This is a genomic window from Burkholderia sp. RF2-non_BP3 (assembly GCF_001522185.1).
Taxonomy (GTDB): domain Bacteria; phylum Pseudomonadota; class Gammaproteobacteria; order Burkholderiales; family Burkholderiaceae; genus Burkholderia; species Burkholderia diffusa.
This window is the reverse complement of the sequence record NZ_LOSU01000043.1, coordinates 113961-225914: the sequence shown is the minus strand read 5'-3', so window position 1 is coordinate 225914 and position 111954 is coordinate 113961. Positions and strand designations below refer to the sequence as shown.

Sequence of the window (111954 nt, the reverse complement as noted above, 5' to 3'; positions counted from 1 at the left end):
GCATCGGGCGCGAGCCGGTCGGCCGGTGCGCGCAACGCATTGCCGAGGCCGACCGCCAGATTGCGCAGCCAGCTTTCGTATCCGATGCGCCGGATCGCGCTGCCCTGCATGCGCGTGTCGAACGCGTCGGCATCCCAGCCGAACAGCTCGACGAGCGTCGCGCGGTCGAGCCCGTGCCGCACGTCGAAATCGGCGACGGGCGCGGCCTGCGCGAACTTGTTCCACGGGCACACGAGCTGGCAGTCGTCGCAGCCGTATACGCGGTTGCCGATCATCGGCCGCAGCGGCTCCGGAATGCTGCCTTTCAGTTCGATCGTCAGGTAGGAAATGCAACGGCGCGCGTCGACGCGATACGGTTCGACGATCGCGCCGGTCGGGCACGCACCGATGCAGCGCGTGCAACTGCCGCAGTGCGCGCCGGGCGTCTCGGGCGCGACGTCGGGCGCGGTTTGCGCGTCGGTCGGCAACGGCACGTCGACGTAGATCTCGCCGAGGAAGAACAGCGAACCCGCGTCGCGCTGCAGCAACAACGTGTGCTTGCCGCGCCAGCCGACGCCGGCCTTCTGCGCGAGCTCGACCTCGAGCACCGGCGCCGAATCCGTGAACACGCGGTAGCCGAATGCGCCGATCTCGCGCTCGATGCGCTCCGCGAGCGTCTGAAGCCGGTTGCGCAGCACCTTGTGATAGTCGCGGCCGCGCGCGTAGATCGACACGACGGCCGCCTGCGGATCGTCGAGACGCGCGCGCTCGCGTGCGCGCCAGTCGTGCGGCACGAGCGCGCCGGATGACGCGTCGGGGGTGTCGGCGGCGAGCGTTTCGGCCGGCAGATAGGCGAGTCGCGCCGAGATCACGCGTCGCGTACCGGCCACAAGTTCGGCCGGCCGCGCGCGTTTCATCCCGTGTTTCGCCATATAATCCATTTCGCCGTGGTACCCGGCTTCCAGCCAGGCGGCGAGGCCCGCTTCGGCATCCGAGAGATCGGTATCGCTGATGCCGATCGCCCCGAAACCCAATTCGCGCCCCCACGCCCTGATGCGCGCGGCGAGCGCTGTCAACGTCGCATCATCGAGCGCGCATGGCGTCGCGCCTTCGGCACGTGTCGAAGGTCTGTCGGATGCGGCGAGTTCCGGTAATCGGTTCATCGCACTATTTTACGAGAATGCCAGCCACGCCCCATACGCCTCATGCCGACACGCTGCCCGTCCCGCTCGCGGAGCGCGTGATCGCACTCGCCGACGAAGCGGCGACCGAGGCCTTCGGCACCCGCTTCGCGCACGCGCTCGACGCGGCACGTAGCGAACTCGCCCATGCACACGCGTTCGACGGGTTGCAGATCCAGCTGATCGGCGACCTCGGCGCGGGCAAAACGACCCTCGTGCGCGCGATCCTGCGCGGCCTCGGCCACCACGGGCGCGTGCGCAGCCCGACCTACACGCTCGTCGAACCATACGCATTCGCACGCGACGATGGGGAACTTGAGGTCTATCACTTCGATCTGTATCGATTCAACGATCCGGCCGAATGGTCCGACGCCGGCTTTCGCGAATATTTCAATTCCAGCGCGATCTGCCTCGTCGAATGGCCGCAACAGGCGGGCACCCTGCTCGGCGTGCCCGATCTGGTTTTCTCGCTCGACGTGGATGGCGACGGCCGCGCCCTCACCGTCCGGGCGTTCAGCGCTTCAGGAAAGGCATGTCTCGAAAGATGTTGATCAAACCGTTCCGCTCGATCGAATCGGCGGCTACCGCGACGCACAACTGGCGGCGCCGTCAGATCCTGCGCGCGGGCGCGTCGACGCTGGTGCTCGGTCTCGCCGCGCCGCGGCTCGCGCACGCATCGTCGGTGCTCGGCGTGCGCGTGTGGCCCGCGCGCGATTACACGCGCGTCACGATCGAATCCGACCAGCCGCTGCAGAATAGCCAACAGCTGTTGCAGGGTCCCGACCGGCTCGTCGTCGACCTGAACGGACTCGATCTCGACCAGGCGCTGCGCGACCTCGTGTCGAAGATCGCGCCGAACGATCCGCAGATCCAGTCGGTGCGCGTCGGCCAGTATCAACCGCACGTCGTGCGGATGGTGTTCGACCTGAAAGGCTCGGTGAAGCCGCAGGTGTTCACGCTGCCGCCGGTCGGCACCTACAAGTACCGGCTCGTGTTCGACCTGTATCCGGCCGTCGCGCCCGATCCGCTGACCGACCTGATCGCGCAGACGGAGCGCAAGGAGCAGGCGCTCAACGACAGCGCGCGCGCGCAGCAGGTGCAGCCGCCGACCACGCTCGCGGGCCCCGCCGCGCCGCCGCCCGCCGCGGGCGACAACAGCGACGCATTCTTCCAGCGCTTCGCGCAGAACACGCCGACCACCCCGCGCACGCCGCCGGCCGCCGCGACACCTTCCGCGCCCGCGAAGCCGGCCGTCAAGCCGCCGCCCGTCATCGCACGCCGCGACGACAGCGAAGACGACGGCGACACCTACAAGTTCACCGCGCCGAAATCGGGCAAGGGCGGCACCGTGCGCCTGCTGACGGTCGCGATCGATCCGGGCCACGGCGGCGAGGATCCGGGTGCGATCGGCGGCGGCGGCACGTACGAAAAACACATCGCGCTCGACATCGCGAAGAAGCTGCGCGCGAAGATCGACGGCGCGCCGAACATGCGCGCGATGATGACGCGCGACGCGGATTTCTTCGTGCCGCTGAACGTGCGCGTGCAGAAGGCGCGCCGCGTCGGCGCCGACCTGTTCGTGTCGATTCATGCCGATGCATTCACGACACCGTCCGCGCGCGGCTCGTCGGTGTTCGCGCTGTCCGATCACGGCGCGTCGAGCGCCGCGGCACGCTGGCTCGCGAACAAGGAGAACTCGTCCGACCTGATCGGCGGCATCAACATCAAGACACAGGACGCGGCAGTCAGCCGCGCGCTGTTCGACATGTCGACGACCGCGCAGATCCGCGATTCGCTGCGCTACGGCAACTACGTGCTGAAGGAAGTCGGCGGCATCAACAAGCTGCACAAGGGCTCGGTCGAGCAGGCCGGGTTCGCGGTGCTGAAGGCGCCCGACATTCCGTCGATCCTCGTCGAGACCGCGTTCATCAGCAACCCTGACGAAGAACGCCGGCTCAACGACGACAGCTATCGCGACGAGATGGCCGACGCGATCTTCCGCGGCATCAAGCGTTACTTCGCCGCGAATCCGCCGCTCGCGAAGAACCGGATGGCCTGACCGGCCGCCCTTCCCCGCCGCCGGCACGCGCTGCGTGCCGGCGCGTCACGACGTCGCGAAGCGGCGCACCAGCTTTCCGCCGAACACGTTCACCGCGAGCCCGCCCATCACGAGCGCGGCGCCGATCAGCTGCGCGTCCGTCAGATGCTCGTCGAGCAGCAGCGCCGACGACGCCAGCCCGACGACCGGCACCAGCAGCGAGAACTGCGCGACCTGCGCGGCCGGATAGCGCGACATCAGGCGGCTCCACAGGCCGTAGCCGACGAGCGTCGCGACGAACGCGAGATAGACGACCGCGAAGATCGACGCGCCGTCGAGCCCGGCCAGCGCGGCGCCGATTCGCTGCGGCCCCTCGAACCAGAGCGACAGCAGGAAGAACGGCACGGGCGGCACGAGGCTCGCCCACACGACGAGCGACACCAGATTGGCCTTGCCGACCTTCTTCGTGACGATATTGCCGAACGCCCACATCGCGGCCGAGCAGATGGTCAGCAGGAAGCCCGCGAGCGTCATCGCGCGGCCGCCCTGCGCCGCGATCACCACGAGCCCGCCCGCGGCGATCGCGAGCCCGATCAGGTTCTGCACGCGCAGCCGCTCGCCGAGGAACACCATCGCGAACACGAGCGTGAAGAATGCCTGCGACTGCAGCACGAGCGACGCAAGGCCGGCCGGCATGCCGACGTACATGCCGGTGAACAGGAACGCGAACTGGCCGAGCTGGATCGTCGCGCCGTACAGGATCAGCATCCGCCACGGGATCTGCGGCCGACGCACGAAGAACACCGCGGGCACCGCCGCGAGCGTGAAGCGCAGCGCGCCGAGCAGCATCGGCGGCATGCCGTGCAGGCCGACCTTGATCACGACGAAGTTCACGCCCCACGCCAGGATCACGACCAGCGCGAGCAGCAAGTCCTTCGGGGCCATCATCGGCGTCTCCTCAATTGTCGGATGGTTTCCTGAAGCCGCTCAGTCTACCCAATTTCGCCGTGCGGCCCGATACCCGCGCGGCGCGCATGGAATCGGCGACGGGCAACGACATGGCGGCCGCACGACGCGTGCCCGCACGTCCGCATCGCGGGGAGGAAACATTGCGCCCGCGCCCCGTCACGCACGTCGCCACCGCGCCGCCAGTACAATGACCGGCATTCCAGCCGTTGCCCACGAGGCCCGCCATGACCGATTCGATCAAAGCCCTGCTCAAGCCGCATGTTCGCGACATCGGCAACCTGCAGGTGCGCCGCACGCTGCCCGCGCTCGCCGCGCGCCTCGTCGGTCCGTTCATCTTCTTCGATCACATGGGGCCCGCGACGCTGCCGGCCGGCACCGGGCTCGACGTGCGCCCGCACCCGCACATCGGGCTCGCCACCGTCACCTATCTGTTCGACGGCGCGATCCTGCACCGCGACAGCCTCGGCTCGCTGCAGGAGATCGTGCCGGGCGACGTGAACTGGATGACGGCCGGTCGCGGCATCGTACATTCGGAGCGCACGCCCGACGCTCAGCGCGCGAGCGGCCACACGGTGCACGGGATCCAGACCTGGGTCGCGCTGCCCGTCGCCCACGAGACCACCGAGCCGTCGTTCGAGCACCATGCGGCCGACACGCTGCCCAAGCGCGACGAGAACGGCGTGTCGCTGACGGTGATCGCCGGCGACGCGTTCGGCCTGCGCTCGCCCGTCACGACGTTCTCGCGCACGCTGTACGTGGCCGCCGAATTCGCGGCCGGCGGCCGCCTCGAACTCGACGCGTCGCACGAGGAGCGCGCGGTCTACGTGGTCGACGGCGACCTCTCGATCGACGGCACGCCGGTGCCGGCCGAACAGATGGCCGTGCTCGCGCCCGGCGCCACCGTCACGCTCGCGAGCGGCGGCGGCGGCGCGCGCGCGATGCTGCTGGGCGGCGCGAAGATCGACGGCGAGCGCTTCATCGAATGGAACTTCGTCGCCAGCAGCCGCGACGCGATCGAGCGCGCGAAACAGGCGTGGACGAACCAGGAAATGGGCAAGGTGCCCGGCGAAACCGAGTGGATTCCGCTGCCCGAATCGAAGCCGCGTTGAAAAAGGGGCACGCTGCCCCCATCCTGACGACATTCGAACGGAAGAGAACGACATGGACACCACGCTTGCCACTTTCGAGAAAGACGTCATCGAGGCGTCGCTGGACACGCCCGTGCTGGTCGACTTCTGGGCGCCGTGGTGCGGCCCCTGCAAGACGCTCGGTCCGCTGCTCGAAAAGCTCGAAGCCGACTACGAAGGCCGCTGGAAGCTCGTGAAGGTGAACGTCGACGAGAACCAGGAACTCGCCGCGCACTTCCAGACACGCAGCATCCCGCACGTGATCGCGTTCGCCGACGGGCGTCCCGTCGACCAGTTCATCGGCGTGCTGCCGGAAGGCCAGTTGCGCGCGTTCCTCGACCGGCTGCTGCCGGCGCCCGACGAAGCCGAGCGCCGCGCCGCGCAAGACGCGATCGCCGAATCGCGCTACGACGATGCGCTGACCCACCTCGAAGCGGCGCTCGCGCTGAACCCCGGCTTCGACGATGCACGGCTCGACCTGGTCGAACTGCTGCTCGCGAACAACCAGGTGGACGCCGCGCGCGCCGAGGCCGAGCGCCTGTCGCCGCAGACCATACAGAGCGGCGATCCGCGCTACCAGGCGATCAAGACCCGTTTCGATGCGCTCGACGCGACGGCCGACCTGCCGCCGACCGACGCGCTCGAAGCGCGCATCGCGGCGAATCCGGCCGATCTGGACGCACGCTTCGACCTCGCGCAGAGCCTGATCGCGCGACGCGCATACGAAGGCGCGCTCGAGCAGTTGCTGGAAATCGTGTTGCGCGACCGCGCGTATGGCGACGACCTCGGCCGCCGCACGATGATCTCGGTGTTCGAGCTGGCGGGCGATCGCCCCGAACTCGTCGCCGCATGGCGGCGCAAGCTGAGCATGGCGCTCAACTGACGAACGACCGGCCGGGCCGCGACGGCCTGGCCGAATCGCCTTGTCGCGGCACGGCGGATCTGCCGCGCCGCGACATTCCTCCGCGTGTCGATCTGCTCGCCGATCAGCCCGCGGCGCGCGCCGCGACTGCCCGCAGCGCATGCGCGGCGGCCGCGAAGCCGAAGCTCGCGGTCACGCATACGCTCGAACCGAACCCCGCGCAGTTGAGCCCCGCGACATGCGCGGCGGCGGACGGCTCCGCGCCGTCCTCGATGTCGCACGCGGCCGCTTCCGGATAGATCAGCGGCTCGTCCGAATACACGGCGCTCACCTTGAAACGCGCCTTCGGCCCGCGCGGAAAGCCGTGCTGCTTGCGCAACTGCGCGCGCACCTTCGACAGCAGCGGATCCTGGATCGTCAGCGCGAGATCGTCGATGCGGATGCGCGTCGGGTCGAGCTGTCCGCCCGCGCCGCCGACCGTGACGAGCGGCTGCCCTTTTGCGACGCACCACGCGATCAGCGCGACCTTCGTGCGCACGCTGTCGATCGCGTCGACCACGTAGTCGAAGCCGCCGCCGAGCAGCGCGTCGAAGTTGTCGGGTTCCGCAAAATCCTCGATCCGGTTCACACGGCACGCGGGATCGATCAGCGCGATCCGCTCGGCCATCGCGTCGACCTTCGGCTTGCCGTAATTGCCGTCGAGCGCATGGATCTGCCGGTTCGTATTGCTTTCCGCGACGTTGTCGAGGTCGATCAGCGTCAGCGTGCCGATCGCGCTGCGCGCGAGCGCCTCGGCCGTCCACGACCCGACGCCGCCGATGCCGATCACGGCGACGTGCGCGCGTTCGAACGCGGCGAGCGCGGGGGCGCCGTACAAGCGCGCGATGCCGCCGAAGCGGCGCTCGCGATCCACGTCAAGCTGGATTGTCGGGCTCGGGGTAAGATCAGAGGAACTGTGCGGGGCAGTGTCGGCAGCGGACATGGCAGCAAGGAAAACGTAAGTCGTGCAGCCCTCTATTTTGCCTGAACTCCCCGCCGACACGCGTCCCTGTGCACGCACGATTCTCGCGCGTTCGCTATACTGGCCCCAGATTGAAGCGTTTGCATAACATGACGACTCTCGCCGATCTCCGTATCAATTATTCGCGTGCTTCGCTCGACGAAGCCGATGCCGCCCCCAACCCCTTCGCCCAGTTCGATCGCTGGTTCAAGGAGGCGCTCGCCGCCAAGCTCCCCGAGCCCAACACGATGACGCTCGCCACCGTCGGCGACGACGGCCGGCCGTCGGCCCGAATCGTGCTCATCAAGGGTGTCGACGAACGCGGGTTCGTCTTCTTTACCAATTACGAAAGCCGCAAGGGCCGCGATCTCGCCGCCAATCCGCATGCGGCGCTGCTGTTCTACTGGATCGAGCTCGAGCGCCAGGTGCGCATCGAAGGCCGGATCGAGAAAACCAGCGCCGACGAAAGCGACCGCTATTTCGCGTCGCGCCCGCTCGGCTCGCGCATCGGCGCGTGGGCGTCCGAGCAGAGTGCCGTGATCGACAGCCGCGCGACGCTCGAAGCGCGCGAAAAGGCCGTGACCGAACGCTACGGCGAGAACCCGCCGCGCCCGCCGCACTGGGGCGGTTACCGCGTCGTGCCTGACGCGATCGAATTCTGGCAGGGCCGCCCGTCGCGGCTGCACGACCGCCTGCTCTATACGCGCGACGCCGCGGCAGGGTCGGGCTGGACGATCTCGCGCCTGTCGCCGTAAGCGCGGCTGCCGCAGTGCCGGCGCGCGCCGGCCGTGTCTCGTGTTGCATCCGGGCGCCCACGTCGCAAGGCATGGGCGCCGGTCAAGATACTTGGCTGTATTCGATTCAACGAACAAACGGAGAATCCAAATGTTCTGGGAAAAGAAGCTGGCACAGTGGGCGGACGAAGTACGGGCGAAAGCGAACATACCGGCGCGACTCGTGCTGTGGAACGGCGATCAACTCGATTTCGGCACCTTCAGCGCGCCGCAGGTCACGCTGAAGGTCAACAGCGCGTCGGCGTTGCCGCTGCTGCTCGAACCGAGCCTCGACAATCTCGGCGAGGCGTACGTGAAGGGCAAGATCGACATCGAGGGCAGGCTGTCGGACATCATCAACATCAGCTACTCGCTCGCGCGCAGCACGGTCACCAGCGCAAGCAAGCTCGCGCGCGTGAAGCGCTACTTCAATCACACGAAAAACACCGACAGGAAGGCGATCCAGTATCACTACGACGTCTCGAACGCGTTCTACCAGCTGTGGCTGGACGAAAACATGGTGTATTCGTGCGCGTACTTCGAGAACGGCGACGAGGATCTCTCGACCGCCCAGATCAAGAAGATCGACCATATCCTGACCAAGATCCAGCTCGAGCCCGGCCAGCGCCTGCTCGACATCGGCTGCGGCTGGGGCGCGCTCGTGCTGCGCGCCGCGCAGAAGTTCGGCGCGACGTGCCTGGGCGTGACGCTGTCGCAGAACCAGTTCGATCTCGCGACCGCGCGCGTGAAAGCGGCCGGGCTCGAGGACAAGATCGAGATCCGCCTGCAGGACTACCGCGAGATCGAGGGACAGTTCGACCGCATCACGAGCGTCGGGATGTTCGAGCACGTCGGCCGCAAGAACCTGCCGCTCTATTTCTCGCGCGTGCACGATCTGCTCACCGACGACGGCATCGCGATGAACCACGGAATCACGTCGACCGACGCGGAAAGCGGCGAAACGGCGCTCGGCGGCGGCGAATTCATCGACCGCTACGTGTTCCCGGACGGCGAGCTGCCGCACATCAGCCTCGCGCTCGAAGCGGCGCAGCGCGGCGGGCTCGAGGCGATTGACGTCGAAAGCCTGCGGCGGCACTATGCGCGCACGCTCGAAATCTGGACCGAGAACTTCGAGGCGAAGGCGGAAGAGGCGCGCACGCTCGTCGACGACGAAAAATTCCGCATCTGGCGCGTGTATCTCGCCGGTTGCGCGTATGCGTTCGAGCACGACGACGTGTCGATCTTCCAGATCGTGTGCCGCAAGGCCGGACGCAGCGCGAAAACGCTGCCGTGGTCGCGGCGCTACATGTACGAACACACGCTGCCGCGCTAGGCGGCACTTCACGCTGGGCATGCATGGGTGACGGCAGGACGCGGCGCGGCACGCCGCCGCAACGACAGCAGCGCGACGAACCGGACGAGTCGCACGCCGACGGGCAGTTCGACCTGTTCGGCGCGTCGCCCGACGACGCACGCGCGTCCGCGCCCGCGCACGACGACAACCCCGCAGGCGCCGGCGATCGCGCGACGCCTGACGAACACGACACCGAGCGACCGGCAAAGTCGCCCGCACGCGCCGGCCGTGCATCGCCCCGCCTTCCCGCCGACCAGGAACCGGAACCGCCGCCCGCCTCCGGCATGCTGTGGGACGAACCGCCGCCGGCCGCGCCGCCGAAGAAGGCCCGGCGTCGGCGCGGCGTGCCGCCCGCACCGGTTTCCGCGGAAGTCGCCGCCGCCGCGGCCGCGCTGCCGCCGAACGTGCGGCTCGGCACGTCGTCGTGGTATTTCCCCGGCTGGGACGGCATCGTCTACGACGGCGATTTCGCGCAGACGAAGCTGTCTCGCGAGGGGCTCGAGGCGTACGGCGCACATCCGCTGCTGAAGAGCGTGAGCCTCGACCGGTCGTTCTACGGACCGCTGTCGGTGGCCGACTACCTGCGCTACGCGCAACAGGTGCCGGACGACTTCCGCTTCGTCGTGAAGGCGCCGGCGTCCGTCACCGATGCGGTCGTGCGCGGCCGGCGCGGCGAGCCGTCGGGCCCGAATCCGACCTTTCTCGACGCGCAGCTCGCCACTCGCGAATTCGTGCAGCCGTGCCTCGAAGGGCTCGGCAGGAAGGCCGGCGTGCTGGTGTTCCAGTTTTCTCCAATGCCCGATCAACTGCTCGCCGAACCGGCCGCGCTGATCGACCGGCTGTCGGCGTTCTTCGCGGCGCTGCCGACGCTGCCGACGGACGCCGACGGCACGCGCTACGCAATCGAGATCCGCGACGCGAGCCTGCTCACGCCACGCTTCATCCGCGCGCTCGCGGCGCTCGGCGTGCGCTACTGCGTCGGCCTGCATGCGCGGATGCCCGACCCGCTGCGCCAGGCGGCCGCGCTCGCGCTGCTCGACGGCGACGCACCGGGCCCGCTGATCGTGCGCTGGAGCCTGCATGGCGGCTTCAAGTACGAACAGGCCAAAGCGAAATACGAGCCGTTCGACAAGCTCGTCGACGAGGATCCGGCCACGCGCTCGGCGCTCGCCGAGCTGGCCGCGCGCTACGCGCTGGCCGGACAGCCCGTGATCATCACGATCAACAACAAGGCGGAAGGCTCTGCGCCGCTGTCGTGCCTTGCACTCGCGCGCGAGATCGCCGCCGCGTGCGCGCACTGGCGCAGCGAGGCGGCGTAAGCATCGCGGGCGCGGGCGCCGTTTGCGCGCCGGCGAACCGCGCCGGCAAACCGATTACGCGCCGCGCAGCGACTTCAGCCGGTGCGAGAACTTCTGGCGGAATTTCGCGAGCTTCGGCCCGATCACGACCGAGCAGTAGCCCTGCCCCGGATTGCGCGCGTAATAGTTCTGGTGATAGTCCTCGGCCGGCCAGTAGTTGTCGTCGAGCGGCACGACCTGCGTGACGATCGGCTGCCCGAACACCTGCTCGCGCTCCAGTTCGCGGATCACGTCGAGCGCGACGTCGCGCTGCGCGTCCGAATGCGTGAACACGACCGAACGGTATTGCGTGCCGACGTCGTTGCCCTGGCGGTTCAGCTGGGTCGGATCGTGCGTCGCGAAGAAGATCTCGAGGATCTCGCGATAACCGATGCGCGCCGGATCGAACGTCACGTTCACGACCTCCGCGTGACCGGTATCGCCCTCGCATACGTCGCGATAGCCGGGATTGCGCGTATGGCCGCCCGCATAGCCCGACTGGACGGCCGTCACGCCGTCGACGTCGAGAAACACGGCCTCCGTGCACCAGAAGCACCCGCCGCCAACAGTCGCGGTTTCAAGCATCTCGTTCACCATGAAATCATCACCTCGTTGATGACGACGGCCGGCACGCGGGCGCGCGCCGGCATCGCCGGTCCATATCGCCGCTGCCCGGCTGCGGCCCGGTTGCCCGGTGCGCAGCGGCAGCGTTCAAGTATCTCACTCGTGCGCGAATCCGGCAGAACCGCATGCGTGCCGCGCACCACCGGCCGCGCGTTTCTCGTCTACACTTAGGCACGCTTCGCCGTGACGGCACACCGTCCGGCTGCGCGCAGCGTCCGATGCATGCCCGTCCTGATGCCAACATCATCCGCCGGAACATCGATATGCACGCCTCAGCAGAATTCGCCCGCATCGCGGGCCCGACCGCCGGCGCTTTCACCGCGCCCGCGCCCTCGCGCCGCCGTGCGCCCGTTGCGCTGCGTGCGCGGCGATCCGGCGCACCGCCTTTCCCTCCTTTCCCGACCTGATGTACCGCGCGGCGCGTCCTCCAATCGCGCGAGGCCGCCCGTGCGTTCCCGTCACGCAACCCGTTCGACCCGCACGTTCGCAGCGAACGTCCGTGCGCCCGTGATCCGATTCGACCGAAAGAGGCACTACGATGAGCATGCGGCCTGACCCGACATTTCACGCTTCGCCGGAACTTGCGATGCAGGCGCCGGCGGAGGAATTCGCCTATACGTTGTTGCTGAGCTCCGATTTTTCCAGACCCGACGCACTCGCCGTGATCGACGTGAAACCCGGCTCGGCGACCTACGGCAAGATCGTGCACACGGTGACGATGCCGAACACCGGCGACGAATTCCACCACTTCGGCTGGAATGCGTGTTCGTCGTCGCTGTCGCCGCTGACCGGCCACGCGTTCCTCGAGCGCCGCTTCCTGATCATCCCGGGCCTGCGTTCGTCGCGGATCTACGTGATCGACACGAAGCCGCACCCGACGCAGGCGCGCATCCACAAGATCATCGAGCCCGACGATGTGTTCGCGAAGACCGGCTATTCGCGGCCGCATACGGTTCATTGCGGCCCCGAAGGCATTTACGTGAGCACGCTCGGCGGTGCGGGCAAGGACGGTACCGACGGCGCGCCCGGCATCTTCATCATGGACTGCGAGACGTTCGACGTGCTCGGCCGCTGGGAGATCGACCGTGGCCCGCAGGACAAGCATTACGACTTCTGGTGGAACCTGCCGCGCGACTACATGGTGTCGAGCGAATGGGCGCTGCCGCCGCAATTCGAGAACGGCATCGTGCCGGAAGACCTGCTCGCGAACCGCTACGGCCACCGGCTGCATTTCTGGGACCTGCGCGCGCGGCGCAACGTGCAGACGATCGATCTCGGCGCGCATCACCAGATGGCGCTCGAGGTGCGGCCCGCGCACGATCCGGTACGCGAATACGGTTTCGTCGGCGTCGTGGTCGACACGACCACGCTCGAAGGATCGATCTGGACCTGGTGGCGCGAGGACGGCCAGTTTCATGTGAAGAAGACCGCGACGATTCCGCCCGAACCGGCCGCGGCCGACGAACTGCCGCCGCTGCTCAAGAGTTTCGGCGCGGTGCCGCCGCTCGTGACCGACATCGACCTGTCGCTCGACGACCGCTTCCTGTACGTGTCGTGCTGGGGCACCGGCGAGATGCGCCAGTACGACGTGTCGGATCCGCATCACCCGGTGCTCGCGGGGTCGGTGCGTATCGGCGGGATCGTGCGCCGCGCGCCGCACAAGAACGGCCGCGCGTTCGCCGGCGGCCCGCAGATGGTGGAAATCAGCCGCGACGGCCGCCGCGTGTACTGGACCAACTCGCTCTACTCGACGTGGGACGACCAGTTCTATCCGGACGGCGTGCCGGCCGCGCAGGTGCTCGCGCATGCGGGGCCGGACGGCGGGCTGACGCTCGCCGACGACTATTGGGTCGAGTTCCCCGACGGCTATCGCGCGCACCAGATCCGGCTCGAAGGCGGCGACTGCTCGACCGACTCGTTCTGCTATCCGTCGGTCAAGCGTTGAGCGCAGGCCTCTCCGCGCCGCTCGCGCTGTGGGCGGCCGTGCTCGCGAGTGGCGTCTATCACGGGCTCAATCCGGCGATGGGCTGGCCGCTCGCGGTGTCGAACGCGCTGATGACGCGCCGCGACGGCGCGCTCGTCGCCGCGCTCGGCTATCTCGCGCTCGGCCATGCGCTCGCGGTATTCATGGTGATGCTGCCGTTCGGGCTGCTTGCCGCGCTGCTTGCGTGGCAGTCGGCGATCCGGATCGGCGCGAGCGCGCTCGTGATCGGCTTCGGCGTGGTGCTGCTGATCCGGCGGCGGCATCCGCGTGCGCTCGCGCGGATTCCGCCCGCGCGGCTCGGCCTGTGGTCGTTCGCGGTTGCGCTCGCGCACGGCGCGGGGCTGATGCTGGTGCCGATTTACCTCGGGCTCTGCGGGCTCGACCGGGACGCCGGCCATCGCGCGGCGGCCACGCTCGTCGATGCGCATCTCGGGATGGCACTCGTCGTCGCGGCCGTGCACGCGGCCGCGATGATCGGCGCAGGCGGCGTGCTCGCGTGGCTCGTGTACCGCTATCTCGGGCTGAAGTTCGTCGCGCGGAGCTGGTTCAATCTCGATGCGGTGTGGGCGTCCAGCCTGATCCTGACGGGTGCGCTGTCGCTCGGGCTGGCGGCGACGGCCTAGCGCGCGGCTCGGGGAGCGGCCTCGTGTGACGCGCAACGAAAGACGCGAAAACGACCGTTCCAGCACGGCGTCGGCGTCGCGCGACAGTGTTCGCTACCTCACGCTCGCCCCGCGATGCGCCGTCCGCACGGGTCCGGCAGTCGCGATTCCGCTAAAATCGGGCCATGCGCACCACTTCCCAACCGACCGCCCTGGCCTTGTCGCCTTTCGTCCGCCGCGCCCGTTGCATCCGCCGCGCGCCGCGCCCGTCCGTTTCGTTCCGGATGGCCGCCCGATGAACCACGCCACCCCGCCGGATTTCGACTCGGCCGCCTTTCGCCAGGCGCTCGGGCAGTTCGCGACCGGCGTCACGGTCATCACGACGCGTGCGCCGTCCGGGCAGCTGATCGGCATCACCGCGAGCTCGTTCAACTCGGTGTCGCTCGACCCGCCGCTCGTGCTGTGGAGCCTCGCGCACAAATCGGCGTCGACCCCGGTGTTCCGCAACAACAGCCATTACGTGGTGAACGTGCTCGCGGCGTCGCAACTCGACCTGTGCAAGCGCTTCTCGACCTACAAGGGCGACCGCTTCGAAGGGATCGCGCACGCGGCCGGCAACTCGGGCATGCCGGTGCTCGACGGCGCGCTCGCGTGGTTCGAATGCCACAACCGCAGCCGCTACGACGAAGGCGACCACGTGATCTTCGTCGGCGAAGTGGAACGCTGCGGCGTGCGGGCCGCGTCGGATGCCGCGGCGCCGCTCGTGTTCCACGGCGGCGGCTTCCACGGCCTCACACCGCTTTGATCGCCCCCATGCGCGCCAGCCCGACCGGCGCGCCCGCTTCGTCCTTCAGCGTCTGCAGCACGATGTTCGAACGGATGTCCATCACGCCCGGCGCCTTGTAGAGCCGGTTCAGCACGAAATCCGAGTAGTGCTTGAGGTTGTGCGCGAGCACCCGCAGCAGATAGTGGCTCTCGCCCGTCACGACGAACGCGCCGACCACCTCCGGCCATTCGCGCAGCGCTTCCGCGAAGCGCTCGTGCCATTGATTCTCTTCGTTGCGCATCGACACCTGCACGAACGCCTCGAGCTCGAAGCCGAGCTTCTCGCGGCTCAGGCACGCGCGATAGTGCTCGATCACGCCCTGCTCCTCGAGCAGGCGCATCCGGCGCAGACAGGCGGACGGCGAAAGCGAGATCCGTTCCGCCAGGTCGAGATTGCTGATTCTGCCCTCCTCCTGCAATACCGCCAGAATCCGGCAGTCGGTGGCATCGAGCGTGATCGCGTGCATTTTTGGTCCCCGTTTTCCCTCTGAGTCGAATTATCTGCCAATCGGGCGGATTGTCCATGTTTATTTCGCAAGCACTTTCTGCGAGCGTCCACCTATCATTCGAAGCATCGATTCACCGCTTCGTCATGCCATGGACACACTCTGGGACATCTCGCCGCCCGTCAGCCCCGCCACCCCCGTGTGGCCGGGCGACACGCCGGTTTCCGTCGAACGCGTCTGGCGGATGGAGGCCGGCTCGCCGGTCAACGTCGCGCGCCTGACGCTGTCGCCGCACACGGGCGCGCACTGCGACGCGCCGCTCCACTACGACGCCGACGGCGCACCGATCGGCGCGGTGCCGCTCGACACCTATCTCGGCCCGTGCCGCGTGATCCACTGCATCGGCGCGTCGCCGGTCGTGCGCCCGGCCGACATCGACGCCGCGCTGGACGGCGTGCCGCCGCGCGTGCTGCTGCGCACCTATGCGCGCGCCAGCATCGAGCAATGGGACAGCGGCTTCTGCGCGGTCGCGCCCGAAACCGTCGACGTGCTCGCCGCGCGCGGCGTGAAGCTGATCGGCATCGACACGCCGTCGCTCGACCCGCAGGAATCGAAGACCATGGATGCGCATCACCGCGTGCGCGCGCACCGGATGGCGATCCTCGAAGGGATCGTGCTCGACGACGTGCCGCCCGGCGACTACGAACTGATCGCGCTGCCGCTGAAGTTCGCGACGCTGGACGCGAGCCCCGTGCGCGCGGTGCTGCGCGCGCTGCCCGGCCGATCCTCCTGATTCACCGAACCACTGACCCGAGAACCACTGACCCGACATCATGATCAAGACCCGTGAAGACGCGCTCGCCCTCGACCGCGACGACCCGCTCGCCCCGCTGCGCGACCAGTTCGCGCTGCCCGACGGCGTGATCTATCTCGACGGCAACTCGCTCGGCGCGCAGCCGCGCGCGTCGGCCGCCCGCGCGCAACAGGTGATCGGCGCCGAATGGGGCGAAGGCCTGATCCGCAGCTGGAACACCGCCGGCTGGTTCGCGCTGCCGCGCCGCCTCGGCGACAAGCTCGCGACGCTGATCGGCGGCGCACCCGGCGAGACCGTCGTGACCGACACCATCTCGATCAACCTGTTCAAGCTGCTGTCGGCGATGCTGCGCCACCAGGCCGAGCGCGCGCCGGAACGCCGCGTGATCGTGTCGGAGCGCTCGAACTTCCCGACCGACCTGTACATCGCGCAAGGGCTGATCGAACAGCTCGGCGGCGGCTATGAGCTGCGCCTGATCGACGATCCGGCGGACCTGCCCGACGCGCTCGGCGCGGACACGGCCGTCGCGATGATCACGCACGTGAACTACCGCACCGGCTACATGCACGACATGCCGGCCGTCACGCAGCTCGTGCACGACGCGGGCGCGCTGATGCTGTGGGATCTCGCGCATTCGGCCGGCGCGGTGCCGGTCGACCTGAACGGCGCGCGGGCGGACGGCGCGGTCGGCTGCACGTACAAGTATCTGAACGGCGGCCCCGGTTCGCCGGCGTTCGTGTGGGTGCCGCACCGTCATCACGCGCACTTCTCGCAGCCGCTGTCGGGCTGGTGGGGCCATCGCGCGCCGTTCGCGATGCAGCCGGACTTCGCGCCCGATCCGGGCATCGCGCGCTTCCTCTGCGGCACGCAGCCGATGGTGTCGATGTCGATGGTCGAATGCGGGCTCGACGTGTTCCTGCAGACCGACATGCACGCGATCCGCCGCAAGTCGCTCGCGCTGACCGATGCGTTCATCGCGCTCGTCGAGGCACGCTGCGCGGGCCTGTCGCTGAAGCTCGTCACGCCGCGCGCGCATCACCAGCGCGGCTCGCAGGCGAGCTTCGAGCATCCGCACGGCTACGAGGTGATGCAGGCGCTGATCGCGCGCGGCGTGATCGGCGACTACCGCGAGCCGTATGTGCTGCGCTTCGGCTTCACGCCGCTCTATACGCGCTTCGTCGACGTGTGGGATGCCGTCGAGACGCTGCGCGACATCCTGGCCACCGATGCGTGGAAGGCACCCGAGTTCGCCGAGCGCGGCGCGGTGACCTGACCGGCTTTTTGCCCGGCGCGCGCCGCGGTGACATGCGGATTGCGCGCCGCGCCCCGTCATTCAATTCTGGAGAGAGTCGTGAATTCTGGTCATATGCAGCCACCCGGCGGCGACGCGCCGGCGGGCTGTCCGTTCTCGGGCGCACGCGCGGCCCAACCGGCACACGAAGCACCGCACGTGCCGGGCGATGCCTCGGACGAAGCCGGCTGGCACAACGCGCAGCTCGATTTCTCGAAATCGATGAGCTACGGCGACTACCTGTCGCTGAATTCGATCCTCGACGCGCAGCATCCGCTGTCGCCCGATCACAACGAGATGCTGTTCATCATCCAGCATCAGACGAGCGAGCTGTGGATGAAGCTCGCGCTGTTCGAGTTGCGCGGCGCGCTCGACGCGGTGCGCGGCGACGCGCTGCCGCCCGCGTTCAAGATGCTCGCGCGCGTGTCGCGCATTCTCGAGCAGCTCGTGCAGGCGTGGAACGTGCTGTCGACGATGACGCCGTCCGAGTATTCGGCGATGCGGCCGTACCTCGGCCAGTCGTCGGGCTTCCAGTCGTATCAGTACCGGCAGCTGGAATTCCTGCTCGGCAACAAGAACGTGCAGATGCTGCAGCCGCATGCGCACCGGCCCGACATCCTCGAACAGGTGCGCGCGACGCTCGAGGCGCCGTCGTTCTATGACGAGGTCGTGCGCCTGCTCGCGCGGCGCGGTTTCCCGATCGCACCCGAGCGGCTCGAGCGCGACTGGACGCAGCCGATGCGGCACGACGAAACCGTCGAAGCCGCGTGGCTCGAGGTCTACCGTCACCCGCAGCAGCACTGGGAGCTCTACGAGATGGCCGAGGAGCTCGTCGATCTCGAGGACGCGTTCCGCCAGTGGCGCTTCCGTCACGTGACGACCGTCGAGCGCATCATCGGCTTCAAGCAGGGCACCGGCGGCACGAGCGGCGCGCCGTATCTGCGCAAGATGCTCGACGTCGTGCTGTTCCCCGAGCTCTGGCACGTGCGCACCACGCTGTAACGCGCTCGTGCATCATGCGCCCGCGCGTCACGACGACGTGCGGGCCAGTTCCTCCCCGTCGCGCGGCAACGCGCGTTCGCGCGTGAGCCGCGGAATGTGCCGCCGCATCGCGAGCAGCGCGACGCACACCACACTCATCGCCGCGGCCAGCATCGTCAGGTACGCCGTCGCGCCGCCCGCGGTGATCACCATTGCGCCCGCGAACGCGCTGAGAATCGCGCCGAGCCGGCCGAACGCGAGCGCGCTCGCGGTGCCGGTCGCGCGCACCGCCGTCGGATAGATGTAAGCGCACAGCGCATACATCGTCGACTGCACCGCGTTGACGAACAACCCGTGCACGCCAAGCCCGACGATCAGCCAGCCCGTGTGGCGCCCCGCATCGACACCCATCAGCCACACCGCGCTCGCCGCGCCGCCGATGCTGCACAGCGCGAGCGGCCAGCGCGAACCCGCATGCGCGATCGCCCACGCGCACAGCAGCGCGCCGATCACGCCGCCGAGGTTGTACGCGGTGAGCCCGGCGCCCGCGACCGACACGCTCAGCCCGCTCGCGGCGAGCATCGTCGGCAGCCAGCTGAACGCCGCATACACGGCGAGCAGGCACATGAAGAACGCGCACCACAGCGCGATCGTGTCGCGCGCCTGGCCGCCGGCGAACAGCGCGCCGAACCCGCCTCGTGCGCCGGGTGCACGTGCATCGCGCAGATCGGTGAACGCGGTGCCGGGCGCGACCGGCCGCTGCATACGCGCGAGCAGCGCGCCGAGTTCCGGCCAGCGCGCGGGGCGACGCGCCAGGAAACGCGGCGATTCGGGCAACGCGCGCACGAGCACGAAGCCGAGCACGAGCGGCAGCGCGCCGCCGGCGAAGAACAGCCCGCGCCAGCCGTAGCGCGGCAGCACTTCGTGCGCGAACAGCCCGGCCAGCATGCCGCCGAGCGGCACGCAGACGATCGTCGCCGTCACCATCATCGTGCGGCGCCGCGCGGGCGTGTATTCGGCCGTCATCGTCGTGGCCGTCGGCAGCGCGCCACCGATCCCGAGCCCCGCGCAGAAGCGCAGCATCGCGATCGTCGCGACATCCGGCGCGAAGCCGATCGCGCAGGTCGCGATGCCGAACAGGAACACGCTGCCGATCACGGCCTGGCGGCGCCCGAAACGGTCCGCGACGATGCCCGCGCACGCGCTGCCGATGCCCATCCCGATCAGCCCGGCGGCCACCGCCGGCGCGAACGCGCCGCGCGTAATCCCCCATTCGCGGATCAGCACGGGAATCGCGAAACCGATCAACTGCCCGTCGAAGCCGTCGAGCACGATCGCGAGTGCGGCGAGCAGCACCACGCAACGCTGCATCGTCGTGAACGGTCCGTCGTCGAGCGTCGCGCCGATGTCGACCGGGGGCGGCTGCAATCCGTCGCGCGTGCTCATGCGACCTCCCGTGCGCCACGCGTCGGCGGCAACGTGCGCGCACGGCGCGCGGCAAGACAACGGCATTCGATGACTTTCATGGCGTCTCCAGTTGCCCGGGCTGGCGCTTGCGCGTGCCCGGATCTCGTGTTGCACGGGCGGTCGGCATCCGTGCATCGGCGCCGGCCCCCGTCTCGTCCAATCCAATCCGATCCGGCGACACCGCCTGCATGCGGCGCGAGCCCGCCGCCGGCGTGTTGCTCAGTCGCGCTGCGCGTCGATCAGCCTGACGAGCGCGAGCAGCGTATCGGTATGCGGCACCGCGATACCCGCCTCGCCCGCGGCCGCGACGACCTTGCCGCTGATCGCGTCGATCTCGGTGCGGCGGCCCGCGAGCACGTCCTGCAGCATCGACGGCCGATGGCCGCGATGCGCGTAAATCGCATGCTCGACGTTGCGCGCGATGCGCTCGCCGTCCACCGCGATGCCTTTCGCGCGCGCGACGGCGGCCGTCTCCGCCGCGATCGCCAGCGCGAGCCGTGGGCCGTCGGGTTCACGGCCGAGCTGGTCGACCGTGCAGCCCGTCGCCGCGCACAGCGTGTTGAGCGCTGCGTTGAACGCGACCTTTTCCCAGATCGCGGCCCACACGTCGGCATCGAGCGAACACGCGAGCCCGGCACGCGACAGCGCGTCGGCCACGGCCGCCGCGAACGGGCGCGCCGCGCCATCGGCCGTCATCATGCGGATCGCGCCGGCACCGTGCGAGCGCACGTGCCCGGCGCCGGCGAAGTCGGCCGGCCACGTCGTGACGCCGACCAGAATCCGCTCGAGCGGCACGAACGCGTTCAGCGTCTCGACGTTGCCGAGGCCGTTCTGCAGCGTCAGCACGTACGTGCGCGACGTCAACAATGCGCGCACGCCGTCGAGCGCCGCACGCGTGTGCAGCGATTTCGTAAAAACGATCAGCAGATCGAACGGGTCGTCGGGCGACGCGCTTGCTTGCGCATTCGCCGTTTCCGGCCGGACGGCCTGCAGCGCGCGGATGCGGCGTTCGCCGCGATCGTCGTCGATGCGCAGCCCGTCGCGGCGGATCGCATCGAGATGCGCATCGTTCACGTCGATCAGCGTGACCGCCTCGCCGTGCTCGGCCAGCAGCGCGCCGAACAGCGAGCCCATCGCACCGGCGCCGAGAATCGCAATCTTCATCGTCGGCGGCCTCTCAGAATGGATACTGGCGCGGCGCGGTCTGCACCGTGATCCAGCGTAGGTCCGTGAACGCGGCGATGCCGGCCTTGCCGCCGAAGTGGCCGAAGCCGCTGTCCTTCACGCCGCCGAACGGCATTTGCGCCTCGTCGTGCACGGTCGGGCCGTTCACGTGGCAGATGCCCGATTCGATGCTCGCCGCGACTCGCATCGCGCGGGCGACGTCGCGGCTGAACACGGCCGACGCCAGCCCGAATGCGTTGTCGTTCGCGCAGCGGATCGCGGCCGCCTCGCCATCGACCCGCACGATGCCCTTCACCGGCCCGAACGATTCCTCCGCGTAGATCCGCATCGCGGGCGTCACGTGATCGAGCAGCGTCGCCGGGAACAGCGTGCTGTCCGACTTGCCGCCGCACAACAGCGTCGCGCCGTGCGCGAGCGCATCGTCGATCAGCGCGTTGCAGCGCTCGACGGCCTTCATGTCGATCAGCGAACCGAGCACGACCGGCCCTTGGCGCGGATCGCCGAGCGGCAGCGACGCGGCCTTGGCGGCAAGCTTCGCGACGAATGCATCGGCGATCGACGCGTCGACGACGATCCGCTCGGTCGACATGCAGATCTGCCCTGAATTCGCGAATGCGCCGAATGCGGCCGCGGCGACCGCCGCATCGAGATCCGCATCGTCGAGCACGACGAACGGCGCCTTGCCGCCGAGTTCGAGCACCGACGGCTTCAGATGACGCGCGCACGCTTCGGCGACGATGCGCCCGACGCGCGTCGAGCCGGTGAAATTCACGCGGCGCACGGCCGGATGGGCGATCAACGCGTCGACGACGGCGCCCGCATCCTCGGGCGCGTTCGTCACGAAGTTGACGACGCCCGGCGGCAGCCCGGCCTCCTGCAGCGCCTCGACGATCAGCCCGTGCGTGACGGGGCACAGCTCGGAGCCCTTCAGCACGACCGTGTTGCCGCAAGCGAGCGGCAGCGCGAGCGCACGCGTCGCGAGGATCACCGGCGCGTTCCACGGCGCGATGCCGAGCACCACGCCGGCCGGCTGCCGCACGCCCATCGCGAGCGAACCGGGCACGTCGGACGGGATCAGCTCGCCGCCGACCTGCGTGGTCAGCGACGCGGCCTCGACGAGCCCGCTGGCTGCAAGGTGCACGTTGAAGCCTGCCCACAGCGCCGATGCGCCTGTTTCGGCCGCCATCGCGACGACGAACTGCTCGTGCTTCGCTTCGAGCGCGGCGGCAGCCTTCAGCAGCAGCGCGCGGCGCGCGCCGGGGCCGAGCGCGGCCCATTCGGAAAATGCGCGAGCGGCCGCGTCGGCCGCCGCGCGCGCATCGTCGACCGTGCCCGCGGGCGCGGCCGACGCGACGTCGCCGTCGAGCGGGTTACGGCGCACGAAGGTCGCGCCGCTGGACGAATGGCGGCGTTCGCCGCCGATCAGCATCGATACGGTTTGCATGGATTCTCCGGAACGACGCGCAACGCGCGTCAGGCAACCTCGACGTCGACGACGACGGGCGTATCGGCCCGCAGCGCATCGGTCAGCGTGTCGTGCAGGCGCGCGGCATCGGCGACGCGGATGCCGCGGCACCCCATCCCCTGCGCGAGCGCGACGAAATCCAGGTCGGGCAGATCGGTGCCCTGCACCGGGTCGTCGGGGCCGAAGCCGAACACGGGCGCGAAATCCTGCAGCGCCGCGTAGCGCCGATTGTTCAGGATCACGAACGTGATCGGCAACTTCAGCTGCGCGGCGCTCCACAATGCCTGGATCGAATAGAGACTCGACCCGTCGCCGATCAGCCCGATCACGCGCCGCCCCGGCCGCGCGAGCGCGACGCCGACCGCAGCCGGCATCCCGTAGCCGAGCCCGCCGCTGTCCATCGTGTAGAACGTGCCGCTGCGCGTGAACGGCAGGTGCGCCTGCATCACCGGCCGCGCGCTCGGCGCTTCCTCGACGACGATGTCGTGCGCGTCGCGCACGTCGGCGAGCGTCTGCAGCGCGAATGCCACCGACATCCGCTCGCCGGCGGCCGGCGCTTCGGCGCGCGGGCGCGGCGGCCGCGGCGCGGGCATCGGTCGCTCGGGCGGCGCCGGCCGCGCCAGCAGGTCGCGTGCCGCGAGCCGCAGGTTGCCGACGACCGCGTCGCCCGACGGCGTCCACGCGGCGATGCCGGGATCGTCGACCAGCTGCACGAGCGTGGCGCCCGGCGGCACGTGCGGGCCGCTGCCCTCGATGTGATAGGTGAACGCGGGCGCGCCGAACGCGAACACGAGGTCGTGCCCGTCGAGCCGCGCGACGATCTTCTCGCGGATCGCGGGCAGGAAGCCGGCGAACAGCGGATGATCCTCGGGAAAGCTGCAGCGCCCCGACATCGGCGCGACGTACACGCTGGCCCGGTGCCGCTCGGCGAGCCGCACGACGTCGTCCCACGCACCGGCCCGATCGACGGCCGCGCCGACCACCAGCGCGGGACGCCGCGCCGCATCGAGCGCGTCGCCGAGCCGCGCGAGCGCATCGGGATCGGGCCGCACGACGCTGCTCACGTCGCGGCGCGGCAGCAGCTCGGCCGGCTGGTCCCAGTCGTCGACCGGGATCGACACGAACACCGGCCCGCGCGGCTCCTGCATCGCGATCCGGTACGCCCGCGCGATCGCGGCCGGCACGTCCTGCGCGCGCGCCGGCTCGATGCTCCATTTCACGTACGGCTTCGGCAGCTCGGCGGCCTGCGTCGCGCCGAGAAACGGATCGAACGGCAGGATCGCGCGCGCCTGCTGGCCCGCGGTGACGATCAGCGGCGTGCGGTTCCTGAACGCCGTGAACAGGTTGCCCATCGCGTTGCCGACGCCGGCCGCCGAATGCAGGTTGACGACCGCCGCGTTGCCGGTGGCCTGCGCATGACCGTCCGCCATGCCGACCACGACGGCCTCCTGCAGGCCGAGCACGTAGCGGAAATCGGCGGGGAAATCGCGGAACATCGGCAGCTCGGTCGAGCCGGGATTGCCGAACACGCGATCGATGCCGAACTGGCGAAACAGGTCGATGACGGCATCGCGAACGGTGATCGGGGCGGCCGGTGCGGCGGAATGGGACGGGGTGCCGGACATGCTCGGGCGTCTCCTTGGTGGCTTGGCGGTTTCCACAGTATCGAAGCGCGAGTCATTCACGGATACTGTATTTTTTGCGAAAAGCCATTACGGTTCGGCATGACTTTCGATCTCCGGCAATTGCGGGCATTCACGACCATCGTCGCGTGCGGCAGCCTCGGCCGCGCGGCCGACGCGCTGCACGTGACCCAGCCGGCGCTGAGCCGGATCCTGAAGCGGCTCGAGGACCAGGTCGGCGCGCCGCTGTTCGAGCGTCATTCGAAAGGCGTGCAGTTGACGGCATTCGGCGAGGCGCTGCTGCCGCACGCGACGCTGCTGCAGCACGAGGCCGAGCACGCGCGCGAGGAGCTCGACGCGATGCGCGGCTTCGCGAAGGGCACGATCAAGGTCGGCACGGTGGGCAGCATCGCGAGCCTCGTGCTGCCGGTCGCGGTCGGCCGCGTGCTCGATCGCTGGCCGAACCTGCGTGTCGAGATTCTCGAAGGCGTGTGGGACCGGCTCGCGGAAGGGCTGAACAAGCACGAGATCGATCTCGCGCTGTCCGCGCACGGGCCCGACACCGACGAGATCGTCGCGATTCCGGAGTGCCGCTGGGAAGATCGCAGCCATATCGTTGCGGCGCCGCACCATCCGCTGCGCGCGCTCGGCCGCGCACCGACGCTCGCCGATACGCTGCACGCGCGCTGGGCGATTCCGCCGCGCGGCACCGCGCCGTTCGACCACATGCGCGCGACCTTCGACGCGCACGGGCTTGCCCTTCCCGACATCGCGGTCGAGACGCGCTCGGTCACGACGCTGAAGAGCCTCGTCGCGCATGCCGGCTTCCTGAGCTGGATGGCCGAACCGATGTACGGCGCCGAACAGCGCGCCGGCACGATCGACACGCTGCCGGTGCGCGAGGTCGTCGCGGTGCGCACGCTCACCGCATTCCGGCGCCGCCACGGGATCCTGCCGGGGCCGGCCGGCAAACTGCTCGACGAACTCGTCGCGCTCACGCGCGAAGGTCGCTGACACCGCTCTCCCCTTCGCGCCCCGCATTCGCGCCGCCGCGCGCGCCGCCGCAGCGCACCATCGAAATGCCGTGTCCCCGCCTTGACTTTCGTTCGCCTGAATACGATCATTCGCTCACACAAAGAGCAAATGATCGTATTCGACAGGAAAGACTGGCACGAACAGGAGACACCGGATGAGCGAATCGTCCTCCGCCCGCGCGCCCGTGCTGCTGCACATCGGCGCGGGCTCGTTCCACCGCGCGCACCAGGCGTGGTATCTGCATCGCGTGAACGCGGCCGTTCCGGCCGACGAACGCTGGTCGCTGACCGTCGGCAACATCCGCGACGACATGCGCGCGACGATGGACGCGCTCGCCGCGCAGCACGGCGCGTACACGCTCGAAACCGTCACGCCGCAGGGCGAGCGCGCATACGAGACGGTCCGCGCGATCTCGCGCGTGCTGCCGTGGTCGATCGACCTCGCCGCGCTGATCGACGCCGGCGCCGACCCGGCCTGCCGGATCGTGTCGTTCACCGTGACCGAAGGCGGCTACTACCTCGACGAACACAACCGGCTCGACCTCGCGAACGCCGATCTCGCGGCCGACCTGCAGGGCGCGCGCACGACGCTGTACGGCGCGCTCGCGGCGCTGCTCGCCGAGCGCGTGAAGCGCGGCGCGGGCCCGCTCACGCTGCAGAGCTGCGACAACCTGCGCAACAACGGCGCGCGCTTTCGCGCGGGCATGCGCGAATTCCTCGAACGGCGCGGCGAGGACGGCCTGCTCGCGTGGTTCGACGCGAACGTCGCGACGCCGAGCGCGATGGTCGACCGCATCACGCCACGCCCGACCGCCGACGTGCGCGAACGCGTGCGCGCGGCCACCGGCGTCGACGACGCATGCCCGGTGATGGGCGAATCGTTCATCCAGTGGGTGATCGAGGACCGCTTCGCGGCCGGCCGGCCGCGCTGGGAGCTGGCCGGCGCGGAGCTGGTCGACGACGTGCACCCGTACGAGGAAGCGAAGATCCGCATCCTCAACGCGACGCACAGCTGCATCGCGTGGGCCGGCACGCTCGCGGGCTACACGTACATCCACGAGGGCACGCACGACGCGGCGATCCGCCGGTTCGCGCACGACTACGTGACGCAGGACGTGATCCCGTGTCTCAGCCCGAGCCCGCTCGATCTCGAACGCTACCGCGACGTCGTGCTCGAACGCTTCGGCAACCCGTACGTGCTCGACACGAACCAGCGCGTCGCGGCCGACGGCTTCTCGAAGATTCCCGGCTTCATCGCGCCGACGCTCGCCGAATCGCTCACACGCGGCGCGGCGCCGGTCGCCACCGCCGTGTTGCCGGCGCTGTTCCTGCGCTTTCTCGAACGCTGGGCGCGCGGCTTGCTTCCGTATGCGTACCAGGACGGCGTGATGGACGACGGCGCCGCGCGCGCGATCGTCGAAGCCGACGACCCTGTCGTCGCGCTGTGCGCGAGCCGCGCGCTGTGGGGCTCGCTCGCCGGCAACGCGGCGCTGTTCGACGCGCTGCGCGCCGGGCTCGCACGCGTCGACGCATGGCTCGCGCAGCGCTGACGCGCGACGGCCGGCAGCCTCGCAACCGGCCGCCGCGAGCGGCCGCGCATCCGGGCGAACCTGCGTTGGCAGGTGCGCATGCGTGCGGCTAAAGTAGCGGCTCCTCACTGACGGAACGGATCGCTCATGTATCTCGGCATCGACCTCGGCACCTCGGAAGTGAAGGTGCTGCTGCTTGCCCCGGACGGCACGGTGGTCGGCACCGCGGGCACGCCGTTCAGCGTGTCGCGGCCGCACCCGCGCTGGGCGGAACAGCATCCGGACGACTGGTGGCGCGGCACGCTCGCCGCGCTCGCGGCGCTGCGCGAGCGGCATCCGCACGCATTCGCGCAGGTGCGCGGGATCGGCCTGTCGGGCCAGATGCACGGCGCGGTGCTGCTCGGCCGCGACGACCGCGTGCTGCGCCCCGCGATCCTGTGGAACGACATGCGCAGCGCCGACGAATGCGCGCTGCTCACCGAACGCGCCCCCGATCTGCACGCGCTCGCCGGCAACCTGGCGATGCCCGGCTTCACCGCGCCGAAACTGCTGTGGGTCGCGAAGCACGAGCCCGACGTGTTCGCGGCGACCGCGTGCGTGCTGATGCCGAAGGACTACCTGCGTTTCCGTCTCACCGGCGCGAAGGTGTCCGACCCGTCCGACGCGGCCGGCACGCTGTGGCTCGACGTCGCGCGCCGCGACTGGTCCGACGCGCTGCTCGCCGCGTGCGACATGACGCGGGCGCAGATGCCGCGCATCGTCGAAGGCAACGCGCCGTCCGGCACGCTGCGCGCGGATCTCGCGCGCGAGCTCGGGCTGTCGGAGGCCGTCGTGGTGGCGGGCGGCGGCGGCGACAACGCGACCAGCGCGCTCGGCATCGGCGCGATCCACGCGGGCGACGGCTTCGTGTCGCTCGGCACGTCCGGCGTGCTGAGCGTGGTCGGCGACCGCTTCATGCCGAACTCCGCATCGGCCGTGCATGCGTTCTGCCACGCGATTCCCGATCGCTGGCAACTGATGAGCGTCGTGCTGTCGGCCGCGAGCTGCCTGCGCTGGGTCTGCAAGCTGACGGGCACGGACGAGCCGGCGCTGCTCGCCGAAATCGAGGCGCTCGACGCGGACGCGCTCGCGACGGCGCCGCTGTTCCTGCCGTACCTGTCCGGCGAACGCACGCCGCACAACGATCCTTATGCGCAGGGCGTGTTCTTCGGGATGACGCACGCGACCGAACGCGCGCACCTCGGCTACGCGGTGCTCGAAGGCGTGACGCTCGGCCTCGCGGACGGCCTCGACGCGCTGCATGCGGCCGGCGTCGAAACCGACCGCCTGTCGCTGATCGGCGGCGGCGCGCGCAGCGCGTTCTGGGCGCAGCTGATCGCCGATGCGCTGAACGTGCGCACGTGCCGGCACGGCGGCGGCGAAACCGGTGCGGCGCTCGGCGCCGCGCGCCTGGGCTGGCTCGCCGTCGGCGGCGATCCGCATGCCGTGCTGACCAAGCCGCCGGTGCGCGCCGAATACGTGCCGGATGCCGGCCGTCATGCGCTGCTGCGCGAGCGCCTCGACGCATTCCGCGCGCTGTATCGCCACGTGCGCCCGCTTTACGAACCGTCGCGCGCGCGGCTCGCGTAAGCGGCGACGCGCAGCGGCCGGCGGCCGCGCATCCGGCATGCGTTACAGTGGATGCCGTTGCGCCGCCCGACGGCCGACCCCGATCCGAACCGAACCGCTATCGTGTCCAAGTCCTCAGAAAAACTCGATCTCGCCACGCGCGCCGCGTGGCTCTACTACGTCGCGGGCGACACGCAGAACGAAATCGCCGAGAAGCTGCAGGTGTCGCGCCCGGTCGCGCAGCGCCTCGTCGCGTTCGCGGTCGAGAAGAACCTGATCCGCGTGCGCGTCGATCATCAGCTCGCCGATTGTCTCGACCTCGGCGCGCAGCTGTCGAAGCGCTATGGGCTCGCGATGTGCGAAGTCGTGCCCGTCGACGCCGACGCGCCCGAAGCGATCGACCGCAAGCTCGCGGTCGCCGGCGCGCAGGTGATGGAGCGCTACCTGAACGAGACGCGACCGATGGTGATCGCCGTCAGCAGCGGCCGGACGCTGAAGGCCGCGGTCGCGCAGATCGCGCAGATCGAGCGGCCGCAGCACCGGCTCGTGTCGATGGTCGGCGCGATCGCGGCCGACGGCTCGTCGAACCGCTACGACGTCGCGCAGTACATCTCCGAGAAAACCGGCGGCAAGCACTTCCTGCTGCCCGCGCCGCTGTTCGCCGACAGTGACGCCGAGCGCGCGCAATGGTGCAATCACCGGCTGTACCGGATCGTCGACGCGCTGTCGGCGCAGGCCGATGTCGCGTTCGTCGGGATCGGCAACATCGGCCCGCACTGCCCGCTCTACGAGGACGGCTTCATCACCGAACAGGAACGCGACGAGATGACCGCGCTCGGCGCGGTGGCCGAACTGCTCGGCGTGCCGATCGATGCGCAGGGCAAGCTGGTCGACGTGTCGACCAGCGCGCGCGTGACGAGCGTCGCGCTCGACGCGCCGCCGAAGCGCCCGACGATCGCGTTCGCGGGCGGCCCGAAGAAGCGCGACGCCGTGATCGCCGCGCTGCGCGGCGGCTGGCTGTCGGGGCTCGTCACCGACGAGACCTGCGCGCGCGCGGCGCTCGAGGCGAAGGCGGCCTGACGCCGCCCAACGCTCACGCGGCCGCGCGCGGCGCCGGAAACGCGTGCCGGCGCGCGCGCCACGCGCCGATCCACGCCGCGGCCAGCAGCGCGACGAGCACCCATGGAATCGCCCCCGCACCCGTCGCGCCGAGCAGCATCCCGCCCGCGATGCCGCCGCCCGCGATCGCCAGATTCCACACCGTCACGAGCATCGACTGCGCGACATCGGCCGCGTCGCCCGCCGCGTTCGCGGCAGCCGTCTGGAACAGCGTCGGCGCGCCGCCGAACGCGAGCCCCCAGAGCGCGACGCCCGCATACACGATCGTCATGCCGGACCCGGCGCCGAGCATCGCCGCCGCAAGCGCGAACAGCGCGATGCTCGCGAGCGTCAGCCGCCGCTGCGCGGCGCCGATCCATGCGCCCGTCAGCGCGATGCCGACCAGCGACGCGACGCCGAACACGAACAGCACCGCATCGACCTGCGCGCCCATCCGCACGCCCGCGAGGAACGGCGCGACGTACGTGTACAGCATGTTGTGCGCAAGCACGTACGCGAACATCACGACCAGCACCGGCCGCACGCCGGGCAGCGCGAACACGCGGCGCACCGGCGCGCGCGCGCCGGCCTGCTGCCCCGGAAAGTCGGGCACGCGCAGCCGGATCCAGCCGATCAGCGCGAGCGCCGCGACCGTGATGCCCGCGAACGCGACGCGCCAGCCGAACATCGCGCCGAGCGCGGTGCCGGCCGGAATGCCGATCGACATCGCGACCGGCGCGCCGAGCATCGCGACCGCGATCGCACGGCCGCGCAACGATGCGTCGACCATCCGGCTCGCGTAGCCCGCCAGCAGCGCCCACAGCAGCCCGGCCGACATGCCCGCGACGAAGCGCGCGGCGAGCGTGAGCGCGTAATACGGCGACGCGGCCGTCAGCGCGTTCGACACGACGAACCCGGCGAGCGCCGCGAGCAGCAGCCGGCGTCTGCGCATCGCGCGCGTCGCGGCGACGAGCGGAATCGCCGCGACGATCGAGCCGAGCGCATAGACGGTCACGAGCTGGCCGATCAGCGCCTCGGTCACGCGCAGGTCGACGCTCATCAACGGGAGGAGGCCCGCCGGCAACGCTTCGGTGAGGATCGTGATGAACCCGGCGGTCGCGAGCGCCAGCAGGTTCGCGACCGGCAAGCCTTCGCGCGCCGGCGCGGACAATCCGCACGCCGGGTCGGCGATGCGGTCGGAGACGCGATCGGAAACGGCTACGCACTCGCTCATGTCGCGCTCCGTTCGTCGACGCCGTACACCGCATCGCGCACGTCGGTGACGAAACGCCCGTGCATCCCTTCGTACAACGTATTGGTCAGCGCGACGACCGTCAGCCCGGCCGCGCGATCGACGAACCACGCGTGCCCGTATGCACCGCCCCAGCGCCACGTGCCGACCGACTCCGGCGACTGCGCGGCCGCCGGATCGCGCAGCACCGAAAATCCCAGCCCGAAGCCGAATCCCGGCGCGTCCGGCAGGTCGTGCGCGCCCGGCTGCACACGCGCCATCTCGTCGATCCAGCGGCGCGCGAGCCAGCCGTCGCGGCCGGTGCGCAACGTCTCGAGCAGCGTCAGGCAGTCGCGCGCGGTGCCGACCATCCCCGCGCCGCCCGACGGCCACGCGGCCGCGTCGAACGCGCGCGCCGGCGCGAAGCGGATGCCGACCGTGCCGTCGTACACCGGCGCGAGATCGTCGTCGGCCATCCGCCGCGGCGCGCCCGGCGTGCTCACGTACGGCGTCGCGAAGCGCGCCGCATCGCGTGAGAAGAACGCGGTGTCCGTCATCCCGAGCGGCGTCGTGACGAGCGCGGCCACGGCGTCGGCGAGCGGCCTGCCGTCGACCGCCTCGATCAGCGCGCCGACCACGTCGGTCGCGAGCGAGTAATCCCACGACGTGCCGGGCGCGAACCGCAGCGGCACGCCTGCGATGCGCCGCACGTTCTCCGCGAGCGACAGGTCCGCGCGGTCCATCCCGTCGGACACGCCGGCACGCGCATACGGGCCGTCGGCGTCGGCTTCGAGGAAGCGATAGCCGAGCCCGGCCGTATGCGACAGCAGATGACGCAACGTGATGTCGGCCGGCGTGCCGTCGGCCAGCGTCGGCCGGAACGCGGGTAGCCAGCGCGCGACCGGCTCGTCGAGTTCGATGCGTGCCGCCGCGACCAGCCGCATCGCGGCGGCCGTCACGATCGGCTTCGATACCGACGCGAGCCGGAACAGCGTGTCCTCCCGCATCGGCGTGCCGGCCTCGCGATCGGCGAGACCGGCCGCGCGCGCGTAGCGAAGCTCGCCGTCGCGGGCGACCAGCACGACCGCGCCGACCACGCGCGCGTCGGCCAGCGCGCGGTCGAGCGCGGCATCGAGGCGCTCGGGCAGCGCGGCGTCCGGTTCGGCGCGATGAACGGAGACAGGCAGGGATGACATGGCGTGACCTCGAAGAGAGAAGGAACGCCCATCGTAGGGAACCGGCGCAATAAGAAAAACCGGGTTAGAGTTCCGGACACTCCGGACGTCGATGTCCGCAATCGGGAACCTGCATGGAAAATCTTGGCGGTTTCGTCGTGTTCGTCCAGGTCGCGGAAACGCGCAGTTTCGTCGCGGCCGGCCGCGCGCTCGGGTTGTCGGCGTCCGCGATCGGCAAGCGCATCGCGCGGCTCGAGGCCCGGCTGAACGTGCGGCTCTTCCACCGCAGCACACGCAGCATCACGCTGACCGCGGAAGGCACGCGCTTCCTGGAACGGTGTCGGCGCGTGATCGCCGAGATCGACGCGGCCGAGCAGGAACTGACGCACAGCGCCGAAGCGCCGCGCGGGCGCTTGCGCGTGAGCCTGCCGACGATCGGCACGCTGCTGCTGCCGCTGCTCGCCGATTTCATGGCCGCGTATCCGGAAATCGAACTCGACATCGATTTCAGCGACCGCCTCGTCGACGTCGTCGACGAAGGCTTCGATGCGGTGCTGCGCACCGGCCGGCCGACGGATTCGCGACTGTCGTCGCGACTGCTCGGCCATTTCCGGCAGCACCTCGTCGCGTCGCCCGGCTATCTCGAACGGCACGGCGCGCCGCGCACGCCGGCCGATCTCGCTCGGCATCGCTGCCTGCACTACCGTTTCCCGAGCAGCGGCAAGCTCGAGACCTGGCCGTTGCGCGCGTCGCGCTCGGGCACGCCGCCGGTGGTGCCCGTCTCGATGGTCAGCAACAACGCCGAGACCCGCCTGTGCTTCGCCCAGCGCGGGCTCGGCATCGCGTGCCTGCCCGAATTCTTCGTGCGCGACGCGCTCGACGACGGCACGCTGCATGCAGTGCTCGACGAATACGTCGCGAGCCGCACGCCGATCTACGTCCTGTGGCCGTCAGGGCGCCATCCGACGCCGAAACTGCGCGCCTTCGTCGATTACATGGTCGCGCACCTGCGCATCTGACCGCGCCCTGCCGTCACGCCGCCTTCGCGTGCGGGCTCAGCCGGCGCAGCGCCTGTCCGTGTTCGTCGAACAGGTGGCAGTGTTCGGCCTGCGCATGCACGTGCAGCGCCTCGCCGGTGCGGTACGTGTCGAGCGGCGGAATCCGCGCGATCAGCCCGTCCGGCGCGACGGCCGACTCCGCGTACAGATACGCGGCATCGCCGAGCGATTCGACGGCCATCGTCCGCGCGGCGACGCCGGTTGCCGCCTGCGCCACCAGCAGATGCTCGGGCCGCACGCCGACGGTCACCGCCGCGCCGCGCTGCAGCCCGGCCGCGTCGACCGCGACGCGCTGCGTCTCGCCGCTGCCGAAGCGCACCAGCACGCCGGTCGCATCGGTCGACTCGACCGTGCCCGTCAGGAAATTCATCTTCGGCGAGCCGATGAAGCCCGCGACGAACTGGTTGGCCGGCGCGTGGTACAGCGCGTTCGGCGTGCCGACCTGCTGCACCGCGCCGCCCGACAGCACGACGATCTTGTCGGCGAGCGTCATCGCCTCGACCTGGTCGTGCGTCACGTAGATCATCGTCGTCTTCAGCTCGTCGTGCAGCCGCGCGAATTCCAGCCGCATCTTCACGCGCAGCGCCGCGTCGAGGTTCGACAACGGCTCGTCGAACAGGAACACCTTCGGCTTGCGCGTGATCGCGCGGCCGATCGCGACGCGCTGCCGCTGGCCGCCCGACAACTGCTTCGGCTTGCGGTCGAGCAGGTGATCGATGTGCAGGATCTTCGCGGCCTGCTTCACCGCCTGGTCGATCTCGGGCTTCTTCGCGCCGGCGAGCTTCAGGCCGAACGCCATGTTGTCGTACAGCGTCATGTGCGGGTACAGCGCATACGACTGGAATACCATCGCGATGCCGCGCTTCGCGCTCGGCACGTCGTTGACCTTCGCGCCATCGATCAGCAGGTCGCCGCTCGAGATGTCCTCGAGCCCGGCGATCATCCGCATCAGCGTGGATTTGCCGCAGCCGCTCGGCCCGACGAACACGACGAATTCGCCGTCGGCGATGTCGAGGTTCACGTTGCGCAGCACTTCGGTGTCGTCGTAGCGCTTCGCGATGTTGCGCAGGAGCACGCTTGCCATGATCTGTCTCCGTTCGTTCGTGATGCGCCGCGTTCGATGCGGCGCGATCGTTCGTGGTACTAATTCGGCAGCACGGCGCCGGTCGCCTGCCAGCGCGCGACGTAGCCGGGCAGCTCGTGCATGTCGTCGAATACGTGACGCGCGCCGATTCCGCGCAGCGCGTCGATCTGCGCGGCCGACGCATGCCCGCCGCCGATGAAGCCGAGCACGGTCATGCCGGCCGCGGCGGCCGCGGTGATGCCGGTCACGCTGTCCTCGACGACGAGGCATTGCGCGGGCACCGCGCCGAGCGCGCGTGCGGCCGCGAGATACACGTCGGGCGCGGGCTTCGGCCTGGCGACGGCATCCGCGCAGAACAGCCGGTCGCCGAAGAAGCGCGCGAGGCCGGTGCGGGCGAGCGCCGCCTCGACGTATGCGCGGTAGCTGTTGCTCGCGCATGCCGTCGTCAGACCGATCGCGGCAAGTGCCGTATCGATGCCGGCGACCATCGGCGCGTTGACCGCCGCCGCCTCGACCGCGCGGCGGATCGCGTCGACGTCGACCTCCGTCAGCGTGCGGCCGACCGCCTCGCTCGCGCCGGCCAGCACGCGCTCGATGCGCAGCCCGAGCAGCGGCATCACCGCCGGCCGCGCGTCGACGCCCGGCCAGCGCGCGTCCAGCTCGCGCACGATCACGTCGGCGGCGACGGCCTCGCTGTCGATCAGCACGCCGTCGCAATCGCAGATCAGCACGTTCATTCCGTGGCCGACCGCGCCTTTTCCGCCCGCGCCTTCGGCCGCGCTCATTTGACCGCCCCGAACGTGAGCCCGCGCACGAGCTGCTTCTGCGACAGCCAGCCGACGATCAGGATCGGCGCGACGGCCAGCAGGGAAGCCGCGGACAGCTTCGCCCAGAACAGCCCCTCGGGGCTCGAGTACGACGCGATGAACACGGTCAGCGGCGCGGCGCTCGAGCTCGACAGGTTGATGCTCCAGAAGGCCTCGTTCCACGACAGGATCACGAGCAGGAGCGCGGTGGACGCGAGACCCGGCAGCGCCATCGGCATCAGCAGGTAGACGATCTCCTGCCACGTCGACGCGCCGTCGATGCGCCCGGCTTCGAGGATGTCCTTCGGAATCTCGTTGAAGTACGTGAAGGTCATCCAGACCGCGATCGGCAGGTTGATCAGCGTGTACACGATCACGAGGCCCGACACGGTATCGAGCAACCCCGCGTTCTTCCACAGCAGGTAGATCGGCACGAGCACGCCGACCGACGGCATCATCTTGGTCGACAGCATCCACAGCAGCACCTTCTGCGTGCGGTGGTTCGGGAAGAACGCCATTGCATAAGCCGCAGGCACGGCGAGCAGCAGCGAAATCACCGTGACGCCGGCCGAAATCAGCACCGAATTCCACGCGAACGCGAAGTAGTTGCTGCGCGCGAACACCTCGCGGAAGCTGTCGAGCGTCGGCATGAAGAACAGCGACGACGCGTACGCCTGCTGCTCGGTCTTGAACGCGGTGATCGCCATCCAGAAGATCGGGAAGAACAGCAGCAGCGCGAGCAGCCACGCGAGCGCGCCGGGCAGCGCACGCCGCACGAGGGCGAACGCGGCCGGCGCGCGCCGGCCTTCGAGAGTCAGGTCGCTCATTTCTCGTACTCCCCCTTCAGGTTGCGCGCGAGCATCCGCACCAGGAAGAACGACACGACGTTCGCGACCACGACGGCGATGATCCCGCCCGCGGATGCGAGGCCGACGTCGAACTGCTGCAGGCCGAGCGCATAGATCAGGTACGACAGGTTGGTCGTCGCGTTGCCGGGGCCGCCGCCCGTCGTCGTGTAGATCTCCGCGAAGATCGACAGCAGGAAGATCGTCTCCATCATCACGACCACGGCGATCGCGCGCTTCAGGTGCGGCAGCGTGATGTAGAAGAACATCGCGATCGCGCCCGCGCCGTCGATGCGCGCGGCTTCCTTCTGTTCCTGGTCGAGCGACTGGATCGCGGTGAACAGGATCAGGAACGCGAACGGCAGCCACTGCCAAGCGACGATGATGATCACGGCGGTGAGCGGGTAGTCGGCGAACCAGTCGATGGGCGTCATCCCGAGCGCGCGCATCGCGTTCGCGACGAGCCCGTACACCGGATGCAGGATCATGTTCTTCCAGATCAGCGCGGCGACCGTCGGCATCACGAAGAACGGCGCGATCACGAGCAGGCGCGCCACGCCCTGCCCGTAGAACTTGCGGTCGAACAGCACGGCCATCAGCACGCCGCCGACCACGGTGATCGCGAGCACCGCGCCGATCAGCACGAGCGTGTGCCAGATCGCGGGCAGGAACGACGGATCGGTCGCGAGGAAGCGGTAGTTGTCGAACCCGGCAAAGCCCTTCACGTCCGGGTTCAGCAGGTTGTAGCGCGAGAACGAATACCAGATCGTCATCGCGAGCGGGATCGACATCCACAGCAGCAGCACCGCGACGGACGGCGACACGAGCCAGCTGGCGCCGCCGCGCGCGCGGCGCGGCGCGCCCGGCGGCGACGACGCGTCGCCGACCGACGGCGCGTGGCTCAGGGGAAGACGTAAATGACGCATGATCGGAGTCCCTCCGGTTGAGGCGCGGGCGCGAACGGCCGCCCCGCCTGTCTGCTTCGGCGACGGGCACCGTGCGCGGCGGCGCGCACGGTGCGGGCCGCGTTACTTCTTGTAGCCGGCCTGACGCACCGCGCGATCGGCGGCGGCCTGTCCGGCGGCGAGCGCCTGGTCGACCGTCATCTGGCCGGCCACCGCACCCGCGATCGCCTGTCCGACCACCGTGCCGAACGACTGGAATTCAGGAATCCCGACATACTGCACGCCCGTGTACGGCACCTTCTTCAGCGACGGATCGTTCGGGTCGGCCGTCTCGATCGCCTTCAGCACGAAGTCCGAGAACGGCGCGGCGGCCTTGTACTCGGGGCGCTGGTAGGTCGACGCGCGCGTGCCCGGCGGCACCGACGCCCAGCCTTCGTCCTTGCCGGCCATCTCGATGTACTGCTTGGACGTCGCCCACGCGATGAACTTGCGCGCGGCGTCCTGCTGCTTCGACGTCTTCGGCACGGCCAGCGCCCATGCCCACAGCCAGTGCGAGCCCTTCGGCGTGGCGGCGACCGGCGCGGCCGCGAAGCCGATCTTGTCGGCGACCTGCGACTGCTGTTTGTTATAGAGCATCCCGGCCGCGACCGTCGCATCGATCCACATCGCGCACTTGCCCGATGCGGTCAGGGTCAGGTTCTCGTTGAAGCCGTTCGAGCTTGCTCCCGGCGGGCCGTCTTTCTTCAGCAGGTTCACGTAGAAATTGATCGCCTTCTTCCATTCCGGCGACGTCAGCTGCGCGTTCCAGTTCTCGTCGAACCAGCGCCCGCCGAACGTGTTCACGACCGTCGACACGTACGCCATGTTCTCGCCCCACCCGGCCTTGCCGCGCAGGCAGATGCCGTAGGTGCCCTTCGCCTTGTCGGTGAGCTTGTCCGCGAATTCGGCGATCTGGTCGTAGGTCGGCTGGTCGGGCATCTTCAGCCCCTTCGCCGCGAACAGGTCCTTGCGGTAGAACGTCATCGAGCTTTCGACGTAGAACGGCAGCGCATACAGCTGGCCGTTGTACGACAGGCTGTCGCGCGCGGTCTTCACGATGTCGTTCAGGTCGTAGTCGGCGGGCAGGCCCGTCATCGGCGCGAGCCAGCCGCGCTTGCCCCACTGCGGCGTCTCGTACGTGCCGATCGCCATCACGTCGAACTGGCCGCTGCCGGTCGTGATGTCGGTCGTCGCGCGCTGGCGCAGCACGTTTTCCTCGAGAATCACCCAGTTCAGCTTGATGTCCGGGTTCGCCTTCTCGAACGCCGGCGACAGCTTCTTCAACTCGATCATGTCCGGGTTGTTCAGCGTCGCGATCGTCAGCGTGCCGGCGGACGCCGCGCACGCGGCCGTCGCGAGCGCGGCTCCGGCGAAGCAGCGTGCGGCGGCATCGAGCATCTTTCGTTGCATGGCATGTCTCCTGTGATTGTTCGAACTGTCGTCGGTGTTGCGTGTTGCGTATTGCGCGTTTCGTATTGCGTCGCTTCCTTCGCGGCCCGTCACGCCGGCCGCTGCATCCCGCACGCGCGCGCATAGTGCGCGATCACGTCGCGTATCCGGTGGCGCACCCATGCGCGCGGCTCTCTCGCGAGGCCGCCCGCGCGGCACGCGGCGTACACGTCCGGCAGCCACTGCGCGACGAGCGTCTCGGGCACGGGCTGCCGCGCAAGGTTGTCGAACAACTGATCGACCGCCGCCGCGACGGCCGGCTGCAGCCAGTAATAGCGGATCCGGTCGCTGTAGCTGAACTGGCGCGCGAGCCGCTGCTCGGTTTCGTCGCCGCGGTAATACGGCGCCCAGTGCTCGGGCTGCGCGCGCATCGCGGCGTCGACGACGTCGCGCAACCGCGAGCGCTGCGCGACGTCGTCGATCAGCGCGTCCTCGATGAAGGTGAGCGCGAACAGCGCCTCGCGCAACGCGAAGGTCAGCGCGGGCCCGACCTTCAGCACCGCGAAGTGGTCGCGCACGAGCGCGGCGAGCGCGCCTTCGGTCTGGTAGTCGGTCGAATGCGCTTCGAACACGAGGCGCGGCGTGCGCAGGATGCTCGCGCCGAGCGACGCGGCCTTCGCGCTGTCGTAGTCCAGCACGTGGCGATCGTCGAAATCGACGCCCGGCTGCGCGACGATCGCGACCACGCGCGTCCAAGCGTCGTCGAGCCCGGCCGCCGCGAATGCGCCGCGATGCGCGTCCAGCGTCGCGGCGATGCTGTCGCTGCGCGTGACCGCGATCCGCGCGATCGCATCGCCGCCCGTGCCGCCAGCCACTTCGCCGCCCGGCGTCGGCACCTCGGTGCCGATCACGTACACGGGCGCGACGCCGGCGCGCGCCGCCGCGTCTTCGGCCGCGCGGCACAGCTCGGCCGCGCGGGCGGCGATGGTCCGGTCGTCGAGCCGCGCCGGATCGTCCGCGCACGCCATGCTCGCGTCGAGGTGGATCTTCTCGAAACCGGCTTCGACGTATGCGGCGACCATCGCGGCCGCTTCGCGCATCGCATCGGCCGCGCGGCGGTGCCGCCACGGGTTCGGGCCCAGATGGTCGCCGCCGAGCACCAGCGCCGACGGCGCGAGCCCGCAGCGCTGCGCGATCGCATCGACGTCGCGCCGGAAATCGGCGGGCGTCATGCCCGTGTAGCCGCCGAGATGGTTCACCTGGTTGCAGGTCGCCTCGATCAGGAGCGGCGAGCCGTCCGCGCGCGCGGCCTCGCACGCGGCCTCCAGCACGAGCCGGTGCGCGCTGCAGACCGAATAGATGCCGCGCTGCGCATCCGCGCGGTTCGCGTCGAAGATCATCCGCAGCACGGTGCCGGCGTGCGCGTTGCGCGGGCGTTCGGCGACGGGGGTCAGGCCGGACATGCGACACCTCGTTCGGTCAGGAAGCGGTCGATTTCCGTCGCGCTGCTGTTGCCCTCCATCGGGCCGCGCCGCGTGACCGCGATCGCGCCGGCCGCGTTCGCGCGGCGCAGCGCGACGTCGACCGGCAGGCCGGCGACGAGGCTCGCGACCAACGTGCCGCCGAAGCAGTCGCCGGCGCCGGTCGGATCGAGTTCGTCGACCGGCCAGGCCGGCACGTCCACACGGCTCGCACGGTCGAACGCGGCGCTGCCTGCCGCGCCGCGCTTGAGCACGACGCGCTCGAGCAGCGGATGCGTCGCGAGCAGCCCCGCGATCGCGCGCTCGGCCGGCTGCTGCCCGCAGAAGAACGGCAGGTCGGCCTCGCTCGGCAGAAACAGATGACACGCGGCGAGCATCGTGTCGAGCGCCGCGCGCATCGGACGAAAGCTGAGCATCTCGGGCCGCACGTTCGGGTCGAACGACACCTTCGCGCCGACGCGCGCCGCTTCGATCACGCCGCGCTGGACCGCCGCGATCGCCGATTCGCTCGTCAGCGACGAGCCCATCACGTGGAAGTAGCGGCAGCCGTCGAACATCGCGGAGTCGACGTCGGATGCATCGACGCACGCGGCCGCGCTGGTGGACAGGCTGAACACGAAGCTGCGCGAGCCGTCGTCGCGATACGCGACGAACGCGGTGCCGGTGGGACGCGCGACACGACGAATGCGCGCGACGTCGACGCCGTCGTGCTCGAGCCGCGCGACGATCGCGTCGCCGAACGCATCGCGCCCAACGCAGCCCGCATACGCGACGCGCGCGCCGAGCCGCGCGGCCTGGTCGGCGAAGATCGCCGGCGCGCCGCTCGGAAACGGCCCCGCGAACAGGCCCGGCGTGTCGAAGCCCTGGCCGCGCTCGGCGGCGACGAATTCGGCCAGCAGTTCGCCGGCGACGACGATCTCGGCCATCATGCGTGCCCTCGTGCGGCGGCGGCCGCGCGCGGCGCGGACGCCCGGGTTGCGCGTGCGAGCGGCGCCATGTCAGCTCATCCAGTTGCCGCCGTCGACGTTCAGCGTCTGGGCGGTGATGTAGTCGGCGTCGGCCGACGCGAGGAACAGCGCGGCGCCGGTCAGGTCGCCCGGCACGCCCATCCGGCCGAGCGGCACGGCTTCGCCCACGAGCCGCTTCTTCTCGCCGAGCGGCCGGTTCTCGTAGCGCGCGAACAGCGCATCGACCTGCTCCCACATCGGCGTGTCGACCACGCCCGGCGCGATGCCGTTCACGTTGATCCGGTGCGGCGCGAGCGCGAGCGCGGCCGACTGCGTGTAGCTGATCACCGCGGCCTTGGTCGCGCAGTAGTGCGAAACGAGCGCCTCGCCGCGACGCCCCGCCTGCGACGACATGTTGACGATCTTGCCGCCGCGGCCCTGCTCGACCATCCGCTGCGCGACGGCCTGCATCAGGAAGAACAGCCCTTTCACGTTGACCGCGAACAGCCGGTCGAACACGTCCCAGGATTCGTCGAGGATCGGGCGCATGTCGAACAGCGCCGCGTTGTTGAACAGGATGTCGACGCCGCCGAAGCGCTCGACGGCGGTCGCGACGATGCGCTCGATATCGTCGCGGCGCGTGACGTCCGCGGTGACGGCCACCGCGCGGCCGGAGTTCGCCTCGATCAGCCGTGCGAGCGAACCGCCCGCGGGCTTCACGTCGACCAGCACGCAGCGCGCGCCCTCGTCCAGATAGCGTTGCGCGACCGCTTCGCCGATGCCGCTTGCCGCGCCCGTCAGGATCGCGACCTTGTCTTCCAGTCTCACTGGTTGTCTCCGGTTCGTTCTGCTGTGCGAAGGCAGCGAGGTGAGCGAACGCTCGCCGACCGATCAATTGCTCTGTTGTTGGTCGAATGATCGGATACGCGATTCACGCTGTCAAGGCGGCACGGCGGCTTTCGATGATGCGCTGCGGCACGATCGCGCCGCGCGTCGCGTGGAAAACCGCGCGCGGCAAGGCGCGGCGCGCTGGGTGCGGCGCGGCTGAAACGGCGATGAAGGGGACGGAGCCGGTGCGCGGGGCGGAATTCGGGCTGCACGACAAGAAGATACGTTATATCATCGCGATACTTCGTTTCATTGCCTGCTTCACGCCATGGCCACCTCATCGCCCATCGACGCCCGGCTGTCCCGGGCCGACGCATTCGCCGCCGAGCACGGGCTCGCGTGGACGCCGCTGCGCCGCCAGGTCTACGAACGCGTGCTGGCCGCGCAGCGCCCGATCGGCGCGTACGACCTGCTCGCCGAGCTCGAGCCGCAGCGCGGCCGCGTGCCGCCGACGACCGTCTATCGCGCGCTGGATTTCCTCGTCGAGCACGGCTTCATCCACCGGATCGAATCGAAGAACGCGTTCTTCGCGTGCTGCGAGATCGGCGTGCCGCACGAAGGCCAGTTCCTGATCTGCGACTCGTGCGGCGAGACCGTCGAGATTCCGGGCAGCGACCTCGCGAAACAGCTGTCCGCGAGCGCGCCCGCGCACGGGTTCGAAGTCCACCACCAGGTCGTCGAGTTGAACGGCCTGTGCGGGCACTGCAAGGGCAAGCCCGCGCAACGCTGACACCGCACACGCACGGCGCACGCGCCGCCCCTTCCAACGAGGAGTTTCATGTCCATTGCCCTGAAGCGCGCGCCGCGGCGCGCCCTGCCGCTTGCCCGTCTGTTCGCCGCCGCGGCCGCCGCGCTGTCGATCGCCGCACCCGCCTTCGCGCAGGCCGCGACCGTCAACGTGGTCGCCGCCGAGAATTTCTATGGCGACGTCGCATCGCAGATCGGCGGCCGCCACGTCGCGGTGACCAGCATCCTCAGCAATCCCGATCAGGATCCGCACCTGTTCGAAGCGAGCCCGAAAACCGCGCGCGCGCTCCAGCACGCGCAGGTCGTGATCTACAACGGCGCGGACTACGATCCGTGGATGGGCAAGCTGCTCGGCGCGTCGAAGCAGGCGAAGCGCGCGACGATCGTCGTCGCGGATCTCGTCGGCAAGAAGGCCGGCGACAACCCGCACCTGTGGTACGACCCGGCGACCATGCCGGCCGCCGCGCGCGCGATCGCGGCCGAGCTGGGCCGCGCCGATCCGGCGAACAAGGCCGACTACGACGCGAACCTGCAGAAATTCATCGCGTCGCTGAAGCCCGTCGACGACAAGGTCGCCGCGCTGCGCGCGCAATACAAGGGCGTGCCGGTGACGGCCACCGAGCCTGTGTTCGGCTACATGTCCGACGCGATCGGCCTCGACATGCGCAACCAGCGCTTCCAGCTCGCGACGATGAACGACACCGAAGCCAGCGCGCAGGACGTCGCCGCGTTCGAGAACGACCTGCGCAAGAAGCAGGTGCGCGTGCTGATCTACAACAGCCAGGCCGAAGCGCCGATGACCAAGCGCCTGCTGAAGATCGCGCGCGACAGCGGCGTGCCGGGCGTGAGCGTCACCGAGACGCAGCCGGCCGGCAAGACCTTCCAGCAATGGATGGCCGGCCAGCTCGACGCGCTCGCCGCCGCGCTGGCCGCCAGCAAGAAATGACTTACGCAACGCCATGACCGACACTCCCCACGCACTCGCACTCGATCGCGTCACGCTCGAACTGGGCGGACGCACGATCCTTCGCGACGTGAGTTTCTCGATCGAACCCGGCGAATTCGTCGGCGTGCTCGGGCCGAACGGCGCCGGCAAGACGACGCTGATGCGCGCGGTGCTCGGTCTCGTGCCCGTCGCGGGCGGCACGCTGTCGGTCGGCGGCGTGCCGGTCGCGCGCGGCAACGCGTCGATCGGCTACATGCCGCAGATCAGGAGCGGCCTCGCGAATCGCCGGATGCGCGGCTACGACTTCGTCGCGATGGCCGCCGACGGCCACCGCTGGGGGCTGCCACACACGAACGCCGCGACGCGGCGCGACGTCGACCGCGTGCTCGACCTCGTCGGCGGCCCGACGCTCGCGCGCCGGCCGCTGTCGGAGCTGTCGGGCGGCGAGCGGCAGCGCCTGCTGCTGGCGCAGTGCCTGCTCGGCAACCCGAAGCTGCTGCTGCTCGACGAACCGCTGATCAGCCTCGACCCGAACCACCAGCGCGGCGTCGTCGAACTCGTGCGCAAGGTGCAGCGCGAACTCGGCATCACCGTGCTGTTTTCCGCGCATGAATTGAATCCGCTCCTGAACGCGCTCGACCGCGTGCTGTATCTCGGCAACGGCGTCGCGGCGCTCGGCACCGTCGACGAGGTCATCACCAAGCCCGTGCTGTCGCGGCTCTACGGCTCGCCGATCGACGTGATGCGCGTGAACGGCAAGATCTTCGTGATGTCGGGCGACGTCGAAATCGAAAAGCACGATCACGAACACGAGGACGACGACGGCCACTCGCACGGCGGCGGCGGCGGCCACGACCACCACCACCACGGACACGCTCATCCGGGGCATTCGCACGATGTTTGAATACGACTTCATGATCAACGCGTTCGCCGCGTCGGGGATCGTCGCGGTGCTCGCGGGCATCGTCGGCTACTTCCTGGTGCTGCGCGGACAAACCTTCGCCGGCCACGCGCTGTCGCACGTCGGCTTCACCGGCGCGACGGGCGCGGTGCTGCTCGGCATTTCGCCGATCTGGGGGATGGTCGGTTTCACGCTCGCGGCCGGCATCGGCATGGGCGCGCTCGGCGAACGGCTTGCGGGCCGCGACGTCGCGATCGGCGTGATCCTGTCGGGCGCGCTCGGGTTCGGCCTGCTGTTCCTGCACTTCTACACGTCGTTCGCGACGCAGGTCACCGCACTGCTGTTCGGCAACGTGCTCGCGGTCAGCCACGACACGCTCGCGGTGCTGGCCGGCATCGGCGCGGTGAGCCTCGTCGCGCTCGCGCTGATCGCGCGGCCGCTGCTGTTCGCGTCGCTGCAGCCCGAACTGGCCGAAGCGAAGGGCGTGTCGCTGCGCACGGTGTCGATGCTGTTCCTCGCGGTATGCGCGCTCGCGGTGGCCGCGGCGACGCAGATCGTCGGCGTGCTGCTCGTGTTCACGCTGCTGGTCGGGCCGGCCGCGGCCGCGCAGAACGTGTCGACGCGGCTGTCGACCGGCGTGCTGCTCGCCGCGCTGTTCGCGCTGTTCGAAGCGTGGGCCGGGATCACGCTCGCGTATCACACCGACTGGCCGACGAGCTTCTGGATCACCGCACTGTCCGCGCTCGTGTATGGCGCGAGCCTGTTGCGGCGACGCACATGACGTTCAGCCGGTTCTCGGCATGCCTCGCAACCGTGCCTGTCGGCGCACCCAATATTTTCGGACCAATCCGATCGCGCGCGCCACATCGACCATGGCAGGATGTTCAGCCCCCACTCCGGCTGAGCCATACCTGCCATGCTCGAATGCACATTCGATCTGAACGATCAGGACATGAGTCGTCTGCAATGCGGCGCCATGTCCTTTCCAGCCTTTTCGGGCAGCGCGCGTCACCGCAATCGCCGCTCGTCGTCGTGCCTCGTCGGTGAAGGCGCCATTCCGCCAGGCCGCTCCTACATCGTCGATCGGCCAACCGGCGGCATGCTGGGCCCGCTGCGAGAACTCTTCAGCGACAAGAGAGACTGGTTTGCGCTCTACGCCGCCGACGACAACATCGACGATTACGTACTTTGCGACGACGTCAGACGCGGAAGTTTTCGCCTTCACCCAAAAGGCGTGCGGGGAATCAGCAGGGGATGCGTGACCATCGAATCGACGATCGATTACGCGCGACTGAAGGACTTGCTGACCGCGCAGAAGCCCATTCCGATCCCGGGCTCCTCCGTGCGGGCATACGGCACGATTACCGTCAAATGAAGCGAATCGTGTACCGAGCCGCAGTCACCGCGTGGGTACTCGTGGCATCCGTGTCGCTTGCGAGGCTATGCCTCACTCACGCGTCGTTCGCACTACCGATACCCGATCGCGCGTGGGTTTGGCTCTTCACGCATGTTCCCGGTTTCTGGGACGGCGAGGCGGGCGATGATCTCGTCATCGTCGTGCATTTGCTGATAGCGCTTGCGATGGTGATACCGGCGACATGGCTCGCCTTGCGCCTGCTGCGAAAGTCGAAGCGCCACGCCACTCGCTGATGCGGGATAGCGTGGCCGGTTCGCCGCACTAACGTGACAACACCCGCGCATGATGCGCGACGTGATCGGCGATGAACGTCGAGATGAAGTAGTAACCGTGGTCGTAGCCCGCATGGCGACGCAGCGTCAGCGGCTGGCCGGCCTTCGCGCACGCGGCTTCGAAGACGTCGGGGTTCAGCTGGTTCGCGAGGAACTGGTCGGCGAGGCCCTGGTCGACGAGGATGCCGTCCGCGAACTTCGGCGCATCGGCGCGCGCGACGAGTTCGCTCGCGTCGTGCTGCTTCCACGCTTCGCGATCATCGCCGAGGTACCCCGAGAACGCCTTTTCGCCCCACGGGCAACGCGTCGGCGCGGCAATCGGCGCAAACGCCGACACCGACCGGTACAGGTCGGGGTGACGCAGCGCGAGCGTCAGCGCGCCGTGCCCGCCCATCGAGTGGCCGAAGATCCCGAGCCGCGCGCCGTCGATCGGCAGCTCGGCCGCGACGAGCTCGCGCAGCTCGCCCGTCACGTACGACTCCATCCGGTAATGCGTCGACCACGGCGCTTGCGTCGCGTCGACATAGAAGCCCGCGCCGACGCCGAAATCCCACGCATCGGCCTCGCCCGGCACGCCCGCGCCGCGCGGGCTCGTATCGGGCATCACGAGCGCGAGGCCGTGCTGCGCCGCGTACTGCTGCGCGCCGCCCTTGATCGCAAACGTCTCCTCGGTGCACGTGAGCCCCGCGAGATAGAACAGCGCCGGCACGCGACCGTGCGCCGCTTGCGGCGGCAGGTACACCGAGAACTTCATCGGCAGGCCGATCGCCTTCGAATCGTGGCGATAGAAGCGTTGCTCGCCACCGTGGCAAGCATGCGAAGAAACGAGTTCGAGCATGGGGTTCCCTTCCGTTCAATACAGCACGATCGGGCGAATCGATTCGCCCTTCTACATCGGGTTGGCGGCGCCGTGGAGCGTCTCGAGCGGCAGCACGTGCGTGATCAGGTCGAGCCGCGCCGTGTGACAGCGCGATACCGTGGCGTGCCCGTCATGATCCCCGATCCCGCCGCCCGTCGCGTGCTGGAAATAGCCGCTGCCTTGCCGCGACGCGTCACCGCTGTCCCGACAGGACACGTGCCCGAGTTTAAACGCCGGTCGTGAACCACGCATCCGTTCGCGCATACAGATCGACGAAACGCGCATGGCGTGCGGCCAGCGCGCGATCGTCGTGCGGGGCGGCGACCGGCGACGCGGTCGGCGCCAGCGTACGCAGCGCGTCGTCGCGCCAGTGTCCGATCGCGACGCCCGCGAGCAGCGCGGCACCGCGCGTCGCGGCATTCGGGCAATCGACCGCGTCGAGCGACGCGCCGAGCGCATCCGCGAGCAACTGGCGCCAGCGCGGATCGACCGAGCCGCCACCGGCGAGGCGCAACGTCGTCACCGGATCGGCCCGATTCGCATCGCGGATCGCATCGAGCCCCGCGCGCAACGCGAACGCGACGCCCTCGAACGCGGCGCGCATCATCGCGCCGCGCGTGTCGCCGAGGCCGAGACCGAGCCAGCCGCCGCGCGCGTCGGGATTCATCCACGGCGAACGCTCGCCCGTCAGGTACGGCAGGAAGCAGAGCCGCGCCGACGCCGGCTGCGCGAACGCGTCGTCGTACGCATCCGGCCAGCCCGGATAGCCGAGCCAGCCGCGCACGGCTTCGAGCGCGAGCCCGACGTTCTGCATCGCGGCCATCGTGTAATAGCCGCCGCCGGCCGCCGTGCGATAACGGTGCAGCCCGCGCCGTGCGGGCGGCAACGCATCCGCGAGCACGACGATCTGGCCGCCGCTGCCGGTGGTCAGCAGCGCGTCGCCGGCCGCGACGAGCCCGCTGCCGAGCGCCGCGCACGCGGTATCGGCCGCCCCCGTCGCGAGCGGCACGCCGGCCGGCAGCCCGAGTGCCGCCGCCGCCTTCGCATCGAGCACGCCGCAGCGCGCACCCGACGCCCGCACCGGTGCGAACCGGTCGACGGGCAAGCCGAGCGTGTCGATCAGCGCCGTATCCCACGCGCCGTCCGGCGTCGCGAGCGCGGTCGCGCATGCGTCGCTCGGATCGGCCGCGACCTCGCCGCCCAGCGCGACGCGCAGCCAGTCCTTCGGCTGCACGGCCCAGCGTGCGTCCCGCAACGCCTGCGGTTCGTGTGCGGCCACCCAGCGCAACAGGGGGCCCGCCATGCCGGGCGCGACGGGATTCGACGCGCCCGGCCAGTCGGCCGCGTCCGCTTCGCGCGCCGCGCGCGTATCGGGCCACAACAGCGCGGGCCGCACCGGCTGCCCGGCCGCATCGATCAGCACGACGCCGTGCATCTGGCCGGAGAAGCCGATCGCCGCGACCTGCGCGCGCTCGTCGGCCGGCAGTCGCGCAGCGGCGCGCACGAGGGCCTGCCACCACACGTCGGGGGTGATTTCAGCCCAGCCGGGCTGCGGCGACGACAACGCATAGGGTTCGCTCGCAACCGCGCGCTCGACGCCATCGGCATCGAGCGTGACGAGTTTGACGGAGCCGGTACCGAGGTCGATTCCGAGCAGGCGCATGACGGGTTGGCGTATTCGAATAAACGGATATCGATGATAGCGGGATCGCGACATGCGGCCCGATTTGCGCGGCGATTTTGACGCGCTGGCGACGCGATAAAACGAAGCCGCGCACGACCGGTTTCACCCGGCTGCACATGGCGTGCCAAAACGGCCGCCAGCGGGTTAACCCGGCGCGATTTTCCGCCGGTCGTTTTTTCCACTATGCCGCGGTCGCGATACACACCATAAAGCCGCCGATATTTGACATGGGGGCCTGCACTATTTTGAAGGGCTATAAAACCGGGGAACCTCACTCCAGCGGCGTTTCCCGATGATCGACACCCTGTTTCATGCCGAAATGGCATATCGAACCAGCAAAGAACGGAATAGAACCCAGCGCTCTTGTTGCGATGTTCCATTCCGCATAACTTCGTATCACCCCGAAAACAAGATCATGGAGTGAGACAGATGCAATCGAACACGGTCCATCCGTGCGATGAGGTGCTGCCGACCGGCAAGCTTGTAACGCTTGGTCTCCAGCACGTCCTCGTCATGTACGCCGGCGCCGTCGCCGTGCCGCTTATCGTCGGCGGCGCGCTGAAGCTGCCGAAAGACCAGATCGCGTTCCTGATCAGCGCCGATCTGTTTTCGTGCGGCATCGCCACGCTGATCCAGACGCTCGGCCTGTGGATCTTCGGGATCCGCCTGCCCGTCATCATGGGCTGCACGTTCGCGGCCGTCGGCCCGATGATCGCGATCGGCACCAACCCCGGCCTCGGCATTCTCGACATCTTCGGCTCGACCATCGCGGCCGGCATCATCGGCATCGTGCTCGCGCCGATGATCGGCAAGCTGTTGCGGTTCTTCCCGCCGGTCGTCGTCGGCACCGTGATCGCGGTGATCGGGCTGTCGCTGATGGAAGTCGGGATCAACTGGGCGGCGGGCGGCGTCGGCAATCCGGAATACGGCAGCCCCGTCTACCTCGGCCTGTCGCTGCTCGTACTCACGCTGATCCTGCTGATCAACAAGTTCGGCCGCGGCTTCCTCGCGAACATCTCGGTGCTGCTCGGCATCGTCGCCGGCTTCGTGATCGCGTTCGCGATCGGCCGCGTGAATACCGACGGCGTCGCGCACGCACCGTGGGTCGGCTTCGTGATGCCGTTCCACTTCGGCCTGCCGCACTTCGACCCGCTGTCGATCGCGACGATGGTCACGGTGATGTTCGTCACGTTCATCGAATCGACCGGCATGTTCCTCGCGGTCGGCGACATGGTCGATCGTCCGGTCAACCAGGAGCGCCTCGTGCGCGGCCTGCGCGTCGACGGCCTCGGCACGCTGATCGGCGGCATCTTCAACTCGTTTCCGCATACGTCGTTCTCGCAGAACGTCGGCCTGATCGGCGTGACGGGCGTGAAGAGCCGGTACGTCTGCGCGACGGGCGGCGTGATCCTGGTGCTGCTCGGCCTGTTCCCGAAGATGGCGCAGGTCGTCGCCTCGGTGCCGCCGTTCGTGCTCGGCGGCGCGGGCATCGTGATGTTCGGGATGGTGGCCGCGAACGGCATCAAGGTGCTGTCGAAGGTCGACTTCGTGAACAACTCGCACAACCTGTTCATCGTCGCCGTGAGCGTCGGGATGGGCCTCGTGCCGGTCGTGTCACCGCACTTCTTCTCGAAGCTGCCGCCCGCGCTCGCACCGATCCTGCACAGCGGCATCCTGCTTGCGTCCGCCTCCGCCGTGATCCTGAACATCGTGTTCAACGGCGTGAAGGGCGAGAAGGATGCACGTTGCGAAATCCGCCGCGCAGGGCACGACTTCGACGGACGCCCGGCCGACGCGCATCACTGATCGATCCGCCCCGGATGCGCCGGAGCATGGCGCGATACGGGAGAGGAAAAACGCCACGGCTTGCCGTGGCGTTTTGCTTTGTGGCGAGTGATTGGGCGACGATAGTGGTGGTGCCGGCGATGACGACCCACGGTCGCGGCTTACCCAAACCGGTCGCAAAAAAAAACGCCACGGACTTTCGTCCGTGGCGTCGTCGCATCCCGGAGACCGAGACTTCAGCGAACCGGAGCGGTCGCCCGCCCCTGCCCGCCTTCGTGCTTACCCGTTCGTCGCCGCTGCCGACGCAGGCGCCGGTGCGGCCGCCTTGTCGTAGTCGACCGTTTCGTCCGGTGCACGCGGCGTCTCGCCGGCGCGCTGGATCCAGCCGCCGCCCAATGCGCGGTACAGCGTGACCAGGTTCGTCCAGCGTGCCAGACGTGCGCTGATCAGCGACTGCTGCGCCGAGTACAGGTCGGTCTGCGCGGTCAGCACCGACAGATAGCTGTCGACACCGTTCTTGTAGCGCAGGTCCGACAGGTCGAAGCGTCGCTGCTGCGCGTGCTCGTTGCGCTCGAGCGCGGCGATCTGCTGATCGTACGTGCCGCGTGCAGCCAGCCCGTCCGACACTTCGCGGAACGCCGACTGGATCGCCTTCTCGTAGTTGGCGATCTCGATGCGCTTCTGCACGTTCGCGAGGTTCAGGTTCGCGATGTTCTGGCCGCCTTCGAAGATCGGCATCGTGATCTGCGGCGCGAACGACCACGCCGCCGTGCCGGCCTTGAACAGCCCGCCGAGCGTCGGGCTGCCGGTGCCGAACGCGCCTGTCAGCGAGATGCGCGGGAAGAACGCCGCGCGTGCCGCGCCGATGTTCGCGTTCGCGGCCAGCAGCGTCTGCTCGGCCTGCATCACGTCCGGACGACGCGTCAGCAGGTCGGACGGCAGACCGGCCGGCACGTCCGTCAGCAAGTTCTGCGCGTCGAGCGGCATGCCGGGCGGCAGGTCGTCCGGCAGCGGCTCGCCGATCAACAGCACCAGCCCGTTCAGCGCCTGCGCGCGTGCACGCGCCTGCGCCTGCTGGTTCGCGAGCGCCGTCTCGACGACCGTCTGCGCCTGACGCAGCTCGAGCTCGGAGCCCGTGCCGTTGTCGAACTGCAGCTTCGTCAGGTCGTACGACGCCTGTGCCGTCTTCAGCGTGTTTTCCGTGACCTGCAGCAGGTCGTCGGTGGACAGCAGCGTCAGATACTGGTCCGCGACCTGCGACACGAGCGAGATCTCGGTCGCCTGCCGCGCATACGACGTCGACAGGTACTGCGCGAGCGCCTGGTCCTTCAGGCTCTGCACGCGACCGAACAGGTCGAGTTCCCACGACGCGGAAACGCCGACGTTGTAGGCGCGCGAGATATACGGCGCCCCGGTCTGCGACAGGCCCTGCGGCACGCGCTGGATGCTGCCCGTGCCCGTGCCGTCGAGCGTCGGGAACAGGCCCGCGCGCGTGATCTGGTACTGCGCGCGCGCCGCCTCGATGTTCAGCACCGACACGCGCAGGTCGCGGTTGTTCTTCAGCGCGATCTCGATGAGCCGCTGCAGGCGCGGATCGACGAAGAATTCGCGCCAGCCGATGGCGGTCGCCGCCTGGCCGTTCGCGCTGCGCGCGCCGGCAGCGCCCGGCTGCGTCGCATAGACGCCGCCGGCCGGGTACGCCTGCGCGACGGGTGCGTCGGGCCGCGTGTAATGCGGCGCCATCGTGCAGCCCGTGGCAAAGAGCGCGACCGCGATTGCAGTCAAAGCGTGTTTTTGCATCATCACTGTCCCTTGTTGCCTTCGTCGCCGTTGCCCGGCTTCTCTTCGTGGTGCGAGTGCTCCTGAGCCAGACGCAGCGCCTGGTCGACGTCTTCCTTCTCGCCGCTGAAGATCGCGCGGATCTTCACGAAGAACATCGGGATCATGAAGATCGCGAGGAACGTCGCCGTGATCATCCCGCCGATCACGCCCGTGCCGATCGCGTGCTGGCTCGCCGAACCCGCGCCGTTGCTGATCGCGAGCGGCATCACGCCGAGAATGAACGCGAGCGACGTCATCAGGATCGGACGCAGCCGCAGGCGCGCTGCTTCCAGCGCGGCCTCGATCGGCCCCATCTTCTCCGTCATCTGCAGTTCGCGCGCGAACTCCACGATCAGAATCGCGTTCTTCGCGGACAAGCCCACGGTGGTCAGCAGGCCGACCTGGAAGAACACGTCGTTCTCGAGGCCGCGCATCGTCGCCGCGAGCAGTGCACCGATCACGCCGAGCGGCACCACCATGATCACCGAGAACGGGATCGACCAGCTTTCATACAGCGCCGCGAGACACAGGAACACGACGAGGATCGAGATCGCATACAGGATCGGCGCCTGCGAACCCGACTGGATTTCCTGGAACGACAGGCCGGTCCACGAATAGCCGATACCGACCGGCAGCTTCTTCGCGAGCCCTTCCATCGCGGTCATCGCCTGGCCGGTCGACTTGCCCGGCGCGGCCTGACCCTGGATTTCCATCGCCGAGACGCCGTTGTAGCGCTCGAGCTTCGGCGAACCGTACGTCCAGTGGCCGGTTGCGAACGCGCTGAACGGCACCATCCCGCCCGACCCGTTGCGCACGTACCAGATGTTCATGTCCTCCGGCGTCATCCGGAACGGCGCGTCGGCCTGCACGTACACCTTCTTGATCCGGCCGTCGGTGTCGAGGAAGTTGTTCACGTACTTCGACGCCCACGCGATCGAGAACGTCTGGTCGATCGCCTCCGCCGTCACGCCGAGCGCATTCGCCTTCTCGCGGTCGATGTCGACCTTGTACTGCGGCGTGTCGTTCAGGCCGTTCGGGCGCACGCCCTGCAGCGTCGGATCCTTCGAGGCCATCCCGAGCAGCTGGTTACGCGCGGCCATCAGCGCGTCGTGGCCGAGACCGGCGTTGTCCGTCAGCTCGAAGTCGAAGCCCGCGGCCGTACCGAGTTCGGGAATCGACGGCGGGTTGAACGGGATCACGATCGCGTCCTTGTAGCCGGCGTAGCGACCGAACATCCGGCCGATCAGCGCCTGGACCTTCTGGTTCGCGTGCTGACGCTGCGAGTAGTCCTTCAGCTTCACGAACACGAGACCGGAGTTCTGGCCGCGGCCCGCGAAGCTGAAGCCGTTGACCGTGAACGCCGATTCGACGATTTCCTTCTCGTCCTTCAGCAGGTAGTCGGAAATGTTCGCGAGCGTCTTCGCGGTCGTTTCCTGCGTCGAGCCCGACGGCGTCTGCACGATCACGAACATCAGGCCCTGGTCTTCATCCGGCAGGAACGACTTCGGCAGGCGCACGAACAGCAGGCCGACCGCGACGATCACGACCAGGTAGATGATGAGCCAGCGGCCCGAACGCTTGATCACGTGGTGCACGCCGACGTGGTATTTGTCGCGGCTGTTGTTGAACGTGCGGTTGAACCAGCCGAAGAAGCCCTTCTTCTCTTCGTGATGCCCTTGCGGGATCGGCTTGAGGATCGTCGCGCACAGCGCGGGCGTCAGAATCAACGCGACCAGCACCGACAGCACCATCGCCGACACGATCGTCAGCGAGAACTGACGATAGATCGCACCGACCGAACCGCCGGAGAACGCGACCGGCACGAACACCGCCGACAGCACCAGCGCCACGCCGACGAGTGCGCCGGTGATCTGACCCATCGCCTTGCGGGTCGCCTCCTTCGGTGACAGGCCCTCTTCCGCCATCACGCGCTCGACGTTCTCGACCACCACGATCGCATCGTCGACCAGCAGGCCGATCGCGAGCACGAGGCCGAACATCGACAGCGTGTTGATCGAGAAGCCCACCAGCGACATGATCGCGAACGTGCCGAGCAGCACCACCGGCACCGCGATCGTCGGGATGATCGTCGCCCGCAGGTTCTGCAGGAACAGATACATCACGAGGAACACGAGCACGATACCTTCGAGCAGCGTCTTGACCACTTCCTCGATCGACAGCTTCACGAACGGGGTCGTGTCGTACGGATACTTCACGACGAGGCCGTGCGGGAAGAACGGTGCGAGCTCGTCGATCTTCGCGCGCACGGCTTTCGCGGTCGCGAGCGCGTTCGCGTTGGTCGCGAGCTGGATACCGAGTGCCGCGGTCGGCTGACCGTTGTACTTCGTGTCGAAGTTGTAGTTTTCGCCGCCGAGGCCGATCTGCGCGACGTCCTTCAGGCGAACCTGCGAGCCGTCCTGGTTGACCTTCAGCAGGATGTTGCCGAACTGCTCGGGCGTCTGCAGCAGCGTCGATTCGGTGATCGTCGCCTGGAGCACGGTGCCCGGCTTGGCCGGCGTGCCGCCGATCTGGCCGCCCGCGATCTGCACGTTCTGCGCGGTGATCGCCGAGCTCACGTCGACCGGCGTGAGGCCGTAGTTCGTCAGGCGGGTCGGGTCGAGCCAGATCCGCATCGCGTACTGCGAGCCGAACAGCGTGACGGTGCCGACGCCGTTCAGCCGGCTGATCGGATCCTTCACGTGCGACGCCACGAAGTTCGCGAGGTCGTACTTGTTCATGCTGCCGTCTTCGGAGTTGAAGGCGAGCACCAGCAGGAAGCTGCTGCTCGACTTCGTCACCGACAGGCCGAGCTGCTGCACGACTTGCGGCAGAACCGGCGTCGCGAGCGACAGCTTGTTCTGCACCTGGACCTGCGCGATGTCGGCGTTGGTGCCCGGCGCGAACGTCAGCGTAATCGTCGCGTTGCCCGAGTCGTCACTGGTCGACGACATGTACAGGAAGTTGTCGAGACCGCTCATCTGCTGCTCGATCACCTGCGTCACCGTGTCTTCCACCGTCTTCGCGGAAGCGCCCGGGTAGTTCGCGGTGATCTGGATCGATGGCGGCGCGATCGTCGGATACTGCGCGATCGGCAGCGTGAAGATCGCCGCGACCCCGGCCAGCATCAGGATGATGGCGATCACCCACGCGAAGATCGGGCGATCGATAAAAAACTTTGCCATGAAACAGGCTCCCTGTTATTGCGCGCTCGAAGCAGCGGCAGCACTCGCCGGCGCGGCGCCCGATGCGGCGGCACCGGACGCGGCGGCGGCGCCGGAACCGGCGGCAGCCGGCGCGGCGGTGGCAGCGGCGACACCCGATGCGGCGCCGGCCGCCGGTGCGAGTTGTGCCTCCACCGACTTCACGGTCGCGCCCGGACGCACCTTCTCGACGCCCTGCACGATCACGTGGTCGCCCGCCTGCAGACCGCCTTCGACAATCCAGTCCTGGCCGCGCATGCCCGACGTCTTCAGCTGACGCGGCTCGACCTTGTTGCTCGCGTTCACCACCATCGCGATCGCCTGGCCCTTCTGGTCATGCGTGACGCCGATCTGCGGCACCAGGAACGCGTTCTCGTTCACGCCTTCCTCGATCCGCGCGCGCACGAACATCCCCGGCAGCAGCACGCGGCCCGGGTTCGGGAAGACCGCGCGGATCGTCACCGAGCCGGTTGCCTGGTCGACCGTCACGTCGGAGAACTGCAGCTTGCCGGCTTCCGAATACGTCTTGCCGTCCTCGAGGATCAGCGACACCTTCGCCGCGCCCGGGCCGCTCGTCTTCAGGCGGCCGCTCTGCACGTCCTGGCGCAGCTTCAGCCCCTCGAGGCTCGATTGCGTGAGGTCCACGTACACCGGGTCGAGCTGCTGCACCGTCGACATCAGCGTCGCCTGGCTCGCCTGCACGTAGGCGCCCGGCGTCACTTGCGAAATGCCGACGCGGCCCGTGATCGGCGAGACCACGTCCGTGTAGCCGAGGTTGATCTGTGCGGTATCGACCGCCGCCTTGCCGGCCGCGACGTCCGCCGCGGCCTGCCCCTGGGTGGCCACCGCGTTGTCGTAGTCCTGCTTGCTGACCGCGTTCGCGGCCACGAGCACCTTGTAGCGCGCGACCAGTGCGTTCTGCGTGACGAGGTTCGCCTGCGCCTTCGCGAGCGTCGCCTTCGCGCTGTTCAATGCCGCGATGTACGGCGCCGGATCGATCTTGTAGAGACGTTGGCCAGCCTTGACGTCGGTGCCTTCGGTGAATTCACGGCGCAGCACGATGCCGTCGACCCGCGCGCGCACCTGCGCGACGAGGAATGCGCTGGTACGGCCCGGCAGTTCGCTGAAGATGGGCACGGCTTGCGGCTGGACGGTGACGACGCCGACTTCCGGCGTTTGCGGCGGCGGTGCCGATTCTTTTTTTCCGCATGCAGCCAGGAAAACCGCGGCTGCCGCGACAGTGATCAAGCGGTATGGAACCCGTTCGACGCGCATGGAGCGACCTCTGTGTGTAACCAATGGAATAAGTGCAGCACCCGACGGGAGCGCAACACGGATGCGCCTCGCGGCGCAGATCGAACACCTGAATTACTGGACTGCTGGATACAGCAAGTCGGCACGAGACCTCCATGCCGACGAGATGCCGCGAACTGCGGACTGGTACTTTGGCGGGAATCAGCAGAGTGGGATATTAACTGATTGCCACTTTGGTCATTCGATCGTAGGGTGGTATTGTATATACATTCACGAATGTATGTAAAAAGCCCGCTCGCCCTTCGCCAACCGCTAGGTCTTACGAATTATTACCAGTCGCAAGCATAGCCCGTCCGCACAGCGACGACGAGGGTTACGGACCCTATATTCATCTACGATCGATTCATTCAGGCCTGCACATGGTCAGACGCACCAAGGAGGAGGCGCTCGAGACGCGCAACCGCATTCTCGACGCCGCCGAACACGTGTTCTTCGAGAAGGGCGTGTCGCACACTTCACTCGCGGACATCGCCCAGCACGCCGGCGTGACGCGCGGCGCGATCTACTGGCATTTCGCGAACAAGAGCGAGCTGTTCGACGCGATGTTCGACCGTGTGTTCCTGCCGATCGACGAGCTCAAGCGGATGCCGCTCGATGCGCCCGGCGGCAATCCGCTGGAGAAAATCCGCAGGATCCTGATCTGGTGCCTGCTCGGCGTGCAGCGCGACTCGCAGTTGCGGCGCGTGTTCAGCATCCTGTTCATGAAGTGCGAGTACGTCGCGGACATGGAACCGCTGCTGCAGCGCAATCGTGCGGGGATGAGCGAGGCGCTGCACGCGATCGATGCCGATCTCGCGGGCGCCGTGCGGCTCAAGCTGCTGCCCGAGCGGCTCGACACATGGCGTGCGACGCTGATGCTGCACACGCTCGTCAGCGGTTTCGTGCGTGACATGCTGATGCTGCCCGACGAGATCGACGCCGAGCAGCATGCGGAACAGCTCGTCGACGGCTGCTTCGACATGATGCGTTACAGCCCGGCGATGCTGAAGACGAACGACTGACCGGCGGCCCCGCCGCCGGCGCGCCGCGCACCGCGGCATCGCGACCGGCCGGTCGATCCGGCCACGCGCGGGCGGCAGCGCCGCTCCGCCCGGTCGCTCCCCCTGCTCTCCCCAATTCGCTCAGGCCGCCTTCGCGCGTTGCGCGCGGGCCCGCCGGTTCGACGCAGCCACCGAGTCGCGCGCCGGCATCGCCGCGCCGCCGAGTCCCGCGATCCATGCATCGGTCGACATCACGGCCGCGAAATTCGACTGAAACACCACCGTGTACGCGCGGTGAATCTCTTCGGCACTCGCCGCGCCCACTTCGTTCTCGTACGGCAACGCGCCGGTCGCGTCCGCCAGATACTCGACGGCGAGCCCCGCGTGCGCCGCGTGATAGACCGTCGACGCATTGCAGTTGTGCGTCATGTAGCCGGCGACCGCGAGCGTGTCGATGCCGTGCGCGTCGAGCCATGCGGCGAGATCGGTGCCGGCGAACGAACTGGCCTGCGCCTTCACGATCAGGTGCGCATACGGGCGGTCGGCGACGACCGGATGCAGCGCGACGCCGTCCGTGCCCGGCGCGAAGATCGGCGCACCCGCCGGCGCGACGTGCTGGACGACGATCACGGGCACGCCGGCCGCGTGCGCGGCGTCGATCGCGCGGCCGATGTTCGCCAGCGATACGTCGACGGGCGGATATTCGATCGGCAGGTTGCCCGTCACGTATTCGTTCTGGACATCGATCACGATCAGCGCACGGCGGGAAGCGGAAGTCAATTTGGCATTCGACATGGCAGGCTCCGGTTTCGGCGGCGCCGCCCCGCTCCGGAACGGGGCGGCCAGCAGCGCGATGCGATGCATTGTCGGATCGCATCGCGCTGACGGACAGTGGCCTGATAGCCATTCTTCGATAGAATCGGGCCATCACCCTTCCGGAGCCAATCATGCGCGCCGCCGCGTCGTCCGTTGCCCCTGCCCCGACCGTCGTCGCCGTGATTGCGTACGACGGCATCAGCCCGTTTCACCTGTCGGTGCCGTCCGTCGTGTTCGGCAAGGAACGCGACGCGGCCGCGATGCCCGCGTTCGAGTTCCGCGTGTGCTCGGCCGAGCGCGGCCCGCTGTCGACGACGGGCGGCTTCACGATCACCGCGCCGTACGGGCTCGAGGCGCTCGACGACGCGGACATCGTCATCGTCCCGGCATGGCGCGACCCCGACGAAGCACCGCCTGACGTGCTGGTCGATGCGGTCCGCGCGGCCGCCGCGCGCGGCGCGCAGGTCGTCGGCCTGTGCCTCGGCGCGTACGTGCTCGCCGCGGCCGGGCTGCTCGACGGGCGCCCGGCCACGACGCACTGGGCGTGGGCCGACGACTTCGCGCAGCGCTTTCCGCGTGTGAAGCTCGACCCCGACGTGCTGTACGTCGACGACGGCAACCTGATGACGTCGGCCGGCACGGCCGCGGGGCTCGACTGCTGCCTGCACGTCGTGCGGCGGCGCTTCGGCTCGGACGCCGCGAACCGGATCGCGCGCCGTCTCGTGATCCCGCCGCACCGCCAGGGCGGGCAGGCGCAATACGTGCCGCAGCCGGTCGCCGCGCATCCGCGCGACGCGCGGCTCGCGGGCCTGCTCGACTGGGTGCGCGCGCATCTGGACATCGCGCACAGTGTGGATTCGCTCGCCGAACGCGTGCTGATGAGCCGGCGCACGTTCACGCGCCACTTCCGCCAGGCGACGGGCACGACCGTCACCGCGTGGCTGCAGGCCGAGCGGCTCACGCGCGCGCAGCATCTTCTGGAAACGACGGGACAATCGATCGACGCCGTCGCACAGGCGGCCGGTTACGGCTCGAGCGTGTCGCTGCGCCAGCATTTCGCGGGCGCGCTCGGCACGTCGCCGTCGGCCTATCGGAGGGAATTTCGCGGCGCCGCGCCCGATGCGCGGCGCTAATGGCCGCCGGCCGCTCAGACGCCGTTGATCCAGCGCGCCGCATACAGCAGCAGCGCGACGAACACGACGATCGCCGCCCAGGCCCAGACGGGCAGCGGTCCGGATTCGCGATGATGCACGGCGCTCGCGACGCGGCCGCTCAGCGCGCCGCCGAGGTGCGGCGGTAGCGGACGCTTCGCCGCGGCCATCAGCGACGCGGGCCGCAGGAACACATGCTGGCGACGCTGCGGGCTCGAACGCGCGCGGTTCGGCACGAGACCGTGCTTCGCCTGCACGACCGCGCAGAATTCCCGGAAGAAATCGTCGGTCCACGCGTGCAGCGCATTCTCGATCTGCCGTGCCGGCAGTTCGGCGAGCGGCCCGCTCGCCGTTGCCCACACGACGTATTCGATGCGCGTCGCGGCCGCGTCGTCATCGTCCGGCCGCAGCACCAGCTCGACCTGCCCACGCAGCGCGCCGAGGCCGTCGGCCCGCGCCTTGAAGTTGAGCACGCGGCGCGGCTGGCCTTCCGCGTCGCCCTGCTCGCTCGCCGAATGCGCACGCACGTCGTAGCGCGCACGCAGCGGGCCGAGCGGCACCGTGATGGTCAGCGCGAATTCGCCGTGCGCGTGCTTCACGAAGGATTCGCAATGGTCGAAGCTCGCCCGCAGCAACGCGAGATCCTCGAGGGCTTCCCGCACGACGGCCGGCGCGAGCGGTACGCGTAAGGTGTCGTTCAGTTCCATGATGCCTCCCCGATGAACGCGCGCCGCATCAGGACGTCTCGATGAGACTGTCGACCCGCGCGACATCGAAGGCGACGTAGTGCGCCAGCGCGGACGCGGTCTCCCCCGGTGCCTCGTAACTCCAAGCGGCGTTCTCGATCACGCCGTCTTCCGTCTGCAGGTTGAAATACACCGCACGGCCCCTCACCGGACAATCCGTCGTGACACTCGACTTCACGAGCCGGTGCATGTTGACGTCGCCGCGCGGCAGGTAATGGATGTCCGGCAGGCCCGTTTCGCGCACGGTCAGCGCGCCGTGCGAATCGGCATACGTGATGCCGCGATGGATCACGCGCACGCGATGGCGGTTCGGCACGATCTCGAGGCGAGGGTCGGCAGCGTCGGACATCGTTTCTCCTCCGGACGGCGGCCCCGGCGGGCAAGCCGGGCGCAGGAAACGAAAAAGCCACGGCACAGGTGCCGTGGCTCTCATTATGGGCGAAACCGCCTCCGATTGCGCGGCCTGGCCGCGCCCGCGCGATACGCTACTGCGCACTCCACTGGAACGCGGCCTTCGCCCCGCCCTTCGCTCCGACCGTGACCGCGCGCGATTCGTCGCTGCCCTGGTACGACGCGTGCACGGTGTACCGCCCAGGCGGCAGCTTCACGAGCATGTACGGCCCGCGCGCGTCCGTCGTCAGCAGCTCGGTGCCCTTGCCGTCGACGATCCGCACATGGACGTCGGCCAGGAATTCGCCACCCTTGCCGGTGAAGCGCAGTGCGAGCGGCCACGCCGCTTCGCTCTGCTCGAATGCCGTCGATTGATCCTTGCCGATGCCACCCGACACGTAGCTGACATCGCCCTGCTGGCTCGCCGCGGGCAAGCCGTCCGATTGCGCGTACGCGCCGGGCGCGGCGACGGCGAAGCCGGCGGCCAGTGCCGCGGCGGCGGCAAATCGGGACACGTTGCGTAGATATTGCATGGCTCCCTCCTTTTCGGGTCGGAACACAGCACCACGGGCCGAACGCCGGCAGCGCCCGCCAAGGCCGGCGAAGCCGGCCCGCAGCGGCCGCCGGTCAGCTCAGGTCGACCGGCACGAAGATCTGTGCATTATCGCGCTGGATCAGGAGAGCAAGACTGTTGCCCGCTCCCTTGACCGCGTCGCGCAACTGCTCGGGGCTCGTGACCGGGCGGCCGTTCACCGCGAGGATCACGTCGCCGGGCTGGATGCCCGCGCTGGCTGCCGAACCGCCTGCCTGCTGCACGATCAGCCCGTGCGACAGGCTGGTGGCGCTGCGTTCCTGCGGCGTGAGCGGACGCACCGCGACGCCGAGGCGCCCCTGCTCGACCGGGCCGCCGTCGTTCGAGGCCAGCTTCGCGTCGGACATCGCGCCGAGCGTCACGCTGATCGACTTCTTCGACTTGTCGCGCCACACCTGCAGATCGGCCTTCGAGCCCGGCTTCAGGTTCGCGATCTGCGCGGGCAGCGACGTGGAATCGGCAACCGGCGAGCCGTTGACCGCGAGAATCACGTCGCCCGGCTGCAAGCCCGCCTTCGCGGCCGGGCCGTTCGGGTCGACCGAGCTGACGAGCGCGCCGTCCGGCTTCTGGAGCCCGAACGAGCTCGCGAGCGTCTGGTTCAGCCCCTGCACGGCGACGCCGAGGCGGCCGCGGCTCACGTGGCCCGTCTTCACGAGCTCGTCCTTGACCTTGATCGCCTCGTTGATCGGGATCGCGAACGACAGGCCCTGGAAGCCGCCCGTCTGCGAGTAGATCATTGAGTTGATGCCGATCACCTCGCCCTGCAGGTTGAACAGCGGGCCGCCCGAGTTGCCGGGGTTCACCGGCACGTCGGTCTGGATGAACGGCGTGTAGTTCTCGTCGGGCAGCGAGCGCGATTTCGCGCTGATGATGCCGGAGGTGACCGTGTTGTCGAAGCCGTACGGCGAACCGATCGCGACGACCCACTGGCCGACCTTGCTCTGTGCCGGATCGCCGATCTTCACGGTCGGCAGGCCGCTCGCGTCGATCTTCAGCACGGCGACGTCGGACTGCTTGTCGGCGCCGACGACCTTCGCCTTGTACTCGCGCTTGTCGGTCAGCTTGACCGTGACGACGTTCGCGCCGTCGATCACGTGCGCGTTGGTGAGGATGTACCCGTCCGCGCTGACGATGAATCCCGAACCGAGGCTCGCGCTCGGCTGGTCGTCCGGCTGCGTGTCGCCGCCCATACCCGGCATCTGGCCGTAGAAGTGCTTGAAGAACTGGTAGAACGGATCGCTCGGATCCATCGGCAGCTGCGGCTGCGGCACGCGCCGCGACACCTGCTTCACGACGTGCTTCGCGCTGATGTTCACGACCGCCGGGCCGTAGGTTTCGACCAGCCCGGAGAAATCGGGAATGCCGGTCTTCGCCGCGGCCTCGGCCGGCATCAGCGCGGCGGCCTGCGCGGGCGTGATGATCTGCGGATCGGCGCGGCGGGTGCCTGCGACATAGCCGGCGGACAGGGCAGCCGCCACGGCGACCGCGACGGCGCCGCGCGCAAGGAATCGGGTGTTCATCGTAGGACCTCCTCTTTGTTAGGACGCAGCGTAACGACCCTGACTTAAAGGAGGCTTAATCGACCTTAAACGGGGCTTAGGCCACCGCCGACGCCGTTCGTCATACGGATTCGGATGCCTGCGGCACCTGCGCCGGCATCTCGGCGTCGCGGAACACGACGCTCACGAGCAGGCCGCCCGCGGCCGCGTCGCCGAGCGTCACCGTCGCGCCCTGCTGCGCCGCGACGCGCTTGACGATCGCCAGCCCGAGCCCGCTGCCCGACACGTCGGCGCGCGCCCGCGCGGAGCTGTCGCGGTAGAAGCGGTCGAACACGCGCTCGCGCTCGTCGGCCGGGATGCCGGGGCCGCTGTCGCCGATCTGCACGCACACGCGGCCGGCCGCGTCGCGAGTCAGCGACACGTCGATGCGGCCGCCGTCCGGCGTGTACTTCACCGCGTTGTCGAGCAGGTTGCCGAACATCACGCGCAACGCGCCGACATCCGCGACGACGGTCGCCGCGCTGCTTTCCTCGAAGCCGAGATCGATGCTGTGCCGTTGCGCGAGCGGTGCATGCGCGGCCACGCATTCGACGAGCAGCGCCTGCAGGTCGACCGGCTCGCGCATCGTCGCGCCGTCCGGTTCGGCGCGCGCCAGCGCGAGCAACTGCTCGGCGAGGCGCGTCGCGCGCGTGACGCCGGCCTGCAGATCGGCGACCGCCTCGCGGCGCGACGTGTCGTCCTTCGCGCGCGCGACGAGCTGGGCCTGGATCTGCACGGCCGCGAGCGGCGTGCGCAGTTCGTGCGCGGCATCGGCGACGAAGGCCTTCTGCGTGTCGAGCGCCGCCGACAGCCGCGCGAGCAGCCCGTTCAGCGCACGCACGAGCGGCTGCACCTCGAGCGGCAGACGCGCATCGGGCAACGGATCGAGCGCTTCCGGCCGGCGCGCCTCGACCGCGCGCGTCACGCGGCCGAGCGGCGCGAGCCCGCGCCCGACGATCACCCAGACCGCCGCGCCGAGGAACGGCAGCAGCACGATCAGCGGCCACAGCGTGCGCAGCGCCACGTTCGCGGCGAGCCGGTTGCGCACCGACAGCGGCTGCGCGAGCTGCACGACGTTGTCGCCGACGATCGCGCCGTACACGCGCCATTCGCCGCGATCGGTGCGCTCGGTCGAGAAGCCGAGCTCCGCGCGCGGCGCGATCGGCGCACGCGGATGCGAGAAGTACATCAGCACGCCGTTGCGGTTCCAGATCTGGATCACGATGCCTTCGTCGCCGTTGGTGCGCGAACCGAACACCTGCGAGAACGGCTCGGACGGCAGCGCCGCGGCGATTTCCTGCAGCTGGTAGTCGAACAGCTCGTTCGCCTCGGCGAGCGCCTGCCGATAGATGAGCCAGCCCGCGGCGCCCACGCCCGCGACGACGATCGCGAGCAGCCAGATCAGCAATTGATGACGAATCGACCTCACGCGTCAGCTTTCCTTGACGACCATGTAGCCGAGCCCGCGCACGTTGCGGATCAGGTCCGAGCCGAGCTTCTTGCGCAGCGCGTGGATGTAGACCTCGACCGTGTTGCTGCCGATCTCCTCGCCCCAGCCGTACATCTTTTCCTCGAGCTGGCTCTTCGACAGCACCGCGCCGGGCCGCGCGAGCAGCGCCTCGAGCAGCGCGAACTCGCGTGCGGACAGCGCGACGGGCGCGCCGTCGAGCGTCACCTGATGCGACGCGGGATCGAGCGTCAGCGCGCCGTGACGGATCAGCGACTCGCTGCGCCCCGCCTGGCGGCGGATCAGCGCGCGCATCCGCGCGCCCAGTTCGTCGAGGTCGAACGGCTTGACGAGGTAGTCGTCGGCGCCCGCGTCGAGCCCCTTCACGCGATCGGCCACCGCGTCGCGCGCGGTGACGATCAGCACCGGCAACGACAGCCCGCGCGCGCGCAAAGTGCGCAGCACGTCGATGCCGTCGCGCTTCGGCAAGCCGAGGTCGAGCAGCAGAAGGTCGTACGTCTCGCCGCCGAGCGCCGTGAGCGCGGCGTCGCCGTCCTGCACCCAGTCGACTGCGAAGCCGTCGGCGCGCAACGCCTTGCGTACGCCCTCGGCAATCATTCGATCGTCTTCAACAAGCAGAATCCGCATCGGAGCTGGAACCCATCGGGCGAGTGAAACATGGCGACCATTGTAGCGCCGCGAAACGCGTGCGCCCCGTGCAATGCAACAGAAAGGCGGATTGCAAGGGGCGTGTGCGCACTTGTCTCTACAATGTGCGCTCCGGCGCCGCGCGCGCCCTGCCCGAATCCCGTGCTTTTCCCGTATTCGCCCATGCCGATTTCCGATCTTTCCGCCCGGTTCGCCCCCCGCGCCCGCCCGTTCCTGCGCGCGGCCGCCGTCGTCGCCACCTGCACGGCCCTTGCGTTCGCACCGTCCGCGCAGGCCCGCAAGAAGCCCCACAAGGAAGCGCGCAAGACCGCCGTCGTGTCGCCCGCCGCGCGGGCGGCCGGCCTGCCGGCGTCCGTGCTCGTCGCGCTGCAGCGCGCGAAGGTGCCGGCATCGGCGATGAGCGTCGTCGTCGAGCGCGTCGGCGACCCCGAGCCGCTGATCGCATGGAATGCGAACCGACCGATGATGCCGGCGTCGACGATGAAGCTCGTCACGACCTTCTCGGGCCTGTCGATCCTCGGCCCCGACTACCGCTGGCGCACGACCGCGTACGCGGACGGCCCGGTCGATCCGGACGGCACGCTGCAGGGCAACCTGTACATCAAGGGCACCGGCGATCCGAAGCTCGTACCGGAGGAACTGATCGACCTCGTCGACAAGATCCGCAAGGCCGGCGTCAAGCGCGTGGCCGGCGGGCTCGTGCTCGACAAGAGCTATTTCGCCGCGTCGACGCGCGACCTGCCGTCGTTCGACGACGACGCGAGCGCACCGTACAACGTCGGCCCCGATCCGCTGCTGTATGCGTTCAAGGCCGTGTCGTTCACGGTCACGCCGGGCGACGACGGCAAGATCGCCGTCGACGTGCTGCCGCCGCTCGCGAACCTGTCGATCGACAACCAGCTGTACGAAGGCACCGGGTCGTGCGGCGCGGCTGCCGCGGCCGCGCGCCCGACGCTGTCGGCCGGCGGCGGGATCATGACCGCGTCGTTCGCCGGCGACTATCCGCTGCGCTGCGGTGCGCACACGACCAACCTCGCGATCCTCGATCACACGACGTTCTTCGCGCGCGGCTTCCTCGCGCTGTGGCAGCAGGACGGCGGGACGATCGCGGGCCCGGTCAGCGAAGGCAAGGTGCCGACCGCCGCGCGCCCGCTCGCCGTCCATCACAGCCCCGTGCTCGGCAGCATCGTCTACGACATCAACAAGTTCAGCAACAACGTGATGGCGCGCAACCTGTTCCTGACGATCGGCGCGGCCACCGGCAAGCCGCCCGCGAGCCCCGAGCAGTCGAGCCGCGCGATTCACGCGTTCCTGCAGAAGAGCGGAATCGCGATGCCCGACCTCGACCTCGAGAACGGCTCGGGCCTGTCGCGCGAGGAGCACGTGAGCGCGCAGTCGCTCGCCGCGCTGCTGCAGGCCGCGAACGCGAGCCCCGTCGCGCAGGCGTTCATCGATTCGCTGCCGATCGCCGGCATCGACGGCACGATGAAGAACCGCCTGACCAACGCCGGCGTGCTCGGCAACGCGCACATCAAGACCGGCACGCTGCGCGACGTGCGCGCGATCGCGGGCTACGTCGCGGGCGCCGACGGCCAGAGCTACATCGTCGTCAGCTTCATCAACGACGATCACGCCGAAGCCGCGCGCGCTGCGCACGACACGCTGCTCGAATGGATCTACGCGGGCGCGCACTGACGACGCACTCGCCGCGACGCGGCGCACGCATGCCCGGCTGTCGGCTTGCGTCGATCATGGGGAGACGCCCCGCCCCCGGGTTTTCGCCCCGCGCGGTTTGAAACGGCCTCGGCCGCGAGCGCGCCGCGCACGGGCCGCCAGCCGTGCCCGCAAAACGGGGCCGCACCGCGCGGCCCCGTTCCACATGACTTCCGTAGAAACCCTGTCCTCGAGAAAACGCCGGGCCGCCCCAGGTTTTCTTGCCCCCTCGGGGGGCCTGGCGCGAAGCGACAGGTTTGGGGGCGCTCTGAGGGAACCCTCTACGCTCCCCCCTCGCCTAGCGCGTGGCGATTGCGTAGGCTGTTGGCCTGACCGATATCTACAACGGGCCGTACGCCCGGCCACACGGCTTGCAGGGGAAAGGAGGAGACACGTCCATGCGATTCGACGTCGAATTGCTTCTGCTCGCGCTGGCGCCCGTCTTCCTGCTCTGCATCGCGTGGGAAGCCTGGCACCTCGCCCGCACGCGTGCGCAGGACCATGTCTATGCGTGGCGCGACACGCTGTGCAACGCGGCGCTCGCCCTGATGCACCAGGGCGCCGACAAGCTCGCGTGGCTGTTCGTGATCCCCGTTTATGCGTACTGCTACGCACATTTCCGGCTGTTCACGTGGCACGACGGCTGGCTGTCGTTCGCCGTGCTGTTCGTCGGCCAGGACTTCCTCTACTACGTGTTCCATCGCGCGAGCCATCGCGTGCGCTGGCTGTGGGCCGCGCACGTCGTGCATCACTCGTCCGAGCGGATGAATTTCTCGACCGCGTTCCGGCAGAGCCTGATGTATCCCGTCGCGGGCATGTGGGCGTTCTGGCTGCCGCTCGCGTTCTTCGGCTTTCCGCCGCAGCAGATCGTCGGCATCGTGCTGATCAACCTCGCGTTCCAATTCTTCGTGCACACGCAGGCGATCGGCAAGCTCGGCTGGCTCGAATACGTGTTCAACACGCCGTCGATTCATCGCGCGCACCACGCACGTAATCCGCGCTACATCGACCGCAATTACGCAGGTGTGCTCGTGATCTGGGACCGCCTGTTCGGCAGCTACGTCGAGGAGTCGCCCGACGATCCGCCGCAATACGGAATCGTCGAGCCGCTCGGCTCGAACAATCCGCTCGTCGCGACGTTTCACGAGTGGGTGTCGATGGCGGCCGACGCGTTGCGCGTCCACGGATGGCGCAACAAGCTGCGCGCGATTTTCGGCCCGCCCGAATGGGCGAGCGCTTATCATGCGCAGATCGCCGAGGCCGCGAATCGCGATCCGCGCACCGTGCCGCTTGCGGCCGTGCGCGACCAATAACCGTTTCAGCCAACGGCCGCCGCGCAGCCCGGATCCGAGCCGGCGCGCGGCAGATGAGAAACACATCGGGCCATATCTACGAGGAGATCGAACGATGCAGTCACAACGACAATTCCCGTCGCGCACCCGTCAACGCCTGCTGCGCACCGCCCAGGTCGCGATCGCGGGCGCCGCGCTCGCCCTGCTCGCCGCGTGCGGCGGCGGGGACGACAACAACAGCAGCGCGTCGAACACGCCGCCGTCCGGCGTGAAGATGCAGGTCGTGTCGTTCGGCGACAGCCTGTCGGACGCCGGCACCTACTCGCAGATCAAGCTCGGCTTCGGCGGCGGCCGCTTCACGACCAACCCCGGCCAGGTGTGGACGCAGGACGTCGCGCAGTACTACGGCGACACGCTGCAGCCCGCGAACCAGGGTGGCTTCGGCATTCCGCTGCAGGCCACGGGCGGCCTCGGCTACGCGCAGGGCGGCTCGCGCGTGACGCTGCAACCGGGTATCGGCCACGCGGCCTCGAGCGTGCCGAACGCCGACTACGCGCAGGCCACGACGACCCCGATCGCCGACCAGGTCAAGCAATACCTGACGCAGCACGGCAGCTTCAACGCCGGCCAGATCGTGCTGATCAACGGCGGCGCCAACGACATCTTCTATCAGGCACAGGTCGCGCAGGCGCAGGGCAACACACCGGCCGCGCAGCTCGCGGCCGCGCAGGCGATCGGCCTCGCCGCGCAGCAGCTCGGCGGCATCGTCCAGCAGATCGTCGCGGCCGGCGCGTCGCACGTGTTCGTCGCGACGGTGCCGGACATCGGCGGCACGCCGCTCGCGCTGCAAGGCGGCCCGCAGACGCAAGCCGCGTTCACGCAGCTGTCGGGGCTGTTCAACCAGACACTGGTCGGCACGCTCGCCGCGCTGAAGGTCGACACGACGAAGTACGCGGTGGTCGATGCGTTCAAGTGGCAGGACGGCATCGCGGCCAACTACCAGGCGAACGGCTTCAGCGTGTCGAACACCGACACCGCATGCAACCTGAAGGCGATGGTCGCGGCGGCGACCCAGTACGGCGTCGCGGACGCGACCGCCTTCGGCTCGTCGCTGTTCTGCTCGCCGCAGACCTACACGACCGCCAACGCGGACCAGACCTACATGTTCGCCGACACGGTCCACCCGACGACGCGCCTGCACGCGCTGTTCGCGCAGTACGTCCAGCAGCAGATCGCGGCCTCGGGCGTCGGCAAGTAAGCCGCGCGCCACGCGCGCAAACGAAAACGCCCGACCGGTTCGCCGGTCGGGCGTTTTTCATTTCACGAGCGGATACGAACGGCTGCGTCAGTCGCGCGCTTCGAACGCGGCGGCCGCACGACCGAGGCGATCGTTGACCGCGATCCATTCGACGGTCTCGGGCAGTTTCTCGACGAGGATGCGGGCGACCTGCGCGCGGTCGAGCGCGCGCAGCATGCCGTACAGGTCGCGCGCATACGCCTGCGGATCTTCCGGCGCCGCGACGAAATGCACGCCGTCGGCCTGCGCCCAGCGTCCCGCGCGCGACGCCCGTGCGACGAGCGCGACACGTTCGCCATCGGTCTGCGCCGCCGCGAGCAGCGGCTCGAGCGCATCGAACGGCAGCAGCGCGAGCGGCGTGCGCGGCGCGTAATGCGCCTTCAGCGTGCCCGACGCGCGCGGTGCGGTCGCGTCGCTGCCGTCGGGCAGGCGCGGCGCGCGGCCGAGCACGTCGGCGATCTGCTGCGGCGTCACGTGGCCGGGGCGCAGCAGCGCCGGAAAGCCGCGCGACAGGTCGAGGATCGTCGATTCGATGCCGACTTCCGACGGGCCGCCATCGAGCACGTGCACGGTGTCGCCGAATTCGTCGCGCACGTGTTGGGCGGTGGTCGGGCTCACGTGACCGAAGCGGTTCGCGGACGGCGCGGCGACGCCGCCGTGGCCGCCGCGCCGCGCGCTGAACGCCGCCAGCAGCGCCTGCGCGACCGGATGCGACGGGCAGCGCAGGCCGACCGAATCCTGGCCGCCGCTCACGGCGTCCGGAATGCGCGCATGGCGCTTCAGGATCAGCGTCAGCGGGCCCGGCCAGAATGCATCGATCAGCGCCCGCGCATCGGCCGGCAGGTCTTCGACCCAGTAACCGGGATCGCCGCCGGGCGGCAGGTGCACGATCACCGGATGGTTCGCCGGACGCCCCTTCGCCGCGTAGATGCGCGCGACGGCCTCGGGATTCGCCGCGTCGCCGCCGAGCCCGTACACGGTTTCGGTCGGGAACGCGACGAGTTGCCCCGCGTCGAGCAGCGCGGCAGCCGCGTCGATCTGCGCGGGCGTCACGGAGTTCGGGAGATCGATGGACATCGGCTGGCGCCTCAGTCGAGCGGCACGCGCAGCAGCTGCGCGCACGCGGTGGCGGCGGCAACGGCATCGTCGCGCGTCTCGGCCGTGAAGTTCACGTGGCCCATCTTGCGGCCGACGCGCGCTTCTTCCTTGCCGTACAGGTGCAGGTGCGCGGCCGGCATCGCGGCGACCGTGTCCCACGGCGGCGTGACGGCCTCGGCCGCGGCGCCGTTCGGGAACCACACGTCGCCGAGGATGTTCAGCATCGCGGCCGGCGAATGCTGGCGCGGATTGCCGAGCGGCATGCGCGTCATCGCGCGCACCTGCTGCTCGAACTGGCTCGTTGCGCACGCATCGACCGTGTAGTGGCCGGAGTTGTGCGGGCGCGGCGCCATTTCGTTCGCGACGAACGAGCCGTCTTCCAGCACGAAGAATTCGACGCAGAGCACGCCGACGTAGCCGAGCGTATCGGCGATCCGGACGGCTGCCTGCTGCGCCTCCTCGACGCGCGCGGCATCGGCGGCCGGCGCCGGCACGACGGTCAGCGCGAGGATGCCGTTGTGATGCACGTTCTGCGCGAGCGGGAATGCGGCCGAGCGGCCGTCCGCGCCGCGCGCGATCAGCGCGGACACTTCGTATTTCAGCGGCAGGCGCTTCTCGAGCACGCACGGCACGCCGCCGAGCGACGCATGCGCGTCGCGCGCTTCCCGCGCGGTGTTCACGCGCACCTGGCCCTTGCCGTCGTAACCGAGGCGCGCCGTCTTCAGGATGCCCGGCAGCACCGCGTCGAGCGCGGCATCGTCGAGCGCGGCGAGCGCCGCCGCCGATTCGATCACGACGTGCGGTGCGACCGGCACGCCCGACGCCTCGATGAAACGCTTCTCCGCGATCCGGTCCTGCGCGACCGCGACGCAGCGGCCGGCCGGCGCGACGAACGTCGTGCGCGCGAGGAAATCGAGGCTCGCGGCCGGCACGTTCTCGAATTCCGTCGACACGGCATCGCACAGGTCCGCCAGTTCGGCGAGCGCGGCTTCGTCGTCGTAGGCCGCGCGCAGGTGACGGTCGGCGACCGCGCCGGCGGGGCTCGTCGGATCGGGATCGAGCACGGCGACGCGATAGCCCATCGACTGGGCGGCAAAGCAGAACATGCGGCCGAGCTGGCCGCCGCCGACCATGCCCAGCCACGCGCCGGGCAGGATCGGGGAAACGGAATCAGGAGTTGCGGTCATGTCAGTGGTCGGTCGCGGCGGGCGCTGCCCGCCGCAGTGATGAGGATCAGGCGGCCGCTGGAACGGCAGTGCGGCCGCCGGTGCGCCGTCATGCGAGCGGCGGCAGCACCATCGCGTGCGCGGCTTCGTTCTGGCGCACGCGGAACGCGGCGAGGCGGTTCGCGTAGTCGACCGACGTGCCGGACAGAATCGACACCGCGAACAGCGCGGCGTTCGCGGCGCCGGCCTCGCCGATCGCGAACGTCGCGACCGGCACGCCCTTCGGCATCTGCACGATCGAGTGCAGCGAATCGACGCCCTTCAGGTACTTGCTCGCGACCGGTACGCCGAGCACCGGCACCGTGGTTTTCGCGGCCAGCATGCCGGGCAGGTGCGCGGCACCGCCGGCGCCCGCGATGATCGCGCGCAGCCCGCGCTCGCGCGCCTTCTCCGCGTAGTCGAACATCTCGTCGGGCATCCGGTGCGCGGACACGACCTTCGCTTCGTACGGCACGCCGAATTCCTGCAGGATCGCGACCGCGTTCTTCATCACGTCCCAGTCGGAACTCGAACCCATCAGCACGCCGACGAGCGGCGCGCTGTGCGTGTGGGCAGTCTGGACTTCACTCATTTCGTGCGTTCCTTCCTTCAGGCGAGCGGCTGGCCGGTGATGCGCTCGAGCGCTTCCTGGTACTTCGCGGCCGTCTTCTCGACGACGTCGGCCGGCAGCGCCGGTGCCGGCGCGGTCTTGCCCCACGGCTGCGCCTCGAGCCAGTCGCGCACGAACTGCTTGTCGAACGACGGCGGGTTGGTGCCGACCTGGTACTGGTCGGCCGGCCAGAAGCGCGACGAATCGGCCGTCAGCACTTCGTCCATCAGGTACAGCTTGCCGTGATTGTCGAGGCCGAATTCGAACTTCGTGTCGGCGATGATGATGCCGCGCGTCGCCGCGTAGTCGGCCGCTTCCTTGTACAGGCGGATCGAGATGTCGCGGATCGTCGCGGCCAGCTCGGTGCCGATGCGGCGCTCGGTTTCCTCGAACGTGATGTTCTCGTCGTGCTCGCCGAGCTCGGCCTTCGCGGCCGGCGTGAAGATCGGCTCGGGCAGCTTCTGCGCGTTCTGCAGGCCTTCCGGCAGCTTCACGCCGCACACGGCGCCCGACTCCTGGTATTCCTTCCAGCCGCTGCCGGCCAGGTAGCCGCGCACGACCGCCTCGATCATGATCGGCTCGAGGCGCTTGACGACCGCGGCGCGGCCCTTGACCTGCTCGACCTCGTCGGCCGAGACGACCGCTTCCGGCGCGTCGCCCGTCAGGTGGTTCGGCACGATGTGCGCGAGCTTGTCGAACCAGAAGTTCGCCATCTGGTTCAGCACGCGGCCCTTGTTCGGAATCGGCTCGCCCATGATCACGTCGAATGCCGACAGGCGATCCGTCGTGACGATCAGGAGCTTGTCGTTGCCGACCGCGTAGTTGTCGCGGACCTTGCCGCGACCGAGGAGCGGCAGCGAGCGGAGCGTGGATTCGTAAAGGGTAGACATCGTCTTTTCGCAGATAAGGAGCCAAACAAAAAGGGAAACGCCGTTCCCCGCGGCAGGCGGGAACGGCGGTCTTGCAATGCGTCGGCGAACCGGCGGGCGATCAGGCCCGCCGGCTGCCGGCCGGCCCTTGTTCGGCCGGACGGAACGGCCGCCCCGAGGGCCGGATCGAATCCGGCGCCCGGGCGGCCAGCCCCGGCCCGGCGGCAAGACCGGGCGGGGCAATCGTACTACAGTCTCAGCGCACGACCTGCGCAAGCGCGCCGGACTTGTACTGCTCGGCGATCTTGTCGAGCGACACCGGCTTGATCTTCGCGGCCTGGCCTTCGCAGCCGAACGCGAGGTAGCGGTCGACGCACACCTGCTTCGCCGCTTCGCGCGCGGGCTTCAGGTAGTCGCGCGGATCGAACTTGCCCGGGTTCTCGAACAGGTAGCGGCGGATCGCGCCGGTGATCGCGAGACGCAGGTCGGTGTCGATGTTGATCTTGCGCACGCCGTGCTTGATGCCTTCCTGGATTTCCTCGACCGGCACGCCGTAGGTTTCCTTCATGTCGCCGCCGAATTCGCGGATCTCGGCCAGCAGTTCCTGCGGCACCGACGACGAACCGTGCATCACCAGGTGCGTGTTCGGGATGCGTGCGTGGATTTCCTTGATGCGCTGGATCGACAGGATGTCGCCCGTCGGCTTCTTCGAGAACTTGTACGCGCCGTGCGACGTACCGATCGCGATCGCGAGCGCGTCGCACTGCGTGAGCTTCACGAAGTCTGCGGCCTGCTCCGGATCGGTCAGCAGTTGCTCGCGGGTCATCGTGCCTTCGGCGCCGTGGCCGTCTTCCTTGTCGCCCTTCATCGTCTCGAGCGAGCCGAGCACGCCGAGTTCGGCCTCGACCGTCACGCCGATCGAGTGCGCCATCTCGACGACCTTGCGCGACACGTCGACGTTGTATTCGTACGAGGCGACCGTCTTGCCGTCGGCTTCGAGCGAACCGTCCATCATCACGCTGGTGAAGCCGCTGCGGATCGCGGCCATGCACACGGCCGGCGACTGGCCGTGGTCCTGGTGCATCACGACCGGGATGTGCGGATACGACTCGACCGCCGCTTCGATCAGGTGGCGCAGGAACGGCTCGCCCGCGTACTTACGCGCGCCGGCCGATGCCTGCATGATCACGGGCGCGCCGACCTGATCCGCCGCCGCCATGATCGCCTGGACCTGCTCCAGGTTGTTCACGTTGAAGGCCGGCAGGCCGTAACCGTGCTCTGCCGCGTGGTCCAGCAATTGACGCATTGATACGAGAGGCATTGTGGAACTCCTTGGAATGAAAACCGGTGCGCCCTGACGCCGGCGCGGCGCTCGGCCCCGTCGAAACCGGGGCGGCACGGCGCGGCTGAGCGTCGAATAGCCGCATTTTATCGCGAAGCGCCTCCGATTCCGACCGGCCGGTAGCGCGTACTCGCAATTTGTTACCTTCGCACGGCACAATCCGGCCAAAAAACAGAAAAAAAGCCGCGCGGGGCATCAGACCCCGCGCGGCTTTCGTCAAAAAATGGTGCCCGATCGGCTCGGGCGGCCGGTGGACCGGCCGCCGGGCCGGCCCGGCGCATGCCGGCGCTCAATAATGCTCGCCGACCCGCACGATCTTCAGCGTGTTGGTGCCGCCCGCCTGCCCCATCGGCTCGCCGACGGTCAGCACGACCATGTCGCCGTGCTGCACGTAGCCCTGCTTGACGACGATCTCGAGCGCCGCCTGCAGCGCCGAATCGCGGTCGCTGTTGAAGTCGACGTGCAGCGGCGTCACGTTGCGGTACAGCGCCATCGTGCGCTCGCTACCGACGCGCGGCGTCAGCGCGAAGATCGGCACGTGCGTGTAGTGACGCGACATCCACAGCGCGGTCGCGCCCGATTCGGTCAGCGCGACGATTGCCTTCGCGCCGAGGTGATACGCGGTGAACAGCGCGCCCATCGCGATCGACTGGTCGATCCGCGTAAACGTGCGGTCGAGGAAATCCTTGTCCAGCTCGACGTGCTCGGACTTTTCCGCCTCGACGCACACGGCCGCCATCGTCTCGATCGTGACGACCGGGTACTTGCCGGCGGCCGTCTCGGCCGACAGCATCACCGCGTCGGTGCCGTCGAGCACCGCGTTCGCGACGTCCGACACTTCCGCGCGGGTCGGCACCGGCGCGTGGATCATCGATTCCATCATCTGCGTCGCGGTGATCACGAGCTTGTTCGACTCGCGCGCCATCCGGATCATCCGCTTCTGCAGCGCCGGCACGGCCGCGTTACCGACTTCCACCGCGAGGTCGCCGCGCGCGACCATGATGCCGTCGGACGCGTCGAGAATGCTCTGCAGCGCCGGAATCGCCTCCGCGCGCTCGATCTTCGCGATCATCTTCGGCTTGATGCCGTACGGCGCGCCCGCGATGTTCGCGAGCTGGCGCGCCATTTCCATGTCCGTCGCATTCTTCGGGAACGACACCGCGACCAGATCCGCGCCGAGCGACATCGCCGTGCGGATGTCTTCCATGTCCTTCGCGGTCAGCGCGGGCGCCGACAGGCCGCCGCCCTGGCGGTTGATCCCCTTGTTGTTCGACAGCTCGCCGCCCACCTTGACGATCGTGTGGATCTCGTCGCCGAGCACGCGCTCGACGGTCAGCACGATCAGGCCGTCGTTCAGCAGCAGCAGGTCGCCCGGCTTCAGGTCGCGCGGCAGTTCCTTGTAGTCGAGGCCGACGCGCTCGTCGTTGCCGAGTTCGCAGCCCGCATCAAGGATGAAGGCCTGGCCCGGCACGAGGGTCGTCTTGCCGTTCTCGAACTTGCCGACGCGGATCTTCGGGCCCTGGAGGTCGGCCATGATCGCGATCTCGCGGCCGACCTTGCGGGCGGCCTCGCGCACCATCTCGGCGCGCTGGCGGTGATCGTCGGCCGTGCCGTGCGAAAAGTTGAGCCGCACGACGTCGAGGCCCGCCTGCATCATCTGCAGCAGAATCTCCGGCGAACTGGAAGCCGGGCCGATCGTGGCGACTATCTTGGTGGCGCGCTGCATGAAACTCCTCATCTGGATCAAGGTGGATGCGCTGGGTGAAACGCTGCGAGAGCCGGAATCGGCGGGCCCAGCGGCGGCCGTTCCGGGGGGCGTGCCGGTGCTTGCGCCCGGCATCGCTTTGTTCTGAATCTCGTGGTGCTGCACGACCGCGTCGCCGGCGGCCGCCGGTGCGCGCGGGGTCGAGTTCGCCCGCGCGGGCGCGCGTTTGCGCTTGCCCGCGCCGGCCGGCTGCTCCGCCTTCGCGGAGCGCGCGGCCCTCGTCACCCCTGCGCGCGCCGCCACGCTCAGGCCGCCCGCGTTTCGAGCACTTCCACTGCCGGCAGCTTCTTCCCCTCGAGGAACTCGAGGAAGGCGCCGCCGCCCGTCGAGATGTAGCTGACCTGGTCATGGATGCCGTACTTCGCGATGGCCGCGAGCGTGTCGCCGCCGCCCGCGATCGAGAACGCGGACGATTTGGCGATCGCTTCGGCGAGCGTCTTGGTGCCGTTGCCGAACTGGTCGAACTCGAACACGCCGACCGGGCCGTTCCAGACGATCGTGCCGGCCTTCTCGAGCTGGCTGGCGAGCGCCTTGGCCGTATCCGGGCCGATGTCGAGGATCATGTCGTCCGCTTCGATGTCGGCGACCTGCTTCACCGTGGCCGCGGCCGTCGGCGAGAATTCCTTGGCCGTCACGACGTCGGTCGGGATCGGCACCGACGCACCGCGCTCGCGCGCCTCGTCGATGATCGCCTTCGCCTCGGCGACGAGATCGGCTTCCGCGAGCGACTTGCCGATCGACAGGCCGGCCGCGAGCATGAACGTGTTCGCGATGCCGCCGCCGACGATCAGCTGATCGACCTTGCCGGCGAGCGACTTGAGAATCGTCAGCTTGGTCGACACCTTCGACCCGGCGACGATCGCGACCAGCGGGCGGGCCGGGTTGCCGAGCGCCTTGCCGAGCGCGTCGAGTTCGGCGGCCAGCAGCGGGCCCGCGCACGCGACCGGCGCGTACTTCGCGATCCCGTGGGTGGTCGCTTCCGCGCGGTGCGCGGTGCCGAACGCGTCGTTCACGTAGACGTCGCAGAGCTTCGCCATCTTCTGCGCGAGTTCGTCCGAATTCTTCTTCTCGCCCTTGTTCACACGGCAGTTCTCGAGCAGCACGACCTGGCCCGGCGCGACGTTTACGCCGTTCTCGACCCAGTTCGAGACGAGCGGCACGTCACGGCCGAGCAGTTCGGCGAGACGCTTCGCGACCGGCGCGAGCGAGTCTTCCGGCTTGAATTCGCCTTCGGTGGGACGACCGAGGTGCGACGTGACCATCACGGCCGCGCCGGCGTCGAGCGCGGCCTGGATGGCCGGCACGGACGCGCGCACGCGCGTGTCTTCGGTGATGTTGCCGTGATCGTCCTGCGGGACGTTCAGGTCGGCGCGGATGAACACCCGCTTGCCGGCGAGCTGGCCGGCGGCGATCAGGTCGGTAAGACGCTTGACTTGGCTCATGTTGAACAGATTGAAGTAGTGGATGGGGAAAGGGGGTTCACGCTGGACGTGCGCGGGCTGCCGCGAAAGGGCGCCGGATGCGGCCGTGGCTGGCGGTTCGCATGACGCGCACGGGCAAAAAATCTCGAACGGGCATTCTAGCCGATCCATCCGGCAGACTGACCCGTGCGGCGGCGAATTCCGCCTATTTGGGATCGCGCGCGGCCGTCGACACATTTCCGCAACGCAACAATATGGACGCGCCAGCGGCCGGCGCCCGGCGGGCGGCCATGGCGATTCGTCAGAAGATCAGCCGCAGCGCGGTGAAGACGAGCATCCCGACGATGATCGTGCCGAGCATGCTGCGCCGCCACAAAAACCAGCCGAGACCGGCCAGTGCGGCGTAAAACGGATGGTTGGACAGCGCGAACGACAGCCCGGTCGGCGTTTCGAGCACGTCGGGCAGCACGACCGCGACGAGCGCGGCGGCCGGCGCGTAGCGCAGCGCACGCTGCGCGCGCTCGGGCAGCACGGTGCGTTCGCCGCCGATCAGGAACAGCGCGCGCGTGACGGCCGTGACGATCGTCATCCCGACGATCACGATCCAGATTTCCGTCGCGCTCATTCGATTTCCTTTTCGTGCACGGTTTCGGTGCGGATGCGGCGCCAGTCGGCGCGTTCGACGAAGAAATCGGCCGTGCACCCGGCCGCGAGCGCGGCCAGCACCGCGATCGGCAGCGCGAGCCGGTACGGCAGGTCGAACGCGATCAGCGACACGATGCCCGCGACCGCGACGGCCGCGAGCGTCGAGCGGTTCGCGACCGCCGACACCATGATCGGGAGCAGCGCGAGCGTGCCGGCCAGCTCCAGCCCCCAGCTCGCGGGAAAGAAGCTCGCGAGCAGGATGCCGGCGAGCGACGACACCTGCCACGACGCCCAGCTCGCGAGCGCCATCCCCCAGAAATACGCCTCCTTGCCCGGCACGTGGCCGTATGCGAAGCCCTGTTTCTGGAACAGCAGATAGATCACGTCGCCGTTGAAATAGCCGATCGCGAGACGCCGCCACAGCGGCAGGTAGGAAAAATGGGGCGCAAGCCCGGCGCTGAAGATCACGAAGCGCATGTTGACCATCGTGGCCGTGAGCAGGATCGTCCAGATCGGCAGCTTCGCGACGAGGAGCGGCAGCACCGCGAGCTGCGACGAGCCCGCGTAGACGAAGATCGACATCGCGCTCGCCTGCCCGAGCGTCATCACCGACTTGCTCATCGCGACCCCGGTGACGAGCCCCCAGGACAGGATCGCCATCAGTGTCGGGGAATAGTCGCGCGCGCCCTGGATCAGCGCGAAGCGGTCGGTGGCGGAGAATCGAGCGAGCATGGGAAGCGGGCCGCGGCGGGCGGTTCGTCGGGCCGCCGGCGCCTCCTGCCGGTACGACCCGTCGTTATTGGAATCGGTACCGGGCGATTATAGCGCCGGCCCCGTGCCGACCGACCGGATCGCCTTCAAATGACGCTAAAATAAGCGTCTTTCCGGCTCAATGCTGCACACAACCCGCTGCACAACTGCTTCCCAGGAGAATCCTATGTCAATGGCCGACCGCGACGGCAAGATCTGGATGGACGGCAAGCTGATCGACTGGCGCGACGCCAAGATCCACGTCCTGACCCATACGCTGCACTACGGCATGGGCGTCTTCGAGGGCGTGCGTGCGTACAAGACGGCCGACGGCAGCACCGCGATCTTCCGTCTGCGCGAGCACACCAAACGTCTGCTGAATTCGGCGAAGATCTTCCAGATGGACGTGCCGTTCGACCGCGAAACGCTCGAAGCCGCGCAGCTCGAAGTCGTGCGCGAGAACAAGCTCGAGTCGTGCTACCTGCGCCCGATCATCTGGGTCGGCTCGGAAAAGCTCGGCGTGTCGGCGAAGGGCAACACGATCCACGTCGCGATCGCCGCGTGGCCGTGGGGCGCGTACCTCGGCGAGGACGGCCTCGCGAAGGGCATCCGCGTGAAGACGTCGTCGTTCACGCGCCACCACGTGAACGTGTCCATGGTGCGCGCGAAGGCGTCGGGCTGGTACGTGAACTCGATCCTCGCGAACCAGGAAGCGACCGCCGACGGCTACGACGAAGCGCTGCTGCTCGACGTCGACGGCTACGTGTCGGAAGGCTCCGGCGAGAACTTCTTCCTGGTGAACAACGGCAAGCTGTACACGCCGGACCTGTCGTCGTGCCTCGACGGCATCACGCGCGACACGATCATCACGCTCGCGAAGGACGCCGGCATCGAGGTGATCGAGAAGCGCATCACGCGCGACGAGGTCTACACGGCCGACGAAGCGTTCTTCACGGGCACGGCCGCCGAAGTCACGCCGATCCGCGAGCTCGACAACCGCACGATCGGCAGCGGCGCGCGCGGCCCGGTCACGGAAAAGCTCCAGTCGGCATTTTTCGATATCGTGTCGGGCAAGAACGCGAAGTACGCGCACTGGCTGACGAAGGTCTGAGTGCGCTGCGCCACCGACCGCCCCACAAAAGAGTGATAAGAGAAAGTCTCATGAGTGAAATCAAGGAAATGCCACTGGTCGAGCTGACGGCCAAGGATCTCCCCGCCTACTGCCCGAACCCGGCCATGGCGCGCTGGAGCGCGCACCCGCGCGTCTTCATCGACGTGTCGCACGGCGAGGCACGCTGCCCGTATTGCGGCACGCGCTACAAGCTGCGCGACGGCGAGGTGGTCAAGGGCCACTGAGCCCTGGCCGGGCCCGCGGGCCCGCCGCACGCGAGGCGGCGCAGCCGGAACTCCGGCGCGCCGCCCTTTTCCTGTTCTGACAACCCGAACGCGGTGCATGCGCGCCGTGCTTCATTACGACATCGGAAGTCGACCTGATGCGTCGAGCGCTGGTTATCGCACCGAACTGGATCGGTGACGCATTGATGGCGCAGCCGCTTTTTGCGCTGCTGAAAAAGCTCCATCCCCGCATCGCGATCGATGCCGTCGCGCCCACCTGGGTCGCGCCCGTGCTCGAGCGGATGCCCGAGATCCACGATGTCTACGCGACCGACCTCGCGCACGGCAAGCTGCAGCTGCTGCGCCGCTGGCAGCTCGCGACCGACCTGCGTGACGTCGGCTACGACGCGGCGTACGTGCTGCCGAATTCGCTGAAATCCGCGGTGATCCCGTGGCTCGCGAACATCCCGCTGCGGATCGGCTACACGGGCGAGCACCGCTACGGCCTGCTGAACGTGCGGCACGCAAACCCGGACAAGTCGGCCGAGCGTCCGCCGATGACGACCCACTACGCGGCGCTTGCGTATGCGCCGGGCGCGAAGCTGCCCGAGTCGATGAAGACGCTGCCCGCGCCGCGCCTCGACGCCGACCTGAACGAGACGGCGCGCGTGTCCGCACGTTTCAATCTCGATACGCGCAAGCCGCTCGTCGTGTTCTGCCCCGGCGCGGAATACGGCCCGGCCAAGCGCTGGCCGCCCGAGCACTTCGCGACGCTCGCGACCATCGTCCACCAGTCGTTCCCGTACACGCAGATCGTCGCGCTCGGCTCGCAGAAGGACGCCGCCGCCGCGCAGGCGATCGCCGACCACGCGCCGAACGTGCGCAACCTGTGCGGGCAGACGTCGCTGTCCGAGGCGTGCGCGCTGATCGCGCGCGCGAACGCGGTCGTGACCAACGATTCGGGGCTGATGCACGTCGCGGCCGCCTTGCGCCGGCCGCTCGTCGCGCTGTACGGCTCGACGGATCCGCGCCACACCCCTCCGCTGTCGGAGCTGGCGAAGGTACAATGGCTGCATCTCGAATGCAGTCCCTGCTTCGAACGCGAGTGTCCGCTCGGCCATCTGAACTGCCTGCGCCAACTCGGTCCCGAGCAGGTATTCGGCGATTTGCGCGGCATGCTCGTCGGGCAGCGCTGACCCTGGCCGGCAGCGTCGCACGACGCGCCGGGCAATCCGATTCACCGGTGTACGGCGGCCCCATCCGGGCCGCCGTGCTGAATACGGCGCGCGACGCGCGCGAGAGATAACCCCGATGCCACGTTTTGCCCGCCTTTTCGAAGCCGCTGCCGATACGCTGAACGCTTACTACCAGGCCGTCGCCGATGCCAATCTCGACGCGCTGCTGGGGTTGTGGATCGACGAGGACTTCGCCAGCTGCGTCTGGGCCGACGGCGAGCATCTGCACGGCCTCGACCAGATCCGCAGCGGGCTGGCGAACCGCCTCGCGACGCGTCCCGTGACGATCGAGCCGCTCGACATCCGCGTATACGATAGTCTCGGCACCGTCGTCTACACGATCGCCGAGGCGCATCAGCAGGCCGACCTGACGGCCGAACCGGACATGGTTTTCGCCACGTACGTGATGATTCACGAACGCGGCGAGTGGCGCATCGCGCATATTCACGCGAGCCCGATTCCCGAACAAGCGGCCGGACAATTCGCCGCGAAGATCCGTCACGGGCAGGGTCCGCTGCACTGACGAAGAACGAAGCAACGCATTAGCGGGGCGATCATGAGTACGGCTTCTCCGCCCACCTCGCCGCTGACCGGGGCCCCGGCCCCCGACGACGATTCATTGCGCTATCGCGCACCGCGCTGGCTGCCGAACAGCCATGCCCAAACCATCGTGCCCGCGCTGTTCGCACGGCGTCCGGCGGTCGCGTACCGACGAGAGCGATGGGAAACCCCCGACCACGACTTCATCGATCTCGACTGGGTCGCGCATCTCGACAGTGCCGCCCCGGCGCCCGACGCACCGCTGTTCGTGCTGTTCCACGGCCTCGAAGGCAGTTCCGGCTCGCATTACGCGCTGGCGATGATGGCCGCCGCGCGCGCGAAGGGCTGGCACGCGGTCGTCCCGCACTTTCGCAGCTGCAGCGGCGAGCTCAACCGGCAGCCGCGCTTCTACCATCTCGCCGACAGCGCCGAGGTCGACTGGATCCTGCGCCGGCTCGCCGCGCAGCATCGCGGGCCGGTCGTCGCGGCCGGCGTGTCGCTCGGCGGCAATGTGCTGCTGCGCTGGCTCGGCGAGCACCGCAGCGACACGTCGATCGTGCACGCGGCCGCCGCGATCTCGACGCCGATCGACGTGCACGCGGGCGGCCTCGCGCTGTCGCAGGGCTTCGCGATGGTCTATACGCGCAGCTTCCTGAAGACGCTGAAGCGCAAGGCGCTCGCGAAGCTCGACCAGTATCCGGGGCTGTTCGACCGCGACGCGATGCTGCGGGCCGTGACGATGCGCGACTTCGACGAAGTCGTGACCGCGCCGCTGCACGGCTTCGCGGACGCCGACGACTACTGGACCCAGGCCACGACGCGCCCGCTGCTGCCCGCGATCGACGTGCCGACGCTTATCCTCAACGCCCGCAACGATCCGTTCCTGCCCGAATCCGCGCTGCCGAGCGCCGCCGACGTGTCGCCGGCCGTCGAGCTCGACCAGCCCGCGGACGGCGGCCACGCGGGATTCATGACCGGGCCGTTCCCCGGCCGCCTCGACTGGCTGTCGGCGCGGGTGTTCGGCTATTGCTCGAAATTCGTCGACCATGGATGACATCGTCAGGCAGGCCCTCACCAAGTGGCCGAACGTGCCGCACTGCACCGGCTGGCTGCTGCTCGACCGGCGCGGCGAATGGCGGCTGCGCGACGACGCCGCGCAGGCCGCGGGAGCGCTCGGCTCGCCGGTCCGGCATGCGGCGCTGAACGCGTTCATCGGGCGCAACTACGACTGCGACGCGCACGGCCAGTGGTTCTTCCAGAACGGGCCGCAGCGCGTGTACGTCGAGCTCGCCTATACGCCGTGGGTCGTGCGCCTGGCCGAGCGCGACGGGCAACTCGCGCTGGCCGACCAGACCGGCGCGCCGTTCGAACCGGACGCCGCGTGGCTCGACGACGCGGGCGGCGTGCTGTTTCGCGCGGCCGGCTCGCCGCCGCGCGTCGCGGCGCTGCACGACCATGACCTCGGCCTGTTCGCCGATCACGCGGACTTCGACGCGACGCCGCCCGTGCTGCGCTGGCGCGACGGGCGCACGCTGTCGCTCGGCAACCTCGCCTGCGCCGACGTGCCGGCGACGTTCGGCTTCGTCGCGAGTCCCGCGCAGCGGGCGCGACGCAGCTCGCCAGATGGCCGCGACGGCAGCGTCGAAAGCTGACGCACAACCCACCCTGCCCGCCTGACGGCCGTTATCCGCGACCGTTCTTCTCGTCCTCGCGCTCTTCCTTGTAGCGCGCCTCGAATTCCAGCAGCCGCGCGCCGATGATCGACTGGTCGTAGAACGACACGTCCTTCGCGTCGCGCGCCTCCTTCAGTTGGCGTATCGCCGACGGCCACGCGCCGTCGAGCGCCAGCTTCTCCGCGAGCGCGCGGCGCCGCGCGAGCACGTCGCCCCGGCCGTCGCTCGCCTTCGCGAGATAGTCCCACCAGTCCGGCTGCTCGGGATCCGCCTGCGCCTCCGTGCGTGCGAGCGTCTGTGCTTCGGCGAAGCGGCGCGCGGCGATCAGCGCCTGCAGGTGCGCGACGATCGCCGCGTGCGATGCCGGCCAGCGCCGCTGCGCGAGCGCCGCGCGCCGCACCGCGTCGTCGGTCCGGCCCGCGCGGCGCGCGATGTCGGCGGCGAGCACGTCGAGGCTCGGCGAACTCGTCTCGGGATCGTCCGCGCGCCGCTCGCGTGCGTCGAACGCGGCACGGGCCGACACGAGCGCCTTGTCGGCCGCGTCGTACTGGCCGAGCAGCAGGTTCGCGAGCGCGATCCCGTATTCGTTCGCCGCGACGTTCGGCGCCGTGCGATCGTCGAGCTCGAGCTGCATCCGGCGCGCCTCGGCCGCGATGTCGTTCGGCGCGCGATTCTGCAGAATGCGCAGCCGTGCGCGCACGAAGCCGTATTCGGCCGACTGGCGCGGCTGCCGATATGGCGCGCGGCGTGCGCGATCTTCCATGTCGGCGATCCGTTCGCCCGTCAGCGGGTGCGTACGCGCATAGGCCGGCACGCCCGCGTCGCCCATCGACGCGCGCTCGAGCCGTTCGAAGAAGCCCGGCATCCCGTACGGGTCGTAGCCGGCGCCGGCGAGCAGCTGGAACCCGACGCGATCGGCCTCGCGCTCCGCCGACCGCGAGAAGCGCAACTGGTTGTCGACCGCGTACGCCTGCCCGCCCATCGCGATCGCGCTGCCGAGATCGCCGCTGCGCGCGAGCACGCCCGCCAGCACGCCGAGCAGCATCGTCGCGAGCGCCGTGTAGCCGGTCTTCTCGTTCGCGCCGATCATCCGCGCGATGTGCCGCTGCAGCACGTGGCCCATCTCGTGGCCGACCACCGATGCGAGTTCCGACTCCGTCTGCGTCGTGACGACCAGCCCGCTATTGACGCCGATGAAGCCGCCCGGCATCGAGAACGCGTTGATCTGCGGATCGCGCACCGGGAACAGTTCGAAATCCGGCATGTAGCCGCCGATGTAGCGCGCGGCCGCCGCGGCCGCGAGCCGCTTCGCGATCGCGTTCAGGTAGTCGCGCGCGAGCCAGTCGTCGAGATAGTCGGGATCGCGCCGCACCTCGCGCATCACGCGCTCGCCGAGACGCCGTTCGGCCCGCGGCGTGAGCGAACCGCCGGAGCCGTCGCCGAGGTCGGGCAGCTCCAGCGCGCGCAGCGGTGCGCGCAGGCTCGCGACGGGTGCGGACGCGCCGTCGGCGCCGGAAAACCGGCTCTCCGCGCCGCCGTAGGTGCCGAATACGCCGGTCGCGATGCCGGACGGCACCGTGGAAATCGACGGCGACGCGCCTGCCGCCGGCTCGAGCGGCAGCGCGGACGTGCGCTGTGCGTGGCCACTCGGCGGCAGCACGAGCGCCGCCGACAGCAACACGGCAAGCAACTGTTTGACACGCATGGCAGGATGAAAGCGACGCCGTCCCGCGCGCCGGGCGCGCATCGCGGCGTTTGGTCTGAATATTCGGGTCATTGTACCGGCGACATCGCGACTGTCCCGCGCGGCAAATGCGCCATCTGCGCGCTTGGCGCCGCGAAGGCCACTGCTATGATAGGCGCCCGTTGAAACGTTGGATCGGATCGGGGTGCGGATACGGGATTCGGCGCCCCCGGCCGATCGCGAAGCCGGATCGAGGGACGTGCTCGCGCGCGCACTCCGTTCCACTGGAGCAAGACATGTCAGGACTCACCCATTTCGACGCCGCGGGCCACGCACACATGGTCGACGTCGGCGGCAAAGAGGAAACGCAACGCATCGCGATTGCGCGCGGCACGATCCGGATGCTGCCGGCGACGTTCGCGCTGATCCGCGACGGCAAGGCGAAGAAAGGCGACGTGCTCGGCGTCGCGCGCATCGCCGCGATCCAGGGCGCGAAGCGCACCGCCGACCTCATTCCGCTGTGTCATCCGCTCGCGCTGACGCGCGTGGCCGTCGACTTCGAACTCGACGACGCACTGCCGGGCGTGCACTGCGTCGCGCAGGTCGAGACGTTCGGGCGCACCGGCGTCGAGATGGAAGCGCTGACTGCCGTGCAGGTCGGGCTGTTGACCGTGTACGACATGTGCAAGGCGGTGGATCGCGGGATGGTGATCACCGACGTGAGCGTCAGGGAGAAACGCGGCGGGAAGTCGGGGGACTGGAAGGCGGAGGACGCGGCGGGCTGAGCGGCCCAGGGGCGGTCGGTCGGGCCCGGTACGACCCACGCCCGACCGTCGTTCGACTGCATGACGTGCGCGGCCTCCCCTGTCAGGCCAACGCGCTGACCGTATTTGAAATATCGTTGAAAGGCAAATTCGAGATAACTGCCGTTTATCTCATACAATTACCGGATTCCGCACGGGAGAGCGTGCGACCCAGCACAAAAAAAAGCGAGCACGGGTGATGAATTCGCAAGCATTGAGAAACGCGCTGCAGGCCGGGCCGATCCAGGACGAACGACTCGTCAAGCTGGAGACGCCGCTCGGCCCTGACGTCCTGCTGCCCCATCGCGTCAAGGGGCGATCGCGGCTCGGGCGTCATTTCGAGTTCACCGTCGACGCCGTGTCGGTGTCCGACGGTATCGAGCTCAAGAAGCTGATCGCGCAGCCCGTCACGCTGCGGATCCAGCAGGCCGACAAGTCGTACGCGCCGCACCACGGGTATGTGCATGCAGCCCGCCGGCTCGGGTCGGACAGCGGCCTCACGCACTACCAGATCGTCTTCGCGTCGTTCCTGCACTTCCTGAAGTTCCGCCGCGACCAGCGCATCTGGCAGGACAAACCCGCCGACGAGATCATCGCCGACGTCCTGAACCAGCACCCGCAAGCCAAGGGCTGCTTCGACTTCAGGCTCCACCGGCCGCTTCCGTCGCGCTCGTTCTGCATGCAATACGAGGACGACTGGAACTTCGTGCACCGCCTGCTGGAATCGGAAGGCCTGTACGGTTTCTGGGAGCAGGCGCAAGACGGCAAGTCGCACAAGCTCGTCGTCGTCGACACGATCGACGCGCTGCCCGCGCTGTCGCCGCAGACCTTGCGCTTTCATCACGCCGGCGCACACGACGAGGCCGACACGCTCGTCCAGTTTTCCGGCACGCGCACGCTGCGCAGCGTCGAGCGCACGACGCGCACGTTTGACTACAAACAGCCGCCCACCGCGTCGAATCCGAAGGCAACCCACACGCCGACGATCGCGAACCAGGGCGACCTGCCGCAGCAGCTCGAAGTCTACGAATTCACCGGCGCCTACACGTACCCCGAACAGTCTCGCGGCGACCATCTGTCGAAGATCTGGATGGAGGAGCAGGAGTCGCTTGCGAAGCGCTTTCACGGCATCGGTGGCGTCCGGCGCATGGAGGCGGGACGCACGTTCGAGCTCGCCGATCACCCCGAACACGACAAGGACGATGCCGGCCAGCGCCGCTTCGCCGTGATCGAGACGGTCTGGCGCATCGCCAACAACCTGCCCGTGGGCGATCGGCAGGCCAGGTTCCCGCATAGCCTGCAGACCGAAATCGACGATCTTGTGCGGGCCGGCGGCGCGGACCTGCCGCACGTCCGGCATCCGGACGGCAGCGAGGGCATTTTTCAGGTCAGCATCGAAGCGCAGCGCACGACGGTGCCGTTCCGCAGCCCGTTCGAACATCCGAAGCCGCCGATGCATCTGCAATCGGCGATCGTCGTCGCGCCGCAAGGCGAGGAAGTCCATACCGACGAACTCAACCGCATCAAGGTCCGCTTCCACTGGGATCGCCTCAACGACGGCGACGAGAAGGCCTCGTGCTGGCTGCGCGCCGCCGCGTCGGATTCGGGCAATGGCTATGGTGCCGTTCACCCTCATCGCAGCGGCGAGGAAGTGCTGGTCGATTTCCTCGGCGGCGACTGCGATCGTCCGATCGTCGTCGGAAAGCTGTACAACGGTGCGACCCGTCCGCAATGGCACAGCAACGGGATCCTGTCCGGATACCGGTCCAGGGAATATTCGGGCGCAGGCTTCAACCAGCTGGTGCTCGACGACGCGACGTCGCAGAACCGCGTGCACCTGTACAGCAGCCAGGCAAACACGCACCTGCACCTGGGCTACCTGATCGACCATACGGGCAACGACCGCGGCAGCTATCTCGGCAGCGGCTTCGACCTGCGCTCCGACGCATTCGGCGCGGTTCGCGCGAACCGCGGCCTGTACGTCACGACGCATCCGAAACAGCCGGCGAGCCAGCCGCTCGACGTGAAGGAAACGCAAGAGCAGCTCGTCAGGGCGGAAGGTCTGATGGAAGCGATGTCCGAGGTCAGCGCGCAGCATCAGGGCGAGTCGCTCGACGCCGGCCACTCGGCGCTGAAGCAGTTCAGCGACGCGACGCAGAACAGCGTGAGCGGCAGCGCGTCGGGCGGGCGAACCGGCGGCGGCGGAACCGGCAGCGCCAATGCGTTCAAGGAACCCGTGATGCTGTTCGGCAGCCCGGCCGGCATCGCGCTGTCGACGCAGCAATCCGTGCAGTTCGTCGCGGACCGTCACGTCAACCTCGTCAGCGGACAAAGCACGCACGTCGCTGCCGGGAAGTCGCTGATCGCGAGCGTCCTCGACCGGATCAGCCTGTTCGCGCAGAACGCAGGCATGAAGCTGTTCGCCGGCAAGGGCAAGGTGGAAATCCAGGCGCACGCGGACAACATCGAACTGACTGCGCAGAAGGCGCTGAAACTGGTGGCGGCCACGCAGTCGATCGAAGGCGCGGCGGCGAAGGAAATCCTGCTGACGTCCGGCGGCGCCTACATCCGCATCGCGGACGGCAACATCGAGGTGCACGCACCCGGCAAGATCGACATCAAGGGCGCGCAGCACGTGTTCAACGGCCCCACGCACCTGTCGCAAACCCAGCCGACGTTGCCGAACTCGAGCGGCAACTACGACCAGGCGTTCATCGCGCACTGGGCCGGCACCGACATTCCGGTCGCGAACACGCGATACCAGATGTTCTCGAACGGCGCGCTGATCTCGGAAGGCGTCACCAACGCGGCAGGCGAGACGGGGCTCACGCAGAGCCACGTGCCGCATGACGTCATCGTCAAGTTCTTAGGGAAATCGAATGGCTGACGTGCAACAGAAGGACAACGTGCTGGGTACCGGCGCGGGGATGCTGACGCCGACGGGGTACAAGGATCGGCCGAAGGTGGCTATCCAGATCTGCGACAAGCATGTTACGCCGGCACCGAAATGGATCGTCGGCACTTGTCCGTTCTACTATCGGCCACTTCACGGCGCCTATCTGGAGACGGTCGAAAAGGTCAGCATGTCGAGCATTTGGTCGACCATCAAGGGCTTCGCGCTATCGTGGGATCCGTGGACCGACTCCGATGTTGCGCACAAGCTCCTGCACCGGCGCGAGCGATTAATAGAGCCGGAGAGTTCGGATTCCGACTGGTCGCGGCATGGAAACTTCATGATGCGTCATGTCGGATGCGGGCATAAGCCGCCCGATTACTACATCAGCTACGGCTACTACTACTGTTCCGACTATGGAGCGAATCTCTACCCTCGACTCAGCCCCCAGGGGAAGGCGTGGTTGAACAAAGCGAGGAAGCTGCTTCAGGTCAACATGGAAGACGGGCTGAATCAAAACATGATGGGCAATACGATCCAGATGGCCAGCCCAACACCGGGAAACGGTGGCGTCGATATGACGTGGCCGCAGTTCGAGCTGGAAATGAACACCGAAAAGTTCAAGGAATTCGCATTCAAGACGCACCCGATGGCTTATCTGGACGGCGGGCTGGCGGACCTGCCGATCATGGATCTCGTCAGGATCGGGACACGTCCAAACATTCAGGAATGGGGCGACGGCAGAACGTGGGGACAGGCGCGCGATTCGGCCATTCCCGTTCTCAGGAACAAGGCCGAGGGGTGGGACGTCGACGATCCGGTCGGCAAGGCGCTCGGAAGGCTGCTGGTGAAGTGACATGCAAATGGGAAAACGATGGCTTTGGGTCGCGGGATGCGTTCTTGTTCTCCCGATCGCTATTTACGGATACACGGAAATGACTTCAGGGTGGGAAACGGTATCGACCGAATTCATGCGCAACGACAAGCCGTACGGGGCAGGCGCATTTCGCGTGCAACGCAACGACTTCATGTCGCTGAAGGTTGCGAGACCGGAGCTCAGGTTCAAGCCGGAGAGCGAACAGAAGAGTCCTGACGTCGCGGAATTCGCCGAACCCTGGATGGACGATTCGAACCAGCGGCTGAACCGGTCGACGGTCAGTTTCCTGCGCGGCACGCTGGGCGGTAGCGTCGCGCGCCACTTCCAGCAACCGGGCCAGACCGCTTCATGGTGGTACACGCCTGACTGGCAGGTCCTGTACGTCAGTACCGGCTGGATGGACTACGCGGCACCGCGTCCCGGTGACGGGGCTTCGCCTCAGACAACCAGGCTCTGGAAGTCGAGCGATGGTGGCCAGCATTGGTCCCAGCTGGAATGGGCGGCCGACCGCAACATCAATCGCTTGCTGTTCATCGATGCGCAACGGGGTTATGCGATCGGCTGGGGGCCACACGTATGGCGCACGGCCGACGGCGGGCAATCGTGGCAGGAAATCAAGCTGCCGCCCGGTGCCACCATCCCAAGCAAGCCGCGCCGGACTTTCGACGGTACCAATCTCGGTCCCGACGGTGTACTACGCATTGCATGTCAGATCGAAGACGCCGAGCATCCGCAACCGATGACAGTTGTGTGGCGGCTCGCGTGGAGTCAGCAGGACTTCGTCCGGGAAGCGGTGCTTCCCGGACAGGTTATCGTCAGCCTCGAATCGCCGCCGGCACCCGCCCGGGATTACGCACTGTATGCGTTGTCGCGTACAAACGGCGAATCCGGCAGCGGTCGTGGTACGGGCGTCGTTTCGACCTGGACCAGTGAGCACCCCGACCACATCCGGGCGCTACATGCGTTTGACAGCCCGCTGACGCTCAACGGACTGAGCGCGGGTCGCAACGGCGTCCTGTTGGTCCACGCGACCGACCCGAACACCGCGAACGGCGGTGGCGCCCCGATCGACCTGACGATCAGCAGCACAGACGGCGGAAAGACGTGGCGGCAGACCACCGACAAGGCCTCACAGGGCGGCTACTTCGACCCACAAACGAACACGCTCTATTCAGTGTTCGCCTATACGCTGCGCAAACGGCAATTCTGATCGCCGCCCGACGCCTTTGCCGCGGGCCGCGTCCGCAGAATCGGACGAGGTCCACGGCACGGCCAGCCACATGATCCCTGTATCGACTTCAGCCAGTCCCATGCGCAATCGATCCCGACTGAAGCGGCTGGCCGCCGTCACGATCGGAAGCATCGTACTGATTCTGCTGTACGAAAACTCCGGCCCCCGATGGGAAACCGTTTCGTCGCAGATCACCTGGCCCGACCCGCCGACAGGTATCGGTGATTTCTACATCACCGGCAACGAAATCATGTCGCTCACGATCGCCGATCCCGTGGTAACGCTGAAGCCTGCGGACGAGTGGAAGAATCCGACGGTTGCCGAACCCACCGAACCATGGATGAACAATGCGGCGGAAACCCTCAATCGGCGGACCGCGAATTTCTTCCGCGGCACGCTCGATCGCGGACTGCAGCGCGTCTTTCAAGCGCCCGGCCAGCACATCGCGTGGTGGCATTCACGAGATGGCCATGTCCACTTGATCAGTGTCGGCCGGATGAACTATACGTCGCCGCGCCCCGCTGACGACTTCATCTGGCAGCAAACCCGTGTCTGGAAATCGCTCGACAGTGGCCGCCATTGGTCGCAACTTGAATGGCACGAGGACGAAGACATCGATCAGCTCCTCTTCATCGACGCACGGCACGGCTACGCGATCGGCCGGGGCCCGGCCGTCCGGCGAACATCCGACGGCGGCGAGTCCTGGCAGCGGATTGCACTACCGCCGGATGCAATGGCCCCCGGTAGCCCCTGGCGCAATTTCAACGCAGTGAACCTAGGCCCCGACGGCGCCCTGCGAGTTGCTTGCCATGTCAAACGGTCGGCCACGGCCCCCGCTCGCAGCGTCGTATATCGGCTCGCGCCGGATCAGCAGACGTTCGTTCCCGATACCGTCCTGCCGAACCAGACCGTCATCCGTCTCGCGTCGACACCGGCCACGACCGGTGGTTACGCGCTTTACGCACTGTCTCTCCTCGACGACGAGAGCGGCGGCGATACCGATCCCGATCGAGCACGCCGGCCCGGCGTGCTTTCAACATGGGCAGACACGCACCCCGAGCGAGTCCGACAAGTGACCACGTTTGACAGGAAGCTCATCCTGAGCGACCTCGACGTGGGCCGCGACGGCCTGTTGCTCGTCTATGCGACCGACCCCAGGCAGGCAATCGATGATCCCCCGGTCCCTCTGCTGGTCAGCAGCACTGACGCAGGCAGGACCTGGAAACAAAAAGTCGACGAGATCGTCGATAACAGCCGGTACTTCGATCAGGATACGAACACGCTCTATTCGCTGCTCGATGAAAGACTGGAGAAACTGTCGTTCCCTGTCCGAATGACCACTGCCTCACACGACTGAATCCCCTCGCGACGCCCGCAGCTCCATTCGATGAACAAATCGCTGCAGCGCGCCGCACTCGTGCTGTGTGCGTTACCGTATCGCCCACCGTCTTCGCCGCCAGCCCCTGCCCCGCCGACACTGCCGTGCGCGCCGCCGTCGACGCGCAACACCGCGTGCAACAAGTCCGCAATCCGCGGCCGCCGCGGCGGCGCTGGATGACCGAGAGGCGTTCCACGCCGCAAGCAACGCTGCCGATACCGGGTTCGCGTCCGGCCCCGTGCGCGGCTGCTGTGACAGCAAGGATCGCTTCGAGGTCGAACTGGATCTGACCGGCGAGGACGGAAACACGGTGGCGCGGCGCTATGCGCTGATGCGCCAGGAGCGCAACGGGTTCACGATGCTCGGGCTGCGCAAGGCGGCCGAGCCGGCTTGTCACGGGGCAAATCTGATGCCGCAGCATTGAACCGCGGCTGCGCACAGCGGCGGAGAAGAAACGACAGCGAGCAGCTGGCGCGACGCCGCATGACCGGCAGCGCCGGCCGCCCCTCACTCACCGCGACGCGGCTCGAACACGAACGGTTGTGTCAGCAAGAACGGATTCGCGGTCGCGCCCGTCTGCGTACAGGTGGCGTGCGTCATCGCTTCGACTGCCGCGCGATCCGCGGCCGTGTTGCGACTGCTCGTCGTGATCGTGACGTTCTGCGCTTCGCCCGACGTCGTCATCAGCGCGCGCACGAGCACGGTGACGGGGCGCGTGAGCGGCTTCGCGCTATCCGGATAGACGGCACGCGGAATGTGGCACGTCAGCTTGCTGTCCTGCGACGACGACATCATCGCGCAGCCGGAAAACAGCATGGCGACAGCGGGCAGGATCAGGTAGGTCGAGCGAATAGTCATGGTCGAATATCGTTCTTCAACACTGTTCTGGAGGAGCGCCGCACGCCGGCCGGTTTCGTCCGGGATGCAACGCATTGCGCCGCGGCCCTCGGACCGGCGCCCCGTGACGGCCGCGCGACCGATGGCTGACCGGTCGCGATCCTGCTTGGCGGCTCCCGGAGATCCGGGCGCTGCGTTCGCGCCGGGCGGCCCACACCGGGCGACCTTGCCTGCGTACGCTTTCGCGCATTGTGCACGCGCCACCTCGCGCGTGGCGGCGATTTGACAATGGTTGACGCGAATCCCGCCGGATTCGGCGGTGATCCATTCCCCGAGGGAAGCAATCGCCGCACCGTCCCGTGCCGCCATCGCTCGCCTGCCTCACCGCGATCCGACCAGCGCCGGGATTCCCCGCCCGGCGCCGCGCGGCGTCACTCGGAATCGTCGTCCGAGTCGTCGTCGTCCGCGTTGGCCGGGACTTCCCCGTACTTCGCGACGACGGCCGCCTTGAACGCTTTCAGCTCCGGCTGCTGATCGCACAGCTTGTACAGCGACGCGAGCTGCTGCGGCCAGTCCTTCAACTCCTTCGCGAACACATGCAGGCGCGCGACCGTATCGAGCGCGTCGGCTTCGCGACCGGCCAGCGCCTGCAGCACGGCATAGCGGCGCAGCACCGTCTCGCCGGGCAGCAGCGCGATCGCGCGCTCATGCGCAACGAGCTTGAGCGGCAGGTTGTCCGGCGAAATCGCCAGCAGCGTGGCCGCCCCGTAGTCGCCCCACGCGCCGAACAGCAGCGACGGCGCATCGCGGTACTGTGCGGCCGGATCGCTGCCGTAATACAGCACTTCCGCGCGCTGGTAGTCGCGCAGCACGGGCACCGCCGCCAGCACGCCGCCGAACGACAGCACCGCGAACAGCCCGAACGCCGCGCGGCCCGGCAGGATGCGCAGCGGCTTCACCTCGAGCAGGCCGATCACGAACATCGCCGGCAGCAGGAAGAACAGGTACTGCTGCGGATATTCGACGAGCGCATGCATCAACAGGATGCCGATCAGCGCGAGGCCGAACACGCGCGTGCTCGATTGCGGCGCGCGCACCGCGCGCACGAACCATGTCACGAGTGCAACGACGAGCACGCCGAGACCGACGAGGCCGGACTTCGCGAGCAGGTCGATGAAGATGTCGTGCGAGTTGTTCGCGATCTCGACACCGCCGAGCGTGCGCACGAGCGCGAACTGATGCGACGGGAACTCGCCCCAGCCGACGCCGAGCACCGGATGCTCGCGGAACATCGCGAGCCCGTACTTCCACAGCGCGAGGCGCGGCGCGATCTGCCCCGCGTCGCGCATCCGGTCGGCCGCCGACTCGGCGAGCCCCAGATGGAAATGCACGTTGGCCCAGCGCACCGCGACATTCACCGCGACGAAGGCCACCGCGAGCGCGACCGGGATCACCCATGCGCGGCGGTTGCCCGGCGCGCGGCGCGACTCGAGCCACGCCATCCAGAAACCAGCGACGACCAGCACCGCGACCTGCAGCCACGGGCCGCGCGACACCGTCAACGCGAGCCCGACCGACAGCACGATCGACAGCGCGAGCCATGCCCATACCGCGAGCCGGCGCGTCTGCACCAGATACAGCGCGCCCGCGAGCGCGAACGCGATGTAGGTCGCCAGGTGGTTCGCCTGCGCCATGTTGCCGTACGGACGGCGATCGACCGCGATGTTGTACACCACCACGAACGGCGACACTGCGGATTCGAGATGGAACAACTGCACGACCTGGCTCGCGACCGCGAGCATCCCGCCGAGCAGCAGCGCGCCGGACATCATGCGCGCGGCGGCTTCGGCGAGCCCCTCGCGCGCGAGCGTGTAGCCGGCCTGCATCGCGACCAGCGCGGCGGCCAGATAGCCGACCGCCAGCCAGTTCATCGACGGCACCTTCAGCGGCATGAGCGCGACCTGCGCGATCAGCACCGCCGCGAACCCGAGCGGCGCGACGAACGCGGCCGGCGCGGCGAACGGCTCCGCCGGGCGGCCCGTGCGTGCAAGCAGCACGACGGAGAGACCCACCAGCAGATACAGCACCAGCGCGGCAAACTCGGAATAGAAGGTCGGGATCGGATACGTGTGATTCGTGATCGAGTACGGCACGATCAGGGCGACAGCCAGCGCAACGAGCGGCAACGAACGGGAAAAAGTAGAAGGCATGAGCGAACCGGATGTCAGCAACCGGCGCACTATACAAAACTTTCCCCCCTCTGTGCGGCCCCGTCGCGCCATCACCCATGCCGCGGAGCGGGCGCAGCCGGCCGGCAGGCACGGCGGGCGCCGCGCCACGCACGCGGCCACGGACTTGCCGGCATGCCCCCGGCACTACGCGCGGCACTCCGCCGGCGCATATTGCGCGGGCAACGTCGCGGCTTCCGCCGGCAACGGGCCCGCGCCCGGCGCCGGGAGCGACGACGCAGACTTCCCGGCGGCAAAACACTCCCACGCGATCGCGCCCGCCTGCATCGCGCCCTTTTTCAGCGGCACGCGCGTGGTCGGCGTGTCGGCCTTGTCCGCGGCGGACGGCACCAGGACGAGCGTATTCGCGCCGGCCGCGGCGACGCGGGGGGTGAACGCCACCGTGATCTGGCCGGTGTCGCCGTCGATGGCGACGGATTCGACGTTGCGGGTGGCGGCCGGCGGGCTATAGCCGCCGTCGAGGCTCGCGCCGCTCGCGGCGTTGTCGGCCACGGCGAGCCGCGCGGACGAAGCGAGCGCGAGCCCCTCGCCGACACGCGACCGCGCGAGGTAATCCTGGTACGCGGGAATCGCATAGGCCGCGATCACGCCGACGATCGCGAGCACGATCATCAGCTCGATCAGCGTGAAGCCGGCCGGCCGCCAGCGCGGCACCGGCCGGCTCGCGCGCCGCAGATCGGCGGCGAGGCGACGGAACAGGGAAACGGAAAAGGCTTCGAACATGACTGGCTCCGGAAACGAAAAACGCCTGCCGAATCAGGCAGGCGTTTCGATCGTAGCCAGCGGGCCGCGGCCCCGGCAGTCGGCCGGACGGCCAACGTCAATGCGCGTGCGAGGCGCTGCGGCGGCGCCGGAGCGTGTAACCGGCAGCGACGACGAACAGCGCGCCCGCGATGCTCGCGCCGTAGATCGCCGCCGGCGTATCGAGCACCGGCCAGCGATCGCCGACCGGGTCGTGCACCATCAGCCCGCCGGCGATCCAGCCCAGCAGCCCGGCGCCGAGCGCCACGACGATCGGAAATCGGTCGAGCAGCTTCAGCACCAGCGTGCTGCCCCACACGATGATCGGCACACTGACGACGAGCCCGAAGATCACCAGCGCCAGACGGTGCGACGGATCGGCCTGCTCGGCCGCGCCGGCGATCGCGATCACGTTGTCGAGGCTCATCACGGCGTCGGCGATCACGATCGTCTTCACCGCGTCCCACAGCCGGTCGGCCGGCTTCACGTTGTCGTGCGCGCCGGCGTCGGGTGCCATCAGCTTGACGCCGATCCACAACAGCAGCAGGCCGCCGCCGAACTTCAGGAACGGCACGTCGAGCAGCACGACCGCGAACGCGATCAGCGCGACGCGCAGCAGGATCGCGCCGGCCGTGCCCCACACGACGCCGCGCAACCGCTGGTTGGCCGGCAGGTTGCGGCACGCGAGCGCGATCACGACCGCGTTGTCGCCGCCGAGGAGGATGTCGATGATGACGATCTGAAACACCGCGCCCCAGTGGAGCGACGTCAGGAATTCAAGCATGAGCGGTATCGGGTGCGGGGCAACGGCTGTCGGACAGGCGCGCCGGGTGAATGCCGGGACATGCATCGCGCATGCCCGGGGCTTACAAATTCATTGCGCGAGCATAACAAAAAACGCCGGCGAGGCCGGCGTTTTTTGCAGGACGAACCACGCGGAAATTACAGCGCCTTCTTCAGCAGACGGCCCATTTCCGACGGGTTGCGCGTGACGGTGATGCCGCACGCTTCCATGATTTCCAGCTTCGCTTCGGCCGTATCCGCACCGCCCGAGATCAGCGCGCCGGCGTGGCCCATGCGCTTACCCGGAGGCGCCGTGACGCCAGCGATGAAGCCGACGACCGGCTTCTTCATGTTGTCCTTGATCCACTGAGCGGCGTTGGCTTCGTCCGGACCGCCGATTTCGCCGATCATCACGACCGCATCCGTATCCGGATCGTCGTTGAACATCTTCATCACGTCGATGTGCTTCAGACCGTTGATCGGGTCGCCGCCGATACCGACTGCCGACGACTGGCCGAGGCCCAGTGCCGTCAGCTGAGCAACCGCTTCATACGTCAGCGTGCCCGAACGCGACACGACGCCGATGCGGCCCTTGCGGTGGATGTGGCCCGGCATGATGCCGATCTTCAGTTCGTCCGGCGTGATCGTGCCCGGGCAGTTCGGCCCGAGCAGCAGCGTCTTGCGGCCTTCGCGACGCATGCGGTCCTTCACTTCGATCATGTCGCGAACCGGGATGCCTTCCGTGATGCAGATCGCGAGATCCAGATCGGCTTCGACCGCTTCCCAGATCGCAGCGGCTGCGCCTGCCGGCGGAACGTAGATGACCGACACGGTCGCGCCGGTTTCGGCCTTCGCTTCCTTGACGCTCGCGTAGATCGGAATGCCTTCGAAGTCTTCGCCGGCCTTCTTCGGGTTCACGCCCGCGACGAATGCTTCGCGGCCGTTTGCGTATTCACGGCAGGCGCGCGTATGGAACTGACCGGTTTTGCCGGTAATGCCCTGCGTGATGACCTTCGTGTCCTTGTTGATCAGAATCGACATGTATTTTGACCTCTGTTCGATTGGCGTCGCGTATCTGCCGCGCCGCCATGCGTATTCGATAGCGTTACTTGCCTTCGGCAGCCGCGACGACCTTCTGCGCAGCCTCTTCCATGCTGTCCGCCGAGATGATCGGCAGGCCCGAATCGGCCAGCATCTTCTTGCCGAGGTCCTCGTTCGTGCCCTTCATGCGCACGACGAGCGGCACGTTCAGGTTCACGGCCTTCGAACCGGCGATCACGCCTTCCGCGATCACGTCGCAGCGCATGATGCCGCCGAAGATGTTCACGAGGATCGCCTTCAGGTCCGGGTTCTTCAGCATCAGCTTGAACGCTTCCGTGACCTTCTCGGTCGTCGCACCACCGCCGACGTCCAGGAAGTTCGCCGGCTCGCCGCCGAACAGCTTGATCGTGTCCATCGTCGCCATCGCGAGGCCTGCGCCGTTCACGAGACAGCCGATGTTGCCGTCGAGCGAGATGTACGCGAGGTCGAACTTCGACGCTTCGATTTCAGCCGGATCTTCTTCGTCCAGGTCGCGGTACGCGACGATTTCCGGGTGGCGGAACAGCGCGTTCGAGTCGAAGTTGAACTTCGCGTCGAGTGCGATGACCTTGCCGTCGCCGGAGACGTTCAGCGGGTTGATTTCAGCCAGCGATGCGTCGGTTTCCCAGAATGCCTTGTACAGGCCTTGCAGGATCGCGCGCGCTTGCGGAATCGAAGCAGCCGGCACGCCGATCTTCGCGGCGAGGTCGTCGGCCTGCGCGTCCAGCAGGCCCGTCGACGGCTCGACGATGACCTTGTGGATCAGTTCCGGGTGCTTTTCGGCGACTTCTTCGATGTCCATGCCGCCTTCGCTCGAACCCATCAGAACGATCTTTTGCGACACGCGATCAACGACGAGGCTGACGTACAGTTCCTGCTTGATGTCGGCGCCTTCCTCGATCATCAGGCGGTTGACCTTCTGGCCTTCCGGACCGGTCTGGTGCGTGACGAGCTGCATGCCGAGGATCTGGTTCGCGTATTCGCGAACCTGCTCGATCGACTTCGCCACCTTCACGCCGCCGCCCTTGCCACGGCCACCCGCGTGAATCTGAGCCTTCACGACCCACACCGGGCCGCCCAGCTCTTCTGCCACCTTGACGGCCTCTTCAACCGAGAACGCCGGCTTGCCGCGCGGTACCGCGACTCCGAATTTCCGCAGGATTTCCTTACCCTGGTACTCGTGAATCTTCATGCGTGATTCCCTTCAGTCTGAGAGTTGGATGAAATGTCGCTTAAGACGCTTCTTCGAATGATTTCCGTTCATTCCTTCGTGCTGCCCTCACCGGGCAAGTCCGGCCGGTTCGTGCCATACCAGCGCGGGTAGTACTGCCGCACGACCTCGCCGTCGAACCGCAACGCCCGGCAGCGGCCGAGCTGGAAAGGCGGTTCGGCGTGCTCGCCGTCATGGTCCGGTCCTTCGCCTCCCTCCTCGCGCACGTTCCATACGTCACCGGCGAACGCCTGGATCGCTGCCGTCGGCAGCACGGCGCACAGTTCGGTGAGATGGGAACAGCCTGCGACGCCGGCGAGCAGCCGGTTCGCGTTGCGGCGGAAATTGCGGAAGAGATTGAGCCCGATGAGGGCCCGGTAGGCGGGAGGGGCGGATTGACAGTGACCGGGATAGGGAACCCACTCCGAAGACGCTTCGGCGTCGACGACATTGAGGTCACGATCGATAGTCACGCGCAGCCAGAGTTCGTGGATCGGCAGGCCTTGGGGCCGGATGCCCGACGCAAGCGCGACATCGCGCGGCTTGTGGTCGGTCAGGCAGGCTTCGATGTCCCACAAGCCGTCGCCGCGCTCGTAGGCTTCCGCTCGGATTGCGCGTCGATGTCGCAACTGACGGGGCACGGGCTCGGATAGCGGCATGCTGGAGGTTGAGGCCGAAGAGGAAAACCCGTGGATTTTAGCATATTGGGTATTTGAGGCATCCGGCCGCGACGGCGGGTATTCCCGCCTGTCCGGAAACGGTTGCGTTGCAGCAAAATCGCGCGCAGCGCGCGCGACCGAACCGGTCAGTCGTCGATCGGGAAATCGTCGCCGACCTTCAGCAACTTCACGATGGTCGAGCTCGAGAAGCCGCGCGCGGCAAGGAAGCGCGCCTGCTTCGCGCGCTCGGCGGGCGTTTGCGGCAGTGCACCGAATTTCTTGCGCCACACGGCCTGCGCGCGTGCCCACTCGGTCTCGCGCAATTGCGCATTCACTTCCTCGACGAGACTGTCGCCGACCGCATGACGCTTCAGTTCGCTGACGATGCGTGCGACGCCGACGCGCGATGCGCGGCGATGCACGAGACTCTCGGCAAAGCGCGCGTCGGACAGCCAGCCTTCCTTTTCCAGTGCATCGAGCACCGGCTCGACGGATTCGTCCTCACCGACGTACGGTGCGAGCTTGCGCGCGAGTTCGGCCCGGCTGTACTCGCGCCGGGACAAATAGCCGAGCGCGCGGCCCTTCAGCGAACGCGGCGGTTTCGACGACTTGCGCTCGGCGGCACCGGATGCGTCGTCTGAAGCAGTGCCGGCGGAACCGCCGGACGCACGGCGCGTGCGACGCGGATGCTGGCTACTGCGCGTATACACATCTTCCTTGACCGACGCAGACGCATCGGCCGCGCGCTCGCCCGGAAAGCTGACACCGGACACGCGACGGCGCGACCGGTCGTGCGCGTCGAACGATTCGTCGTCGTCGAACGGATCGACCGGCGCGGTCATCTCAAACGAAACGAGGGCATCCTCGGATGCCCTCGTCGCGGTGCGGGTCGCGGCACGACTGCCCGCGCTCCGCCGGTTGGCCCCCGAGGATTCGGCTTGCCGGCCGGAGCGACCCGCCGTGTCGGGCGCGTCGCTCGGTTCCGGTTCGCCAGCCTGACCTCGGCGCCCGACCATCACTCTTCTTCGTCCATCGCCTCGGCTTCGTCGAGCCCTGCACCATCCGGCATGGCGGCAACGCCGAGCGATTCGCGAATGCGGTTTTCGATCTCGCGCGCGATTTCCGGATTCTCGCGCAGGAATTCACGTGCGTTGTCCTTGCCCTGGCCGATCTTCTCGCCGTTGTAGCTGTACCAGGCGCCTGCCTTGTCGACGATCTTCGCCTGCACGCCGAGATCGATGATCTCGCCCTGACGCGAAATGCCCTCGCCGTACAGGATGTCGAAGATCGCTTCGCGGAACGGCGGCGACACCTTGTTCTTGACGACCTTCACGCGGGTTTCGTTGCCGATCACCTCGTCGTTCTTCTTGATCGAACCGATGCGGCGGATATCCAGACGCACCGACGAGTAGAACTTGAGCGCGTTGCCGCCCGTCGTGGTTTCCGGGTTGCCGAACATCACGCCGATCTTCATCCGGATCTGGTTGATGAAGATCACGAGGCAGTTCGTGCGCTTGATCGTGCCCGTCAGCTTGCGCAGTGCCTGCGACATCAGGCGAGCCTGCAGGCCCGGCAGCGAATCGCCCATCTCGCCTTCGATTTCAGCCTTCGGCACGAGCGCCGCGACCGAGTCGATGACGATCATGTCGATCGAACCCGAGCGCACCAGCGCGTCGGTGATTTCAAGCGCCTGCTCGCCGGTGTCCGGCTGCGAGATCAGCAGCTCCGGCACGTTCACGCCGAGCTTCGCCGCATATTGAACGTCGAGCGCGTGCTCGGCGTCGATGAAGGCTGCCGTGCCGCCCAGCTTCTGCAGTTCGGCGATGACCTGCAGCGTGAGCGTGGTTTTACCGGACGATTCCGGACCGTAGATCTCGACCACCCGGCCGCGCGGCAGGCCGCCGACGCCGAGCGCGATATCGAGACCCAGCGAGCCCGTGGAGACGACCTGGATGTCTTCGGCCGCTTCGCCGTCGCCCATCCGCATGATCGATCCCTTGCCGAACTGCTTCTCGATCTGCGCGAGTGCGGCCGCCAGCGCCTTGCTCTTCTCGGCGGTCATCCCGGAGCCCTTCTTGCTATCTTCCATGAATCGTCCTTTGCTATGATGAGCAGCGTCTGTCAGAGGCGCGCCCGCTTTCAAGCGCTGCCCACGAATGCAGACACTGTATAAAAAAACAGTGTTTTATGCAAGCCCGCAATGCAGGCTGCGTTGTACACGGATAACTTCGGAGACAGCCGCGCCGGCGCGAACGCCCCGCCGGCCATCGGTCAGCAACATGCGAATTCTCATCGCCGAAGACGACAGCATACTCGCGGACGGCCTCACCCGGTCACTCCGCCAATCGGGCTATGCCGTCGACCACGTGAAGAGCGGCGTCGAGGCCGATACCGCGCTGTCGATGCAGTCCTTCGACCTGCTGATCCTCGATCTCGGGCTGCCCAAGATGTCCGGGCTCGACGTGCTGAAGCGCCTGCGCGCGCGCAATTCCAATCTCCCCGTGCTGATCCTGACCGCCGCCGACAGCGTCGACGAGCGCGTGAAGGGGCTCGACCTCGGCGCGGACGACTACATGGCCAAGCCGTTCGCGCTCAACGAGCTCGAGGCGCGCGTGCGCGCGCTGACCCGGCGCGGCGCGGGCGGCGGCCCGACCGTCGTGCGCCACGGCTCGCTCGCGTTCGACCAGGTCGGCCGCATCGCATATGCGAACGACCGCGTGCTCGATCTGTCCGCGCGCGAGCTCGGGCTGCTCGAAGTGCTGCTGCAGCGCATCGGCCGGCTCGTGTCGAAGGAGCAGCTCGTCGACCATCTGTGCGAATGGGGCGAGGAAGTCAGCAACAACGCGATCGAAGTGTACGTCCACCGGCTGCGCAAGAAGATCGAGCCGAGCGGCGTGCGGATTTCCACCGTGCGCGGCCTCGGCTACTGCCTCGAGAAAGTCGCGCCCGCGGCGCCGGCCGACTCGCCCGCGCCCCAGTCCGCGGCGGCCGGCACGCCGCTGCGCTGAACCCGGCCGTCGCCGCGATGGCCACGCCGGCCCATTCCCGCCATCCGACCGGCGATCAACCGTCCGCCGCCGACGCCGCGCGCGACGCGCGCTACGAGAACCCGTTCGCGCCGCCCGACGAAACCGACACGCCCGAGGCCGCGCGGCCGCGCTCGCTGTTCGGCGAAATCCTCGACTGGATGCTCGCGCCGCTCCTGCTGCTGTGGCCGATGAGCATCGCCGTCACATATCTCGTCGCGAAGACGATCGCGAACGGCCCGTTCGACCGCGCGCTCGAGACCAACGCGTATGTGCTCGCGCGGCAGATCCATCCGGTCAACGGCGTCGCCGAGCTGACGCTGCCGCAGCAGACGCGCGACTTCCTGCGCGCGGACAACGTCGACAGCGTGTACTTCCAGGTGCTCGGCACGCGCGGCGAGCTGGTCGCGGGCGAGGCCGACATGCCGCTGCCGCGCGACGAGGACCGCCCGCCGCCGGGCGTCGTCGTGTTCCGCGACGACCTGCTGCGCGGCAACGACGTGCGCGTCGCGTATACGACCGTCGCGCTGCCCGAGTCGAACGGCACGCAGCCCGTGCTCGTGCAGGTCGGCGAGACACTCGACAAGCGCAACGCGCTCGCGAACGACATCATCAAGGGCGTGATCCTGCCGCAGTTCGTGATCCTGCCGCTCGCGATCCTGCTCGTCTGGTTCGGGCTGTCGCGCGGGCTCGCGCCGCTCAACGCGCTGCAGGCGCACATCCGCGCACGGCGTCCGGACGACCTGTCGCCCGTCGAGGCGCAGCGCGCGCCGCCCGAGATCGAGCCGCTCGTCACGTCGTTCAACGACCTGCTCGCGCGCCTCGAACAGAACATGGCGCTGCAGAAGCGCTTCATCGCCGACGCCGCGCACCAGATGAAAACACCGCTCGCGGGGCTGCGCACGCAGGCCGAATTCGCGCTGCGCCACCCCGTGCCGCCTGACGTGCAGCGTTCGCTCGAACAGATCGCGACGAGTTCCGAGCAGGCCGCGCGGCTCGTCACGCAACTGCTCGCGCTCGCGCGCGCCGAGAACCGCGCGAGCGGGCTGACGTTCGAGCCGGTCGAGATCGCCGCGCTTGCACGCCGCACGGTGCGCGACTGGGTGCAGGCCGCGCTCGCGAAGCGCATGGACCTCGGCTACGAAGGCCCGGAGGACGACGCGCCGCTCGAGGTCGACGGCAATCCCGTGATGCTGCGCGAGATGCTCGGCAACCTGGTCGACAACGCCATCCGCTACACGCCCGAAGGCGGCCGCATCACCGTGCGCGTGCGGGCCGAGCGTGCGGCGCGGCGCGTGCATCTCGAAGTCGAGGACACCGGGCCCGGCATCCCGGCCGCGGAACGCGACCGCGTGGTCGAACGCTTCTACCGGATCCTCGGCCGCGAAGGCGACGGCAGCGGCCTCGGGCTCGCGATCGTGCGCGAGATCGCCGCCCAGCACGGCGGCACGCTCACGCTCGACGATCACGTATACCAAAGCGCGCCGCGCCTCGCGGGCACGCTCGTGCGCATCAGCCTGCCGCTGTCGGACACCGCGCCGGATCAATCCTGATACGCGCGGGTCCGTACCGCGCCGCGATCGCATCGAAACCGGCGCTTTACCCCCGATTGCGACACGATCGGAGCGCGAAACGACCGATTCGGCGCGGGTTAACGCGCAGTCGTTTTGTGCCCGCGAGTCAGTGCGCCGTAAGTTTCCGTGCCAATAATCGTCGACAGGCCCGCCCCCCCAAGGTGGCCGCATATCTATATCAAGGGACTTGGAGACGATTCATGGCAACGTTAGGCGAGCAAATTTCGCACTCGCCGATGACGGGCGAAGAGAAGAAGGTGATCTTCGCGTCGTCGCTCGGCACCGTGTTCGAGTGGTACGACTTTTATCTGGCCGGATCACTCGCGGCCTACATCAGCAAGAGCTTCTTCTCCGGGGTCAATCCGACCGCCGCATTCATCTTCACACTGCTCGGCTTCGCGGCGGGCTTCGCCGTGCGTCCGTTCGGCGCGATCGTGTTCGGCCGGCTCGGCGACCTCGTCGGCCGCAAGCACACGTTCCTCGTGACGATCGTGATCATGGGCATCTCGACCTTCGTGGTCGGCTTCCTGCCCGGCTACGCATCGATCGGCATCGCGGCGCCGGTGATCTTCATCGCGATGCGGCTGCTGCAGGGCCTCGCGCTCGGCGGCGAGTACGGCGGTGCGGCGACCTACGTCGCCGAGCATGCGCCGGCGAACCGTCGCGGCTTCTATACGGCATGGATCCAGACGACCGCGACGCTCGGCCTGTTCCTGTCGCTGCTCGTGATCCTCGGCGTGCGCACGTTCATCGGCGAGGAAGCGTTCGGCAACTGGGGCTGGCGCGTGCCGTTCGTCGCGTCGATCCTGCTGCTCGCGGTGTCGGTGTGGATCCGGTTGCAGCTGAACGAATCGCCGGTGTTCCTGCGCATCAAGGCGGAAGGCAAGACGTCGAAGGCGCCGCTGACCGAAGCGTTCGGCCAGTGGAAGAACCTGAAGATCGTGATCCTCGCGCTCGTCGGCCTGACCGCCGGCCAGGCCGTCGTGTGGTACACGGGCCAGTTCTACGCACTGTTCTTCCTCACGCAGACGCTGAAGGTCGACGGTGCCAGCGCGAACATCCTGATCGCGATCGCGCTCCTGATCGGCACGCCGTTCTTCCTGTTCTTCGGGTCGCTGTCGGACAAGATCGGCCGCAAGCCGATCATCCTCGCGGGCTGCCTGATCGCGGCGCTGACCTACTTCCCGCTGTTCAAGGCGCTCACGCACTACGCGAACCCGCAGCTCGAACTCGCGACGCAGAAGGCGCCGATCACGGTCCTCGCCGATCCGGCCACCTGCTCGTTCCAGTTCAACCCGGTGGGCACGTCGAAGTTCACGAGCTCGTGCGACATCGTGAAGAGCGCGCTCGCGAAGGCCGGCCTGAACTACGAGAACGTCGCGGCGCCGGCTGGCGCGACCGCGCAGATCAAGGTCGGCGATGCGGTGATCCCCGCGTATGACGGCAAGGCGGCCGACGCGAAGGCTCAGGGCGCGGCGTTCGACAAGACGCTCGCGTCGACGCTGAAGGCGGCCGGCTACCCGGCGAAGGCCGACCCGTCGCAGCTCAACTGGCCGATGACGATCGTGATCCTGACGATCCTCGTGATCTACGTGACGATGGTCTACGGCCCGATCGCGGCGATGCTGGTCGAGATGTTCCCGACGCGCATCCGCTACACGTCGATGTCGCTGCCGTATCACATCGGCAACGGCTGGTTCGGCGGCTTCCTGCCGGCGACCGCGTTCGCGATCGTCGCGGCGAAGGGCAACATCTATTCGGGGCTCTGGTATCCGATCGTGATCGCGCTGGTCACGTTCGTGATCGGTCTGCTGTTCGTCAAGGACACGAAGAACTCGAACATCTACGCGCAGGATTGAGGTCGGGCGCGGGCGGCACCCCCGCCCGCAACCCGTGCCGGCGCCTGCCGCCGGCACCTTTTTTCAGGAAAGTGAAAAAAGGTGTTGACAGCCCGACGGCACATCTACATAATTCAAGTCTTCGGCGAATTAGCTCAGTCGGTTAGAGCGACGGAATCATAATCCGCAGGTCCGGGGTTCGAGTCCCTGATTCGCCACCAAATGCGAAAAGCCGCTGTTCCGAAAGGATCAGCGGCTTTTTTCATTGCCTCATCCGGGCAGGCACGGATTCGCGCGCCGCCTGTCCGTCAGGCGTGCGTCCCGCGCGTCATGCCACCACCGCCCCGCGCTGCGCGTCGGGCACCTCCGCCCGCACCTTCCCCCGCCAGTTCTCCCCGCCCTCCAGCGCCGGCGTCGACTCGAACAGCTCCGCGATCCAGTCCGCGAACACGCGCACCTTCTGCGACAGATGCCGGTTGTGCGGATACACGATCGAGATCGGCTTGGGCTTCGGATTGCAGTCGGGCAGCACCTCGACCAGCGAGCCGTCGCGCAGGTGCGGCAGCACCATGAACAGCGTCGGCTGGATCATCCCGAACCCTTCGAGCCCGCACGTCACGTACGCATCCGAATCGTTGACGGTGACACTGCCGTTCATCCGCACCTCGACCGGCTTGCCCTCGATCATGAACACCCACGGAATCGCCCGTGCACCGTGGCTCGCGCGGAAATTCACCGCATGATGGTCGGCCAGGTCGGCGATCTCCTGCGGCTCGCCGTGGCGCGCGAGATAGTCGGGCGATGCGCAGGTCACGCGCTTGAGCATCCCGATCCGCCGCGCGACCATCGACGAATCCTCGAGCGGCCCGACCCGGATCATGCAGTCGATGCCCTCCTCGACCGGATCCACGTAACGGTCCGACAAGCCGAGGTCGAGCGTCATGTCCGGATAGCGCTGCCGGAAGATCGACAGCGCCGGCAACACGACGCGCCGCCCGAGCGAACTCGGCATGTGGACGCGCAGCACGCCGCTCGGCTTGCGGTTGCCGGTCTGGAAACTCGCGTCGGCTTCCGCGATCTCCGAGATGATCTTCATGCAATGCTCGTAATACGCGGCGCCCTCCGGCGTCAGCGACAGCCGCCGCGTCGTCCGGTGCATCAGACGCACGCCGAGCAGCGCCTCGAGATTCTGGATGATGGTCGTCACCGACGCGCGCGGCATCGCGAGCGTGTCGGCCGCGCGCGTGAAGCTGTTCGCGTCGACCACGCGGGTGAAAACTTCCATTGCCTGAATGCGGTCCATGCTGCGCCCCCTTCGAATCGCCAACGGAACAGAATAGAGCGCGCAACCCGCGCGGCACAAGCCCCCGCCTATTGTTTGCCACTTCTGAATAGTCGCAGCGTTTCGGACTGGAAAGTGATCCGGATCCGTGCAGTTCCTGACGCGACGGCTCCATCCCCGGTCGCCATGCGCGGCGCGCTCACCGCTCACCGCTCACCGCTCACCGGCACGTTACCGCACGAACCGCTCGCGATAGCCCTGCGGCGACACGCCGAGCACGCGCACGAAACTGCGCCGCAACGTCTCCTCCGAGCCGAAACCGCACCGCGTGGCGATCCGCTTGACGGGCCACGCGGTTTCGCCGAGCAGACGCTGCGCGGCCTCGACGCGAATCTGCTCGACCGCGCGCGCGGGCGTGCGGCCGGTGCCCGCGCGGTAGTGACGCAGGAAGCTGCGCTCGCTCATGCTGACGCACTCGGCAAGCGCCGGCACCGACAAGTCGGCCGTCAGGTGCTCGGCGATCCACGCATGGAGTTCGCCGAAGCGGTCGTCGGTACGTTGCATCGACAACATCGCGCTGAACTGCGCCTGCCCGCCCGGCCGCTTCAGGAACACGACGAGCTCGCGCGCGGCGTCGAGCGCGATCGCCCGCCCGAGATCCTCCTCGACCAGCGCGAGCGCGAGATCGATGCCGGCCGTCACGCCGGCCGACGTCCACAACGCGCCTTCGCGGATGAAGATCGGATCGGGCTCGACGCGCACGTTCGGATAGCGCGCCGCGAATTCGTCGCAGCGCGCCCAGTGCGTGACCGCGCGCCGCCCGTCGAGCAGGCCGGCCTCGGCGAGCAGGAACGCGCCGGTGCAGACCGATGCGACACGTCGCGCGCGCTGCGCCTGCTGCCGGACCCAGCGCACCGTCCGCGCATCCCGCGAAGCGGCGTGCACGCCCTTGCCGCCGGCCACGATCACCGTATCGGGCCGCCCGGCCGAGCGCAGCGAATCGGCCATCACCACGAGGCCGGAAGACGTCTCGACCGGCCCCGCCTCCGCGGCGACGACACGCGGCGCATACGGCACGGGCTGCCCGCGCTCCTGCGCGAGTTCGTTGACGGATGCGAACACCTGCAGCGGCCCGGTCACGTCGAGCAACTGCGCACGGGGGAACGCGAGGACGATGATCGAGCGCGAAGCGGCAGGCATGGCGATTGGCTGAAAACGTGGGTGATATGGCAATTTCGCCAAACACTACGCGCCTAGAATCGATCTGTCCATCGTGCGCCGGCCGTGGCGCATCCCCTTCCCTTCGGAGCGTTCGCATGACCCTGCATATCGGCCTTCTCGTGTTTCCCGGCGTCCAGCAACTCGATCTCACCGGCCCGCACGACGTGCTCGCGTCGTTGCCCGACGCGACCGTCCATCTGGTCTGGAAATCGCGCGACACCGTCACGTCGAGCAGCGGCCTCGCGCTCGCGCCGACCTGCACGTTCGACGATTGCCCGCCGCTCGACGTGATCTGCGTGCCCGGCGGGATCGGCATCAACGATCTGCTGCTCGATGCCGAAACGATCGCGTTCGTGCAGCAGCGCGCGGGCGCCGCGCGCTACGTGACGTCGGTCTGCACGGGTGCGCTGCTGCTCGGCGTGGCCGGCCTGCTGCGCGGCCGCCGCGCGACGACGCACTGGGCATTTCATTCGCTGCTCGCGCCGCTCGGGGCGGTGCCCGTGCGCGAGCGCGTGGTGCGCGACGGCAACCTGATCACCGGCGGCGGCGTGACGGCCGGCATCGACTTCGCGTTGACGATCGCCGCCGAACTCGTCGGCGACGAAGAGGCGCAGTCGATCCAACTGGCGCTCGAATACGCGCCCGCGCCGCCGTTCGATGCGGGCTCGCCGGATACGGCGCCGGCGTCGGTGCTGAAGCGCGTGACCGAGCGCTCGGCGGCAGGGCTGGAGAAGCGCAGGCAGACGATCGACGCGGCGTTGCGCGCGATGTCCCGCTGAAGACAAGCACACGAAAACCGAAGGGCGGGCGGGCCGCGCGGCCAAGCAGCCTGCCCGACTCCGCAGCATTCGCATTGACGGACCGGACCTATCGATGAACATCATCCGCAGCACCGCATTCACCGCGCAACGCCCGTGGGGGGCGCTGGACATCGCGAACCTGAACGGCATCACGGTCCGCCTGCACTGGACCGATCGGCCATACCGTTGGCATGTGAATGACGGCGAGGAGGTTTTCGCGGTGCTCGACGGCCGTGTCGAGATGCGCTACCGCGCAGCAGGTGTCGAGCACGCGACGGTGCTCGAGACGGGAGACGTCTTCCACGCGACGATCGGCACCGAACACGTCGCGCACCCGCTCGGCGAAGCGCGCATCCTCGTGATCGAGACCGAAGGCAGCGACTGACGGCGGGCGTCAGCCCGAGATGGTGCCCGTCCCCTGCGACGGGATCAGCTTCGGCTGCGGCGTGCACAGGCACTGGCACAGGTCGTGTTCGAGCGCGACGACCTTGCCCATCACGGTCATCGTCCGCTCGCCGCCGTCGGACACGATCACGCCCTGGGTCTTGCACGCGGCGCAGAACACCGGCGCGCCGAGATAGGCGAGTTCGCGGCCGTCGAACGACGAATTGGCGATTCCGTCGAGCACGACACCGCCATGGTCGGTCGTGTCGCCCTTCAGGATGAATTTGCGGCTCATGCTTCGGCTCTCCCTCGGAAACGCCGCGCAGCGCGGCATCGGGCCGCGCGCGGGCAGTCGGTATCCGCCCGTCGGTCGCGGGCGTTTCGCGAGGATATCACCGCGCGGCCGATCGTCGAATGCACGTCGTTCAGCGCGGCGTTCACGGTGTCGTCGTACGCCGACACCGTGTCATGCACGCCGAAGCACTTCATGGAGGCCGACTCGATACGCGAGCGGATGATCGCGATCGCGTGCGACTGGCTGATTCACTGCTTCGTCGAAGCCGTGCGCCGGCACGATCCCGCGAAGCCGCTCAGACGAACAGCGCGACGCAAAGCGCGGCGCCGCACAGATACGTGCCGAGCGCGCCGATGAAACGCAGGGGATTCGGCCTGTCCATCGTCGGCCACGCGAGCAGTCCGATCACGAGCAGACAGCGGCACGCGGTTGCCGCGACGATCAGCGAGACGATCGCGCGCGACGGGTCGTGTGCGCCGAAATAGAGAAACAGCACCGCGAGAAACGGCGCGTATTCGGCCGTGTTGCCGTGCGCGCGCACGATCTTGTGCAACCCGTCGGCCGGATCGGACGCACATCCGGAACCGGTGGTGCGCCGGAAGCGCGCAACGGACACGATCAGGCCGAGCCCGAACAGCAGCAACCCCAGGATCGTCGTGCAAACGAGCGCGACGGGATGGATCGACATGGCGCCCCCGATGCATGCGGACATGCGCTGCACATCGGGCGATCGTACCTGCGGCCGGTGCACCCGGCTATCGCGGAAACCCGTAGCGTCTTCACGCACCGGCAACGGATTCGGACAGGATCGGACCCGATTTGCGGTCGATACGGCAATGCACAAGACCGGTGCGTGAGCCGCCGGCGCCGCCACGCGCCGTCGTTCCCGGCGGCCGGGCGGTGCGCGCAAACGTTACGCCACGGCGACACGCGCCACCGCATCGCACCGCCCATTGCCGCACGTCACAGGCATGTGCGTTGCGTCGACGCATCTCGGTAGTGAACCGCCCTTGGCAGCCCGCTGCGGAGGACTACACTAATCCTTAATGAGGTGCGGCCGGAGCCTGCGCCTTCAGGGAGACGCCGCCATGAATCGGCCGCTGAATCGCATCCTGCCGCGCGTGACCGGTAGTGCCTCGGTCTGGACGTGGATCAAGTGGTCCTTGCTGGCCGCGCTGGTGATCGCGATCGCGATCGTCGCGCGACTCGTGATGACCGAGATCGCGACATCGCGCCTGCAGGCGCACTACCTGTCCGAGCTCACGCGCGACGTCGGCTACACCGTCGAGGCCGGCGCAAGCGACCACATCCGCTTCCCCGCCAACGGGCCATACGACCAGCGCCTCGGCTACGCGATGATTCCCGCGTTCCAGCAGCATCTGCTCGCGCGCGGCTTCGTCGTCGGCAAGCAGGCGCGCGATTCGCAACGAATGCTGTCGCTCGCCGATCACGGCCTGTTCCTGCCTTACGAAGAGAAAGACCAGGCCGGGCTGATGCTGTTCGACTCGACCGGCGCGCCGCTGTTCGCGACCGTGTTCCCGCAGCGCGTCTACGCCGACTTCGACACGGTGCCGCGCGTGATCGCGGATTCGCTGCTGTTCATCGAGGATCGCTACCTGCTCGACGCGAACCAGCCGAACCGCAATCCGGCGATCGACTGGGGACGCTTCAGCCGCGCGCTCGCCGACCAGGCGATGCACGTCGTCAACCATCATCAGGCGCGTCCCGGCGGCAGCACGCTCGCGACGCAGATCGAGAAGTTCCGCCATTCGCCCGACGGCCGCACCGCGACGCCGCCGGAAAAGCTGCGGCAGATCGCGTCCGCGTCCGTTCTCGCGTACCTGAACGGCCCGCAGACGATGCTCGCGCGGCGCGCGATCCTGGTGCGCTACCTGAACTCGGTGCCGCTCGCCGCGCGGCCGCACGTGGGTGAAATCACCGGCATCGGCGACGGTCTCGCCGCGTGGTACGGCCGCGACTTCAACGACGTGAACCGGATCC

At 68.4% G+C, this 111954-nt stretch carries 104 protein-coding genes, 1 tRNA gene and 1 pseudogene (2 of these 106 running past the window's edge); 51 read left to right on the top strand and 55 right to left on the bottom strand.

Going from position 1 to position 111954, the window contains the following annotated elements; all coding sequences use genetic code 11:
• Positions 1–1142: the 5' portion of a tRNA epoxyqueuosine(34) reductase QueG gene (gene queG, locus WS45_RS22940; protein WP_059690578.1), read on the bottom strand. It extends 94 nt beyond the left edge of the window; the window shows 1142 of its 1236 coding nt (coding positions 1–1142); it begins with the start codon at positions 1140–1142; its stop codon lies beyond the left edge, outside the window.
• Between the two features lie 17 nt (positions 1143–1159).
• Here queG and tsaE point away from each other — a divergent pair, with 17 nt between their 5' ends.
• Both tsaE and WS45_RS22930 read left to right on the top strand, forming a co-directional pair.
• Complete coding sequence (gene tsaE / locus WS45_RS22935) at positions 1160–1711, top strand: tRNA (adenosine(37)-N6)-threonylcarbamoyltransferase complex ATPase subunit type 1 TsaE (RefSeq protein ID WP_059701820.1); 552 nt, start codon at positions 1160–1162, stop codon at positions 1709–1711.
• Positions 1693–3219 (top strand): N-acetylmuramoyl-L-alanine amidase, encoded by a 1527-nt coding sequence (locus WS45_RS22930; protein ID WP_059527826.1) that lies wholly within the window; start codon positions 1693–1695, stop codon positions 3217–3219. The genes tsaE and WS45_RS22930 overlap by 19 nt, the downstream gene beginning before the upstream one ends.
• Positions 3220–3264: 45 nt before the next feature.
• On the opposite strand, the gene WS45_RS22925 is transcribed toward WS45_RS22930, so the two are convergent.
• Positions 3265–4143, bottom strand: a complete 879-nt coding sequence (locus WS45_RS22925; protein ID WP_179949149.1) for an EamA family transporter — start codon at positions 4141–4143, stop codon at positions 3265–3267.
• A gap of 248 nt (positions 4144–4391) precedes the next feature.
• On the opposite strand from WS45_RS22925, the gene WS45_RS22920 reads away from it, so the two are divergent.
• Both WS45_RS22920 and trxA read left to right on the top strand, forming a co-directional pair.
• Positions 4392–5276, top strand: coding sequence for a pirin family protein (locus WS45_RS22920; RefSeq protein ID WP_059701818.1), 885 nt, complete (start codon positions 4392–4394; stop codon positions 5274–5276).
• 52 nt (positions 5277–5328) lie between these two features.
• Positions 5329–6177, top strand: coding sequence for a thioredoxin (gene trxA, locus WS45_RS22915; RefSeq protein WP_059527834.1), 849 nt, complete (start codon positions 5329–5331; stop codon positions 6175–6177).
• 103 nt (positions 6178–6280) lie between these two features.
• On the opposite strand, the gene tcdA is transcribed toward trxA, so the two are convergent.
• Positions 6281–7138, bottom strand: coding sequence for a tRNA cyclic N6-threonylcarbamoyladenosine(37) synthase TcdA (gene tcdA, locus WS45_RS22910; RefSeq protein WP_059527837.1), 858 nt, complete (start codon positions 7136–7138; stop codon positions 6281–6283).
• A gap of 128 nt (positions 7139–7266) precedes the next feature.
• On the opposite strand from tcdA, the gene pdxH reads away from it, so the two are divergent.
• From pdxH to WS45_RS22895, 3 genes are all read left to right on the top strand, one after another.
• A complete protein-coding gene (pdxH, locus tag WS45_RS22905) occupies positions 7267–7911 on the top strand; it encodes a pyridoxamine 5'-phosphate oxidase (protein WP_059527840.1) in 645 nt (214 codons plus the stop codon).
• A gap of 130 nt (positions 7912–8041) precedes the next feature.
• Complete coding sequence (locus WS45_RS22900; protein ID WP_059527843.1) at positions 8042–9262, top strand: SAM-dependent methyltransferase; 1221 nt, start codon at positions 8042–8044, stop codon at positions 9260–9262.
• Between the two features lie 23 nt (positions 9263–9285).
• Positions 9286–10602: a DUF72 domain-containing protein gene (locus WS45_RS22895; protein WP_059701816.1), complete on the top strand. Its 1317-nt coding sequence runs from the start codon at positions 9286–9288 to the stop codon at positions 10600–10602.
• Between the two features lie 54 nt (positions 10603–10656).
• Here WS45_RS22895 and msrA read toward each other — a convergent pair whose 3' ends face one another.
• Complete coding sequence (gene msrA / locus WS45_RS22890) at positions 10657–11217, bottom strand: peptide-methionine (S)-S-oxide reductase MsrA (RefSeq protein WP_059701814.1); 561 nt, start codon at positions 11215–11217, stop codon at positions 10657–10659.
• 565 nt (positions 11218–11782) lie between these two features.
• Between msrA and WS45_RS22885 the strand changes: the two genes are divergently transcribed.
• The 3 genes from WS45_RS22885 to WS45_RS22875 all read left to right on the top strand — a co-directional run bounded on the left by WS45_RS22885 (position 11783) and on the right by WS45_RS22875 (position 14635).
• Positions 11783–13189, top strand: coding sequence for a selenium-binding protein SBP56-related protein (locus WS45_RS22885; protein ID WP_059701812.1), 1407 nt, complete (start codon positions 11783–11785; stop codon positions 13187–13189).
• Positions 13186–13851 (top strand): hypothetical protein, encoded by a 666-nt coding sequence (locus WS45_RS22880; RefSeq protein WP_059690586.1) that lies wholly within the window; start codon positions 13186–13188, stop codon positions 13849–13851. The genes WS45_RS22885 and WS45_RS22880 overlap by 4 nt, the downstream gene beginning before the upstream one ends.
• A gap of 274 nt (positions 13852–14125) precedes the next feature.
• The gene (locus tag WS45_RS22875; RefSeq protein WP_059465659.1) at positions 14126–14635 is read left to right on the top strand and encodes a flavin reductase family protein; all 510 of its coding nucleotides are present in this window, start codon (positions 14126–14128) and stop codon (positions 14633–14635) included.
• Here WS45_RS22875 and WS45_RS22870 read toward each other — a convergent pair.
• Positions 14622–15122, bottom strand: a complete 501-nt coding sequence (locus WS45_RS22870; RefSeq protein WP_044844460.1) for an Lrp/AsnC family transcriptional regulator — start codon at positions 15120–15122, stop codon at positions 14622–14624. The genes WS45_RS22875 and WS45_RS22870 overlap by 14 nt on opposite strands.
• Before the next feature lie 130 nt (positions 15123–15252).
• Here WS45_RS22870 and kynB point away from each other — a divergent pair, with 130 nt between their 5' ends.
• The 3 genes from kynB to kynA all read left to right on the top strand — a co-directional run bounded on the left by kynB (position 15253) and on the right by kynA (position 18208).
• Positions 15253–15894, top strand: coding sequence for an arylformamidase (kynB, locus tag WS45_RS22865; RefSeq protein WP_059701810.1), 642 nt, complete (start codon positions 15253–15255; stop codon positions 15892–15894).
• Between the two features lie 40 nt (positions 15895–15934).
• Positions 15935–17188, top strand: a complete 1254-nt coding sequence (kynU, locus tag WS45_RS22860) for a kynureninase (RefSeq protein ID WP_059527860.1) — start codon at positions 15935–15937, stop codon at positions 17186–17188.
• A 93-nt stretch (positions 17189–17281) separates the two neighbouring features.
• Positions 17282–18208: a tryptophan 2,3-dioxygenase gene (kynA, locus tag WS45_RS22855; protein ID WP_059701808.1), complete on the top strand. Its 927-nt coding sequence runs from the start codon at positions 17282–17284 to the stop codon at positions 18206–18208.
• Positions 18209–18235: 27 nt separating this feature from the next.
• On the opposite strand, the gene WS45_RS22850 is transcribed toward kynA, so the two are convergent.
• The 4 genes from WS45_RS22850 to mdlC form a co-directional block, all read right to left on the bottom strand.
• Entirely contained in the window at positions 18236–19633 is a 1398-nt protein-coding gene (locus tag WS45_RS22850; protein WP_059701960.1) for an MFS transporter, read from the bottom strand.
• A gap of 240 nt (positions 19634–19873) precedes the next feature.
• The gene (locus tag WS45_RS22845) at positions 19874–20818 is read right to left on the bottom strand and encodes a ketopantoate reductase family protein (RefSeq protein WP_059701807.1); all 945 of its coding nucleotides are present in this window, start codon (positions 20816–20818) and stop codon (positions 19874–19876) included.
• Positions 20819–20831: 13 nt separating this feature from the next.
• Entirely contained in the window at positions 20832–22283 is a 1452-nt protein-coding gene (locus WS45_RS22840) for an aldehyde dehydrogenase family protein (protein ID WP_059701805.1), read from the bottom strand.
• A gap of 29 nt (positions 22284–22312) precedes the next feature.
• Complete coding sequence (gene mdlC / locus WS45_RS22835) at positions 22313–23929, bottom strand: benzoylformate decarboxylase (RefSeq protein ID WP_059701803.1); 1617 nt, start codon at positions 23927–23929, stop codon at positions 22313–22315.
• A gap of 99 nt (positions 23930–24028) precedes the next feature.
• Here mdlC and WS45_RS22830 point away from each other — a divergent pair, with 99 nt between their 5' ends.
• The 4 genes from WS45_RS22830 (at position 24029) to WS45_RS22815 (ending at position 29177) form a co-directional block, all read left to right on the top strand.
• Entirely contained in the window at positions 24029–24940 is a 912-nt protein-coding gene (locus tag WS45_RS22830) for a LysR family transcriptional regulator (protein ID WP_059690592.1), read from the top strand.
• 175 nt (positions 24941–25115) lie between these two features.
• Positions 25116–26510, top strand: coding sequence for a D-arabinitol 4-dehydrogenase (gene dalD / locus WS45_RS22825; protein WP_059701801.1), 1395 nt, complete (start codon positions 25116–25118; stop codon positions 26508–26510).
• Between the two features lie 126 nt (positions 26511–26636).
• The gene (gene xylB, locus WS45_RS22820; RefSeq protein ID WP_059701798.1) at positions 26637–28118 is read left to right on the top strand and encodes a xylulokinase; all 1482 of its coding nucleotides are present in this window, start codon (positions 26637–26639) and stop codon (positions 28116–28118) included.
• A gap of 51 nt (positions 28119–28169) precedes the next feature.
• A complete protein-coding gene (locus WS45_RS22815; protein WP_175911239.1) occupies positions 28170–29177 on the top strand; it encodes a sugar-binding transcriptional regulator in 1008 nt (335 codons plus the stop codon).
• Positions 29178–29190: 13 nt separating this feature from the next.
• Here WS45_RS22815 and WS45_RS22810 read toward each other — a convergent pair whose 3' ends face one another.
• On the bottom strand, positions 29191–30429 hold the full coding sequence (locus WS45_RS22810) for an MFS transporter (RefSeq protein WP_059701796.1): 1239 nt from the start codon (positions 30427–30429) through the stop codon (positions 29191–29193).
• Positions 30426–31622 (bottom strand): serine hydrolase domain-containing protein, encoded by a 1197-nt coding sequence (locus tag WS45_RS22805; RefSeq protein WP_059701793.1) that lies wholly within the window; start codon positions 31620–31622, stop codon positions 30426–30428. The genes WS45_RS22810 and WS45_RS22805 overlap by 4 nt, the downstream gene beginning before the upstream one ends.
• A gap of 113 nt (positions 31623–31735) precedes the next feature.
• Between WS45_RS22805 and WS45_RS22800 the strand changes: the two genes are divergently transcribed.
• Positions 31736–32620, top strand: a complete 885-nt coding sequence (locus WS45_RS22800) for a LysR family transcriptional regulator (protein ID WP_059527889.1) — start codon at positions 31736–31738, stop codon at positions 32618–32620.
• Between the two features lie 13 nt (positions 32621–32633).
• Here WS45_RS22800 and WS45_RS22795 read toward each other — a convergent pair whose 3' ends face one another.
• The 8 genes from WS45_RS22795 to WS45_RS22760 all read right to left on the bottom strand — a co-directional run bounded on the left by WS45_RS22795 (position 32634) and on the right by WS45_RS22760 (position 40983).
• Positions 32634–33743, bottom strand: a complete 1110-nt coding sequence (locus WS45_RS22795; RefSeq protein ID WP_059701791.1) for an ABC transporter ATP-binding protein — start codon at positions 33741–33743, stop codon at positions 32634–32636.
• Between the two features lie 59 nt (positions 33744–33802).
• Positions 33803–34528 (bottom strand): HAD family hydrolase, encoded by a 726-nt coding sequence (locus WS45_RS22790; RefSeq protein WP_059701789.1) that lies wholly within the window; start codon positions 34526–34528, stop codon positions 33803–33805.
• Positions 34525–35376 carry a carbohydrate ABC transporter permease gene (locus WS45_RS22785; RefSeq protein WP_059701786.1) on the bottom strand — a complete coding sequence of 284 codons (852 nt, stop codon included), beginning with the start codon at positions 35374–35376 and terminating at the stop codon, positions 34525–34527. The genes WS45_RS22790 and WS45_RS22785 overlap by 4 nt, the downstream gene beginning before the upstream one ends.
• Positions 35373–36320 carry a carbohydrate ABC transporter permease gene (locus WS45_RS22780; protein ID WP_059527898.1) on the bottom strand — a complete coding sequence of 316 codons (948 nt, stop codon included), beginning with the start codon at positions 36318–36320 and terminating at the stop codon, positions 35373–35375. The genes WS45_RS22785 and WS45_RS22780 overlap by 4 nt, the downstream gene beginning before the upstream one ends.
• A 102-nt stretch (positions 36321–36422) precedes the next feature.
• The gene (locus WS45_RS22775) at positions 36423–37748 is read right to left on the bottom strand and encodes an ABC transporter substrate-binding protein (protein ID WP_059527901.1); all 1326 of its coding nucleotides are present in this window, start codon (positions 37746–37748) and stop codon (positions 36423–36425) included.
• 89 nt (positions 37749–37837) lie between these two features.
• Positions 37838–39190, bottom strand: a complete 1353-nt coding sequence (locus WS45_RS22770) for a D-tagatose-bisphosphate aldolase, class II, non-catalytic subunit (RefSeq protein ID WP_059701784.1) — start codon at positions 39188–39190, stop codon at positions 37838–37840.
• The gene (locus WS45_RS22765; protein WP_059701957.1) at positions 39178–40134 is read right to left on the bottom strand and encodes a sugar kinase; all 957 of its coding nucleotides are present in this window, start codon (positions 40132–40134) and stop codon (positions 39178–39180) included. Before WS45_RS22765 ends, WS45_RS22770 begins: the two co-directional genes overlap by 13 nt.
• 72 nt (positions 40135–40206) lie before the next feature.
• Complete coding sequence (locus WS45_RS22760; RefSeq protein WP_059527907.1) at positions 40207–40983, bottom strand: L-iditol 2-dehydrogenase; 777 nt, start codon at positions 40981–40983, stop codon at positions 40207–40209.
• Here WS45_RS22760 and WS45_RS35180 point away from each other — a divergent pair.
• The 7 genes from WS45_RS35180 to WS45_RS22730 all read left to right on the top strand — a co-directional run bounded on the left by WS45_RS35180 (position 40967) and on the right by WS45_RS22730 (position 45287).
• Positions 40967–41203, top strand: coding sequence for a hypothetical protein (locus tag WS45_RS35180; protein ID WP_156437251.1), 237 nt, complete (start codon positions 40967–40969; stop codon positions 41201–41203). The two genes, WS45_RS22760 and WS45_RS35180, sit on opposite strands and share 17 nt — an antisense overlap.
• Before the next feature lie 108 nt (positions 41204–41311).
• Positions 41312–41773 carry a Fur family transcriptional regulator gene (locus tag WS45_RS22755; RefSeq protein ID WP_059527909.1) on the top strand — a complete coding sequence of 154 codons (462 nt, stop codon included), beginning with the start codon at positions 41312–41314 and terminating at the stop codon, positions 41771–41773.
• A gap of 48 nt (positions 41774–41821) precedes the next feature.
• Complete coding sequence (locus WS45_RS22750) at positions 41822–42736, top strand: metal ABC transporter solute-binding protein, Zn/Mn family (RefSeq protein ID WP_059690601.1); 915 nt, start codon at positions 41822–41824, stop codon at positions 42734–42736.
• 13 nt (positions 42737–42749) lie between these two features.
• Entirely contained in the window at positions 42750–43640 is an 891-nt protein-coding gene (locus WS45_RS22745) for an ABC transporter ATP-binding protein (protein ID WP_059701782.1), read from the top strand.
• Positions 43633–44418 carry a metal ABC transporter permease gene (locus tag WS45_RS22740; RefSeq protein ID WP_059701780.1) on the top strand — a complete coding sequence of 262 codons (786 nt, stop codon included), beginning with the start codon at positions 43633–43635 and terminating at the stop codon, positions 44416–44418. Before WS45_RS22745 ends, WS45_RS22740 begins: the two co-directional genes overlap by 8 nt.
• Positions 44419–44553: 135 nt before the next feature.
• A complete protein-coding gene (locus WS45_RS22735; RefSeq protein ID WP_059701778.1) occupies positions 44554–45012 on the top strand; it encodes a DUF2778 domain-containing protein in 459 nt (152 codons plus the stop codon).
• On the top strand, positions 45009–45287 hold the full coding sequence (locus WS45_RS22730; protein ID WP_059701776.1) for a hypothetical protein: 279 nt from the start codon (positions 45009–45011) through the stop codon (positions 45285–45287). The genes WS45_RS22735 and WS45_RS22730 overlap by 4 nt, the downstream gene beginning before the upstream one ends.
• Positions 45288–45315: 28 nt before the next feature.
• On the opposite strand, the gene fghA is transcribed toward WS45_RS22730, so the two are convergent.
• From fghA to WS45_RS22715, 3 genes are read right to left on the bottom strand one after another with little or no spacing between them, the layout of a single operon-like run.
• A complete protein-coding gene (gene fghA / locus WS45_RS22725; protein WP_059690604.1) occupies positions 45316–46164 on the bottom strand; it encodes an S-formylglutathione hydrolase in 849 nt (282 codons plus the stop codon).
• Between the two features lie 51 nt (positions 46165–46215).
• Positions 46216–46401, bottom strand: a complete 186-nt coding sequence (locus WS45_RS22720) for a hypothetical protein (RefSeq protein WP_059701775.1) — start codon at positions 46399–46401, stop codon at positions 46216–46218.
• Between the two features lie 10 nt (positions 46402–46411).
• Positions 46412–47848, bottom strand: coding sequence for a xylulokinase (locus WS45_RS22715; protein WP_059701773.1), 1437 nt, complete (start codon positions 47846–47848; stop codon positions 46412–46414).
• Positions 47849–48298: 450 nt separating this feature from the next.
• Between WS45_RS22715 and WS45_RS22710 the strand changes: the two genes are divergently transcribed.
• Positions 48299–49675 carry a nucleobase:cation symporter-2 family protein gene (locus WS45_RS22710; protein WP_059527937.1) on the top strand — a complete coding sequence of 459 codons (1377 nt, stop codon included), beginning with the start codon at positions 48299–48301 and terminating at the stop codon, positions 49673–49675.
• Between the two features lie 258 nt (positions 49676–49933).
• Here the strand turns inward: WS45_RS22710 and WS45_RS22705 are convergent, their stop codons facing one another.
• Genes WS45_RS22705 through WS45_RS22695 form a run of 3 tightly spaced genes read right to left on the bottom strand, consistent with a single transcriptional unit; the run spans position 49934 to position 55950 of the window.
• Complete coding sequence (locus WS45_RS22705; protein WP_059527941.1) at positions 49934–51457, bottom strand: efflux transporter outer membrane subunit; 1524 nt, start codon at positions 51455–51457, stop codon at positions 49934–49936.
• Complete coding sequence (bpeB, locus tag WS45_RS22700; protein ID WP_059527945.1) at positions 51457–54657, bottom strand: efflux RND transporter permease BpeB; 3201 nt, start codon at positions 54655–54657, stop codon at positions 51457–51459. Before bpeB ends, WS45_RS22705 begins: the two co-directional genes overlap by 1 nt.
• A gap of 15 nt (positions 54658–54672) precedes the next feature.
• Complete coding sequence (locus WS45_RS22695; RefSeq protein WP_059527948.1) at positions 54673–55950, bottom strand: efflux RND transporter periplasmic adaptor subunit; 1278 nt, start codon at positions 55948–55950, stop codon at positions 54673–54675.
• Between the two features lie 398 nt (positions 55951–56348).
• On the opposite strand from WS45_RS22695, the gene WS45_RS22690 reads away from it, so the two are divergent.
• Complete coding sequence (locus WS45_RS22690; protein WP_059527951.1) at positions 56349–56990, top strand: TetR family transcriptional regulator; 642 nt, start codon at positions 56349–56351, stop codon at positions 56988–56990.
• Between the two features lie 120 nt (positions 56991–57110).
• On the opposite strand, the gene WS45_RS22685 is transcribed toward WS45_RS22690, so the two are convergent.
• On the bottom strand, positions 57111–57764 hold the full coding sequence (locus tag WS45_RS22685; protein WP_059701955.1) for a cysteine hydrolase family protein: 654 nt from the start codon (positions 57762–57764) through the stop codon (positions 57111–57113).
• A gap of 152 nt (positions 57765–57916) precedes the next feature.
• On the opposite strand from WS45_RS22685, the gene WS45_RS22680 reads away from it, so the two are divergent.
• Positions 57917–58918, top strand: a complete 1002-nt coding sequence (locus tag WS45_RS22680; protein WP_059690608.1) for a helix-turn-helix domain-containing protein — start codon at positions 57917–57919, stop codon at positions 58916–58918.
• 14 nt (positions 58919–58932) lie between these two features.
• Here WS45_RS22680 and WS45_RS22675 read toward each other — a convergent pair whose 3' ends face one another.
• The 6 genes from WS45_RS22675 to WS45_RS22650 all read right to left on the bottom strand — a co-directional run bounded on the left by WS45_RS22675 (position 58933) and on the right by WS45_RS22650 (position 64297).
• Entirely contained in the window at positions 58933–59643 is a 711-nt protein-coding gene (locus WS45_RS22675) for a CoxG family protein (RefSeq protein WP_059690609.1), read from the bottom strand.
• Positions 59644–59671: 28 nt separating this feature from the next.
• The gene (locus tag WS45_RS22670) at positions 59672–60031 is read right to left on the bottom strand and encodes a DUF427 domain-containing protein (protein ID WP_059527959.1); all 360 of its coding nucleotides are present in this window, start codon (positions 60029–60031) and stop codon (positions 59672–59674) included.
• 136 nt (positions 60032–60167) lie between these two features.
• Positions 60168–60605, bottom strand: a complete 438-nt coding sequence (locus tag WS45_RS22665; RefSeq protein WP_059527962.1) for a carboxypeptidase-like regulatory domain-containing protein — start codon at positions 60603–60605, stop codon at positions 60168–60170.
• A 94-nt stretch (positions 60606–60699) separates the two neighbouring features.
• Positions 60700–62184 (bottom strand): DegQ family serine endoprotease, encoded by a 1485-nt coding sequence (locus WS45_RS22660; RefSeq protein ID WP_059701771.1) that lies wholly within the window; start codon positions 62182–62184, stop codon positions 60700–60702.
• Positions 62185–62284: 100 nt separating this feature from the next.
• The gene (locus WS45_RS22655) at positions 62285–63631 is read right to left on the bottom strand and encodes an ATP-binding protein (RefSeq protein ID WP_059527967.1); all 1347 of its coding nucleotides are present in this window, start codon (positions 63629–63631) and stop codon (positions 62285–62287) included.
• A gap of 3 nt (positions 63632–63634) precedes the next feature.
• Positions 63635–64297: a response regulator gene (locus WS45_RS22650; protein ID WP_040141750.1), complete on the bottom strand. Its 663-nt coding sequence runs from the start codon at positions 64295–64297 to the stop codon at positions 63635–63637.
• Positions 64298–64480: 183 nt separating this feature from the next.
• Here WS45_RS22650 and dacB point away from each other — a divergent pair, with 183 nt between their 5' ends.
• The 3 genes from dacB to WS45_RS22635 all read left to right on the top strand — a co-directional run bounded on the left by dacB (position 64481) and on the right by WS45_RS22635 (position 68581).
• Positions 64481–66013 (top strand): D-alanyl-D-alanine carboxypeptidase/D-alanyl-D-alanine endopeptidase, encoded by a 1533-nt coding sequence (gene dacB, locus WS45_RS22645; protein ID WP_059690610.1) that lies wholly within the window; start codon positions 64481–64483, stop codon positions 66011–66013.
• 416 nt (positions 66014–66429) lie between these two features.
• Positions 66430–67344 carry a sterol desaturase family protein gene (locus WS45_RS22640; RefSeq protein WP_059701770.1) on the top strand — a complete coding sequence of 305 codons (915 nt, stop codon included), beginning with the start codon at positions 66430–66432 and terminating at the stop codon, positions 67342–67344.
• Positions 67345–67438: 94 nt separating this feature from the next.
• The gene (locus tag WS45_RS22635; protein ID WP_059527976.1) at positions 67439–68581 is read left to right on the top strand and encodes an SGNH/GDSL hydrolase family protein; all 1143 of its coding nucleotides are present in this window, start codon (positions 67439–67441) and stop codon (positions 68579–68581) included.
• An 87-nt stretch (positions 68582–68668) separates the two neighbouring features.
• On the opposite strand, the gene WS45_RS22630 is transcribed toward WS45_RS22635, so the two are convergent.
• From WS45_RS22630 to pyk, 6 genes are all read right to left on the bottom strand, one after another.
• Positions 68669–69697 (bottom strand): L-threonylcarbamoyladenylate synthase, encoded by a 1029-nt coding sequence (locus tag WS45_RS22630; RefSeq protein WP_059527979.1) that lies wholly within the window; start codon positions 69695–69697, stop codon positions 68669–68671.
• Positions 69698–69708: 11 nt separating this feature from the next.
• Positions 69709–70905, bottom strand: coding sequence for a 5-(carboxyamino)imidazole ribonucleotide synthase (locus tag WS45_RS22625; RefSeq protein ID WP_059701768.1), 1197 nt, complete (start codon positions 70903–70905; stop codon positions 69709–69711).
• 88 nt (positions 70906–70993) lie between these two features.
• Positions 70994–71515: a 5-(carboxyamino)imidazole ribonucleotide mutase gene (purE, locus tag WS45_RS22620; RefSeq protein ID WP_012364611.1), complete on the bottom strand. Its 522-nt coding sequence runs from the start codon at positions 71513–71515 to the stop codon at positions 70994–70996.
• Between the two features lie 17 nt (positions 71516–71532).
• Positions 71533–72423, bottom strand: coding sequence for a phosphoribosylaminoimidazolesuccinocarboxamide synthase (locus tag WS45_RS22615; RefSeq protein WP_059701766.1), 891 nt, complete (start codon positions 72421–72423; stop codon positions 71533–71535).
• A 235-nt stretch (positions 72424–72658) separates the two neighbouring features.
• On the bottom strand, positions 72659–73723 hold the full coding sequence (gene fba / locus WS45_RS22610; RefSeq protein ID WP_059701764.1) for a class II fructose-bisphosphate aldolase: 1065 nt from the start codon (positions 73721–73723) through the stop codon (positions 72659–72661).
• Between the two features lie 310 nt (positions 73724–74033).
• Positions 74034–75470: a pyruvate kinase gene (pyk, locus tag WS45_RS22605; protein WP_059447904.1), complete on the bottom strand. Its 1437-nt coding sequence runs from the start codon at positions 75468–75470 to the stop codon at positions 74034–74036.
• On the opposite strand from pyk, the gene WS45_RS36240 reads away from it, so the two are divergent.
• The gene (locus WS45_RS36240) at positions 75469–75597 is read left to right on the top strand and encodes a hypothetical protein (RefSeq protein WP_256097633.1); all 129 of its coding nucleotides are present in this window, start codon (positions 75469–75471) and stop codon (positions 75595–75597) included. The two genes, pyk and WS45_RS36240, sit on opposite strands and share 2 nt — an antisense overlap.
• Before the next feature lie 157 nt (positions 75598–75754).
• Here WS45_RS36240 and WS45_RS22600 read toward each other — a convergent pair whose 3' ends face one another.
• From WS45_RS22600 to WS45_RS22590, 3 genes are all read right to left on the bottom strand, one after another.
• On the bottom strand, positions 75755–76951 hold the full coding sequence (locus WS45_RS22600) for a phosphoglycerate kinase (protein ID WP_006481732.1): 1197 nt from the start codon (positions 76949–76951) through the stop codon (positions 75755–75757).
• A gap of 280 nt (positions 76952–77231) precedes the next feature.
• Positions 77232–77555 carry an AzlD domain-containing protein gene (locus WS45_RS22595; protein ID WP_059690614.1) on the bottom strand — a complete coding sequence of 108 codons (324 nt, stop codon included), beginning with the start codon at positions 77553–77555 and terminating at the stop codon, positions 77232–77234.
• Positions 77552–78307: an AzlC family ABC transporter permease gene (locus WS45_RS22590; protein WP_059690615.1), complete on the bottom strand. Its 756-nt coding sequence runs from the start codon at positions 78305–78307 to the stop codon at positions 77552–77554. Before WS45_RS22590 ends, WS45_RS22595 begins: the two co-directional genes overlap by 4 nt.
• A 205-nt stretch (positions 78308–78512) precedes the next feature.
• On the opposite strand from WS45_RS22590, the gene WS45_RS22585 reads away from it, so the two are divergent.
• From WS45_RS22585 to WS45_RS22560, 6 genes are all read left to right on the top strand, one after another.
• Complete coding sequence (locus WS45_RS22585) at positions 78513–79436, top strand: branched-chain amino acid transaminase (RefSeq protein ID WP_059447778.1); 924 nt, start codon at positions 78513–78515, stop codon at positions 79434–79436.
• A gap of 50 nt (positions 79437–79486) precedes the next feature.
• Complete coding sequence (locus tag WS45_RS22580) at positions 79487–79681, top strand: zinc-finger domain-containing protein (RefSeq protein WP_006749970.1); 195 nt, start codon at positions 79487–79489, stop codon at positions 79679–79681.
• Positions 79682–79818: 137 nt separating this feature from the next.
• The gene (gene waaF, locus WS45_RS22575) at positions 79819–80856 is read left to right on the top strand and encodes a lipopolysaccharide heptosyltransferase II (protein WP_059527997.1); all 1038 of its coding nucleotides are present in this window, start codon (positions 79819–79821) and stop codon (positions 80854–80856) included.
• Positions 80857–80971: 115 nt separating this feature from the next.
• Positions 80972–81418, top strand: a complete 447-nt coding sequence (locus WS45_RS22570) for a nuclear transport factor 2 family protein (protein WP_006749968.1) — start codon at positions 80972–80974, stop codon at positions 81416–81418.
• 33 nt (positions 81419–81451) lie between these two features.
• Positions 81452–82489 (top strand): hydrolase, encoded by a 1038-nt coding sequence (locus WS45_RS22565; RefSeq protein WP_059528000.1) that lies wholly within the window; start codon positions 81452–81454, stop codon positions 82487–82489.
• On the top strand, positions 82482–83087 hold the full coding sequence (locus tag WS45_RS22560; protein ID WP_059701762.1) for a DUF2946 family protein: 606 nt from the start codon (positions 82482–82484) through the stop codon (positions 83085–83087). Before WS45_RS22565 ends, WS45_RS22560 begins: the two co-directional genes overlap by 8 nt.
• A 31-nt stretch (positions 83088–83118) precedes the next feature.
• Here WS45_RS22560 and WS45_RS22555 read toward each other — a convergent pair whose 3' ends face one another.
• The gene (locus tag WS45_RS22555; RefSeq protein ID WP_059701761.1) at positions 83119–84813 is read right to left on the bottom strand and encodes a M48 family metalloprotease; all 1695 of its coding nucleotides are present in this window, start codon (positions 84811–84813) and stop codon (positions 83119–83121) included.
• A 275-nt stretch (positions 84814–85088) separates the two neighbouring features.
• Between WS45_RS22555 and moaC the strand changes: the two genes are divergently transcribed.
• From moaC to WS45_RS22525, 6 genes and pseudogenes are all read left to right on the top strand, one after another.
• On the top strand, positions 85089–85577 hold the full coding sequence (gene moaC, locus WS45_RS22550; protein ID WP_059528009.1) for a cyclic pyranopterin monophosphate synthase MoaC: 489 nt from the start codon (positions 85089–85091) through the stop codon (positions 85575–85577).
• Between the two features lie 217 nt (positions 85578–85794).
• Complete coding sequence (locus tag WS45_RS22545) at positions 85795–88482, top strand: type VI secretion system Vgr family protein (RefSeq protein WP_059701759.1); 2688 nt, start codon at positions 85795–85797, stop codon at positions 88480–88482.
• Positions 88475–89344, top strand: coding sequence for a hypothetical protein (locus WS45_RS22540; RefSeq protein WP_059690619.1), 870 nt, complete (start codon positions 88475–88477; stop codon positions 89342–89344). Before WS45_RS22545 ends, WS45_RS22540 begins: the two co-directional genes overlap by 8 nt.
• Positions 89345–89423: 79 nt before the next feature.
• A complete protein-coding gene (locus tag WS45_RS22535) occupies positions 89424–90575 on the top strand; it encodes a WD40/YVTN/BNR-like repeat-containing protein (protein WP_059701757.1) in 1152 nt (383 codons plus the stop codon).
• Positions 90576–90675: 100 nt separating this feature from the next.
• A complete protein-coding gene (locus tag WS45_RS22530) occupies positions 90676–91953 on the top strand; it encodes a WD40/YVTN/BNR-like repeat-containing protein (RefSeq protein ID WP_082722001.1) in 1278 nt (425 codons plus the stop codon).
• Positions 91954–92122: 169 nt separating this feature from the next.
• Positions 92123–92398 (top strand): annotated as a pseudogene (locus WS45_RS22525) (hypothetical protein); the annotation flags it as partial.
• 83 nt (positions 92399–92481) lie between these two features.
• Here WS45_RS22525 and WS45_RS22520 read toward each other — a convergent pair.
• The 9 genes from WS45_RS22520 to recA form a co-directional block, all read right to left on the bottom strand.
• Complete coding sequence (locus tag WS45_RS22520; RefSeq protein ID WP_059528021.1) at positions 92482–92832, bottom strand: TonB family protein; 351 nt, start codon at positions 92830–92832, stop codon at positions 92482–92484.
• 410 nt (positions 92833–93242) lie between these two features.
• Positions 93243–95021, bottom strand: coding sequence for a PglL family O-oligosaccharyltransferase (locus WS45_RS22515; RefSeq protein WP_059701753.1), 1779 nt, complete (start codon positions 95019–95021; stop codon positions 93243–93245).
• Between the two features lie 165 nt (positions 95022–95186).
• Positions 95187–95783 carry a pilin gene (locus tag WS45_RS22510; protein WP_059701751.1) on the bottom strand — a complete coding sequence of 199 codons (597 nt, stop codon included), beginning with the start codon at positions 95781–95783 and terminating at the stop codon, positions 95187–95189.
• Positions 95784–95880: 97 nt separating this feature from the next.
• Positions 95881–96585: a TerC family protein gene (locus WS45_RS22505; protein WP_059690625.1), complete on the bottom strand. Its 705-nt coding sequence runs from the start codon at positions 96583–96585 to the stop codon at positions 95881–95883.
• Between the two features lie 158 nt (positions 96586–96743).
• Positions 96744–97625, bottom strand: a complete 882-nt coding sequence (gene sucD / locus WS45_RS22500) for a succinate--CoA ligase subunit alpha (protein ID WP_010090788.1) — start codon at positions 97623–97625, stop codon at positions 96744–96746.
• A 64-nt stretch (positions 97626–97689) separates the two neighbouring features.
• Positions 97690–98856, bottom strand: coding sequence for an ADP-forming succinate--CoA ligase subunit beta (gene sucC, locus WS45_RS22495; protein ID WP_059528034.1), 1167 nt, complete (start codon positions 98854–98856; stop codon positions 97690–97692).
• A gap of 68 nt (positions 98857–98924) precedes the next feature.
• Positions 98925–99533: a DUF2889 domain-containing protein gene (locus tag WS45_RS22490; RefSeq protein ID WP_059528036.1), complete on the bottom strand. Its 609-nt coding sequence runs from the start codon at positions 99531–99533 to the stop codon at positions 98925–98927.
• 146 nt (positions 99534–99679) lie between these two features.
• Positions 99680–100549: a recombination regulator RecX gene (gene recX, locus WS45_RS22485; RefSeq protein WP_059701749.1), complete on the bottom strand. Its 870-nt coding sequence runs from the start codon at positions 100547–100549 to the stop codon at positions 99680–99682.
• Entirely contained in the window at positions 100549–101622 is a 1074-nt protein-coding gene (recA, locus tag WS45_RS22480) for a recombinase RecA (RefSeq protein ID WP_059465716.1), read from the bottom strand. Before recA ends, recX begins: the two co-directional genes overlap by 1 nt.
• Before the next feature lie 190 nt (positions 101623–101812).
• On the opposite strand from recA, the gene WS45_RS22475 reads away from it, so the two are divergent.
• The 4 genes from WS45_RS22475 to WS45_RS22460 all read left to right on the top strand — a co-directional run bounded on the left by WS45_RS22475 (position 101813) and on the right by WS45_RS22460 (position 106192).
• Entirely contained in the window at positions 101813–102541 is a 729-nt protein-coding gene (locus tag WS45_RS22475) for a response regulator transcription factor (protein WP_059528042.1), read from the top strand.
• A gap of 17 nt (positions 102542–102558) precedes the next feature.
• Positions 102559–104112 carry a sensor histidine kinase gene (locus WS45_RS22470; protein ID WP_059690627.1) on the top strand — a complete coding sequence of 518 codons (1554 nt, stop codon included), beginning with the start codon at positions 102559–102561 and terminating at the stop codon, positions 104110–104112.
• Between the two features lie 221 nt (positions 104113–104333).
• Positions 104334–105992 carry an MFS transporter gene (locus tag WS45_RS22465; protein ID WP_059701747.1) on the top strand — a complete coding sequence of 553 codons (1659 nt, stop codon included), beginning with the start codon at positions 104334–104336 and terminating at the stop codon, positions 105990–105992.
• A gap of 123 nt (positions 105993–106115) precedes the next feature.
• Positions 106116–106192, top strand: a tRNA-Met gene (locus WS45_RS22460).
• A gap of 107 nt (positions 106193–106299) precedes the next feature.
• Here the strand turns inward: WS45_RS22460 and WS45_RS22455 are convergent.
• Positions 106300–107274 (bottom strand): LysR family transcriptional regulator, encoded by a 975-nt coding sequence (locus WS45_RS22455; RefSeq protein ID WP_059690628.1) that lies wholly within the window; start codon positions 107272–107274, stop codon positions 106300–106302.
• A 210-nt stretch (positions 107275–107484) separates the two neighbouring features.
• Positions 107485–108453: a GlxA family transcriptional regulator gene (locus WS45_RS22450; protein WP_059701745.1), complete on the bottom strand. Its 969-nt coding sequence runs from the start codon at positions 108451–108453 to the stop codon at positions 107485–107487.
• A gap of 116 nt (positions 108454–108569) precedes the next feature.
• Between WS45_RS22450 and WS45_RS22445 the strand changes: the two genes are divergently transcribed.
• A complete protein-coding gene (locus WS45_RS22445; RefSeq protein ID WP_059701743.1) occupies positions 108570–109253 on the top strand; it encodes a DJ-1/PfpI family protein in 684 nt (227 codons plus the stop codon).
• Between the two features lie 94 nt (positions 109254–109347).
• Complete coding sequence (locus WS45_RS22440; protein WP_059528060.1) at positions 109348–109659, top strand: cupin; 312 nt, start codon at positions 109348–109350, stop codon at positions 109657–109659.
• A gap of 9 nt (positions 109660–109668) precedes the next feature.
• Here the strand turns inward: WS45_RS22440 and WS45_RS22435 are convergent, their stop codons facing one another.
• A complete protein-coding gene (locus tag WS45_RS22435) occupies positions 109669–109953 on the bottom strand; it encodes a PAAR domain-containing protein (RefSeq protein WP_011657840.1) in 285 nt (94 codons plus the stop codon).
• 295 nt (positions 109954–110248) lie between these two features.
• A complete protein-coding gene (locus tag WS45_RS22425; RefSeq protein WP_059690632.1) occupies positions 110249–110641 on the bottom strand; it encodes an MAPEG family protein in 393 nt (130 codons plus the stop codon).
• A gap of 400 nt (positions 110642–111041) precedes the next feature.
• Here WS45_RS22425 and WS45_RS22420 point away from each other — a divergent pair, with 400 nt between their 5' ends.
• On the top strand, positions 111042–111954 hold the beginning of the coding sequence (locus WS45_RS22420) for a biosynthetic peptidoglycan transglycosylase (protein ID WP_059701738.1). The gene runs 2195 nt beyond the window's last position; only the first 913 of its 3108 coding nucleotides appear in the window; its start codon is at positions 111042–111044; its stop codon lies off the right edge, out of view.

Excerpts from the sequence above, each read along its gene's own strand:
- WS45_RS22580 (WP_006749970.1), top strand. The coding sequence starts at position 79,487 with ATGAGTGAAATCAAGGAAATGCCACTGGTCGAGCTGACGGCCAAGGAT.
- WS45_RS22710 (WP_059527937.1), top strand. The coding sequence starts at position 48,299 with ATGCAATCGAACACGGTCCATCCGTGCGATGAGGTGCTGCCGACCGGC.
- WS45_RS22455 (WP_059690628.1), bottom strand. The coding sequence starts at position 107,274 with ATGGACCGCATTCAGGCAATGGAAGTTTTCACCCGCGTGGTCGACGCG.
- WS45_RS36240 (WP_256097633.1), top strand. The coding sequence starts at position 75,469 with ATGAAACTCCTCATCTGGATCAAGGTGGATGCGCTGGGTGAAACGCTG.
- WS45_RS22815 (WP_175911239.1), top strand. The coding sequence starts at position 28,170 with ATGCCGTTGCGCCGCCCGACGGCCGACCCCGATCCGAACCGAACCGCT.
- WS45_RS22755 (WP_059527909.1), top strand. The coding sequence starts at position 41,312 with ATGGCCACCTCATCGCCCATCGACGCCCGGCTGTCCCGGGCCGACGCA.
- WS45_RS22680 (WP_059690608.1), top strand. The coding sequence starts at position 57,917 with ATGCGCGCCGCCGCGTCGTCCGTTGCCCCTGCCCCGACCGTCGTCGCC.
- msrA (WP_059701814.1), bottom strand. The coding sequence starts at position 11,217 with ATGGTGAACGAGATGCTTGAAACCGCGACTGTTGGCGGCGGGTGCTTC.
- WS45_RS22570 (WP_006749968.1), top strand. The coding sequence starts at position 80,972 with ATGCCACGTTTTGCCCGCCTTTTCGAAGCCGCTGCCGATACGCTGAAC.
- WS45_RS22885 (WP_059701812.1), top strand. The coding sequence starts at position 11,783 with ATGAGCATGCGGCCTGACCCGACATTTCACGCTTCGCCGGAACTTGCG.
- WS45_RS22875 (WP_059465659.1), top strand. The coding sequence starts at position 14,126 with ATGAACCACGCCACCCCGCCGGATTTCGACTCGGCCGCCTTTCGCCAG.
- WS45_RS22555 (WP_059701761.1), bottom strand. The coding sequence starts at position 84,813 with ATGCGTGTCAAACAGTTGCTTGCCGTGTTGCTGTCGGCGGCGCTCGTG.
- WS45_RS22665 (WP_059527962.1), bottom strand. The coding sequence starts at position 60,605 with ATGCAATATCTACGCAACGTGTCCCGATTTGCCGCCGCCGCGGCACTG.
- WS45_RS22740 (WP_059701780.1), top strand. The coding sequence starts at position 43,633 with ATGTTTGAATACGACTTCATGATCAACGCGTTCGCCGCGTCGGGGATC.
- WS45_RS22520 (WP_059528021.1), bottom strand. The coding sequence starts at position 92,832 with ATGACTATTCGCTCGACCTACCTGATCCTGCCCGCTGTCGCCATGCTG.
- WS45_RS22535 (WP_059701757.1), top strand. The coding sequence starts at position 89,424 with ATGACTTCAGGGTGGGAAACGGTATCGACCGAATTCATGCGCAACGAC.
- WS45_RS22695 (WP_059527948.1), bottom strand. The coding sequence starts at position 55,950 with ATGCGCGTCGAACGGGTTCCATACCGCTTGATCACTGTCGCGGCAGCC.
- WS45_RS22920 (WP_059701818.1), top strand. The coding sequence starts at position 4,392 with ATGACCGATTCGATCAAAGCCCTGCTCAAGCCGCATGTTCGCGACATC.
- WS45_RS22810 (WP_059701796.1), bottom strand. The coding sequence starts at position 30,429 with ATGAGCGAGTGCGTAGCCGTTTCCGATCGCGTCTCCGACCGCATCGCC.
- WS45_RS22770 (WP_059701784.1), bottom strand. The coding sequence starts at position 39,190 with ATGTCCGGCCTGACCCCCGTCGCCGAACGCCCGCGCAACGCGCACGCC.
- moaC (WP_059528009.1), top strand. The coding sequence starts at position 85,089 with ATGTCAGGACTCACCCATTTCGACGCCGCGGGCCACGCACACATGGTC.
- WS45_RS22745 (WP_059701782.1), top strand. The coding sequence starts at position 42,750 with ATGACCGACACTCCCCACGCACTCGCACTCGATCGCGTCACGCTCGAA.
- WS45_RS22715 (WP_059701773.1), bottom strand. The coding sequence starts at position 47,848 with ATGCGCCTGCTCGGAATCGACCTCGGTACCGGCTCCGTCAAACTCGTC.
- purE (WP_012364611.1), bottom strand. The coding sequence starts at position 71,515 with ATGAGTGAAGTCCAGACTGCCCACACGCACAGCGCGCCGCTCGTCGGC.
- WS45_RS22750 (WP_059690601.1), top strand. The coding sequence starts at position 41,822 with ATGTCCATTGCCCTGAAGCGCGCGCCGCGGCGCGCCCTGCCGCTTGCC.
- WS45_RS22930 (WP_059527826.1), top strand. The coding sequence starts at position 1,693 with ATGTCTCGAAAGATGTTGATCAAACCGTTCCGCTCGATCGAATCGGCG.
- dacB (WP_059690610.1), top strand. The coding sequence starts at position 64,481 with ATGCCGATTTCCGATCTTTCCGCCCGGTTCGCCCCCCGCGCCCGCCCG.
- WS45_RS22470 (WP_059690627.1), top strand. The coding sequence starts at position 102,559 with ATGGCCACGCCGGCCCATTCCCGCCATCCGACCGGCGATCAACCGTCC.
- WS45_RS22600 (WP_006481732.1), bottom strand. The coding sequence starts at position 76,951 with ATGAGCCAAGTCAAGCGTCTTACCGACCTGATCGCCGCCGGCCAGCTC.
- sucC (WP_059528034.1), bottom strand. The coding sequence starts at position 98,856 with ATGAAGATTCACGAGTACCAGGGTAAGGAAATCCTGCGGAAATTCGGA.
- sucD (WP_010090788.1), bottom strand. The coding sequence starts at position 97,625 with ATGTCGATTCTGATCAACAAGGACACGAAGGTCATCACGCAGGGCATT.
- mdlC (WP_059701803.1), bottom strand. The coding sequence starts at position 23,929 with ATGTCCGGCACCCCGTCCCATTCCGCCGCACCGGCCGCCCCGATCACC.
- WS45_RS22895 (WP_059701816.1), top strand. The coding sequence starts at position 9,286 with ATGGGTGACGGCAGGACGCGGCGCGGCACGCCGCCGCAACGACAGCAG.
- WS45_RS22705 (WP_059527941.1), bottom strand. The coding sequence starts at position 51,457 with ATGATGCAAAAACACGCTTTGACTGCAATCGCGGTCGCGCTCTTTGCC.
- kynB (WP_059701810.1), top strand. The coding sequence starts at position 15,253 with ATGGACACACTCTGGGACATCTCGCCGCCCGTCAGCCCCGCCACCCCC.
- WS45_RS22840 (WP_059701805.1), bottom strand. The coding sequence starts at position 22,283 with ATGCAAACCGTATCGATGCTGATCGGCGGCGAACGCCGCCATTCGTCC.
- WS45_RS22595 (WP_059690614.1), bottom strand. The coding sequence starts at position 77,555 with ATGAGCGCGACGGAAATCTGGATCGTGATCGTCGGGATGACGATCGTC.
- WS45_RS22805 (WP_059701793.1), bottom strand. The coding sequence starts at position 31,622 with ATGTCATCCCTGCCTGTCTCCGTTCATCGCGCCGAACCGGACGCCGCG.
- bpeB (WP_059527945.1), bottom strand. The coding sequence starts at position 54,657 with ATGGCAAAGTTTTTTATCGATCGCCCGATCTTCGCGTGGGTGATCGCC.
- fba (WP_059701764.1), bottom strand. The coding sequence starts at position 73,723 with ATGCCTCTCGTATCAATGCGTCAATTGCTGGACCACGCGGCAGAGCAC.
- tsaE (WP_059701820.1), top strand. The coding sequence starts at position 1,160 with ATGCCAGCCACGCCCCATACGCCTCATGCCGACACGCTGCCCGTCCCG.
- trxA (WP_059527834.1), top strand. The coding sequence starts at position 5,329 with ATGGACACCACGCTTGCCACTTTCGAGAAAGACGTCATCGAGGCGTCG.
- WS45_RS22735 (WP_059701778.1), top strand. The coding sequence starts at position 44,554 with ATGCTCGAATGCACATTCGATCTGAACGATCAGGACATGAGTCGTCTG.
- WS45_RS22465 (WP_059701747.1), top strand. The coding sequence starts at position 104,334 with ATGGCAACGTTAGGCGAGCAAATTTCGCACTCGCCGATGACGGGCGAA.
- waaF (WP_059527997.1), top strand. The coding sequence starts at position 79,819 with ATGCGTCGAGCGCTGGTTATCGCACCGAACTGGATCGGTGACGCATTG.
- WS45_RS22540 (WP_059690619.1), top strand. The coding sequence starts at position 88,475 with ATGGCTGACGTGCAACAGAAGGACAACGTGCTGGGTACCGGCGCGGGG.
- WS45_RS22790 (WP_059701789.1), bottom strand. The coding sequence starts at position 34,528 with ATGAGCGCGGCCGAAGGCGCGGGCGGAAAAGGCGCGGTCGGCCACGGA.
- dalD (WP_059701801.1), top strand. The coding sequence starts at position 25,116 with ATGAGCGAATCGTCCTCCGCCCGCGCGCCCGTGCTGCTGCACATCGGC.
- pyk (WP_059447904.1), bottom strand. The coding sequence starts at position 75,470 with ATGCAGCGCGCCACCAAGATAGTCGCCACGATCGGCCCGGCTTCCAGT.
- WS45_RS22615 (WP_059701766.1), bottom strand. The coding sequence starts at position 72,423 with ATGTCTACCCTTTACGAATCCACGCTCCGCTCGCTGCCGCTCCTCGGT.
- WS45_RS22765 (WP_059701957.1), bottom strand. The coding sequence starts at position 40,134 with ATGGCCGAGATCGTCGTCGCCGGCGAACTGCTGGCCGAATTCGTCGCC.
- WS45_RS22870 (WP_044844460.1), bottom strand. The coding sequence starts at position 15,122 with ATGCACGCGATCACGCTCGATGCCACCGACTGCCGGATTCTGGCGGTA.
- fghA (WP_059690604.1), bottom strand. The coding sequence starts at position 46,164 with ATGCTCGAACTCGTTTCTTCGCATGCTTGCCACGGTGGCGAGCAACGC.
- WS45_RS22845 (WP_059701807.1), bottom strand. The coding sequence starts at position 20,818 with ATGAAGATTGCGATTCTCGGCGCCGGTGCGATGGGCTCGCTGTTCGGC.
- WS45_RS22630 (WP_059527979.1), bottom strand. The coding sequence starts at position 69,697 with ATGTCCATCGATCTCCCGAACTCCGTGACGCCCGCGCAGATCGACGCG.
- WS45_RS22545 (WP_059701759.1), top strand. The coding sequence starts at position 85,795 with ATGAATTCGCAAGCATTGAGAAACGCGCTGCAGGCCGGGCCGATCCAG.
- WS45_RS22510 (WP_059701751.1), bottom strand. The coding sequence starts at position 95,783 with ATGTTCGAAGCCTTTTCCGTTTCCCTGTTCCGTCGCCTCGCCGCCGAT.
- WS45_RS22490 (WP_059528036.1), bottom strand. The coding sequence starts at position 99,533 with ATGCCGCTATCCGAGCCCGTGCCCCGTCAGTTGCGACATCGACGCGCA.
- WS45_RS22440 (WP_059528060.1), top strand. The coding sequence starts at position 109,348 with ATGAACATCATCCGCAGCACCGCATTCACCGCGCAACGCCCGTGGGGG.
- WS45_RS22795 (WP_059701791.1), bottom strand. The coding sequence starts at position 33,743 with ATGGCAAGCGTGCTCCTGCGCAACATCGCGAAGCGCTACGACGACACC.
- WS45_RS22560 (WP_059701762.1), top strand. The coding sequence starts at position 82,482 with ATGGATGACATCGTCAGGCAGGCCCTCACCAAGTGGCCGAACGTGCCG.
- kynA (WP_059701808.1), top strand. The coding sequence starts at position 17,282 with ATGCAGCCACCCGGCGGCGACGCGCCGGCGGGCTGTCCGTTCTCGGGC.
- WS45_RS22445 (WP_059701743.1), top strand. The coding sequence starts at position 108,570 with ATGACCCTGCATATCGGCCTTCTCGTGTTTCCCGGCGTCCAGCAACTC.
- WS45_RS22425 (WP_059690632.1), bottom strand. The coding sequence starts at position 110,641 with ATGTCGATCCATCCCGTCGCGCTCGTTTGCACGACGATCCTGGGGTTG.
- WS45_RS22800 (WP_059527889.1), top strand. The coding sequence starts at position 31,736 with ATGGAAAATCTTGGCGGTTTCGTCGTGTTCGTCCAGGTCGCGGAAACG.
- WS45_RS22565 (WP_059528000.1), top strand. The coding sequence starts at position 81,452 with ATGAGTACGGCTTCTCCGCCCACCTCGCCGCTGACCGGGGCCCCGGCC.
- WS45_RS22780 (WP_059527898.1), bottom strand. The coding sequence starts at position 36,320 with ATGCGTCATTTACGTCTTCCCCTGAGCCACGCGCCGTCGGTCGGCGAC.
- WS45_RS22850 (WP_059701960.1), bottom strand. The coding sequence starts at position 19,633 with ATGAGCACGCGCGACGGATTGCAGCCGCCCCCGGTCGACATCGGCGCG.
- WS45_RS22635 (WP_059527976.1), top strand. The coding sequence starts at position 67,439 with ATGCAGTCACAACGACAATTCCCGTCGCGCACCCGTCAACGCCTGCTG.
- recX (WP_059701749.1), bottom strand. The coding sequence starts at position 100,549 with ATGGTCGGGCGCCGAGGTCAGGCTGGCGAACCGGAACCGAGCGACGCG.
- xylB (WP_059701798.1), top strand. The coding sequence starts at position 26,637 with ATGTATCTCGGCATCGACCTCGGCACCTCGGAAGTGAAGGTGCTGCTG.
- WS45_RS22625 (WP_059701768.1), bottom strand. The coding sequence starts at position 70,905 with ATGACCGCAACTCCTGATTCCGTTTCCCCGATCCTGCCCGGCGCGTGG.
- WS45_RS22475 (WP_059528042.1), top strand. The coding sequence starts at position 101,813 with ATGCGAATTCTCATCGCCGAAGACGACAGCATACTCGCGGACGGCCTC.
- WS45_RS22830 (WP_059690592.1), top strand. The coding sequence starts at position 24,029 with ATGACTTTCGATCTCCGGCAATTGCGGGCATTCACGACCATCGTCGCG.
- WS45_RS22925 (WP_179949149.1), bottom strand. The coding sequence starts at position 4,143 with ATGGCCCCGAAGGACTTGCTGCTCGCGCTGGTCGTGATCCTGGCGTGG.
- WS45_RS22670 (WP_059527959.1), bottom strand. The coding sequence starts at position 60,031 with ATGTCCGACGCTGCCGACCCTCGCCTCGAGATCGTGCCGAACCGCCAT.
- WS45_RS22505 (WP_059690625.1), bottom strand. The coding sequence starts at position 96,585 with ATGCTTGAATTCCTGACGTCGCTCCACTGGGGCGCGGTGTTTCAGATC.
- pdxH (WP_059527840.1), top strand. The coding sequence starts at position 7,267 with ATGACGACTCTCGCCGATCTCCGTATCAATTATTCGCGTGCTTCGCTC.
- WS45_RS22660 (WP_059701771.1), bottom strand. The coding sequence starts at position 62,184 with ATGAACACCCGATTCCTTGCGCGCGGCGCCGTCGCGGTCGCCGTGGCG.
- WS45_RS22530 (WP_082722001.1), top strand. The coding sequence starts at position 90,676 with ATGCGCAATCGATCCCGACTGAAGCGGCTGGCCGCCGTCACGATCGGA.
- recA (WP_059465716.1), bottom strand. The coding sequence starts at position 101,622 with ATGGAAGATAGCAAGAAGGGCTCCGGGATGACCGCCGAGAAGAGCAAG.
- WS45_RS22590 (WP_059690615.1), bottom strand. The coding sequence starts at position 78,307 with ATGCTCGCTCGATTCTCCGCCACCGACCGCTTCGCGCTGATCCAGGGC.
- WS45_RS22585 (WP_059447778.1), top strand. The coding sequence starts at position 78,513 with ATGTCAATGGCCGACCGCGACGGCAAGATCTGGATGGACGGCAAGCTG.
- WS45_RS22730 (WP_059701776.1), top strand. The coding sequence starts at position 45,009 with ATGAAGCGAATCGTGTACCGAGCCGCAGTCACCGCGTGGGTACTCGTG.
- WS45_RS22900 (WP_059527843.1), top strand. The coding sequence starts at position 8,042 with ATGTTCTGGGAAAAGAAGCTGGCACAGTGGGCGGACGAAGTACGGGCG.
- WS45_RS22690 (WP_059527951.1), top strand. The coding sequence starts at position 56,349 with ATGGTCAGACGCACCAAGGAGGAGGCGCTCGAGACGCGCAACCGCATT.
- WS45_RS22515 (WP_059701753.1), bottom strand. The coding sequence starts at position 95,021 with ATGCCTTCTACTTTTTCCCGTTCGTTGCCGCTCGTTGCGCTGGCTGTC.
- WS45_RS22785 (WP_059701786.1), bottom strand. The coding sequence starts at position 35,376 with ATGAGCGACCTGACTCTCGAAGGCCGGCGCGCGCCGGCCGCGTTCGCC.
- WS45_RS22685 (WP_059701955.1), bottom strand. The coding sequence starts at position 57,764 with ATGTCGAATGCCAAATTGACTTCCGCTTCCCGCCGTGCGCTGATCGTG.
- WS45_RS22675 (WP_059690609.1), bottom strand. The coding sequence starts at position 59,643 with ATGGAACTGAACGACACCTTACGCGTACCGCTCGCGCCGGCCGTCGTG.
- WS45_RS22435 (WP_011657840.1), bottom strand. The coding sequence starts at position 109,953 with ATGAGCCGCAAATTCATCCTGAAGGGCGACACGACCGACCATGGCGGT.
- WS45_RS22640 (WP_059701770.1), top strand. The coding sequence starts at position 66,430 with ATGCGATTCGACGTCGAATTGCTTCTGCTCGCGCTGGCGCCCGTCTTC.
- WS45_RS22775 (WP_059527901.1), bottom strand. The coding sequence starts at position 37,748 with ATGCAACGAAAGATGCTCGATGCCGCCGCACGCTGCTTCGCCGGAGCC.
- WS45_RS22650 (WP_040141750.1), bottom strand. The coding sequence starts at position 64,297 with ATGCGGATTCTGCTTGTTGAAGACGATCGAATGATTGCCGAGGGCGTA.
- WS45_RS22450 (WP_059701745.1), bottom strand. The coding sequence starts at position 108,453 with ATGCCTGCCGCTTCGCGCTCGATCATCGTCCTCGCGTTCCCCCGTGCG.
- tcdA (WP_059527837.1), bottom strand. The coding sequence starts at position 7,138 with ATGTCCGCTGCCGACACTGCCCCGCACAGTTCCTCTGATCTTACCCCG.
- kynU (WP_059527860.1), top strand. The coding sequence starts at position 15,935 with ATGATCAAGACCCGTGAAGACGCGCTCGCCCTCGACCGCGACGACCCG.